Origin of the sequence: Paenibacillus sp. PvR098, assembly GCF_017833255.1 — a bacterium.
In the GTDB taxonomy this organism is placed as follows: domain Bacteria; phylum Bacillota; class Bacilli; order Paenibacillales; family NBRC-103111; genus Paenibacillus_G.
In genome coordinates, this window is the sequence record NZ_JAFIBU010000001.1 from 3,042,501 (window position 1) to 3,157,843 (window position 115,343).

Below are 115,343 nucleotides of genomic sequence, written 5' to 3' on the forward strand. Positions count from 1 at the left end.
AAAACAAGCGATTAGCTCCTCACACATTGAACTTGGAGGCCTTATAAGCCGCGCGCGGCTTCTTATCCGGTCTCCGTTTAGAATAATCCTGGAATGTTGAGACCGCCGGTCAATTTCGACATTTCTTTGCCGGCTGTTTCTTCCGCTTTGGTCATCGCGTCATTGATAGCGGTAAGCACCAGATCCTGCAGCATTTCGACATCGTCAGGGTCCACCGCTTCCGGCTTGATCACAACGGACGTAACCTTTTTCTGTCCGTTAACGGTTACGCTCACCACGCCGCCACCCGCTGTGCCTTCAAACGTTTTGTTAGCAAGGTCTTCCTGAGCCTTTAGCATTTGCTCCTGCATCTTTTTCACTTGCTTCATCATTTGGTTCATATTGTTCATAACGAAACACGCTCCTTCTGGTTAAAAAATTAGTCTTCTTTTATTTTCACCAAATCTTCACCAAACAATTGAATGGCTTCTTCGATCCACGCTTCCTTGCCTCCGCCGGTTTGTTCATCCTCCGGTACGAGCTGCAGCTCCTCCTTAGGAACATCGGATCCTCCTGCCAGCTCGGAAGCGGCATTCCAATCCTTCATCATGACCGTGACAAGCCGGTACGGCTGTCCGAGCACCTCATTCATAGCCTGCTCGATCAATTGTTTGTTCGCCGGCTTCTCTGTCGTTTCCCGATGCATGGCGCTCTTGAAGGCTACTAACAGTTGACCCTCGTAGATGGAAACCGGTTCGCCGTCCACTAACCAAGCGTGCACGGTAATTTTCATTTCCTTGACCCGTCCGAGCACTTGACTCCACTGCTGAACAGCGCCGCGAAAGGCCTCATCTTCTCGTCCCTGCAGATAAGCATCCAACTTTTCAACCGACTTCTTCGCAACAGACGGAGCAGAGGTTTGACGGCCCCCTCCGCCTTGTCCCGCCCTGCCACCTGTCGAAGAACCGCCTCCGGCAGGGGATATACCCTGTTTCATCAACTGGGAAAGCTGCTCTTCCAGCCGCTGTATACGGTTCACCAGCTGGCCTACCAACCCGTCTTGCCTTTCAGGAACAACAACTGCCGGAGTGCCCACAGCGGCACCCTGGTTTGAGGAAGTACCACCGACTTGTGTGCACAGCTTCATGACGGACACTTCGAGCAGCGTCTGAGGCTGTACGGAGTACTTCATTTCCGTCTGGTAATAGTTGAGCGTATCGATCATGGCAATCAGGTTGTCGCTTGTAAAACGCTCAGCCACCTCGGAGAACCGCTTCACATCAAGTATTCGTTCAGTGACAGCTTGTGACCCAGGCACCATCTTGACCATCAGCAAATCGCGGAAGTAGTAAATGAGGTTTTCCATACACTTGTCCGCACTTTTGCCTTCCTGCATAAAATCATTGATCAATCGAAGTGCTGCCCCAAAGTCTTTATCCTGAATAGCAGAAACAAGCTTTTCGAATTGATCCGATGCCATCCCGCCCGTTATGGACAGTACATCATCGTAACTCACCCGCTGTCCGGAAAACGCAATAATCTGGTCCAACAAACTAAGCGCATCGCGCATGCCCCCGTCAGAAAGCCTTGCAATGAATGCGAGCGCATCCTCATCAATCTCGATGTGTTCGCTGGCGCAAACCTCGCGAAGCCGCTCCACTTGCTCATCAAGCGTTACACGACGAAAATCAAACCGCTGACAGCGAGAAATAATCGTCGCAGGTATACGATGCGGTTCTGTCGTTGCTAGAATAAACATCACATGGCCAGGCGGTTCTTCCAAAGTCTTGAGCAGCGCATTGAAAGCCTCTGTAGTCAGCATATGCACCTCGTCAATGATGTACACCTTCTGACGCACTTCGGTAGGTGCATATTTCACCTTGTCGCGAATATCACGAATCTCCTCGACCCCGCGGTTGGAGGCCGCGTCAATTTCCACGACATCCATTACCGCTCCTTCGGTAATGCGCAGGCAGGCTTCACAATGGTTGCAAGGCTCCACACTCGGGCCGTTCTGGCAGTTGACGGCTTTGGCCAATATTTTGGCTGCGCTCGTCTTGCCCGTCCCCCGTGGACCACTGAACAAATAAGCGTGGCTGAATCGCTCTTCGCGAAGCGAATTTTGCAAGGTTTGGACAATATGCTTCTGACCCACCATATCCTGAAAGGATTGAGGTCTCCATGTTCGGTATAAGGCGATATGTGCCATCTTGCCCACTCCAAATGTTCGTTTATTCAATCCATTATACTACACATATGAGCAGGTTTGAAGTTTTCAGTCCTTAGGGAAAAGGGATACTCAAAATAAACGTGGTCCCGAATCCTTTGGATGAAACCCGAATATGCCCTCCAATATCGTGAATGATTCGCTGACAGACGGACAACCCTAGCCCCGTCCCCTCCACTTTCGTTGTAAAAAAAGGATCGAATATTTTATCCACAACATACATTGGAATTCCTGGACCCGTGTCATGAATCACAATATTGACCTTACGCTCCTCAAGATCCACCTTTTCAGTTATCGTCAAAAATCCCCCGTCTCCCATAGCTTCGATTCCATTCTTGCTTATGTTAAGAAACACCTGTTTGAGCATCTCGCGGTCAGCTACGACATGAGGAAGACCGTACATGGCCTCGTACTGTACGACGACGCGGTGCAAAATGGCTTCATTATTGATAATCGGCAGGATGTCCCGCAGTACCTGGGATACATCGACCTTATCGTATGTAACGTTCCTCGGCTTGCTAAGCAGCAAAAACTCATTGACCAGCTCATTGATCCTGTTGATTTCTTGCAGCATGACCTCCGTATAACCGCTTTCCTTCTTGAGTCCTTGGTCCTGAAGTGTTTTACGAATGACCTGAAGAAAGCCTTTAATGGAGGTAAGCGGATTGCGAATTTCATGTGCCGTACCTGCTGCAATCTGACCGATCATAGCCAAACGGTCGCTTCGCTGTACCTGCTCCTCAAGGGAACGCAGATTGGTAACATCCTTAAAAAGGATGTAAGCCCCTACCACCCGGCGTTCATCGTCTTTTAGCACATTCGAATCAACAAGCAGCTCGTATCTTTCCTGATTGTTCGTCCATGACAGAGCGTGGTTACGCACTACCATGCCGTCCAAAATGCTTCTTTGTACCAGTTGATGTTCCGCAGGCAAATCGGCAAACACCCGTTCCATCGGCAAGTGGAGAACCTGTTCTCTATTTAAACCGAGTACACGGCAGGCCATGTCACTAATATCAATCAGCTCAAAGTTCGTATTGATCAGCATAACTCCCAAGTTGACATCCCTTAAGAAAGCGCCTGCAAATTGCTGAAGCAAATTCAATTCGTGCCGCAACGAATTCCCTCCCCCCTTGTATCTCTGATAATAGCCTGCCGCACAAGACCAATATGGTTGTACGTCTTACCAGCCTAGTTAACTTTAGTATACAATTCTCCTATTTTTTTCATTTTCCTTCCCTAAAAAGAAAAACTTTAACGAAGGCATTCCAAGGAGCCAGAGCTACAGGATTGCGCTGCAAACCCGCTTCGTAAGCAGTATATTTTCTTGAAACATCCGAAAGCTGATTCTCCGGATCAAACTTATACTTTCTGATGTTATAAAAAAACGCCGAATTGTAGACCTTATTCGGTCTTCAAATCGGCGTTCGCGTTCATTGTATAAATAATAAAAAATAAAACCGTGCACCTACCTTGATATTACGATCCAAGTGGAATTTTTATCATCAGCTCAAGTTAGGCCACCCTTCGGCACATGAAACATCCCGCTTACGGCTGCTTCCTTCCGGACCTGACCGGATTCACAGGCATCCATTGCGAAGGACCCGACTCTCAACACCAACTTTAAAACCCAACCCTTACATCGCAATACCGCGAATAGGCGTTCGACCCCGCTACAGCGGATTGCAGGTTACAGGGCACCGCTACCTCCCCGTCTAGCACGGCATAGATAAGTATAGACGATCCCTTAGTAAATAGCAACTCTGTGGAGTTATTTGGCAGAAACGTCGATATCCATATTATATCTTGGCAAAGCTGCGGCCAAAACGGACGGCGCCTCGCGCTTGATTCGCGCAATCTCCTCCGCCCCCGTACCCACAGGCACATTGAGCCTAACATGAGCTACAGGACCATTCAATGTGATCGATGTTTTCGTAACCATGGGAAACCGTTCTTTAATCGCAGCCTCCAGCACGCGAATATCTGCAGAGTACGTCCGGTACGTATTGCTTAACGGCATATTAGGGTTCACTTCCGTAATCCCCAGCAGACCGTCTTTTCGATGCTGCTTCGCTTCTTGCCGGGTATTCCCGGCCCCACAAGCTGTCATAACAGATACCAGCAGCAATAAGGCGATAAGAGCTGAACATCTTTTCTTCATAAAAAACACCTCCTGCAGCACTAAGATACGTAATCTTAGAATAGCCACAGGAGGTGCAGTTCATGCTGTATAGAATCTGACAAAAATTAAATACCGTATTTCTTCTTGAATTTATCTACGCGACCGCCAGCATCCAAGAATTTCTGCTTACCAGTAAAGAATGGGTGGCAAGCGGAGCAAATCTCTACACGGAGGTTTTGCTTGATGGATCCCGTTTCAAACGTGTTACCGCATGCGCAAGTAGCAGTCGTTTGATGATATGTCGGATGAATTGCTGTTTTCATTTCGTCTTTCACCTCTTTTGCCCTGAAACACCATGTGAATCAGAGTTATCTTATAACACATATGAACGGATTATACCATGCGGCTACCCACGTTGCAAGTGTTTCTTACGTTTGTCCGTCAGCTCTTGTGGCACATGCGTATAGGAACCGAGCACGACCTCCGGAAGCTCTTCGCGGAAAATGTCCAGCATCTGTTTCATCCCGTAACGCTCCCCGCGAGGTTTAGGAATGAGTTCCAGATAGCTTTCCGGATCGATGTTCAAATTCCTCAGCTGGATCAGCTTCAAATCGGTGCGGCGCGCAAATTCGATCATCGCTTCTATCTCTTCTTCCCGATCGGTAACTCCTGGGAAAATCAGATAGTTTATCGAAGTAACGACACCGTGATCGGCTGCATAGCGCAACGATTTCTCCACATTCTTCAGCGTATAGCCACGTGGCTTGTAGTATGCATTGTAATGGTCGTCTAGTGCACTGATGGTGCTGACCCTCATCAGGTCTAGACCAGCGTCGACAATACCACGGATATGATCCGTTAGACCTGCATTCGTATTAATATTAATGAATCCCGTGCTCGTCTGACGCCGAACCTCTCGCATCGCTTCGATAATAATCTTGGCCTGCGTCGATGGTTCACCTTCACAGCCTTGCCCAAAGCTGATGATGCTCTCAGGATGTTTAAGATGCTCCAGCATCACTTGCACGACTTCCTCTACGGAAGGCTTGAAGTTCATCCGAGTCTGAGGGGCCGGGAAGCCGCTGTCCTCAGGCTGTTCGGAAATACAGCCAAAACATCCGGCATTACAGGAGAAGGATACCGGGACGGCTCCTTCCCAACGATTTAAGAACGTGTTCGAGGCCGTTAAACATTCATATTCTAGCGCACAATTTGATAAGTGCTGATAAAGCCGATTTTCTTTGTACTGTCCAAGAAGCCGCTGAACTTGAAGCTCTAGCTCGGTTGGATCACAGTTCCTTGGGTTCCAGCGCTCGGGATCGTCACATGCTTCGGCCGCTACGTAAAATCCGCCGTCCTTCCAAACGACAGCCGTGTAGCCAAATAAAGGAAGCACCTTCGTCTTGTCGGCCTTCACGTAACCAGGCAGCAGCAGCCGGGTAAAGCCCTGCGGCAGCAAAGCGCCAACAGCTGACACTTCTCCAGGCACGATCTGCATTTCACCTGTCTGAGCGTGGATGCCGATGGGACGCGTATCAGGCAAACTGACGAGGGTAGCACCTTCCGGCAGCGGAATGAGCTCTTCCTCCAGCACTTCGGTTACTGTCTCACCGCTGCGCCCAAGACCCATAAAGTCCGGATGATCGTAAACGTTACCGTCACGATCGGCATAAACCAAATTCATAATACACCCTCCTACGAGACGGAATGCTTAACGCGCCTAGAAGCACCGCCACTGCTGCCGGATTGCGGACTCCCTCCGCTTGGGTCCAGCGTATCCAGAAACTCTTGATTCGTCTTCGTATCCCCAAACTTCTTAAAGAATGCTTCGATGTAATCGTGGGAATCGTTCATCCCCTTGCGGATCGCCCACACCTTATCGAGTTCCTCTTTAGTTAAGAGCATTTCTTCACGACGCGTTCCGGAGCGGCGAATGTCGATTGCCGGGAAAATGCGGCGCTCCGCCAACTTGCGGTCCAGATGCAGTTCCAAATTACCTGTACCCTTAAATTCTTCGTAAATGACTTCATCCATACGCGAGCCCGTCTCAATGAGGGCCGTGGCAAGAATCGTCAAGCTTCCGCCTTCCTCGATGTTCCGCGCCGCACCAAAAAATCGCTTTGGCCGGTGGAATGCGCCCGGATCAATCCCCCCGGACAGCGTGCGCCCCGTCGGCGGAACGACAAGATTGTAGGCGCGTGCCAGACGCGTAATGCTGTCCAGCAAGATGACAACATCCTTCTTATGCTCTACCAAACGTTGAGCACGCTCGAGTACCAACTCGGCCACCTTAATGTGGTTTTCCGGTACTTCGTCGAAGGTTGAAGCAATCACCTCTCCTTTGACAGAGCGCTGCATATCCGTAACTTCCTCCGGACGTTCATCGATCAGCAGCACGAATAGCTCTACATCCGGATGATTCGTCGATATACTGTTGGCAATTTCTTTAAGCAGCAGCGTTTTCCCGGCTTTCGGCGGGGCAACGATTAAACCGCGCTGTCCAAAACCTACGGGAGATAACAGATCCATCAATCGGGTAGAAAGTTTGGAAGGGGATGTTTCCAGGATTAGTTTCTTCTGCGGATAAAGAGGAGTCAGCGCCGGGAAGTGCAGCCGTTCCGCCGCGGTTTCCGGATCCTCTCCGTTTACGGCTTCCACGTGCAGCAAACCGAAATATCGTTCATTTTCTTTGGGCGGCCGACACTTCCCTGAGACCACATCGCCGGAGCGAAGATCAAATCTGCGAATCTGAGAAGCCGAAATATAGATGTCCTCGCTGCTCGGTAAGTAGTTAATCGGTCGTAAAAATCCGAATCCTTCTTGCAAAACGTCCAGAACACCCTGCATAAACATCAAGCCGCCTTGCTCGGCTTGAGCGCGTAAGATCGCAAAAATAAGTTCCTTTTTCTTCATCTGCCCGTAATACGCAATTTGGTATTTTTTAGCAAGCGTGTATAATTCCGTGAGCTTCAGCGCTTCCAATTGCGCTAGATGCATATCCATACATATCCAACCACCAAACTATTAAATTTTCAGACTACGCATAATATCTATTATAGGAATACCCAATTAAAAAGGTTTTATACCGCTTCAATCATGCTTTCGCCAGACTTCGGCTCCCAGATTTGATAGATTGGTCACAAGATGATCATAGCCCCGGTCGATATACTCCACGCCCGTAATTTCCGTAATTCCTTCCGGAACGGTCAACCCTGCGATCACAAGCGCTGCGCCTGCGCGAAGATCCGTCGCTTTCACCTTCGCAGCGGTAAGGGGCCCTCCCTCGATAATCGCTGAGCGGCCTTCGACTTTAATGCGCGCTCCCATGCGAACGAGCTCAGGAATATGCTTAAACCGGTTGCTGTACACAAAGTCCGACAGAATGCTGACACCCTTGGTCTGCGTAAGCAGACTGCTCATCGGAGATTGAAGGTCCGTCGCAAAACCAGGATATACAAGCGCTTTAACATCAACACTTTCATAATCAGCCTGTCCTACCACGCGAATCGATTCGTCCATTTCATAGATGTGGACGCCCATTTCCTGCATTTTCGCCGTAATGGCCTCCAGATGCTTAGGAATGACGTTGTCCACAATCACGTCGCCACGGGTCGCGGCGGCGGCAATCATATAACTGCCTGCCTGAATCCTATCCGGAATAATGGAATGCCTGCAGCCGTGAAGCCCGTCCACGCCTTCGATCCGTATGGTTTCGGTACCTGCGCCCTTGATTTTGGCTCCCATCGAATTCAAAAGTGTTGCTACATCTATAATTTCAGGCTCTTTCGCCGCGTTTTCGATTGTTGTGACGCCTTTGGCCCGTGAGGCCGCCAGCATAATATTTATCGTCGCCCCTACGCTTACGACGTCCAGGTATATCTTGGCTCCGTGCAATTCCTTCGCCTTGATATGCAGAGCCCCGTTCTCATTCGTAACCGATGCCCCCAATGCTTCAAAACCTTTGATATGCTGGTCAATCGGCCGCGGTTCAAAATTACAGCCGCCAGGCATGCCGATGGTCGCTTCGCGGAATCGTCCCAGCAGCGCTCCCATTAAATAGTATGATGCTCTAAGCTTTTTGACATTTCCGTTCGGCATCGGTCTGGAAGTCAACCGACTCGAATCAATGATCATTTGATCCTCATTCCATTCGACGGTTGCACCAAGTTCCTCAAGAATCTCCGTATAAATCGCCACATCGCTTAATATAGGCAAATTGTCCAGCGTTACTGCGGATTCTGATAAAATGGCAGCCGGTATAAGCGCAATCGCACTGTTCTTGGCCCCGCTGATCTGAACTGTTCCACGCAGCGGACGTCCGCCGGCAATCATCAGTTTTTCCATTCGTTGTTCTTCCTCCTACTTCACCACATGAAGGCGATCAAACCCAATGCAAACAAACTTGTGGTGTATGTCTCAAAAAAATAGAAGGGAAACACACTGAGAGACCCAGTGCATTTCCCGCTGTAGCCTTAGGCTTGGTTGGAACTTCCGAACAGCTGGATTTTTGATTTGACCACTTCAACCATGGCCTTGCGAGCAGGAGTGAGGTATTTACGGGGATCGTACACTTTCGCGTCTTTGTTCAACACTTCACGGATCGTTTGCGTACAAGCTACTTGATTCTCAGTGTTTACATTGATCTTCCCTACACCCGCTGCAATCGCTTTGCGAATCATTTCATCAGGAACGCCGGAGCCGCCGTGCAGTACAACAGGAACCGGAATCGCGCTCGCTACCTTCTCAATGATGTCGAAGCGAATATTCGGCTCTCCCGCATACATGCCGTGCGCCGTACCTACAGCAATAGCCAAGCAATCAACACCCGTCTCTTCATAGAAACGAATCGCTTCTTCAGGTTTGGCCAAAGATGCATCAGCCTCGTCCACACTGATATCGTCTTCCACGCCGCCGATGGTTCCAAGCTCACCTTCAACGGATACACCCATCGCATGAGCTGCCTTTACCACTTCTTTGGTCAAACGAATATTTTCTTCAAACGAATAGTGCGAGCCATCGAACATGACAGAGCTGAAGCCTGCACGGATACATTTCATGGCAACTTCAAAGCTGCTGCCGTGGTCCAGATGCAGTGCGATCGGAAGTCCAGACTTCTTCGCAGCCGCTTCGGCCAAAGCCACTGTAAATTCCATACCCATATATTTCAGAGCACCCTCGGAAACGCCAAAAATGAAAGGTGATTTCAATTCTTCAGCTGCCTCTGTAATCGCTTGGGCAAATTCCAGGTTATTCATGTTAAACTGGCCTACGGCAAATTTATTTGCTTTGGCTTTAGGAAAAAATTCGTTCATGGAAACAAGTGGCATGGTAATTCTCTCCTCCTAGTATAAATTGAATTCTTCGGCTTGAATACCGTTCTAAGGTCATACTGGCCTATTATACCATACAAATGTACAAACGAGAATCCCGGGATCAATGGCAGATGCCTTCACCCGGACCAGACATGTCATAGGGGTTAAAGAGGCTGCAGTATACGCTTTGGTCGGTTTGATCTATTGTCTGCAAAAAAAGAGACCCTTTTCAGGATCCCACGGCGTATGAGCTGTTATTCGAGGAGCGCAAATGTTGGTTAACGGCTTGACGAAGTTCATCGATATCGAAAGGCTTCGTAAAGTGCATAATCGCTCCAAGGTCAGTGGCTTCTTTGATCATGTCCAATTCCCCGTATGCAGTCATCATAATGACTTTGATCGAGGCGTCAATGCTCTTAATGTGCTTCAAGATATCAAGACCGTCCATACCTGGGATCTTCATATCCAAAAGAACAAGATCAGGCGACACGTTTCTGACGATTTCCAGCGCCAGTTTCCCATTGGATGCTTGGTATGTCTCGTACCCCTCGCTGCTGAATACCTCCATCAGCAAAATACGGATACCATTCTGATCGTCAACTATGAGCAGTTTCTTCTTCAAGTGAGCACCCTCCACTTCCGTTTTTCCTAATTGTAGGAAATTCCGTCCAAATTTGTACGCCTTTCAAATATTCTATACCAGATACGCAATTCCTGCTGTCTCCGCCAAAAAATATTGAAAAGTTTTACAAATCAAGCAGACATTACAGAATAGTTCCGTTTAGCCCATAAGCGGGGGAGGGGCTTCCGCCCCCCCCTACTTCCCTTGTTATGCGGCTGCCTGGCCATCCATACGGAATGCAAGTCATAAAAATTATCGGGTGAGTGAATATGCAGCTTGTACAAAATGTTTAAATAGCGGCTGCGGACGATTCGGTCTAGAAGCGAATTCCGGGTGGAACTGCACCGCCAAAAACCAAGGATGGTCCGGACATTCGACGATTTCCACCAACCGGCCATCAGGACTAGTTCCTGAAATCTGCAGTCCAGCCGCTTCAATGGTATCACGGTATTCATTATTGAACTCATAGCGGTGACGGTGACGCTCGTATACAAGCTCGTCATTGTAGCAATGCATCGCGAGCGAGCCCTCTTTGAGCTTACATGGATACAATCCAAGACGCATCGTTCCGCCCAAATCTTCAATGTCCTTCTGCTCAGGCAGCAGGTCAATCACCGGATAAGGGGTTGTCGGATGGATTTCCGAGCTGTTCGCCCCCTCAAGATTAAGCACCGAACGCGCATACTCGACAACGGCAACCTGCATACCAAGACAGATACCAAAGAATGGCACTTTGTTCTCGCGGGCGTAGCGGATCGCCGTAACCTTGCCTTCAATACCGCGGTCTCCAAAACCGCCCGGCACTAGAATTCCCTGCACACCTTTCAGTATATCGCCGACGTTGTGGTCAAATATTTCTTCCGCATTCACCCAGCGGATCTTCACTTCCGTGTTGCAATCGATGCCCGCATGACCTAATGCCTCGACAATACTCAGATAAGCGTCATGAAGTGCTACGTATTTACCGACGATGGCAATTTCGGTCGATTCTTTAGGCGATTTAACGCGTTTGACCATGTTTTCCCATTCGGTCATATTCGGCTCGTTCGTGGACAGCTTCAAATGGTTGACTACGATGTCGTCAAGCCCCTGCTCACGAAGCATCATTGGAACCTCATACAACGTTTCTGCATCGCGCGCTTCGATGACTGCGCCTGGGTCGATATCACAGAACAGCGCCAGCTTACGCTTCATGTCTTCTGCCAGCGGATGCTCGGTACGGCAGACGATGACATGAGGTTGAATGCCGATGCCGCGGAGCTCTTTTACGCTGTGTTGAGTCGGCTTCGTTTTGACTTCTCCCGCAGCCTTCAAATAGGGAATCAATGTCACATGAATATACATGACGTTATCCCGGCCGATGTCACTTTTGATCTGCCGGATGGCTTCGAGAAACGGCAAGCTCTCGATATCGCCTACCGTACCGCCAATCTCCGTAATGACGACATCAGACTGAGCTTCGCGGCCAGCGCGGAATACCCGTTCCTTGATCTCGTTAGTAATATGAGGAATCACCTGTACCGTACCGCCCAAGTATTCGCCGCGGCGCTCCTTTGCAATGACGGAGGAATACACTTTACCGGTTGTGACGTTGCTGTTCTTGGACAAATTGATATCGATGAAACGCTCATAATGGCCAAGGTCGAGGTCTGTCTCCGCACCGTCGTCCGTTACGAATACTTCGCCATGCTGGTAAGGACTCATGGTTCCCGGGTCAACGTTGATATAAGGATCGAACTTTTGAATCGTCACCTTGAGCCCGCGATTCTTGAGCAATCTACCCAGTGACGCGGCCGTAATACCTTTTCCCAAAGAGGAAACAACGCCTCCGGTCACGAAAATATACTTTGTCATTATGTAATACCTCCCAAGTTTAGCTTCCCTAAAAAAAAGAAAAAGTCCCCCGCTCCGGCGGGGCACTTTTATCCAGAAGGACCTCATGGTCCATAACGTTCATCTAAAGCCCAGAAAATAGTTTACTCTGATCAGACCAAGCTGTCAAGGAGAAAGGAGTCGCCGGCATTATTTGCCGTCTTTGTCGTCGTCTGCACTCTCGTCTTCTTCGTCCAAATCGTCGAGATCTTCATCCAGATCGGAGTCTTCCTCATCGATCTCGACACCATCCAGCTCCTCTTCCTCAGCTTCTTCTTCCTCGAAGAATTCTGTTTCTTCTTCGACCTCCTCCTCCTCTGCTTCAAAGTCATCGCGAGGAGCATCGTAATTATCGTATTCTTCTTCTACAAAAGAATCTTCTTCCTCGGCGAAGATGTCCTCATCATCGAGATCATCATCTTCGTCGTTAATGATGCGCGGACGTTTGCCGCTTCCCACCGCATCCTCTGATTTCTCCACAGGATACCAACGCTTCAGGCCCCACAGGTTGGTGCCTACGCAAGCAAAACGACCATCAATGTTGATTTCGGTATATAGCTGAGCAATGACTTGCATAACTTCGTCATCGGACAGACCTTTAATTTTAGCAATTTCCATCATCAAATCCCGATAGTAAAACGGCGTATTCGCCGCCTTCAGCAGTTCAAAAGCGAGATCCACCATAGGCATTTCCTTGGCTTGCTCCGCACCGATTTTAAGCAGGTTCTGAGCACTCATTTCGGGGCACATCCCTTCCGACATTTATGTATGCTGCACTGTTACAATAAAGCGTGTCCGCTCACAGTCGTCAGCTTTTACCACTACAATATCCACTATCTCCAATTAGTAAACCTTATTTTATGCAAAAATGCAACTGCTTTAGGGGCTTTTATCAAAATGAAACGAAGGATTGCGCCATATGTCGTGTCCCGAAGCTGCCGGGCGGCATGTAAGCGGAATCCTTCGCTCTGACTGTATCCCCAAAAGGCCTAAGCTGAGCCCTTCGGCCCGTCCCTTGCCCCCTGATCCTTGAAGGGAGAACGATAGACACTCCCCCTTAATATCGTATGTAAACCCCCGTGCTTTGACACGGCCTGAAACTTATTTATTTTCATAAGGGTTATGCGCTCATACGGGAAAATACCGTCCTACATACGATATACAACAGGAATGCTGGCAAGCCAAGGGGGGGAAGATAGTTGAATCCTTCAACATTCGTTGCGTGGCTTCACGAGGCACTCGAAGACTCGAAGAACTCCGAGAAGCGGCATATCATCCGCTTCGTTCACGGGCGCGATTATGCTGCTTTTGCCCGACAAATCAGCCGGCAACGCAAATCGCTGCCCCTGCTTCACCATATTCAGCCGCTCCGGCTGATTCGCGGCATCTCGTGTACTTTACGGTCGACAGGGAAAATCAACTCTGTTCCCTTTATCCACTCCATTGAAGAGGATAACCGTGCTAAAGTACACGGCTTCGGGAATATGGCCTGGGCCCTTTCGTCCTCTGAAGGCAACCGACTTGTCGAGAAAACGGTCATTCCTTGGGGGATCCGGCACATCCGCGCACCCCAGACCTGGACCAAGTCACAGGGCGATCGGGTACGTATTGGCATCATCGACACCGGAGCCGACTTTTCGCATCCCGACCTTCGCCATAGCCTCTCCCGCGGCGTCAATATTTTTAACCGCCACATGCTTCCTATGGACGATAACGGCCACGGGACGCATATCGCAGGGACAATTGCCGCTTTTTCCAGACAGAAAGGAATGGTTGGCGTAGCTCCCGGCGCGTTGATTCATCCGGTTAAAGCGTTCGATCACCAAGGGGGAGCCTTTGTCTCGGATATTGTCAGCGGAATCGACTGGTGCGTCTCGAACGGCATCGATATTATCAATATGAGCTTCGGAATGAAAACGTACAGCAAAGCCCTCGAAGCCGCGGTGCTCAGCGCTTACCAGGCCGGGGTCATCATCGTCGCCTCCTCAGGCAACGAAGGCAAGCTTGCGGAGGTCGATTACCCTGCTCGGCTTCGTCAGGTTATTGCGGTGGGCGCCACAACACGCAAAGGACGGATTGCCCCCTTCAGCAACGCAGGCAGGCAGATCGATATTTATGCCCCCGGGGAGAAAATATATTCCACCTGGCTGCGCGGCAAATACCATGAGCTCAGCGGCACCTCGATGGCCACCTCACACGTGTCTGGCGTCATCGCGCTCATGCTGGCACGAAGACCGGGACTAAAGCCGCTTCGAGTAAAGAGAATTTTAAGCAAGAACTCGCGCTTCATCATTAAATCCGGAAGAAAAATCAGCAGGGCCAGAGAAATCCATGCTCTGCGGGCTGTTTTGGCCGTAAGCAAATAATCTAGTCTGCCCTTGGCAGCCGGGGCTAGACCTGATCCTCCAGCAGAACCGCACGGAGTGAAAGACGGTATTCCCCTGCATCCTCACCCATCACAGACAGCTTATAGCTCCAGCCAATGGTCAACGAACCCTCAGGAACGCTGATGATGCCATCCAAGCTGTTCGGCAGATCACCATACTGCACATCCAGGCTGACGGTTTCTGTCTCCAGCTCCATCCGGCCTTGTTGGGTATGCAGATACCCTATATGCCGCTTCCCGGCGATAAACGATTGTTCAAAGCGGACATCGCCATGCCTGACGATTCGGAGTTCCTCCCGTTCCACTTTGAACGTAGTAACGGTACGGCCCATCTCCGCTTCAGGCGGCTCATCGTAGCGAATGTACAGCAGCCGCCCCTTCAGGAACAAGTCGCCTTCCATACTCCGCACGATTCGTTCACCCGCGGCGGTGCTTTCTAATGTAATGCTGACTCGGCGTCTCCAGGCTGCCGACGTTTGCTTGTCCGTCATCTAATCTGACCCTCTCCCGTAAATATTGATACGCCTAATTGTATAGGAAAACAGCGGCGACAGCTAATGTATACAATGACGGCAAAATACAGCCACATGACTTTGGAATCCAGCTTCCATGCGTCATGTGGCTGTATTTTGCTGCTTATGATAATGCCAGGATCGCCACATCATTAGGCCCAAGCGCTATAGTTCCATGTACAGAACAGCCGGTAATCAGCTCCGAATAGTGTACATGCTCCGGCAGGGAGATTACGGTATGTTCCTGCCGATGATTGAGTAGGAACATATAGCGTTCGCCATCCTTGTAACGGACGGTGACCTCGACCCCTGCCGGTACGCTTAGCGGCGGTTCAATGCCAAGACCGCGAAGCGTCTCTGCGAGCAGATGCGCGGTGAATGCAGGATCCGGTTGAGTGCCTACGTAATAAGCGCGTCCTTGCCCGAAGTGATGGACCGTAACCGCCGGAGCCCCCGAGAAGAAGTCCGATGTAAAGGCGGCGATCGCTTCCGCACCTTCCAGACGAATGAGATCCGCCCACAAGCTGCAAGGATACTCACCATCGGCACCCCTTAGGGAGGACACGGAAATGCCATTGGTTTGGCCTGGCAGCATCGGATCAAACTCCTCAACCGTAAGCCCCAGCAGCGAGCGAAACGGCGCTGGATACCCGCCAAGGTGAACCCGGTCGTTCTCGTCCACGATGCCGCTGAAGAAAGTCAGGATCAGCGTTCCCCCGCCGCGGACATAACTCTCCAGGTTAGCGGCTTCTCCCATCTTCACCATGTAGAGCGCCGGAGCGACGACCAGCTTGTAACCGCTCAAATCGGCTCCGGGCTGCACGAAATCTATACCCACGTTAGCCTCGAAGAGAGGCTTGTAATAATGCTGAATCTGCTCGATATACTTCACGTCACGGCTTGGCTTCGAGTCGAGCTCCAGCGCCCACCAGTTGTGCCAGTCGAACACGATCGCCACAGGTGCCTCCACCCGTGAATTAACTAGCGTATCCAGACGCTGCAGCTCCAGACCCAGCTGCTTCACCTCGCGGTAAATACGGCTGTTAGCGTCTCCAGTGTGGGTTACCATCGCGCCATGAAACTTCTCGGCGCCTGCACGGGACTGACGCCATTGGAAGAACATGACGCCATCTCCGCCGCGAGCCACCGCCTGGTAGCTCCACAAACGCATCACGCCCGGACGCTTGAGCGGATTACGCGTCCGCCAGTTCACCTGACTCGTCGCCTGCTCCATCAGGATAAACGGTTCTCCGCTCTTCAGGCTCCGCATCAAATCATGCTGCATAGCCGCAAAGACGGGAATCCCGCCCATAGGCTCCGGGTAGCTGTCCCACGTCACAACATCCATGTGCTTCGCCCATTCGAATTCATCCAAGGGCTTGAAGGCTCCCAAAAAATTGGTCATGATCGGAAGCTCCGGGGTGATTTCACGCAAAATCCGGTATTCTCCCAAATAAGCGTCAAGCAGACTGTCCGACATAAAACGGGCATAATCGAGCTGCCCCCCAGGGTTTGAGTAGGTAGGCGTTTTGCCCGGAAGGCCGATTTCTTCCCAGTCGTAAACCTTCTGGCTCCAAAAATTCGTCCCCCAGCGGCTGTTAAGCTCCTCCAGGGCGCCGTAGCGCTTTTGCAGCCACTGCCGGAACTCCTTAGCGCACTCGCCGCAATAACATCGCGAAATATGGCATCCGTATTCGTTGTTGATATGCCACATGGCTAGCGCCGGGTGATCCTTGTAGCGTTCAGCGAGCAGCCGTACCAGCTTCTGACCATACAGGCGGAACGCCTTGCTGTTCGGACAATAATGCTGCCGGGAGCCTTGGACATAACGCGCTCCATTCTCATCGACGGGCAGCGATTCGGGGTGGAGCTTGGCAAGCCAAGCTGGAGGAGAAGCCGTGGCAGTAGCTAAGTCTGCTTTGATTCCGTTTTCCGCAAGAAGGTCCATCAATCGATCCATCCAAGCGAAATCGTACCTATCCGGCTCAGGCTGAAGCAGCGCCCAACTGAAGATGCCGATACTGACCATATTGACACCCGCTTCTTTCATCAGCTCCATGTCCCTGGCCCACACTTCCTCCGGCCATTGCTCCGGATTATAGTCCCCGCCGTAGAACAGATGGGGCAGCTTCGCATTCTTACCTATGCTCACATGTAACCCTCCTCATCATGCAGACTCTTAAATAACATGATATGAGCAGGCCACCAGACGGATGACTGTCGTTTCCATTCATTCGTGAAACCAATCTCTGCTTTTTTACGTCTAATAGGATACGATGATACTTTATGTATCTGCATTCGCATCATTGCACCAGAAGTCCTGGAGGGTCATTTATTTATGGAACCGAACACAAGTAAGCCAAAAAGAAAAATATCCCGGAGATCGTTTCTCAAAAAGGCCGCTTTAACAGCAGCAGGCATCATGGCTATTCCCCCCACGGCCTATGGATATGCGCGATATGCGGAACGCAAATGGCTTGAGATTAACGAAGTCAATCTGTCCTTGCCTAGATTGCCTCAAGGGATGGATGGCATCCGAATCGTCCAATTCAGCGATGTCCACCTGGGCTTCCATTATGACGCGGGGGAGCTATTCCAGCTTGCGGAAACGATCAACGGGCTTCAGCCAGAAATCATCTGCTTCACAGGGGATTTAGTCGATTACGCCATTGGTCGGGATGGGGGACGCTGCGTAGAGGCTTTAACGGCTATGAAGGCGAAGTTCGGTAAATTTTCTGTACTCGGGAACCACGATTATTATAATGGACCGTCTAAAGTTACGGAGCTGTTAACCAAAGGCGGGTTTCGCATGCTTCGTAACGACTTGGCGGCGGTTGAGCGCAGCGGAAACTCCATGTGGGTTGCAGGCGTAGAGGATATGTGGATGGGAAAGCCCGATATAAAGAAGGCGACTCGTCTGACCAAGCCGGACGACTTCGTCCTGCTGATCGCGCATTGTCCCGACTTTGCCGATGTCGCCCTAGAGCATCAGGTGGATCTGCAGCTATCAGGCCACAGCCATGGCGGGCAAGTGCGGATTCCGTTGTTAGGCCACGTCGTGACCCCCAAATTCGGCAAGAAGTACGTGATCGGTCAATACACGCTCGGCGACGGTAAGCTGCAGTTGTACGTGAACCGGGGCATCGGCGTCTCGCAGCACCCCATCCGGTTCCTGTGCCGGCCGGAGCTTACAGTACTCACGCTGCGCCAAGCCTAAGCAGGTTGTCATATCGACACACACAAGAAAACCGGCCCTCCGCCAATAGTAATGACGGAAAGGCCGGTTTTATTCATTCGTATTATTTTACCAAGCCAAGCAGCATTTCGCGGATCAGCTTACTGGCGACGATTTGAGTTTGCTCTGTCGGATCATAAGCCGGGGCAACCTCTACAATGTCGGCGCCGACGAAATTCAGCCCCGATGCAGCCATTGCGTGAATCGCTGCGAGCAGTTCCTTCGACGTGATACCGCCCGCTTCCGCGGTCCCCGTGCCCGGCGCGCACATCGGATCGAGCACATCAATGTCGATCGTCAAGTAGACAGGGCGGCCGGCAAGCTCTGGCAGCACTTTCTTGAGCGGCTCAAGCACCTCGAACGGATAGAAGTTGATGTTCTCCCGTCCGAACTGGAACTCCTCGCGGGAGCCGGAACGGATACCGAACTGATAAATGTTCTTGCCCCCCATCAGCGCAGCCGCTTTGCGTACCGGCGTTGAGTGGGACAACGGCTCGCCTTCGTAATGCTCGCGCAGATCGGCGTGAGCATCAATGTGGATCAACGCGAGGTCCGGGTACTTGGCATACACTTCCTGGATCACAGGCCAAGATACGAGATGCTCGCCGCCAAGCCCGAACGGGAATTTGCCGTCAGCCAGCAGACCGCGCACATACTCGCCGATGATCTCTAGGCTGCGGCCCGCGTTACCGAAGGGCAGCAGCAGGTCGCCGGCGTCGAAATAGGTAATCTCTTCAAGGCTCTTGTCCAAATATGGGCTGTACTCCTCAAGGCCGATCGACACCTCGCGGATGCGTGCAGGGCCGAACCGGGAGCCCGGACGGAAGCTTACTGTATAATCCATCGGCATGCCGTAAATAACCGCACGGGACGCCGCATAGTCATCCGAGCTAAGGATATAGACGTTGCCGGAATATTTTTGATCGAGTTTCATAGGTTTTGATCTCCTTGGTTTTGGCGATTACTTCGTCAAATCTTCCACAAACTTCGGCAGCGCGAAGGCAGCCTTATGCAGGCGCGGCGTGTAGTATTTCGTGTCGATCTCCGGAATCTTCGTTTCGTCGACGGAGAGCGGATCGTACTTTTTGCTGCCCATCGTGAACGTCCAGAGGCCGCTTGGGTATGTCGGGATATTGGCGCAGTATACGCGCACAATCGGGAAAATCTCTTTTACGTCGCGGTTGACGCTTTGGATCAGGTCCGCTTTGAACCAAGGGTTGTCCGTTTGGGCCACAAAGATACCGTCTTCCTTGAGCGCGTCGTAGATTCCTTTATAGAATCCCTGTGTAAATAGTGAAACGGCCGGGCCGACTGGCTCAGTGGAGTCCACCATGATTACATCATAAGTGTTTTTATGGTCATGGATATGCATGTAGCCGTCGTTCACAACCACTTCTACGCGCGGGTTGTCCAGTTCACCGGCGATGGAAGGCAAATACTTCTTGGAATACTCGATGACTTTGCCATCGATTTCAACAAGGACCGCTTTCTCCACTTCCGGATGCTTCAGCACCTCGCGGATCACGCCGCCATCGCCTCCGCCAACGACCAGAACATGCTTCGGATTCGGATGCGTATAGAGCGCAGGATGCGCCACCATCTCATGATACACGAACTCGTCCTTCACGGTAGTCATAACCATTCCGTCTAACACAAGCATGGTGCCCCACTCAACCGTTTCGATCATAGCGAGGTCTTGAAAATCGGTTTTCTCCGTGACGTGTGTCTTGCTGATTTTTGCTGTAATGCCGAAGTTATCGGTTTGTTTCTCTGTGTACCACAATTCCATATGTAATTCCACCTTTCGCATAAGCGCATTTTCATCGGCTTCCATCCCAATGGAGAAACCGCAGGACGGGCGGATAACTGTTATTTTGGTATGTTTCAGCCGGTCTCTTGCATGTCAAATTGTATTATAGTGTATCTACCCGAAAATGCAAATACGAACGCAGGGAAACGGGTTGTTTTTTAAAAAATTGTATCGTTTCTGTTACATTCCGATGAATAGGTCTTTCTATGTTTTTCCATAATGGATAATAGATCTTATTTAGGGAAGGAGCGGATGACATGAACGAGGAGCGGAATAATAGGCCTGCTGCACAAGACGAACCCTTAGAGCGCTTAATGAAGCGAATGAAGGCATGGGCTTCGTTTTCTTTCACTTGTCTGATTCTCGGTGCGGCCGGGTTGTTGGTTGCGCTGCTATTCATGCGTTCGCAGTCGCTTCCCGTATCCAAAATGGCGATGGCTTCCGAAATATACGATGTGAACGGTACCATGATCGAAGCGCACGGCGGGAGCAAAAATCGCCAAATGATCTCTTTGAAGGAGATATCCCCGAAGGTCATTGAAGCGACGCTCGCCATTGAAGACAGGAACTTTTACGACCATTACGGGTTCGATCCCAAAGGCATTGCCCGGGCCGCCTGGGTAAACCTTCAGCATATGTCCAAGGTGCAGGGAGCGGGCACCATTACCCAGCAGCTGGCGCGGAACCTTTTTTTAACCCACGAGAGAACTTGGTCGCGCAAAATCAAGGAAACCTACTACGCCGTGCAGTTGGAGCTCCAGATGAGCAAGGAGCAAATTCTGGAGCAGTACTTGAATCAAATCTACTACGGTCACTCTACATACGGCATTCAAGCGGCTTCCTTGTTGTTTTTCGGCAAGGACGCATCGCAGCTGACTCTGGCGGAAAGCGCGCTGCTGGCAGGCGTGCCGAAAGGTCCGCGATACTATTCCCCTTACTATGATTTGCAGAATTCGCTAAACCGTCAAAAAACAGTGCTGCAAACCATGGTTGAAGCCGGCTATGTCACACAGAGGCAAGCGGATCAAGCCGCGCGGGAGAAGCTGAACATCCTGCCGCTGGAGGATAAAAAGCCGGTAACGGCCCCCTACTTCCGCGACTATGTGCGGGGAGCGGCCACGGAACTGCTCGGAATGGAGGAGAAGGAGTTCGAGGAAAGCGGACTTCGGATCTACACATCCCTTGATCTGAAGGCCCAGAAGATTGCTGAAGATGTTGTCACGGAGCAGTTGAAGGATTACCCGGAGCTGCAGACCGCGCTGGTTGCAATAGATCCCCGCAGCGGTTATGTGAAGGCGATGGTCGGCGGGCGCAATTACGGGGAGAACCAATATAACCGCGTGTTCGCGAATACACGGCAGCCGGGATCGTCTTTCAAGCCGATCGTGTATTTAACGGCTTTGAAGGAAAAGCAATTCTCGCCGGTCACCCGGTTCCTCAGCGAGCCGACCACGTTCACCTATGATCAAGGACGGCAAACTTATACGCCCAGCAATTTCGGTAACAAGTACTTGGATTGGATCGATTTGCGTACGGCTGTTGCCAAGTCCGATAATATTTTCGCAGTACACACGGCGCTGGAAACGGGACCCGACCGTGTCATTGAGATGGCACGCCGGATGGGCATCACAAGTCCGATGAAGCCAGTGCCGTCGCTGGCGCTCGGCACATTCCCCGTCAGCCCGTTCGAGATGGCGTCAGCCTTCGGCATCTTGGCCAACCAAGGCGTGCGCGTCGAGCCGACGGCAATCCTCCGCATTGAAGACCGGCGCGGACGCTTGCTCTATGAGGCTGCGCCGAAGCAGGAGGCGGTCATCGAGCCGGCTTACACGTACGTGCTGACAAAGCTGATGGAGAGCGTCTTCGACCAAGGCGGGACAGGAAGCCGCGTGTCACGTGTGCTGAAGCGCCCCGTGGCCGGGAAGACTGGCACGACGAACGCGGACGCGTGGCTTGTCGGCTACACGCCGGAGCTTTCCACTGCCGTATGGGTCGGCTACGATAAGGACCGCAACATCAGCTCGGTGGAATCGCACCTCGCAGCGCCAATCTTCGCCGAGTTCACGGAGCGGACGTTGGAGTCGGTGCCCCCGAAGCTGTTCCCGATCCCTGAAGGCATCGTGAATGTCTATATCGACCCGGCGACCGGCAAGCTCGCGAACGAGAGCTGCCCTGATTCGCGGCTGGAAGCATTCGTCCAAGGCACGGAACCAAAGGAATACTGCACGCAGCAGCCGGCACAGGACGACAGAGACGGAGGCACAACGCCAGGCAAAGGCAAACCGAACGGCTCATGGTGGGAGGACCTAAAGCATTGGTGGAACAGTTAGCGACAAGAACAGAGCCTTGGGAATGCGGATAGCGCGGATGTGTGTTTTGGTTGATGTGATTGATTGGTTGGTGCAGGTAAGTGGCAGTTGATGATGCGTGTATAGTGTGTATGCCATAGAAAGCAGGCTCAACACAGCCCATAAAACTGCCGAACCTCACCCTCACCTGTCTCAAATATCGTCTGCTTATGCTACAATGACGCTAATAAAGCAACAGACGTGCAGAGCAAAGGAGGCCCACGATGCCTACCATACACGATGAGATCCTTGATGCATTAAGGCATATAGAGCTAACCCATCAGGTTCGTGTGCTTTACGCCTGCGAGTCAGGCAGCCGCGCTTGGGGAGTTCCTTCTCGCGACAGCGATTATGACGTCAGATTCATCTATATTCATCCGTCCGACTGGTACTTATCCATCGACGAAGGCGGCGATGTGATCGAGCTGCCGGTTCATGATCGGCTCGACATCAGCGGGTGGGATATTCGCAAGGCGCTCCGGTTGTTCCGCAAGTCGAATCCGTCCATGCTGGAATGGCTGCAGTCCGATATCGTATATGCGGAAAGCGGCAGTGCCGCAGAACGCATTCGCAGCCTGATGCCAGCTGTATTTTCGCCGCGGACTTGCGTGCAGCATTATTTGAACATGGCCAGGAACAACTTCCGGACTGAGCTGCAGAAAGATGCGGTGAAAGTTAAATCATATTTTTATGTGCTTCGCCCGATTCTGGCTTGTCTGTGGATCGAACGATTGGGTACTGTGCCCCCCGCTTCATTATGTGCTTTACAGGAGGCGATCCTGCCCAAAGGCGAGCTGTCCCGCGAGATAGAACGCCTCACGACGCGGAAAATGGCGGGAGAAGAGCTCGACTTAGAGCCCGAAGCTAAACAGCTCCTTCACCATTTTATCCACTCGGAAATCGAGCGAATGCAAACGGCCTCCGAAACTTTCGGTAAAGCGGCAGCGGCAGATCCCACAACTCAGCTGGACATATTATTCCGGGAGCTGCTTCAGGAAAACGCACAACTGCGATGAATCTTATTTCCCTTTCTACATCAGCAGACTCTAGCTAAAGCTGAAAAAGAGGGGTATGAAGACACCCCTCTGAATCACACTTCTATGCTTATTTGCCGAGAAACGAATTTAGCATCCACACATGCTTTTCGAGACTGGCATGAATGCCGAGCAGCAGGTCGCCAGTCGTTTCATCCTTCTCTGATTCAGCCAGCTTCATACCTGTTTTCAATTCCCCTACGACGATTTCGAAATCATCAACGATCGATCTGACCATCTGTTCAGCGGTCTCTTGGCCTGTTGCATCCCCGACGGAGGCCTGTGCCAAGTAGCCCTTCATCGTAGCGACTGGCTGACCGCCCAGCGCCAACAGGCGTTCGGCAAGCACATCCACATGTGCTGCTGCTTCCGTATAGAGCTCTTCGAATTTGGCATGCAGGGTAAAAAATTGCTGCCCCTTAACATACCAATGATAATTATGAAGCTTAACGAACAAGACGGACCAATTGGCGATTTGTCTATTCAGCGTTTCATGTAAGGTTAGCTGCATAAAATGATTCCTCCCCTTCTCTTATTTATTTTTTTATTTAGTTTTTCGGAATAAATCCGCTGATGTCGATACCGAGTCCTTGCGCGAGTCTCATGCCGTACTCCCGGTCTGCGCGGAAGAAGTTGCACACGGCACGCAATTGAATATTTTCATCGGTTTGCTTCAAATCATTCACCAGATTGCTGATCAAATGATCGCGCTCCTGCTCGGAGAAGCTGCGGTAGCGTTCACCTGCCTGCGTAAAGTCATCGGTTTTGTCTATGCGCTGACGACCCGCTTCACCATGAAGCGGAGAGCGGCTCTCTACATACTCCGGAGCTTCCTTAGGGCTTTCCTCGAAGCTATTCGGTTCGTAGTTGACTGGGCTCGGATCCTGCTTCACATTCATCAAGCCATCTCTTTGATGATTTCGTACCGGAGCATATGGGCAATTGACCGGGATCTGCAAGTAATTGGCTCCAAGACGATAGCGCTGAGTATCCGGATAGGAGAACAGTCTGCCTTGGAGAAGCTTATCTTCCGACGGCTCGATACCGGGCACCAGAACGCTCGGCGCGAATGCGGACTGCTCCACCTCTGCAAAATAGTTTTGCGGATTCTGGTTCAACGTCATAGTGCCGACCTTGTTCAGAGGATACATATCCTCCGGCCATACTTTCGTCGGATCCAGCGGATCGAACGCAAAGCGGTCCACATGCTCGACCGGCATCATCTGCACATAAAGCTCCCACTGCGGAAAATTCCCTTTTTCAATGTTATCGAACAAATCACGGGTAGCGTGGTTAAAGTCGCCGCCCTGTACTTCACGCGCCTCGTCAGCCGACAAATTCACGACACCCTGTAGCGACTTCCATTGATATTTAACATAAACGACCTTACCTTCTGCATTCACCCACTTGAAGGCGTGAACACCAAAGCCGTCCATTTGCCGATAGTTCGCGGGAGTCCCGTTATCGGAGAACACCCAAGTCATCATATGTGTAGATTCAGGTGATAAGGTCATGAAATCCCAATACCTCGCCGGATCTTGAATGTTCTTGTCCGGGGCAGGCTTCAAGGAATGAACCATGTCCGGGAACTTAATCGCATCGCGGATAAAGAACACCGGCAGATGATTGCCTACCAAATCGTAATTGCCTTCCTCTGTGTAAAACTTAACGGAAAATCCACGGGGATCGCGGGCCGTTTCCGGTGACCCGGTACCATGGATAACTGTCGAGAATCTTACAAGCACCGGCGTCTCCTTTCCTGCCTCCTGCAGAAAGTGAGCCTTCGTGTACGGTTTCATGCTAGCTTCTGTCCGGAATACCCCGTGAGCTCCTGCACCGCGGGCATGAACAACACGCTCCGGAATACGTTCGCGGTCAAAGTGAGCAAGCTTCTCAAGTAAATGATAATCGTCCAGCAGTGCAGGTCCCCGTTGTCCAGCCGTTCTCGAGTTCTGATTATCCCCTACCGGTGCACCTTGATTTGTCGTCAGTTTGTTATTCATATCAAGCAACTCCTTATATTTAAATTTAGACTTAATTTAAATCTTGATATGATAATAACATGCTCAGATGGACAAATCATGATATTCAGATGAAGGTTAGATGAAGAAATGATGAAGTCAATTCTGCTTCTTACTCATCTGCCAGACGGTAACCAACACCTCTCACCGTAGAAATATACCGAGCAACACCAGCGGAATCGCCAAGTTTTTTCCTCAAGCTTTTCACATGAACATCCACTACGTTGCTACCGCCAAAATACAAGCTCCCCCATACCTGATTGAGAATGTCCTCCCGCGAAAGCACCGCGCCCTCCGATTGAAGGAGAAGCAGCAGCAGCTCATATTCCGTCTTCGTTAAATCAAGCCGTGCCTGGCCCCGATACGCAGACATTTTTCTGGAATCGATCGTCAAATCTTTATACGCAAACTGGCCGAAAGAAACGGCAGCTCCTGCTCCGACATCGGATTCCGGAGCTCCTTGGCTTATATGCCGTACGATCTCTGCTATGTCTTTTACAGGCCAGCTTATAAATTCAGCCGCTGATACCAATGCCTCTCCTGCCTCCGGTTCCCCATCCACCAAAAAAAGAAGGCGGGGCTGCCGATAGGGATGGGAGAATAATGAAATTGCATGCTGCGCGTCCCTCTCCACTTCTTGAGATGCCGTCAAATCATAGACGACCGAATTCACGGAAAGCTCCTTCATCATCTGGGGATCATAGCGGTGAAACACAAGAACGTCGAAACATTCCGAGGTCAGCCTTCCAATCAATTCGCCCAATCGATTCGGGAACGGACTAATCACAATCACTCTTTGCGTGCGGTCGCATACGCTCCCCGTAATACCCGGATTCCATGAATCCTCCTGCCGTAATCCGCTTTGGTTCGTATTCACAAGATTAGGGGATGGCTTTACGCCTTGAGCTGCGCGCATGTGCCGCACACCCCTTCAAACACGACATGGAAATAGTTGATGCTGTATTTCGTCTCCTTCTCCACCGCCGTAATCCATGCGGTCGGCGTCGGATTCAGCACTTCATCCACCCGCCCGCACTGTCTGCAGACGATATGATGATGATCATCCATTCTAGCATCATAACGGCTCGCCGTTTCCCCCAGCTTGAGCTCGCGAAGCAGTCCGACATCTGTCAAATACTTAAGCGAGTTATATACCGTGGCGTAGGCGAATTGCTGGCCCTGTAACCTAAGTCTCTCCATCACTTCCGCGGCCGTCGGATGACCGTCGTCATATTGAATCGCTTCAAGTACCGCTTTACGCTGCGCAGTTAAATTGATCTTATTCATAGGTCTCAATCCTTTATTTTAAATTTAGATTTAGTATAAATCTTATATGGGTATTGGTCAACCGGATGGCATACAAACATCTCTGGACTTTTCCTCAGGGAAAGTCATTTAACGGTTCCCCGGACAACACAAAAAGGCAGACCAATGGTCTGCCTTTTTGCTGTCCTAGTATATAGTGCATATACTAGGCACTAGTATACATCGTTATAGCAGGTCGTTCAATGACCGTCACATAATGTACAAAATTTACGAAAGCGCTTCTTTGAGTTCCGCTTCAGAGCGTTCCCACATACCGGGATCGTTCTCAATCATCAGCTTTTTAAGAGCAGCCTTCTCTTCTTCTCCAAGGTTATCGAGCATAATGCGGCGCTTTAATGCATAATCCATCCGATTCACATGGTCAGCGAGAACTTTCCACCCTTTGCGCGCCTCCGGATCTACCGTCATTTCGCAAGAAGTGACTCCGGCATAGTACTTGCCGTCCTCCTTAAAGTCCACCGCCACCCAAACGATCCAGCAAGGGCGGCCGTTAGGGACCTCATCCTTGTTCGTCGTGAACTTGATCCCTTTCTCCACCTTGCTCTTGGCGTGCAGCGCCCCCAGATCAAGGTAAGCTTCTCCTTCGTCAATGATGACGCAGGACAATTGGCTCAGGTCGATCGAGCCCTGCCCAAAGCCGCGGTGCTTCGTTTCTTTACTGCTAACGATATTGAGCGAAGGCATTTTTTTCTTTTCATTTATATCCACAAGGCACCATCCTATCTCCATGTATTCAAAGTCCCGTAAGGACGATCTCATTCATTATTATTGTAGCTAAAGTATTAGAGCATGTAAATAAACGGAGACGAGTCCTTCCAAAATACCCTCGAGGGAAAAAGGCAGATATAATCCTCGTCCCACAAACATATACATGCTGTAGATGCTTGTCAACGGGGTGAATATGGGATGAAAAAACAAATCGGCAGCCCAATCGTATCATGGGGCCTACTTATGATCATCGCTTGCGGCGCCACACTGCTTACGAATGCCCTGCTATCGGCAGACTCCCGGTCAGATGCGCCCGCCTCCGGGTGGAAGCTGTCCGCAGAAGCCGCTTACCCTGCCGCGTTCCCTGCCGAAGGGAGACTTGATCCGCTCGTCCTGAAGCCCATAAGGTCGGCTGCTGGGCACTCCGTCGTCGAAGCGCCCGAATGGCCTTCATCCAGAGGACAAGCGGACGGCTCATCTACGGGCATTTTTTTGCCGACGGCAAACGCACAGCCGGTTAGCGGACGGCTTACGGAACCGGCGGCTCCTCCGCCCGCGCCGCCCAGCCTGCCGGTAAAGCCGGTCGAAAAACCGGCACCGAAGCCGTTATCCAACCGCATCGTCGAATACCATCTGAATGTAGAGCTGGATGCTGAAGGCAAGCTGATTAAAGGCACATCATCGCTGACATGGAAAAACCCCGGCAGTCAGCCGGTACAGGAGCTTTATTTTCACCTGTACCCGAATGCATTCGAGTCGAAGAAAACGACGTTCATGAAGGAATCCGGCGGGAAGCTGCGAGACGACGCCAGTAAGGAAGGCAGCTTCGGCGGCATGACGGTTAGTTCCATCCAGGCGCTTGACGGTGCCGAGACAGAGCTGATCGACCGGATCGAGTACATCCGGCCGGATGACGGCAATAAGGATGACAACACCTTGATTAGGGTACCGCTTCCGAAGCCCGTCATGCCGGGCGATAAAGTAAACCTGCGCACGCAATTTTCCGTGAAGCTGCCGCAGGTCTTTGCCAGAATGGGCTATGCGAACGATTTCGTGATGGCAGGACAATGGTTCCCCAAGGTAGCCGTATATGAACCCAAAGGCACCCGCGGGCGGACTGTTGAGGGTTGGAATTTGCATCAGTATCACGGAAACTCAGAGTTTTATGCGGATTTTGGTATTTTTGACGTTAGGATTAAGGTGCCCTCCAATCACAAGGTAGCGGCCACCGGTTTCCCGACCAAGCCCGTCTCCGATGACGGCAAAACGAAAACGTATACGTTCTACTCCGATGATGTACATGATTTTGCTTGGGCTGCTTCACCGCATTTTGTATACCATGAAGAACCATACGCTACGCCTCACCTGCCTGGTGTCCGCATCAAGCTGTATCTCGACCCGAAGCATGAGCACCTGAAAGTCCGTTACATGACAGCCGCCAAAAAAGCGCTCGCCCGGTATTCCCAGTGGTACGGCAGTTATCCCTATAACACACTGTCGATCGTCGTGCCGCCGGAAGAGGGGAACGGGGCCGGTGGGATGGAGTACCCGACGCTGATTACAGCATGGGGCGCCGCCGAAGAGAATCCGAGTCTGGAGCTGGAAAGGGTTGTGGTGCATGAGATCGGCCACCAATTCTTTTATGGCATGGTCGCCAGCAATGAATTTGAAGAGGCGTGGCTGGACGAAGGCTTTACTTCCTATATAGAAGACAAACTAATGGAGGCGGAATACGGCGTTCGTCCGAATCTGCTCGTGGAATCAAGCTACATCACAAATCCCGCAGCGCTGCAGAAGAACGCCTGGAGCTATGACGGACACCATCATTATGCCGAGAACGTGTATACCCGAGCCAAACTGGTACTGAAGGCGATCGAGCGGCAGGTCGGTCCCGAGACGATGGATAAGATCCTGCGCACCTACTTTCAGCGTTGGAAATTCAAGCACCCGACCACGACGGATTTTCAACAGGTGGTGGAGGATGTGACCCAAACCAGCTGGAAGCCGTTTTTTGACCAGTATGTCTATAATGGAATGATGGTCGACTACGCCGTAACCGGCATCAAAGTGCAGAAAGTGACGGACAAGGGCCAAACCTACTATGAGAACAGCGTGCAGCTGAGTAAGCTTGGCGGCACCTATCACAACGTACCGATCCGGTTCTATTTTGCCGATGGAACACAGCTCGATAAAACCTGGGACGGCGCGGACAGCGAGGTCATCATGAAGCTGAATCACACGGCTCCGCTGACGTGGGTGGCCATTGACCCGGAGCACTCCATCGTACTGGAGAACAAGCGGATCAACAGCTTTATGAAAACGGAAGTCGATACGAGGCTTTCGGTACGTCTGAACGTGGGAATTGTAAAAATTCTGGAGACCTTGTTCGGCTGGGTCGCATGGTGAGGTGATTGAGGAACATGTGGAACTGGATCAAAACGGGCTGGACCATGGCCTGGCAGCAGCCTTTTGCCGTCTTTGCTCTCTTTGTATACAATCTCATCTGGGGTATCGCGCTGTATAAGCTCATTCAATCCGTTGTCCTCCCTCTGCTCCATCGTTATCCGGGGAACGATCTGCCCGTGACAGCTTCACAGCTCTTCTGGGTGGAAGGTCATTTTCAAATCATGAAGACGGATCTGCTGGAGCCGTATTTGTGGTGGGGACTCCTCCTGCTAATCTTAAGAATGCTGCTCCATCCGATGCTGAATGCGGGTGTGTATTACTCGCTTCGACATCGGGAGCTGAATGCAGGCTACCGATTCGTCGAGGGGGTCCGAACGCTGGCCCTCCCCTTCCTCGGTCTCTATGTGATACAGCTCGTCCTTACGCTTCTCCCGCTCTATTGGCTGATCCCTTATACAATGGAGCAGTACGGACAACAAGCTTCCTATGTTTCCTTAGGAAAGGCGCTCGCGCCGGCGCTCGCCGCCTACATCATCTATTGGTTTGTTCTCCAGCTTCTTTTCCTATTCCTTCAGATCGGGAAGACCGAAGGCAAGTCCGTAGTCTATACTCTTCTGTTTGTGATTCGCCATCTGCCCGTCATTATGCTTGCTGCACTCGCCGTAACAGGCATAACCTTAGCGGTGTCGGCCGCTGTGATGGCTTCCGCGTTCTTCTGGGCCGGCTTCTTGGCCCTGATCGGGTTACAAGCGTATCGGCTGGCACAAATGTTCTTCAAAATATGGGCCATTGGCACGCAGTATGCGCTGTGGACAGAAAAAGCGTAAGAAATATACTATTGAAAGAATGCAAAAGCACCGGTTATTCTGAACCGGTGCTTTGTTATGTCTAAAACTGCGTAAATAACGGATCAAGAGAGTGCAGCAGTATTATCTTTCTTCCATGTACACCATTTCATATCCCGTATTCAATTAAACAAAAAAGTTTCACTTTAAACATCCAATTTGTGTCAATTTTGTGACACCGGAAGGAAATGCGCGCTTATGCTCGAATATATTTACTCAGAATCAAAAAAATGAAAATTTTGCCGAATTTCTGTTTTAGGAAAACGGGGGATCCATAAATCTGGGTGAATTGATCTCGACCTCGTCAGTGATCATAGGGAACCTTCAACCGAACCCTTCAGCTAACCTCGTAGGCACCGGAAGGGGAAACTTTGTTTGAAGAAGAAGCTTGTAGGTTTTACACTTTCTTTGGCTATGTTTTGCACGGTTTCGGTGGGCAGCGCATTCGCTGAAACCCCACTAAGCGCAGCGGTAAACGCAGGTTTGGGATCGCCTTACAAATGGGCTGGCACCACGACCAACGGCTTTGATTGCTCCGGCTATACTTCTTGGGTGTTCGACAAGTTCGGTATCGATCTGTCGCGTTCCTCCAAGAGCCAAGCCCAAGAAGGGCAATGGGTAGCCGAAGATCAGCTTCGTCCCGGGGACCTCGTGTTCTACAATACGGACGGTAAAGGGATTTCTCATGTAGGCGTGTATGTGGGAGGCGGCAAGTTCTACCACTCCGCTACAAACAAAGGCGTTACGATTACTGAAATGAGTGAATCTTACTACGACAATCGCTATGTGACGGCCCGACGGATTTTGTCGGACGAGCAGTATCAGCGGTTAATGACCGACGCCAAGTAATACGGTCAACGGATTCGCAATGAACGTTCGAAAGCCCTCAGTGTTTAGCCCGACCACATCGTTCGCAGAGAAATGGACGAATCGGACGGACAAGCCTGTAGGGCTTTCTGTTTTACTGAAAAGATACCAGATCTGGCCGTAAAGGGGCGAGTGAGCCGACTGCTGGCGGAGCATCCGGTGGAGGAATTCGTGAACCATTGATCGGTATCACGAGGAGCGGGCACAACACAAACCGGTGCGTAAACTGCGAAAAGGAACACAAAGAGGACTATAACAGACCGCCAAACGGCAGCCTGCATAGTCCTCTTATCCGTGAATGACTCGGAATTCCCGCTCTTACTCTCTCCCCGTCGCCACCGGATTATCCTTGTAGCTAACCCAGTCGCTCCAGCTGCCGGCGTACAGCTTCACGTTGTTGAAGCCGGCCTCGCTAAACGCCAGCACGTTCGGGCACGCCGTCACACCCGAGCCGCAGTAGACAATAAGTTCATCTGCGCTGCGCAAGTCTGCGAACCTTGCCTCCTGCTCCGAGGCATCCTTCCATCCTCCTGCGGCTTGCAATCCTTCCTTCCAGAAATACGGCTTTGCTCCCGGAATATGTCCGGCGACCGGATCAATCGTTTCTTCCATTCCAAGATAACGCTTCTCTTCTCGGGAGTCCACAAGGACGGTGCCTTGACGCCCTATCCGCTCTTTCACCTGCTCCACATTCACCAGCATCTCGCTGCGCACCTTTGGCGTAAATACGGCCTGCTGCTCCACGGGCAGTTCCTCCGTTACGGGATACCCCGCTTCCTTCCACTCCGAATAGCCCTTATCCAGAATGTACACCTTATCATGACCGAGGAAGGTCAGCAGCCACCACAACCGCGACGCCATCGCGCCGCCTTGATCATCGTAAGCGACAACCACGCAATTCTCATGGATGCCCGCCCGGCCAAGCTTTGCAGCAAGTTCCTGAAGATCGGGAAGCGGATGCCTTCCTCCGTGCTTTTCTTTCGGACCGGATAAATCGCGCTCCAGATCAAAATAATACGCTCCGCAAATATGGTCTATTTCATAGCTTTGTCTACCGGCTTCAGGCTGGCTCAGTACAAAGCGGCAGTCCGCTATCACCACATGGTCTTGGATTCCTTGCTCAAACAACCATTCTTGACTCACTACATGCTTCAAATCCAATCACTTCCTTTGATGGGATGATATGCTGTATAGTTATCAGTATACACCGGAAGGGAGGAGCTGAAAAGAAAGTGATACACAACGAACCCCCAGTCTTTCAATTAGTTCCGCTTACTGAGGCGCAATGCCGTGACATATGCAGTTGGACCTATCCGCCACCTTATGATTCATACCACTTTCGACCGTGGCAAATTATGTTTTCCGCACAAGAGGAATTCGCCGATTCTGAAATTCGCGCAAACCAGTACCGTGCTGTGCTAGACTCGGACGGTGTGCTCAGCGGGTTTGCACAATTTTTTCCCATTGAGGGCGTTACACGGTTAGGTCTGGGCATGCGTCCCCATTTATGCGGATTAGGAAAGGGAATCCATTTTGTAAGAGCCATTGTAGAGGAAGCCAGACGGCTGTCCCCGCAAAACCAACTCGACCTTGAGGTAATGACTTGGAACGAAAGAGCGATCCGCGTATATGCACGGGCTGGTTTTATCATCACCGACACCTATGAACGGATGACTCCCACCGGAACCGGCGAATTCCACTGTATGGTATGGCCCGAATAAGGACGACTAGAAAAGAAAACGCTCATCGATTCATTGTCCAAAGACTGTATAAGCCGCATCGTACCTCTGAGCACTGGCGAAGTCAAGTTTCGTAAGACCCCCTGCGCTCCACGAAGTGAGACGCAGCGTCACCATCCGATAATCGATGGAGATCATCGGATGGTGATTCAGTTCCTCCGCGATCCGGGCCACCTCACCCACGAACCCGATACTGTCCATGAAGGACGGGAAACGGTACTTTCTAGCGATCCATTTGCCCCCTTCTTCTATTGCCCAACTCCCCACTTGCTCCAGACGGACATTCACTTCCTCTTCGGTCAGCTTCTCGTTCATGCCCTTCCCTCCTACACTAAATGGATCACCCTGGTCATCGTTTCGCCGTGGTCCATTCGGATCAAATGCCGCTTCGAGTCATGCGTGACCACACAATTTCCGATGCTCATCTGCGTCTCTACCCCCAATCCGTAGAACAGATCGTCTGCCAACGTCTTCATGCAATCCTTCCGTTCCGCCGCGCTCATCCCGTCCCAATCCTCTGCCGTCATCTCCAGAAATTCATAGCAGCCATCAATTCCCTGCAGCGCGTCAGTAAAATCGATAATGATGTCGCTGTACTCCCTTCCGAACTTAATGCCCATTTGGCCATCTATCCCTTCCCCGTGGTAAATTCCCCTTTTGCCTCATTGTACTCAGAAACACCATCCTCCCGCAACCGATAACAAGCCAACAAAAAACATTTGTCCCAACCAATTTTCCACGCATTCGCATGCAAAATCTGGTACACTATAAGGATAGACAAAACACGCGGAGGGCGAAACATGCTCAAGCTGCAGATTCCGAAAAATCGAATAAAAGAGCTGACCCGGCATCTGCAGAGCGATTTTGAACTCGCACAGCTTGAACGCGGATGGGAGTACTTTCACAAAGGCCGTGTAACCGAGATTGAGCTGAAGCACGGCGTGGAAGTGCATGCTTTGGTGCGCGGGACGAAAGCCTACGAGGTCATTCTCGACATGGACAATTTCGGCAAAAGCGAATGCAGCTGTCCGGATGGAGAGAACTGCAAGCATATGGCCGCAGTTGTTTTTGCTCTGTACGCCCCTTATGCGCGGCCCGAGCTGCTCCTGCAGCAGTTGAAGCAAGCTATTCTCGTGCGCAGCCGTCAACAGCAGACGCGAACGGTCACCCGCGCAGCGGAGAAACGGCAGCAGGACCGGCTCGATCCGCCCACGGCGAACGAAAGCCCTGCGCAATGGCAGCGGTTTTTCGAGCAGCAGTTTTACGGCTTCTCGCTGTCTCAGCAGCATTCGATCGAGCTGTTCCACAGCGCAGCCAAAGAAAAGCTTGCGCCATACGGCGAGCGCTGGAAATCTCCTCTCAAGGAACTTTACGCCTTGCATTTGCTGCTGTTCATCATGCGAAAAATCGAGCAGTTTTATCAGGAGACCAAAACATCGTATCTTTCTTATTATATTGAAACCGGCTGTAAAACGGTCGGAAGGCAGTGCCAAGAGGATCTGCTGCGTCTCACGCCAAAGCTGGATGTAGATGCTTTGACCCAAAGCTATGCTGCGCAGTGGAAAGAGACCCTCAGCCTGATTTCGGAGGCCGCTCTGCCCGGAAAGGATTCTCCCCTGTCCTGGCCTACCGTGTACCGAAGCGTTTGGTGGCGGATGACGAACCACGCTTCGTGGATTGCAGAGGAACGGGCCCGGCTGCAGCGTATGCTGAAAGCAAAGGACCTGAGGCCAAAGCGTAAGGATGCGTTGCTGATGGCGGAAGCACACTTTGCCGTCATCGAAGGGAATGACGAAGCCGCCAGGCAGCAAATGGAGCAGCTTAGCAAGCGTGAAGCGCGGGATTTCTTCTTGTATTTGCATCATTGCTACGAGGAGCAGGCCTGGGATCGTATGCTCGCATGGCTCCGATGGCTGCTACCGGTTGTACAGCGCGCCCAGCAGGAGGAATTGCGGCAGTTCTGCCAATATTGGATGGAAGCCGTAGGACGACAAACGGACGATGCCGAGTGGGTATCCGTTATGGTAGCGCTGCTGCCGCGCACATACCACTTCTATACTGCGTATTTGCTAAAAGCCCAGCGGTACAAAGCATGGATCGATTTGCAATTGTCCAACCGCGTCTCCCCGATGAACCTGTACTCACTTGATCTCCAAACGGTGGAGAAGCAGGATCCGGCACTTATGCTGCCGCTGTATCACCATGCGGTGGAGCGGTGCATTGCTGAGAAGAACCGCACCGCTTACAAAAGCGCGACCAATATGCTCAAGAAACTGAACACTCTTTACAAAAAACTGGACCGCCTGAAAGACTGGGAGGATTACATCTACCGCCTGACAGTAAAATACTCTCGCCTCCGCGCACTGCAGGAAGAGCTGAGGAAAGGAAAATGGATTCCATGATCGATACGGGGAACATCAACGTGAATGTGCGGTGGGCTCCTCAAGGCGGGTTTTTCCTTTGGGGCGCCCGGTATAACGGCGGCATCTGCGACGCTTACGACCTTCGCGACTGGTTGTTTGCCTGGCACGCGCCTTCCTTCTACGGCACGTTCATCGAGGTAACCGAATCGATGAATATGGAAGGCGTACTGCTTCCTTCGCTGGAAGCGCTAGACTATATGGCGGCTCCGAGCTACGTGCAGCACCAACGGCTGGATTTCAGCCGCGACCTTGAGGAGCTGACGCGGCTGGCGCCTGCCGTCAAAGAGGCACTGACGCAGGGACGCTTTATGCCTGATTTCGCCAAATGGAAAGCGGGCGAACTGGGCTGGAAGCTGCAGCTGCCCGAAGAAGAGTCCGCCCTGGCGGCCTCGCCGGTGGCGCAGCAGTGGATGGACCAGCTTATTCCCGACTGGATCGAAGCAGACGGGGTGATGCGCCAGAGCCTGGAGCAACTCGAACGTTCCTTTCCGCTGCTGTCCAGCGGCAAGGAAGCAGTTGATCTCTGGATGGACGAGGAGGATTGGCTCATTTCTATCGGTTGGCAGTCCGATGGCACGCCCTTCCGGACATGCCTGAAGCTTGAAGAGCCCGCGGTTTCCGGCGGCGCTTGGCCGCTGCGCGTCGTGCTGCAGGACCGAGGCGACAAGGACGTGCAGTACGAGATGGCTCCCACGGACCTCGGGGCACTGGCTGCCGCAGAGCCTGACGCCGCTATCGCCGAGGCGCTGCCTGAGGCATGGCGCGAGCATCTCGGCCGGGCTGTACGCGACGCCGAGAAGTGGGGGCGCATGCTGCCATGGCTCGCTACCGGCGAGGAAAGCTTGCGCAGCTCCCTCACGCCGGATGAGGCATGGGAACTGCTTGTGAAGGGCAGCCTCCGCCTTATCGAGTCGGGCTACTCCGTCTTCCTGCCCGACTGGTGGGAGCGTATCCGCAAGTGGCGTCCCCGCCTCAAAGCGAAGATCAAGTCGTCCGTAGGCGCAGGTCCGCAGCCGATGTTCGGCCTTGGTCAGCTCATGCAATTCGATTGGAAAATCGCCCTCGGAGACATCGAGTTGACGGAAGAAGAATTCCGTGAGCTGCTCGAGCAGAACCGCAGGCTGGTGCAAATTCACGGTCAGTGGGTGCAGCTCGATCCCGTTCATCTCGCTCAGCTTCAAAGCGTGATGCATCAGGTACAGAAGAACCAGGGCCTTTCTCTTCGGGATGTACTGGAGCTGCACCTGCTGGGCACAAGCGAAGGCGAAGAAGATAAGGACTTCCACCGTTCCCTGAAGATGGAGGTCGAGCTGAACGATCAGCTTCAGGAGCTGGTCAAGCTTCTGAATCATGCCAAGCGTCCACCGCTCACCGAACCGCCCGACAGCTTCCGCGGCACCTTGCGGCCTTACCAAGTGGAGGGCATTTCGTGGCTGATGTTCCTGCGGGAGTGTGGTTTGGGCGGATGCCTGGCCGACGATATGGGCCTCGGCAAAACGATTCAAATGATTACCTATCTGCTTCTCCTGCGGGAGAAACATCTGACCGAAGGCACGGCAGATCCGTCTCCCTCCCTGCTCATCTGTCCCACCTCGGTGCTCGGCAACTGGCAGAAGGAGCTCCAGCGCTTCGCTCCCGACCTGCGCGTTCATCTGCATTACGGTCCGGGTCGCGCCAAGGGCGAAACGTTCGCTGAAAGCTGCCGCGACTGCGACCTTGTGCTGACAACGTATACGCTGGCTCACTTGGACGAAACGGAGCTCGCCTCAATGCACTGGGAATCGATATGTCTGGATGAGGCGCAAAACATCAAGAACGCCTACACGAAGCAGGCGGCATCCATCCGTAAGCTGACAGGACGGCACCGAATCGCACTGACAGGCACGCCGATCGAGAATCGGCTGACCGAGCTGTGGTCGATTTTCGATTTTCTGAACCCCGGCTACCTCGGTACGCTGCGCGATTTCACACAGCGGTATGTCGGAGCCATTGAGCGGACTCAAGACCCGGAGCTTATCGCCAAGGTACAGCGGCTCATCCGCCCATTCCTGCTGCGGCGGCTAAAGAAGGATCCTTCGATCCAGCTCGATTTACCGGAAAAATACGAGTACAAAACCTATATCTCTCTTACCACAGAGCAAGCTACGCTTTACGAAACCTACATCCGTGACATGTTCGAGCGCATCGACACGATGTCGCCCATGGAGCGCCGCGGCATGATCTTGGCTGCCCTGACGAAGCTGAAGCAAATCTGCAACCATCCCGCCCTGCTCACGAAAGAATCGCCACAGTCACCATGGCGCGGACGCTCCAACAAAGTCGAACGGCTGCTGGAGATGGTTCAGGAGCTGCGGCAGGAAGGCGATAAATGTCTCATTTTCACCCAGTTCGTAGAGAGCGGCCTGCTGCTTCAGCGGGTGTTCGGGGAAGAATTAGGCGGCAAAATCCCATTCCTGCACGGTGGAAGCTCTAAAGCAGAGCGCGACCGGATGATCGAAACCTTTCAAAATGAAGCGCAGACGGACACCACAGATTCAGGCATTTTCTTGCTGTCGCTGAAGGCGGGGGGAACAGGACTCAACCTTACGGCCGCCAATCACGTGTTTCATTTTGACCGTTGGTGGAACCCGGCGGTGGAGAACCAAGCAACAGACCGCGCTTTCCGGATCGGCCAGACCCGCCACGTGCAGGTCCACAAGTTCGTCACGCTGGGGACGCTGGAGGAACGCATCGATGAGATGATCGATAAGAAGATGGGGCTCAGCCAGCAAATCGTAGGCAGCGGCGAGCAGTGGATCACGGAGTTATCAACGGACGACCTCAAGGATCTCTTCTCGCTGCGCAGCGAGTGGGTTGAGAAATAACCCTGATGAACCGTTCATACGGGCCCTCTGCTCTTAGGCTATACCATCCTCTCCGAGCCGAACTTGAATAAGACTTCCGCAAATGGAGACCGTTTTGATCCATAACATCCCGACCATGGTGCTTTATGCTGCACCATGGTCGGGATAATATAAGACCTCAGGATTCAATTCAAACTTCCTTATCCCTTCACCTGGCCAATCCATCATCGTTTCCCCTTGTCCACTCCGACTGTTCTTTATAATGAACAAATTCTGATTTCTTGCCACAAGCCAAAAAAGGAACCCCGTCGCCATTTGTCGAATTTTTACATTACCGGATAACGGATATCCATTACTTCACTAAGGTGGTTCCCTTCATGAACATAACACGATCGAAAATTTCTTTGACCTATATCATTATTACCATTTCTTTGCTTGCTCTAGTTAGCATCTCCAGCTTCATTGCTTCCAGAAACACGGAAGCCAAATTGAACTCCATCGTCAATGATATCATTCCCTTATCTAATTTGGCGCAAGAATTGTCGATCACCTTGGTCAACATGGAATCGGGCTTGCGGGGATACGAGGTCACCAGAGAAGCGCAGTATTTGCAGCCTTATGATGAAAGTAAAGCCAAGCTGAATGAGCACCTGCTGGCGATGGACAAGTATCAGAAGCAATACACTCGTCTGAACAACGTAATGGCCGGCGAAGTGATACCGCAAATTCAGCGGCTTCAAGACCATTATAGTAGCCAAATCAACTTGATTGGAAACGGACAAATGGACACGGCACTAGAACGGGTTGCTATCGGCAAAAATTTGATGGATCGTTATCGGCAAATTCATACGAAGCTGACTTCCGAAATTGAGGAAATCGCTTCGGATACTTACGATTCCGCGCGAAGCGCAGAAACAACGGCCCGCGTGATCATCACTCTGGGTGGCAGCCTTGCTCTTATTATCGGACTGTTCTCGGTATTTACTTTCATCCGGGCTAAGCGGGCAGAAGCTGCGCTTCGCAGGAGCGAAGAGTCTTACCGCTTTTTGGCGGAAAGCCTGGAAGCACAGAACGAAGAGATTATCACTCAACAGGATGAGCAGGAAGCGATCATGGTGCAGCTGTCACAGCGGGAGCACGAGCTGGAGGCCATTACCAATTATCAGGAGAAGCTGACTGGGTCGACAGACATGGAGGAATTCTTACAATCTTCCGTTCCCGCCCTACTGGAATCTTTACAGCTTGATGCCGCTATGCTCGTCATGAAATCGCCGGAAACGGAAGGAGAGGAAGCTGCTTACGAAGTGCTTTACTCCATCGGCTATCCCTCCAAACTGCAGTTATTACGTGAGAATGAGCTGTTCGGCCCGGCACTGCGGGTTCTGACGGAGAAACAGCCTCTGGATTCCACCCGAAATACCACGGAGCAGGAGCGCGGATTCCACCAAGGACTGGCGTATGCTGTCGACCGGTATTTTCCGCTGTTTAACGATCAGCAAGAAGCTGTTGGATTTCTGCTGATCACCGGATATGTTACCGAGCAAAGCGATTTGAAAGCTCGGCTAACCAAAGGGCTCATTCGCCAATTCGGGCTTGCCTTTCTGGCTCAGCAGATTAACGAAGAGCGGCGCCGTCAATCCGTCCGACTGGAGCAGCAAAGCGAGCAGCTTCAGCAAGAGAAAGGCTTGATTGAAGAGCAGCACCACCTGATTGAAAACATTTTGGAATCGACGCATGAAGGGATGATGATGTGCGATTCCGAAGGACAGTGGATGTTTGCCAACCATCGCATGGATGACTTTTTTCCTTTCAATCGCCAGAGTGGAACCCCGGTTACAGCGATCTTCCAAACCATACTGGAGACTTCTTCGGATTTCTCTTCCGTGTTTAAGTCGATTCAAGGGCTGCTTCGCGGTGAGGTGGATAGGCTGACGGAAAGATTCTCGTTCGTCGGACCGGACAACCAGCAAAGACACCTCAATCTCTACGCAACAAAGGTGGGCGATAACCGGCAGGAGGAGCAAGGCTTTCTATTCGTGTTCCGCGACCGGACTGAGGAGGAGAGGGCCGACGAAATCAAAAATGAGTTCATCAGCATCGTCTCACATGAGCTGCGTACGCCGCTTTCCAGCGTTCTCGGATTTATTGAAATTCTGCTGCACCGTCAGCTATCCCCTGAAAAGCAGCAGCGTTATTTGCAGACGATCTATAAAGAAGCGATGCGCTTATCCACGTTAATCAACGACTTTCTCGACCTTCAGCGAATGGAATCGGGGAAGCAAATTTATCATTTTGCCCCTGTCGAACTTAGAAACCTGCTTCAAGAAGTGGCGGAGCAGTGGAGGGGTAAGCAGAGCCATCAAATCATGCTTCATTTGCCAGACCATGAGGTATGGGTACGTGCGGATGCGGATCGGCTGAAGCAGGTAGGCCACAATTTAATGAGCAACGCCATCAAGTATTCCCCACACTCTGAGCAGATCGACCTGACGCTGCGGCTGGAAGGAAGACACGTTCTTATCCTCATTCAGGATTATGGGCTTGGCATACCTGAGGAAGCCAAGGACAAACTGTTCACCAGGTTTTATCGGGTCGACAATTCGGATCGCAGGCAAATTGGCGGAACGGGACTTGGGCTGGCCATCGTCCGCGAGATCGTTGAGGCGCATCAGGGTACAATCTCTTTTGAATCGGCTATGGGCCAAGGCACGACGTTTGCCGTCGAGCTCATGACCTATGAGATTCAAAGCGCCGAAGGAAGCATCATGATTCTGGAGGATGACGATAACCTGGCCCGATTGATCGGGGTGGCGCTCAGCAAGCTCCAAGTCCCGATGGTTTATGTGCGTTCTGCGGAAGAGGCTATCATCGCGCTTCACCAGATCCGGGAGCATGCACCGCTGCTTTGCATCGTGGACATTCATCTGGAGGGCTCAATGAACGGTTGGGATTTCATTGCCGAACTGTACCGTCATCCCAAGTATTACCGGACGCCGGTCATCGTCTCCACCGCATTGGAACAGCCGCAAGACTACCACGAGAAAGACATAGAGAAGTTTCTGCGCAAGCCGTTCTCCATGGAAAAACTGCTGCAGGTTGCCGATCATCTGCTGAAGCATACCAATGGGCAGCCGGCTTACATTTTTCCGGCGCAGGATGAGGAGCTCATTAAGAATACGCTTGCCATAAAAGGAATTGAAGTAGAGGAGATTACCCGCCAATCCGATCATATTCAAATTGAACCCAAAACGGCTCATAAAACGGAAGTCGAGGAATAAACATCAACTCTTTGAACCATCCGGCCCCTCAGGAAGCGTCCGGATGGTTTTTTCATTGAACCGTAAAGACCCCTCAGTCACCCATATCCGGTTCCCGAAATCGCGACCTCGGATCAACACGCGGTCTGGATACACTTCGACAATAAGCCCTTCACTCTTTGCCGCCTCTGGCGTGTACGGTCCGCCTTCTTTCCATGGCTGACGGACGGAGGAGCTGTTCGCCATCATAAAGCCATCGTGTACGATAGTTCGTGGCTGCTCCAGTTCCCGGTGGGAATGCCCCGAGAACAGGATCGTCTGAGGATAGGATGACAACAGCGCCTTGAGCTGCTGATACTGAACCACACCCCTCCCGCATCCTTCCCGGCCGCTTCCAGATACCGTATCCGGGAGCGGCTGATGCAGAAAGACGAAGACCGGCTTCCTTTCGGGAGCCGCCTCTTTCAATTTGGCTTTCAACCATTGCAGTTGACTTGCGGATAGATAAGCATCTTCTCCCACCGACGGGTCCGATTGTCTATAACGCTCCGTTCCGAGAAGCAGAAACCGGTAGCCTTCGATTTGCCGTTCATAATAAACCTTCGGCTCTCCGACGAAGCGTAAAAATCTTTGAATCGCAGCCGTATCCGTTTCCCCGTTAGGAAATGTGCCCGGACTCCAGCGTCCGCGCCGGTCATGCCACATACGGTAAAACTCATGGTTGCCTATCGTATAATACACCTGTCGGGGATGAGGATGCTTGTCCAGCATTTGGCGAAGCGCACGATAATCCCCCGGGTTGCCGTTGCCGAGATCTCCGTTGATAATGAGAGCCTCAGCTAGGGGTGCTGCATGGTGTAGATCATCCAGGGCGCGCCCGAAAATGTGTATGGAGCGCTGGTCCCATCTCTGTAAATGGATGTCGCTAAGCACGGCGAATGTCATGACCCGATCTTGCTGCAGGGCAACGGATGCCGTTTCAGCTGTATGAAGAGCGAGCCATGCGGCTAGCAAGCCGGCGAGCCATGCAAACGGCCGAATAAGCACTTGATCGTCCTCCTATCGTCAGCTCCTTTGTGTATAGGCTTAATATGCCGATTTTCCCAGTTTATTACCCTAATCCATAATGCTCATGCTATAATATGGATATTCATCGCTTCAAAGCCACCGCTGCAGGTGACGGCGTAATGAACTACCCGGACCCGCTCTTTATGGAGCTTCTGCAGCAGCACAAGCCTTACGTCGTTGTCACACTGGAGCGTGTTCAAGCAGACAGATGGTGACTGCCCACCGCTTTATTGATAGGCTTTTATTCTTAATGATTTCTTCTGCTTAACGAAAATAGGTTAAAATGACCTGTTTCATCAAGGGATAACCCGGTTAATAATACTTATTGCGCTAATCCTACGTATGATTACGTAGAGTAAAAAAGAACTCATTCCTGGAGAAGCACCGGGACCGTGTTAATGGAGGTTAACGAATGCGTTTCGCCATCAGCTACAAAGGAAAAATACTTGGAGAACCGATGTCCCGCGATCAAGCGGAAGTTGCACTGAAGCGACTAAGCCTATGCTTTAACAACCTGAAAATCGTTGAAGTCACTTCTGCATCATCCGCGCAAGCGCTTTCCAATAAGCATATTGGATGAGCATAAGGATCAAAGAGGATATCCTTTACTCAACTTTATCGGAATCGGATTTAAAAAAACCGCAAGCATAAAATGCTTACGGCTTCTCATTTCATGATCTTTTTTTCGTTTCCGTTAGTTGGGACAGGTTAACGAGCTGCTGCAGGGATGCGGTAATGGCTTCCACATGGTTTAAAGTTTGCCTCACCTGAACAATGCCGGTCAGCAGCTCTTTCATCCCGCCTTCCACTTCAGCCGATATTTTACGGTTCTCCATACGTATCGCTGCAATATTTTCCACCAGTCCGACAACTTCATCAACGACTTGGGTTCCTCAATGACCTGAAGTATACTTTTGATTTGCTGCGTTGTTTCCATGAAGGTAGTGATCGTTTGGTTCGTGTCAGCTACTTTGAAAGAAATCTGAGCCATTTTCTCACCAATACGTTCTATTAAGTCCTATATACTGCAAAAAGCGGCGGAAGCCTTGGCGGCCTTGTTCATCCCGCTTGTAAACACCCGCATCACGAAGCACGTCCGCAAATTTGCTGCCGATTTCGTCCCGAAGCACCCCGGCGGCCTTCTCGCCAGCCATCGACGTACCGTAGCGCGCGGTTAACTCTTGCAGCCAAGCTGTATGTTTATGCAGCGGATGTTCCGGGTCTGCGGTAATGCGCTCATCCAGCATTAGCTCTCCTGTCAACAACCCCTTGGCCAACTCCAGTTCATCCTTCAATCGTCCTGGCAGCACGGCTAGTCCCATAACCTCAATCAAGCCGATATTTTCCTTCTTCATATGATGCAGCTCACGGTGCGGGTGAAAAATACCTTCCGGATGCTCGGCGCTGGTTCTGTTGTTGCGCAGCACAAGATCCAGCTCGTACTCGCCGACCGAATTCTTTCGGGCGATCGGAGTAACGGTGTTATGCGGTACCTTCGTCTCCCCTTGCATGGAGTAGGCTGCAATGTCCTGTGAGGAATCACTGTATTCCTTCCAGCGCTCTAAGATCATACCGGCCAGCTTCAGGAGCTGTCCCCGGTTGAGGCTGGAGATGCGGAGGACCGACATCGGCCACTTCACGATACCTATGTTCACTTCCACAAAGTCGGGATGGCCGAAGTTCTCCTCCACCGCCGCCCGTTCCATTGGAAACGAATGGCGGCCGCCCTGAAAATGGTCATGGTTCAGAATCGACCCCCCTACGATCGGCAGGTCCGCATTGGAGCCGATAAAATAATGCGGGAACCGATTCACAAAATCGAGCAGGCGCTCGAAGGTAAGCTTCGTCGTCTGCATCGGTCGGTGCTCCCCGTCGAAAATAATGCTGTGCTCATGATAATAAACGTACGGAGAGTATTGGAAATACCACGTTTCACCCATAAGCTCCAACGGAATGACCCTCAGGTTCTGACGTGCGGGGTGATTCAGTCTTCCCGCATAGCCTATGTTCTCTATACAGAGCAAGCACTGGGGATAATGGCTTTGTGGGGCATTCTTAAGCATAGCAATTTCTTTTGGGTCCTTCTCCGGCTTCGAGAGATTCACGGTGATTTCTAGGTCGCCATACTCCGTCGGGGCAAGCCAGTAAAGGTTCTTGCGGATCCGGTCCATGCGTATATAGTTAGAATCGATGCACAACTTGTAAAATGCGTCCGTCGCCCGCTCCATTCCTTCCTTCTGCGCCTCAGTCCAAAACCGCTGCACCAGCTCCGATTGCCGCGGCAACAGCTGTCCCATTATACGGGCATCCAGCAAATCGCGGAGCGTCGTATGATTCTCTTCCAAAATACCTGCTTCAGCCGCATAATCCAGCAGTGGTTCAAGCAGCTCCACAGGGATTACTGCCGCAGGCTCCTTCAGCTCACCCGCATGAGGCTCAACGATTTGAAGCAGATCCAGCAGGCTGTTCCGCGCCGCATAAACATCCAGCGGCTCAAGCAGCTTCTGCGCCACTCCGAACTGGAGCAGACGTTCCACCAAGTAGGCCGCCTTCCGCTCCGGAGTGCCGAAACCTGATGCCGATTGATTATTCTCCATTGTCCCCGCTCCTCCTCTTTCAACGGCAGGCTAGGCCCTTCTGACTCCTTTACTCGCCGCTGTTATTCGCCGTAACCATCGGGATGGCTGCGATGCCAGTTCCAGGCGGAGGCAATGATTTGCTTCAGGTCGTCCCGCTTGGGTTTCCAGCCCAGCTCCGCTTTCGTGCGTTCCGAGGAAGCCACAAGGATGGCCGGGTCGCCCGCGCGGCGCGCTTCCATCACAGCAGGAATCGGATGGCCTGTCACATCACGCGCGATATCAAGGACTTCCTTCACCGAGAAGCCTTTGCCGTTGCCGAGATTATAGACACCGCTGTCTCCGCCGCTCCGCAGCTTTTCCACTGCCAGAATATGCGCGTCCGCAAGGTCCGTTACATGAATGTAATCGCGGATACACGTGCCGTCGGGCGTAGCATAGTCGTCCCCGAAAATGGATAGATGAGGTCGTTGTCCCAATGCCACCTGCAGGATGATCGGAACCAGATGGGTTTCCGGAGAATGATCCTCGCCAATCCGTCCTCCTTCATGGGCGCCTGCTGCATTAAAATAGCGCAGTGATACATATTTGATTCCATGGGCCGTATCGAACCAATGCATCATTCTTTCCATGGCCAGCTTCGTTTCCCCATAAGCGTTGGTCGGCAGCGTCCGGTCCGTTTCGAGAATCGGAATGTGTTCCGGCTCACCGTAGGTGGCAGCCGTAGACGAGAAGACTATTTTCTTCACGCCGTATTCGTTCATTTTATCTAAAAGGCACAGGGTTCCGTACACATTGTTATGATAATACTTTCCCGGTTTTTGCATGCTTTCACCGACGAGCGAGTTGGCTGCGAAATGAATTACCGCGTCAATGTCGTTCTCTTTAAATACCGTATCTAAAAAGTCTCCGTCACGAATGTCGCCCACGTACAGCTTACCGCCGAGCACCGCCTCGCGATGCCCTTGCTGCAAACTGTCGACTACCACGACATCTTCTTCTTTAGCCAGCAGCTCGGCCACCGTATGCGAACCGATATAGCCCGCTCCACCTGTCACCAAAATAGCCATTGCCTTCCCTCGCCTCCCAAATATTTCTTTCTAGAGTTCTTTAACTCCGTCGCCTATATTGCACACATAGAAGTCTGGGGTTAAGCCCGTTTTCTTCTTATATTCATGGCCTACCTCGTCAATGAATCGCTCTATGCTATCCTGATGCACAAGCGATACGGTACAGCCGCCAAAGCCGGCGCCGGTCATACGTGATCCGAGCACACCTGGAACGTCCAGTGCCGCTTCCACCATTGTATCCAGCTCTATTCCCGTCACCTCGTACAGATCGCGCAGCGATTGATGAGAGCCGATCATGAGCTTGCCGAATGCCGCCAAATCATTCTGCTCCAGCACCTTGATGGACTGCAGCACACGGTCGATTTCTTCCACTACGTGCTGCGCCCTTTTACGCACGGTTTCATCTGCAATAAGATGCTTGGATGAATCGAACTGCTCCAGGGAGAGCTGACCGAGCAGCGTAAGTCCCGGATGTTCCGCCTGCAAATCGCGAACGGCCTGCCCGCACTGGGAACGTCTTTCGTTATATTTGGAATCAACGAGTCCCCTTTTCTTATTGGTGTTGCCAATCACAAGCTTATAATCGCCGCTGTGAAACGGAACATGCCGGTATTCCAGCGTATCGCACATCAGCAGAATCGAGTGATCCTTCTTCCCCATCGCAATCGCGAATTGATCCATAATACCGCATTGCACACCGACAAACGTGTTTTCAGCCCTCTGCGACAGCAGTGCAATATCCACCTTATCCGTGGGCTGCCCTTCCATCGTCAGCAGACCGAAAGCCGTAACCACTTCAATCGAAGCTGAGGAAGACAGTCCGGAGCCATTCGGAATCTCTCCGCAATACAGGATGTCATAACCTCCAACGGACACGCTTCGCTTCAGCAGCTCGCGAATAATGCCTTTTGGATAATTGATCCAATCGTCTTCTTGACGGTATGCCAATCCTTGAATGGAAATATGTTTGTGATGCGGAAAATTCACAGAGGCGAATCCGACTTGATCGTCCTCCCGCTTCCGAATCAGCATCGTCGTCCCGAAGGTTAGCGCAGCGGGGAATACATAACCTCCATTGTAATCCGTATGCTCCCCGATCAGATTCACGCGTCCTGGTGCGTGAAATACTCGTATCGGATGCGCGCTTTCAGCGCCATAATGCTCTATAAAACGCCCACGCAATGCTTTGATATCCGTCATGAGGACTTCACCTCGTTTATATAGTATATTGAAGCACAGCAACGTTGTTCTGGTCATTCTTCTGCTTCAAGTATAGCTCGAATTGTTCTGCCGGCACTATGGAAGGATGTAAGCACAACATGGAAATATGTTAGATTATTACCAGGTCACCTAACCATGTCGTGATATAATGTAACCATGGATATAATTAGAGAGCATCCAGCCCATAGCCATCCCTCTAAGAGATCTTCGTCTTGCTTCCTTACCGCATAATATACTTAAATCCATAAAAAAGGAGCCCGTTTTGCCTATGCTTGTCTCCTCATCCGTCAAACGGCCAAACAGCTATTACGTTGTATCGAACCCGGAGCCCTCCCCCAAAGGAAGCCCGCTGACCGTGCTGTTCTCCGGCCATAGTCAAACCAATCCCGGACACAAGCCGGGTCCAAAGGTCGTCGACTATTACCTGCTGCATTACATCACGTCAGGAAAAGGGACGTATTCCTGCTTGGGACGGACCTATCAGCTCGGGGCAGGTGACAGCTTCCTGATTGAGCCCGGTAAGCTGATTCAGTACACGGCGGATTGGGAAGAGCCCTGGCATTACCGCTGGATTGCCTTTGAAGGCCCTCAAGCTTCCTTTATGCTGCAGGACATCGGGCTCAGCTCGCTTGCGCCCATCGTTCATACCGGACGCAAGCGAAACATCAGCGTGCTGTACCACCAGATCCAGCTTGCCTTTCAATCCCGCAGCGTAAGCGCCAATCTCAGGGCGAACGGCTGCCTGCATCTGCTGTTCGCGGAGTATGCCGAAGCGCTTCGTCCTCAGCAGGCTAGCGCGCCAAGACAGGCAACCGGTGGAGAACAAACGGTACAGCAGGCGCTGCAATACTTGACCACACAGTATGCTGAACCGATCACCATTGAGCTGATGGCCGAGACGCTCGGCTATAATCGCGCATATTTATCCACGCTGTTCAAGCAGCATACCGGGCTGACCCCGGTAACGTTCCTGCTGCGGCTGCGTCTGGATAAGGCGCGCCACCTGCTTCGGGAGCGGCCAGAGCTTACGGTGGAACAGATCGCCTCATCGGTCGGCTTTCAAGACCCGCTATACTTCTCCAAACAGTTCAAGCGTCATTACCAAACTTCGCCGACGGGATACCGCGACTCCCTACTTTAGCTCATCCGCCACCACCTCAGGCTCAAGTATGGACCAAGGGCGTAAGCCTCTCATTCTCCCGGCTTCACCAGCGGCAGCATAAACGCGATGCAAGCCCCCTGCCCCACCTGACTCTGCGCCCAGATGCGTCCTCCGTGGTAGTCGATGATTTCCTTGGCAATGGCAAGTCCTAGGCCGCTCCCGCCGCCTGCGGTGTTTCGGGACTTGTCCTTTTTGAAGAACCGGTCAAACACGTATGGCAGATCCTCTGGCGCAATCCCGGACCCGTTATCCTGCACCCGCGCTACAAGCGTTTGCTCGTCAATGATAAACTGGAGCTGTATCAGGCCTCCTCGCGGCGTATGCTTGACCGCATTGTAGATAATGTTGGTCAGCACTTGATCGATCCGGTCCAAATCGATTCTGACCAAGCCCCGCGGGTTAACCGTGGTCCGAAACGTATGGGTGTTCGTCTCGAACCGAAGCCCGGCGTCGGCCAGCTCCAGCTCGTAGCGCTCATCGAAATACCCGATCATCTCGTCCGTGCTCATGGGATGAAAGTTGAAATTCATTTGGCGCGCCTCAAGCTTGGAAAGCTGAAAGAGATCTGAAATCAACCGGTTCAAGCCGGTAATGCGGCCCAAGATCAGCTTTAAATATTTTTTCTGCTGCTCCGGCTGCGACACCACTCCGTCGAGCAAAGCTTCCGCATAGCCTTGAATCAGCGTCATCGGCGTTCCCAAGTCATGCGATATGTTGCTGAGCAAGTGGCGTCTCGACGTTTCCATCCGGCCCAAATCTTCATTCACCCGCTCTAGGCTGCGGTTAATCCGTTCAAGCTCTGCCGTGCGCTCGTGTATTTTTTGTTCCAGACCGGTATTGAGCTCACTCATTTGTCTAGATAAGGTTTCCACCGCCGTGAAAGCTTTGGCCGACTTGACGCTTAGAATAAACGCAGTCATAAATACGCAGACCAGCAGCCCGTAGGACGAAACCTCACCTATCTTAATCCATTGGTTATAATACAGAATATCAAGCAAGACGGTAATGATGTATGAACATATGCCGATGAACGCGAACATTGCCCCGTCTCTTTTTCGAAGCATCGCCCGGTATATGCTGTACATCAGAACAGCGCACACGAACAATGTGACGATTTGGAACTGTGGAACGGTATACGTCATCCATGGAGGAGGCAGCAAAAGCACCGAGACGGAGAACAGCAAGCCAAGCCATTGAACGAATCTAACATGCCCGCGGTGCACTTCACTCGGATACAGAGAGCGAACAAACATCATGACTACAGGCACCCCGATATAAAAGCACAAATATTCAATCCTCAGAGCCGTCAACCAAGGGAAGCCCGGTGCAAAATAATAGATGACCCCTTCCCCGATAAACAGGGCTCGCACACCGATGAGCACGCAGAAAAGCCCAAAATAAAGCGATCCTCGTTCTTTGCGACGCAGAGCGAATAGTCCGATATGATACAGACCCATCGAAAGCAAGCTGCCGATCAAGAACATATCCTGTGCCAGATCCGCCCTTGCTTCAAGGTCGAGTCGCTCCAGCTCCCCAAGCTGGATGGACTTCCATATGCCTCCCGAGCGATGGTGATAGTTAGAGGCTTGAATGACAATATCCATAGGACCCCCATGGTTATGAATCCGGATCAGCTGTGGTGTGTACATAGGTTTGTATGAGTCCGGAGTCTTGCCCAGTTCCCCGCTTCCGCCCAACAGTTCGCCATTGACCCATATCTTATAGGCTGTTCGTATGTAGGGAATGCGCATGCCAAGAAAAGCTTCCGTATCGTCCAGCTCCACACGCAAATGATAGGTCGCATAACCGAAGCCGCCAATCCGCTCGCCGTTCACGGAAAGCCCGTTCCACGATCCGGGAAGGAGGATCGACTCTCGCTTCGCAGCGGTTTCCGAATCCGATGAAACCAACTGTTCAGGAGGAATCATCTCACCCCAATAGAAATCCCATTCCCCATCCAGACGCACAGTCCCGCTCTGATCAAATCGGTAAGCTTCAAGATTCAGCATACCTCGCACCGCTAGGGGCTTTTCTTCAGAAGTCCCAGTTTCCGCACTGCTGCATCCAAGAAGCAGTCCGGTCCATAAAAGTATGGAAAAACAAGCCCAAAACCATTTATAATAGAGAGAGTTTTTAGGAATCGATACCACTTCTTTCTTTATTATCAAAATGGTCACATTTATATACTATTTTATATCAGACAGTAATTTCTGGAAACGGGGATTTGTCGGTTCAGTCCGTCCGCAACGAGTTTGGAGGAAAAATCAATGTCCGGGGAAAAAATCTTAATTGTTGACGATGAAGCCGAAATTGTAGAATTAATTACATTGTACTTGCGTAAGGAAGGCTATGAGGTTCTGTGCTCAAGCAGTGGCGCCGAAGCGCTCGAGATGGTGGACAAGTATCGTCCTGAGCTGGTGATCTTGGATATATTACTGCCCGAAATGGACGGTATTGAAGTATGCCGCCAGCTCCGTAAATCGTACAGCACTCCGATCCTGTTTCTCAGCTGCAAAAGCGAGGATATGGATATTATACTTGGCTTCAGCATCGGTGGCGACGACTATATCACCAAGCCATTCAGCCCGGGGCAGCTGGTCGCGCGAGTCAAAGCTCACCTGCGCCGCAGCCAATTGCTGGAGCAGCACAAAGAGGAGTCCCAGCATCTTACGTTTCCGGGACTCGAAATCGATTTATTAAGCCGAACCGTACGGGTGAACGGCGTCTTGTCGCCGCTCTCCTCCAAAGAGTTCGATCTGCTTCTTCATTTAGCCAGGTCCCCGGGGAAGGTTATTTCTCTGGAAAATCTCTATAAATTGACATGGGGCGTCGACAGCAACGGAGATACACGCACCTTACTCGTTCACATCAGCAATCTTCGTAAAAAAATCGAAGCGAATCCGACTGATCCGAAATATATCCATACCGTTCGCGGGGTCGGTTACAAGTTCAGTACCTGAATCATGTCAAAGGCTAGCCTCATGCCCGATCAGACGAAACAACTCTTCTTGCTCATCGGGCTTGAGATCCCGCCACTGTCCCGACGGCAAATCGGCAAGCTTAATATTCATAATGCGTACCCGCTTCAGCCTTCGAACCTCATAGCCGAAAGCCGCGCACATCCTTCGGATTTGCCGGTTGAGTCCTTGCGTCAAGATGATGCGGAACGAGCGTTCGTCTAGAAGAGTGACCTTGCATGGCTTGGTCATGGTTCCGAGAATGCGTACACCGCTGGACATGCCTTGTACAAACATTGGCGTGATAGGCTTGTCCACCCTAACAATGTATTCTTTCTCGTGCTCGTTCTCTGACCGCAATATTTTATTCACGATATCCCCGTCATTCGTAAGCAGGATGAGCCCCTCGGAGTCCTTGTCGAGCCGTCCGATCGGAAAAATCCGCTCCCGGTGCCCCACAAAGTCGACAATATTGCCTCGGATATGCCGTTCTGTCGTACTGGTGATGCCCACCGGCTTGTGAAGAACAATATACACATGCTTCTTTTTTGTGCTCACCAATTTACCGTCAATCCGTACCTCATCGCCCTCGCCCACTTGACTCCCCAGCTCCGCAAGCTTGCCGTTAATAGTCACGCGCTTCGCATCGACCATTTTATCCACTTCACGACGCGAGCAAAAACCCGTCTCGCTGATAAACTTGTTAATTCGCATGTGAACCCTACTTCCGCTTATACATAGGCTTTGTTCAATACTTTATTATATCATGTGAGTTTCCCGTTTCAAAAAATTCCCGAAATCCCGTTTCAAGGTTTTTCGATTAGGGTAATAGTAGGGTACACGGAAGTGTAATGCGTTTTTACGTATTCATACTAATATTAGAAGTCGAAGGAGTGTTGACCATGACACGCAAAAAAACGCTGCCGACGATTACAAAACCGTTTGCCCATGTACACAATATCCTGAGCACGATGGGTTTCAAGGAAACCGGCTCCCGGGACGGCTGTAAGTACGAGCTAATGTTCCGCGACCCTGTTACGACGAAGGAATACCCATTTTGTCTAAACACCCTCACCGTGGAGAACGGTCAAACGCAAGTCGATTTGAACTCTGCCGGTTTTATCTGCAAGGAACCTGTTCCTGAGTCGGTCTCCGCAGCCGCCGATGAAATATTGTCCGAGCTGCAGCAATATTTGGAGAACGGACCGGCCAAGATCAAATCGGCCCCGATCGATCAGGCGATGAACACCATGGCGAACAATGAAGAAGAAGTCAAGCGCCTCGGCAAGTCGATGGCAAAACTGCCTACTAACACGCAGGTACGTCAAAGCGGCATGATTCCGGATCCAGTGCAATATGATTAAATTTTTCAGCTTCAGGCAGAGGAGCCTCGTCCGGGTGGAGCCGGTGCGGGGCTTCTTTTTCGTCCACCAGCACAAAACGGTGTTTTGCTGCGAATAGGTTAGCAGAGTTGGAAAGGGGTATAGATAGAGATGAAACGTTCTCCGATATTTGGCTGGCTGCGGCGAACTCCTAAAGATTCCAAGCCGGCATCGTCCCCTAAGGAGCAGCCTGGGGAGAAGGTCAGCCAGCCCGGTTCGCCTAGTCGGAAACACGAACAAGCGCTGCAGGCCGCCCGAGCCGCTTGGGGCAAGACCGCCGGTGGTGCACAGAGCCCAAACGGCAATCTAGGACCGGCAGTAACGCCGGAACAGAAGCATATTAAGACAGAGGCCGCGAAACCGGAGGTGCCGCTTCCGTCTAAGGCCGCAGTATCCAGGGACTGGAACGCCATTCGTCGACCACTGCTGTGGTCGGGGTTGCTGCTGGTTCTGGTCACTACAGCCTCCCTCGGCTTTTTCGCTTCGTGGGTTCGCGGTCTGGACATCAGCAAGCTTGAGCATCCTCTGCCTGAGCCGAGCTTTGTTATGGATGCCGGCGGACAGCCGGTTTCACAGCTTTCCTCTTCCCGGATCATACCTGTACCGCTTACCGATATCCCCGCGGATCTAAAGAACGCTGTGATCGCGGTGGAGGATCGCCGCTTCTATGAACACGCGGGATTCGACCTCTGGTCGATCGGAAGAGCACTGGTCCGCGATCTCCAATCGGGCTCCTTGAAGGAGGGCGGCAGCACCATAACACAGCAGCTGGCCAAAAATTTGTTCCTCGATTCAGATAAAACGCTCAGCCGCAAAGTGAAGGAATTGGGCTATGCCATTAGAATCAATTTTGCCTACAGTAAGGATGAAATACTGGAGCTGTATTTAAACAGTATTTATTACGGCGAAGGACGCTGGGGCGTGGAAGGAGCAGCACAGCAATATTTCGGCAAGCCGGTGAAAGAGCTGACTCTGGCGGAATCGGCCGTGCTCGCAGGACTGCCAAAGGCGCCGACCTTATACTCGCCTGTCAAAAATCCGGATAAAGCCTTGGAGCGCCGCAACCTTGTGCTGTCCCTGATGAAGGAGCAGGGGTTCATTACTGAATCGACTTACGCGAAGACGGTCGAGCAGCGGATTACTCTCAAGCCTAACAACGGCGAGTCGCTCAAGGGACAATATCCCTCCTTTGTCGACTATGTGATGGATGAGGCGGAGAGACTGTACGGTTTCACGGAGCAGCAAGTGCTGACGCTTGGCCTCCGCATTCATACAACGATGGATGTGAAGGTGCAGCAGGCGGCCGAGGAAGTATACCGCACTGATGCGCTGTTTCCCGCCGGTCCGGGGGATCGTCCCGTTCAAAGCGGGGTCGTCGTGCTCGACCACCGCACCGGAAGCATTCGGGCGATCGTCGGCGCACGAGGAGATCAAGTATACCGCGGCTTCAACCGCGCCACGAAGTTAAAGCGTCAGCCAGGCTCCTCGTTTAAGCCGCTCGCCGTCTTCGGTCCAGCACTAGAACGCGGATACAACTCCGATTCGTGGCTATACGACGGTGAACTCGACATCGGCGGTTACCGGCCCAAAAACTGGGATGGGCAAACGCGTGGGCAGGTCTCGCTGCGGGAAGCCGTTTTGCGTTCGTGGAACATCCCTCCCGTTTGGCTGCTGAACGAGATCGGCGTCGACGCGGGGATGGAATACGTGCGCCGGGCCGGCATCACCTTACCGGCGGCCGACCGTAACTTGGCCCTGGCGCTCGGCGGCCTGTCCGAGGGCGTCTCACCGCTGCAGATGGCGCAGGCATACGGCGGCATCGCCAATCAAGGGGTAATGCAGCGTGCCCACGCCATTACCCGGATCACGACCAAGGACGGGCAGCCTTTGATCGAAGCAAGCCAACAGCCGACAACGCTCACGGCACCGGTGCATGCTTACACCCTGACGCAACTGCTGCAGGAGGCCGTAGCTTTCGGAACCGGCAAAGCAGCCGCGCTAGACGGCCGCCCTACGGCAGGCAAGACGGGCACAACCCAGTTGCCGGCCACGCCTGAGTTTGCCAGCATAGCCGGCAACGGTGCGAAGGACGCTTGGTTCGTAGGATACACGCCGGAGCTGACCGCCGCCATCTGGCTCGGCTACGACAAGACCGACCGGAATCATTACCTTACTACCTCAGGAGGTGCCGTGCCGTCGCAGTTGTTCCGGGAGATCATGACCCGGGCGCTAGCCGGTGTGCCGGTCACCCCTTTCCCTGTACCGGAGGAGGTGCTGCTTGCGGCCCAGCAAGCGCACCAAGCGCGGCAAGCAGCGCGGCACAACGCGGGCCGTGATGACGGTAAAGACGATAAGCCTCAGCGCGAAGAAAAGAAGGATAGAGAAGAGAAGAAGGATAAAAAGAAAGACAAAAAGGAAGACGACGACGATTAACGGGTAAAGTTGGACCTGACAAAAGCGGCCTGCATTAACCCCGAAATCTACTCACATATCACTAGGAATTATAGCTGTAAGCGTTCCGGAAGGATCACTTTTTTACAGCCTCTTCTTTTTCGAAGTTCACAAAAAAACAGTTGAGCAGGTAATCAACTCCTGCCCAACTGTTTTTTTGTCTGCTGCTACTTTCTTAGCAGGTTATCCATACGCAAATGTTACCGAACTCCATTCTTACGGTTGGGCCCTACCGGATTCACAGCTCTCTGAGCTTTTTGGCCGGAACCCTTGCTTTCTCTTGCCCGAGGAACAGAACGAGAGTGGAGGAAAGAGCGGCCAGCGCAACGATAAAGCCATACATGAACACCCGGTGCATTCCGGTCATAAATTCCGGTGCGCTCGTCAGCAGCGCCCCCATGATCGTTACCCCCGCCGCCGTCCCGATATTGCGGGCAAACACCTGCAGCGAAGTGGAAATTCCCTTCTGGTGGGAATCAACAAGCTGCTGAGACCCTATGACGGAAACGGTAACAAGCAAGCCGAACGCCATTCCCTGCACTACCATCACGATATTGACAAACCAGAAGCCTCCCTGATCCGGTAAAAATAACAGAAGCGAACCCGACAAAACCAGAAGAGCGTTCCCGATTACGAGCAGAGGGCGGTATCCGTATTTAAGAATCCATTTGCCCGCAGGTATCCCCATCAAGCTCCAGCCGATGGACATCCCGATCAGTGCCACTCCGCTCATGAAGACCGAATATCCCTGCTGCTGCAGATAGTAAGGAATATAGCTCGAGATCCCGAATAAAGCCGCACAGGTCAAAAAGGCATTTAAGATCATCCATGCGACCGTGCCGTTCCGCATCAGCTCCATCGGTACGATGGGTGACGGATGCTTTCGTTCATTCCATATGAACAGCACCATGAACATCAGCCCTAAAGCGGTATAAAGCAGATATCCTTTCTCGACTACCGTGTTGAGAAGGAGCAGTCCGATGCCCAAACCGAAAAGAAGCGATCCCGCATAATTGATCGTACTTTTGCGGGCCTGATACACTTCCCGATACGGAATCAGCAGTAATAAGGAGGCAAGACATATCGGGATATTAATATAGAAAATCCATCTCCATGTCAAATGCTCGATAAATAAACTGCCCAAGAGGGGCGCAAGCACAGCCGATAATCCCCACATGCCGGTAAAGAACGCCTGGATTTTGCCCCGGGCTTCTACGGAGAACAAATCCCCGGCAATAATGGCGGGAAACGCTATCATTGCTCCAGCTCCCAACCCTTGTATACCGCGGTACAGGACCAATTCCAGCATAGTCGATGCCATTCCGCATAGAATGGAGCCCAGCAGAAAGACGATGATCCCTACGGCAAGAACCCTTTTCCGTCCGAATATATCCGATATCCTTCCGCTGAGCGGTGTCACAATTGTACACATAATCATATAGGAAGCGAAGCTCCAAGCATACAGCTTCACATTCCCCAGCTCTTCGGCGATTAACGGCATCGTCGTATTCATGATGGTCGTATCCATCGATGAAATCAGCACTGCGAGCACAATGCTGGTCATCACAGCCATGCGGTTCCATTGGAGGCTCATTGCTTCCCCTGCCTTCCTTCCGTTCCTTAAGTTTTTTGCAATACTTCCAATATATCACAGCTAGAGGATTCGGGCTACCTGCGCATGAATGATTCTCGCCTCGGAAAGGATAAGACAACATACACATGATCCCTGAGTTTGTAGAAGGAGCTTACTATGAAAATCGAAACAAATGCCTACCAAATCGCCCGTTTGCCGAAACAATCTGAGTCTGAGGTCATCGACATCTTACAGCAAGCCGAAGCCAAGCTGGCCAAGTTGACCGGAAACGACATTACATTGATTGCCTACTCTAAATCGGAGGAGTGTGCATCGGATGTCTAAGAACCATGATTCCCGTGTTACCTCCAAACAGGAACATGACGGTCCCACCGTCGCACCTGGGCTGAACACCCACGACCCTTTGGAGGAGAAAGCTTCCCGTGATGAGATCGAGCGCAGGGATTCCACCTCGGTCACTCGTCTATATCTAGACCGTACACCAGAGGATTAGCTCATCAAAACAAGGACCTGACGGAATGCCGTCAGGTCCTTGTTAATACGTAACTGCTAACCAAGAGAGGACATTTAATCATCATCGTGGTCGTCATCATCGTCATCATCGTCATTATCGTTATCGTCATCTTGCTGGTCGTGTTTTTTGCCGCGCTCCTTGCCGTTACCATGTTCTTTTTCTTTACTTTTGGGCTCCAGATTTGGACGTTCGGCGGGAGGAAGATCGACGGAACTGGCATCACCTTTCCACTCGACATCCAGCTCCCATTTAGCGGAGGATACATCCTGCAGCTTGAATTCAGCCGCCAAGCGCTGCTTGAGCGCCTGCTCCCAGGCAACTTTATCTTTGGGAAGCCCTTGCATCATCAACAGCAGCAGCTGCTCCGCCTCGGTTCCTTTCAAGTGGACGACCGCACGATCCTTCATCTCTATATATATTTCCGCTTCGGTATCCTGGTCCTTCGCCTCATGCTCCAGCTTCATCTTCAGATTCTGGCTTTTCAGCTCAAGCTCCAGCTCTCTCCACGGCCAAGCATTAAGATCCTTCTGCACTGCTTTGCTGCTTGCGATACCGGCGGAAGACTGCGGTACCTGCGGTACTGCAGAGATTCCAGCGTTCACGTCCGCCGAAGGCACACTTTCCTTACTGCTGTCCTGCTTTGTTACTGTCTGCGGCACCATTGGTACGGAAAGTGTCGGGCTTGGTGCTGCAGGAGCAGCTTCAGCGACAGAACTGCCGTCTACCGCCTTGATATAAGCGGCCTGACCTTTGCTGTTAAAGATGATATCCAACGTATCGCCCTGCTTCAGTTCGGACATGGCAGCCTTTTGCGAATTTCTGTACACCCACACATCCGTCGCAAGCGAATATGTTTTCTCCGTACCCTCATAAGCTACCGTGATTTTGCTGTTACCTTCGTTCAGATGAACCAATCGGCCCTTAGCTTGCTCAGAAATTTCTGCTGAAACCGGCTTGTCTCCGATCCATGCTGCCCCGCTGATCAAACTGATGATCAATAGTCCGGCGATCAGTATCCATGCGAATTTCTTTCCTCTCCTCATAGTTCCCCCTCCTGCTTCAAAATTTAGACTCCTATTTCTTTACCCCTAGATATCATTTTTGAAGAGTTACTATAAGGTTCGCATGATCCACCAATTTTTGGGGCATTCTTTTACACCCGATCCCAACGATTTTCGTACTTGAGCAGCTGGGGATGCATTCCCTGAGTCCCCTCTCCGGCTATAAAAAGGCGGAGCTTCTTGATCCACAACTCGAACGAATCGTAGCTTGCCAGCAAATTCGCCGTGTCACCTGTCACATAAATGAAGAAAGGCCCTTCATATTTTTCCTCAAGAAAACGGAAGGCCATGTCGACCGGAGTATATTTTTTACGTTTGCTTTCGAACCGCTCGATTACAACATCAAGATCGGATTCAGCGTCTTCCAGCATGGCTTGGAGCGCCTCCACCCTGCGGTAGTATGGCAAGAAGGTGCCCTTGACCATCCTTCGAAGCGTCTCTTCATGAATAGGATAGAAGATGGTCTTGGCCATCTTGCGCCGGTCGGCCAGCTCCAGCACTTTCGCCAGGTCTTGCTCCGTATATTCCTCGAAACTGTCGTACACCCAAAGACTGCCTCGCTGTTCCCCCCGCGGATCAGGCGGCTCGTAACCGAACGGTACCTGGACATTATCGCGCGCCATCTTATCTACCTCCTACCGATTGCTTTGGATTAGTATACCATGAAGCCTTTTTCCCATACGGGAAGGACGGGGAACCGGACTAGCGAAGTATATTTTCCCAATCCGTGGAGCACGTTAAATCATGAAGCATGCAGTATGCAAAAACGAAAGGAGAATACCTACATGTCGGAGAACAAAAAGCACCAAGGCAACTACGAAGGTACGGCATCCATGGAAGCGGAAAATCAAAACATGGAATTCGTGAATGATACGGTGGAGGACGTCAAAACAACGAAAAACCTGGTCGGCGCCACTCAAAAAGAAAAGGAATAAACGTCAAATACCCGGTTTGATGGCTGACCGGGTATTTTTGTGCTGCCTCTATCCGTACCCGTCGTCGCTTAACCACGTATGGCGAAGCGGCTGCCACGCCTCCAGCTTGGCGCTGAGCGACAGTGCGCGGGCTGGGCTTGATGACGGCAGCAGTGTATAGAGCCGACCTGTATCCTTCCTTAGCAGCGGCTTAACATGACGCCGATACAGCTGCTCTGAAGCACTGCCGTTAAAGAAAATGAAACGAATTTGCGGGTAGCGCTGATAGAAATGTTCAAAATCGTTCGCTTCCGGCCGGCGGATCGCCGTATCGAGACTGCCTTTGCGCACACATGCCCTCAGTACATCCCAAAGCGCCACTCCGCGGGATAAAGCAAACCGTGTCCGCGCCTCATAAGAAGGCTCGGGCTCCCCACCATCCAGCAGCGCATAGAGCAGCCGCCAAAAGTGGTTTCGCGGATGCCCGTAGTACTGCCGGACTTCAAGTGACGCCTCCCCCGGCATGGAGCCGAGAATGAGGATGCGGCACCCTTCATCCGCTATCGGAAGGAATCCTGTCAGCAGAGGTCCCAGTTGATGATCGTCTTCCCTCATCCTACATCACCCCTTCTGCTTCATTCGCCGTCTTCCCTACCTCTTTACGCCCCACCGCCAAACGTAACGGTAAATTCAGCAGAACCAGCCCGGCGACAAACAGCGCCCCGCCACCGATCACATACACCGTAATCGGATCACGGTAAAACAAATACGACCACAAAATTGAAAACAATACCCAGCTGTTGCTGACGATGACCGCTATGGGGAAAGAAACCAGCTTGAGCGCAAGCGAGAACCAGTAAAAGCTCAGCCCTGTAATGATCCCGAGCAGTACCAGGGCCAGCACCCCATAAGTGCTGAATTCTCCTGACCAGGAGAAGGTCCATGGCAGCGGAAGCATCAGCAGAACCGTACACACCAAAAAGACGGAGAAGTTCATGTTCCCAGCATCCATTTCCTTAATCAGCACCTTCTGGCTCAGCACATGAAACGCCGTACCGAGCGCCGCGAGCCCATAAAGCAGCGTAGTCACCATTCCGCCTTGGAACAATTCAGACAACGAGAGGCCATTCCAGCTGATCAATAGGACACCTGCAATACAAAGTGCCGCTGCGATCCAGCCTCTGCCCGATACGTGCTCCTTAAACCAAAAAGCCGACAGAATCAACAAAATGACTGTCTGGATCGGTCCGATCAGAATGTTACCGTACGAATAACCGATGGACAAGGCTATATTTTCAAACAAATAATTGCAGCATTTCCCCACCGCCCCGATCCAAATCCACTTCATGTTAAACTTCAGCTTCATGGCGCGATCCTTTAGGAGCAGCAGTCCTCCCAAAAACACAATGCCCAGCACAAACCGGGCAAAGGCAATGGTCGTACTATCCACAAAACCGGTCGTTGTTTTGACCAAAATCCCCACGAAGCTCCATGACAGCGTCGCCAGCATCAGCAATACGTACCCCAAACCAAGCACCTCTATTTTAGCTCTCTTTGATGATCGCTTTTGAATGATTGCTTTATTGTAGCACAAGTTGTTGGCAGGGGATGGAAAAACATAGGTATTGTCACGGCTATGGCTGCAGTATGGAGGACAGCTCCTGCTTCATAGCCCGCTCCAAGTAGAGATCTGCTTGGAGAAAGTCACGGAAGGCCATATAGCTTTCCGCAAGGTTAGCTTGCTCCGCAGACGGCAGCGGCTTCTCGCTCCGGACCGCGCGGATGAGAATATTTTTCGGCGTGTGCTCCATATCAATGAATTCGAGCAGCTGCGTTCGATAGCCGAGAAGCTCCAGCAGCTTGGCGCGAATAGCGTCCGTAGCTATTGCCGAGAAGCGCTCCTTCAAGATCCCGTGCTGAAGCATAGGCCCCAGCACCTCGCTGCGTACCTGGCGGAACAGCTCATGCTGGCAGCAAGGAACCGACAAAATCACCGACGCGCCCCAGCGTACCGCCTTCTCCAGCGCTGCATCGGTAGCCGTATCGCAGGCATGCAGGGTCACCACCATATCTACCTGCTGCAGCTCATCATAATGGGCGATGTCACCTACCAGAAACCGCAAACCGTCATAGCCCAGCCGATCGGCAAGCGATCTGCAGTGGCTGATCACATCCTCCTTGAGATCTAGGCCTATAACCCGGAGATCAATCCCTTGCATCACCTTCAAATAATGGTACATCGCAAACGTTAGATACGATTTGCCGCACCCGAAGTCCACCAGCTGCAGCGTCCTTCCTTTGGGCAGATAGGGCAAGACGTCCGCTATCATCTCCAGAAAACGGTTGATTTGACGGAACTTATCGTATTTCTTCGCCAGTACCTTTCCTTCGGAATTCATGATTCCAAGCTCAATAAGGAACGAAACGGGCTCCCCTTCCTCAATGATATATTTCTTTCTCCGATTATGAGTCATTGCCTCGGCCGTTTGCTTGGTCGGCGGTTTCTTCAGAATGCCGGTCTTGCCTTTTTTGCTGATCAGCACTTGATAGTCCGCTTCTCCCGTCTGCAGTAGCCCTTGGCGGAATTGCTCAGCGAACAGCTCTACGAGCCTTGCTCCCGCTTCTTCCGGGCGCAAGTTCTCATGAAGCACTTTCTGACCGCAAAAGGAGCTAAACTGGTAGTTCAGTTCACCTTTTAGCTCCACCGGCTTGACCGTTACCTTCGTGCATCCGTTCCCGCTCGGGTCGCGGCGTCGCACTTGGCTGAGCGTCGCTTGAATTAGCGAGCGTTCGCTCAGTAATCGTTTGATTAGTTCAAATAACTCATCCTCTTGCATGATTAAGTCACAATCCTCGTCCGTTTATTTATTAAAAGTGGGTATGAGGCGAACAATTTTATCGTCGTCGTCCTTCGGGGTCCCGCGGCCGTCACGGTTATTGGTCAAGATATAGATTGAACCGTCCGGTGCTTCCGTCACCGTGCGGATGCGCCCAAGCTCCCCTTGAAGCAGCCCTTCCGACGAATGTACGCCCTTGCCATCCTCCGTCAGAACCACATGCAGCACTTGCGTGCCGCGAAGATTCGCCGTGAGCAAATGGTTTGTCCAAGGCCCTTGGCTGATGAACGTCATGCCGGAGGGCGCCCAGGTAACATTACTGCTGTGCAGAATCGGCTTGGTGAGCTTCCCGGGACCTGCTTTGTCCGTATCCTCCGGCTTCGCCTCGGTTTCATCGCCTTGAATCAACGGCCATCCGTAGTTGGCCCCCGGCTCAATCCGGTTGATCTCATCGTGCGCGGATTGTCCGTGCTCTGAGCTGTACAGCTGCCCCGTAACCGGATGCCAAGCCAAACCCTGCGGGTTGCGATGACCCAAGCTGTACACCGGCGAATTCGGGAATGGGTTGTCCGCCGGAATGGAGCCATCCGGGTTGATGCGAAGGATTTTTCCAGCAAGTACGTCATTATCCTGAGCCATGGAAGGACTCGCTGCATCTCCGTTCGTCACATACAGCATTCCGTCCGGACCAAATTTAACTCGCCCGCCATCATGAATCCGGTTGCCGGGCAGTCCATCCAGCAGTACCTTATCAAGAGTCGCTTTGCCGCCGCTTTCCTTAATCCGAACGACCCGATTCAGCGGCTGATTTCCTTGCATATACGTCTGATAGACATACAAATAATGGTTGTCGTTAAACTTCGGATCCAGAGCAAGTCCGAGCAGCCCGGCTTCTCCTTGGTTGTATAGCTTGTCTTCAAAACGGAACACCGGCTCGGCGACAAGCTTTCCCTTCTCAATCAGCCGCAGATCACCACCTCGCTCGGTAAAGAAGATGCGCCCATCCGGCGCGAAATCAATCTCCCAGGGAATATCCAACCCGATGGCGACGACTTCCTGCTTATACGGAATCGATGAAGGCGCTGAATCGTTTGGAGCAGCAGGGCTTTCGTTCCCTGACGATGGCGCGGTTTGTTTAGCCGCCTCACAGCCGCTAAGCGCGAGCATGAAGGCCAAGCCTATTAAAATAACCGAATTTCGTCCGAACTTATGCATTCCCATTCCTCCCATCCCTTTTGTTTCCATTATACCCAAACGAAACGTAAAAAAGCGAACCCGTCTGTCTTACAGAAGGTTCGCTTTACGTTCGCATTGCTTTACTGCCTTATTTGCCCAAGAACGATTCCAGCATCCACGTATGCTTCTCCAGCGAGCTGTGAATAGCGAGCAGCATATCGCCTGTCGTTTCGTCATCTGCCGCCTCGGCAATCGCCATTCCTTCCTTCAGCTCCGCAGCCAGCGTGCCGAAGTCATTCGCGATAGCACGCACCATCTGCTCCGCATTCTCGCTGCCCGATGCCTCATGAATCGTTGCCAGATTCAAAATTTCACGCATCGTAGCTACCGGCTGGCCCTTGAGCGCAAGCAGACGCTCGGCCAGATTATCCACATGCAGTGCGGCTTCGTTATACAGCTCCTCAAACTTTAAGTGCAGCGTGAAAAATTGAGGTCCTTTAACGTTCCAGTGGTAGTTGTGCAACTTGATAAACAGCAAGCTCCAGTTGGCGATTTGCGTGTTAATTACTTCGTTTAAGTTTTTGGACATATGGTGTTCCTCCTCAAATGAATTCAATTTCGCAAGTATTGGGCCTACTCACGACGAGTGCTTCGTATTATCTTGTGCGGAATACCGCCCGTTCATGTAGCAGGCTCAGTATACGCTTATAACGATTCGTAGCCTTGCTTACATAGGCGGTCAAGATCCGTCTTCCGTTCAATAACGGATTACGTGATAGTTCCTCATTATTTATCAATTTCGCTGAGAAACCTTCATTTCCTGCCAAATAAATGAAAAACTATATGTATTTTAGCTGTAGTTTGAAATCCGTTCCTTTAGTTGTTCCGCCAAGGTTTTTGTCCCGACGGGCAGTTCATGTTCCGGCACGCTGGACTATGAGCTGTCTTTTTTCCACTTCCGATACCCAACCCGGACGGTATTCAAGAGAAACTCCGGGATCGGCAGTCGATGGAGCATAGGTATGTAAAATATATCATACGCTCTTTTCAAATCATTCCACATGTAACAAGGCTCGGGATTCAAAAAATCTGAGACATCCACTACAATACCTCGGCCATCTTTCATCATGACATTCTTGCCGTGAACATCGTGCGGATGGAGTCCCTTTCGCACGGCATACGCCAAAGCTTCGTCGATGTCTTCAATCACCTGCCGCGGAATCGGGATGCCTCGGCGGACGCAATCGTATAGCGTAACGCCGGTCAGTCGACGAAGCACCAGGTAGACATTCCCCACGTGAAGGCATTCGGAGAAAGCAGGATGTTTTCCAAGACGCCTATACACCTCGGCTTCTTCTTCAAGGCCTTCACGGCCCGGCGCATACACCTTCACTACGCGGTCCGGAAAAGAAGGGTGCGCAAATACACCGGCATAATTCCCAGATCCCACCAGTCGCCACGGCTTCGGGTTTCTGTGCACGATGACCGGATTATGCGGTTGTTCACTGAAAATTTTCAGACCGGGCAGAAGCTCCGTTTCGATGAGTTCGACACATCGCTGCAGCTCCAGGGAAGCTTCTTCCTCTTCCGAATGTTTCGCTAAATTATCCGCCATAGAAGAATGTTGGTCTTCCTTTCACTCCAGGTTTTATGCGAAACAACCCTCCGGCGTAAGGTTGTTCGGCCAGTTGTTCCTCCGTGAGTCCCGTACGCGCCGTTGTGATGTACAACTCATCATAATGCTCGCCTCCGAATGTGCAGGAGGTGACCCTTGCGGCAGGTAAACGGACGAAACCGATCTTCTCCCCGGTCTGCGGATTCCATCGGGAGACCTGCCATCCCTCCCAATGCGCTACCCACAGCATGCCTTCCTCATCAACCGTCATCCCGTCGGGATAGCCTTGGTCTTCCGGAATCCTAACCACCGTGCGGCAGTTTGAGATAGCGCCGGAAGCGGAAGAATAATCGTAAGCGACAACGCGCTTCGTCGGAGTATCAATATAATACATGGTTCGACCGTCCGTACTCCATCCTAGCCCATTGGATATCGTGACGCCTTCTACCACTTTCCGGAGGGTGCCGTTGGTTTCCAAACAGTACAACGCTCCAGTCGGCTCCTCATCCTGCATATTCATCGTTCCCACCCAGAACCGCCCAGCCTCGTCGCATTTGCCATCGTTGAACCGGTTACTTTCCACGCCTTCCTCGGGTTCGATTAATTTGGTCAGACGTTCCGTCTTCAAGTCCAGCGTGTGTAAGCCGTGCTCCAGCGCTAGAATCAGCCCGCCCCCCGCTCGTGGTACTGCCGTGCCCACCATTTGATCCAGCTGAATGGTTCGGTTTGAGCCTGCAGCCGGGTTATAGTAATGGACCCGCTTCCCTTCAATATCGACCCATAGGAGTAAGCCGCTGCGATGGTCCCATGAAGGGCCTTCGCCGAGCGTTGCCTTCCCGTCCCATACTAGCTCTGCCGTGTGCTGTATTTGTTCCATGGCCAACGCCTCCTTGTATGATCGTGCCGCGGAAACATACCATTTACTCCCATTGTAGCACAGAATCATCCGGAAAAGCGACGAAGCAAGCCATCCCTGCTGAGCTTACCCAGGCCATCTTGTGGAGAACGAAATCATGGCTGCACGCGGTCTTGATCTTGTTTAACCACAAACTGGACCAGCGTATCTGCCCCAATATAAGAAAAAGCCGGGCTTATCCCCGGCTTCGCCATATTATTCTTCCATCGGCTTCAAACTGTGCAAATCTGCTTCATCCTCGGACAACATATCGGCGGCCAGCTGCACCGGCTCCTGATTGTGGCTCAACGACGCTTGTTCGATCGACCGGTGCGCCCTCTCTACGGCCGCTTCGGCCTGCTCGATCATCTGCTCGGACGGATGAGACTCGGCCTGCTTAACGGCATTGTGCGCCTTCTCCACCGAGTTTTGCGCTTGTGAAATCGGATTTTGCGACTGCAAGCTGGAATCGTAACGTGACATTCGCGGAATCCTCCTTTCCCCTCAGTTCACCTGCAACCGAAAAGTAAGCAACGGTCACAACGGATCGCTGTTAATGTGGGAAGAAACGGGGAATTTTATGCGAACAAAGAACTTGCTTCACTCCTTCCAAATTACTTGGAAGTTACCCCTGGGTTCAGCCCTTCGGACTCAATACGAAGGGTCTTGGGATTTGCCTCCATATGGATGATACGGCTCACCACATAGCTCGCGTCCTCTCCCACGCCGCCGATCAGTGCCGACCCCCGCGTGTGCTGCCAAGGAAGCCCTAGAAAGCAAAGTCCCGTAACCGGACTGACGCCCCGATCATGGAGAGGTCGGCCGCTGCTATCTAATGCTCCTGGTATCGCAAGCCAACTGTAATCGGATGAAAACCCTGTTGCCCAAACGACATTAGATACACGAACATCGGTGTGATCCGCAAAACAGATGGAATCACCGCTGATGCCGACCGTTCTCGGCTTTGTGGTTACGCTGCCCTTTCTCACGAGCTTCCGCAGCTCCATACCGAAAACCGGGTCTTTTTGCCTGCGGAACCAAGAGCCAATGACCGTTCGCCGATGCGCCTGCAGCATGCCCAGCTTTTTCAACCACCCGAAGATGCTGCGTCCCGCAAACTGCAGGGGAAGGAACTTGATCCGGTGACCTACGGACAAATAAACATCTCGGCTGTCCGCCAATTCAACTGCAATTTGCGCACCCGAATTCCCGGCTCCCACGATCAGCACAGGCCCTTTGCGAAGTTGTGCGGGGTTAGTGTAAGCCGAAGTATGCAGTTGAATGATATCCGTAGGCAGCTTCTCGGCAAATGCCGGAATGATCGGCTTCTGAAAAGGTCCCGTCGATACGATCACCGACTTGGTCGAGAAGAGGCCTCGATTCGTCTGGACCGTGTAACGATCCCCCGTCTTTTTAAGTTCTTGCACCTGCATCGTAAGTAGGACCGGAAGCAAAAAAGCATTGGCATAAGCCTGCAAATAATCGGCAATTTCATCTTTGGTCGGATATCCGTTGGGGTCCCCTTGCAGAGGCAGCCCCGGCAGCGAGCTGTACCAGCGCGGGGTGAACAGCGTAAGCGAATCATACCGGCTTCTCCAAGAGCCTCCGATTTCATCTCCTTGTTCCAAACAGACAAAGGAAAGACCTTGTTTCTTTAAGTAATACGCTGCGGCGAGTCCAGCTTGACCCGCCCCGATCACAATGACATCAAATTCGCTGCTCATTCCCGCTCACTTCCCCTTGTCTATACTTTCATCTCCTCATGGTTAATCCCGGAAGCTTCCACTTGTATCGTCGCATGATGAATTTTAAATTTGCTTTCAATGAGGTGTATGGCGTTTTGTAAAATGTGCTGGCTGTCCAGCCCGTCCTCAATCCGTAGATGGCAGCTCAGCGAATCCAGCCCAGAGGTGATGGTCCAAATGTGCAGGTCGTGCACGTCGATTACACCCTCAATGCTCTCTAAGGCCTTCTGGACCTCCAGCGAATTGAGACGAACAGGAGCACCCTCCATCAGAATATGGATCGCATGCCGAATGACACCCCAAGCGCTCTTCAATATCAGCAGCGCCACCAATACGCTGATGATGGGGTCGGCTATGTACCAGCCGAACAACAGCATGACCAGTCCGGCGGCCATGGCGCCTACGGAGCCCAAAGCATCTCCGATGACGTGCAGGTACGCGCTTCGCAGATTGACGTTGTTGTGAACGTCGCCCTTGCGCATCAGGGCCCAGGCACTCAGCAAGTTGGCGATCAAGCCCACAGAGGCGATCAGCATCATCGATCCGCTGGCTACTTCAGGAGGAGCGAAGAATCGGCCATACGCCTCTTGTATAATAAAGCCGGCAATCACGAACAAGGTGACACCATTGAACAGCGCCGCAAGAATTTCAAACCGGTAAAATCCATAGGTTTTGCCGGAGGTGGCCGGCCGCGCTGCAAAGCTGATCGCGATCAGGCTGAGAAGCAGCGAGCCTGCATCGCTCAGCATATGCCCGGCGTCAGAGAGCAGTGCGAGGCTTCCCGTCACCAGTCCCCCGAAAAACTCGAGCAGCATAATGCTCGCAGTGATGCTCAAGGCAATGGTTAGCCCCTTCTTGTTGCCTTCCCGCGCAGGATCATGATGATGGTGATGACCGTGGTGGTCATGATGGTCGTGTTGGTGTCCATGGTGATGTTGATGACCGAATGATTGAGACAAGATGCATTCCCCCTGACTGCACAAATCTATATGTTCCGTTATTATATGCCGTGATCATTTATTTGTTTTACTCATATATGAGCAACTATTCATATGTTAATTATGGATCTGCCTGTTGAATTTGTCAATGCATGATTTCGCGCCTTGTAGAGAACCCTAGCGGCAGGCACGAAACCATCAAAACAAATCCAACTGCTGAGGAGCGAACGGCTTCGTCGGCTGACCGAGGAGCTTCATCATCTGGGACGCATTGTGAGCCGCATCTCCGCCTGAATTATTATTGAAGATAATACATAGCTCAGCCGTTTGCTCCTGCAGTTGCTCCACATGTTCTTTCCATTCCAGCAGCTCCGCCTCATTATATCGATACAAGTAACGTACCTCGCGCCAATTGGGGCTTCCCCCTTGGTTCCAGCCTTCCCTATTCCGGCCATGCATCCGCACAATCGTGAGTTTCGGATCGGTAGGATGCAGCACGATCGGAACCGATCCGATCCCCGCCTGCGGTTCGTCGCAGATACTGTGGATCCAGCCTCCTTGCTCCATGAACGCCAGCGTCTTCTCCTTCATTTCCTCGTGAAACCAGCTTTGATGACGGAATTCCAATGCGACGGGCAGGTCGCCCATCCGCTTTTTGGCTTCCCGAAGCTGCTCCACATGGATCCGTGTACAGTCAAACCATGGCGGGTACTGGAACAGCACCGCTTTCAGCTTTCCCGCTTCTTTCACAGGACGGATCGAATCGCAGAACGCTTCGAACATTGTCTTCGGATCAGAGAACGGGTTGGGCCCTCGAAGATGGCCGGTCATCCCTTGGTAGGCCTTAATGATGAATGAAAAATCAGACGGGGTATCGCTTACCCACCGTTCATAGTTGCTTTCCGGCTGCACGGCATAAAAGGAGCTGTCCACCTCCACAACGGTAAAATAACGGCTATACACCTTCATTTTATCTCGCGCCCCAACGCCCCGCTCGTAGAGCTCGTCATGATCGCCCCAGCCGGCAAGTCCAATTCGAATCATTAGCTCACCCCCATACCATTCATTTCCATTGTAGCTTGAGCCGGCCCCGGTCTCAAGTTTCCAAAGCATGAGAAACGCTTCGGACGCGCAAGTCCATTTCAACACTTTTGCACCCAATCGAAGCGTTTTCCGTATATTCCATGTAGAGGAGCTGATGGAATCATGCCAGCACATGAAGAACATAAAAATCATCATATACAAGAAACGGAAGATGAGCTTTCGGTTGCCTTACAGGAAATTAAACAATGGGAAACGGATCAGAAGGACTTGTGGTTCTGGGAGAAGCTGGGGCGGCTGCCGTTTCAGCTTCTTGACCGGCTGACGCCGAAGATAGTGCAGAAGAAGATCGGGGAAGCGATGGATGAAATCGGAACCTATATTCAAACCGGCGGAAGATATCTCGTATCGGAAAAAAGCGTGCTGGGGCGGCTCGAGGAGCATCGGAAGCACGCGGCAGGAGAGTCGGCTCCTATGGCCCGCGCATTGACGCTGGGCGACGTCTCAAACCTGCCGCTCGAGGCGATGGATCGGGCTGCAGACGAGCTCTCGAAGGGCAGCGCCAGGCTCGCCACCGCACAAGGCGCAACGACCGGGTTCGGCGGAATATTCACCCTGGCCGTGGATATTCCGGCAGTACTGGGATTGTCGCTCAAAGTACTTCAGGAGCTGGCCATCGTGTACGGCTACGATCCTAAAGAGAAAACAGAGCGCATCTTTATCATTAAATGCCTGCAGTTTGCCTCCTCGGACATCGTAGGTAAAAAAGCGGTGCTGGAGGAGCTCGCCGACTTTGGCAGCGAGCGCAGGCACAACGAAGCCATCTCGCAGCTGCAGGGATGGCGCGAAGTAGTCGCCGCTTACCGCGATAACTTCGGCTGGAAGAAACTGTTCCAGATGGTTCCGATCGCAGGCATGATTTTCGGTGCAGTATTGAACCGCGGAACGCTTCAGGATGTAGCCGAAGCGGGCAAAATGCTATATCGCAAAAGGCGCGTGCTGGAACGGCTGCGAAGCTTGGAAACACGCCAAAGCAATCCGTCCGCCGTTACGCTGCCTACCCAGCCGACTGTAGAATAGGCGGCGTGAGCTATCGCAGGCTTTCTCAGCCTATCCATGACAATGGGACGCCGGAATATCCCGGCGCCCCTCCTAGATCGTTACTTCGCTGCAAGCCTATCGGCCACAGCGTCCTTTATAGCGTCTGCTATGCTGCCAAGCGCTGCGGCAGCCTTCTCTATCTCATCTTGAATGGACGCCAGCAGACCGTTCTGCTCATGAAGTACGTTCGTCTGCTCCTGAACGGCTTCACGAACACCTCCAATTTCTCCTGCCATCAGCAGCAATACGGACAGTTCGTATTTCAGTCCAGCATGAGGATCATGATTGGATTTCATGGATATCCCTCCTCTGATCGTTTAGGTTGTAGCAGGAGTGCTACACCATTCGTATCTATTTAGCCGTTTTCGAGGGATTCTACACCATATTTTTTTCTTTGTTCTTATGTGTTTCACACTTCCCTATAAAGGGTAATATCTTATATGGACCCAACCCAAAATACCAACAACTACGAATGATGGAGTGTTACAGGCAACCTTATTTTTTGTTGAAGGTGGTGTTCCATAATGGAAACGTTAGCTTTTTTATTTATCATCTCTGCTTGGATTTATTTCTTGTATCTCCGCAGAGTGAATTGGCAAGCAATTCTCGTCGGATCAAGGTCGGAAGCCGAGGAACTTCAGGCGAAATACGAATACCTTAAAGACCACATGGTCAATTGCCGGTTGCGGGCAAACACTGATGTTTGCCTCAGCGCGATCCAAACCGCCTATTCCGCAATAGATCAATACCGTGATGAACGTATGAAGCTCGAGGTTCATATAGAAGATGTCGAGAAGGCCGAAGAGCTGCTGCAGTATCTTGAAAAAAAGCGGCTCAGACACTCCTTTCCATAATGCAAGAAAATCCCCCGTGACAAGGCACAGCCTCTCATCACAGGGGATTTTCTTGCTTTCATCGGGTCTGTTGGCCCTTAAATTCATAGATTCGTGCGGAAAAACATTATAATTGCCGCCCATTTTGTGTATTATAGATGTTAATAGATTTTTGCAGTTATTCATGTAAGAAAGGTTGATATCTTGTGGAAACAACGAAACCTGCATCTGCATCATCCTCCAATTATATCAAAACGATTATGGTTGAAGATTTAAAAGCGGGCAAAGTGAAAGAAATCGTGACCCGTTTTCCTCCGGAACCGAACGGCTATCTGCATATCGGCCACGCCAAATCAATTTGCTTGAACTTCGAGCTCGCCGACGAATTCGGCGGCAGAACGCATCTGCGCTTTGACGATACGAATCCACTGAAAGAAGACACTGAATATGTCGAATCGATCAAGGAGGATGTGAAATGGCTCGGCTTCGACTGGGAGAAGCTGTTTTTCGGATCTGATTTTTTCGAGGAAATGTACGATCGCGCCGTCCTGCTGATTCGCAAGGGCAAAGCGTACGTGTGCGATCTGACGGCCGATCAAATTCGTGAAACCCGCGGCACGCTCACCGAACCTGGTAAAGAAAGCCCCTACCGGAACCGCAGCGTAGAGGAAAACCTCGACCTGTTTGATCGGATGCGTAAGGGCGAATTCCAGAACGGCGAGAAGGTGCTCCGCGCCAAAATCGACATGGCCTCGCCGAACATGAACATGAGGGACCCGGTGCTGTACCGCATTTCACACGCTCATCATCACAACACCGGAGACAAGTGGTGCATTTACCCGATGTACGATTATGCCCACCCGCTGGAGGACGCGATCGAGGGCGTAACGCATTCCATCTGTACGCTGGAGTTTGCCGACCACCGTCCCTTGTACGACTGGGTCGTCCGTGAATGCGAGATGGAATGCATACCTCAGCAATACGAATTCGGCCGATTGAATCTAACCAATACCGTGATGAGCAAAAGAAAGCTCAAGCAGCTCGTGGACGAGAAGGTCGTTGACGGCTGGGATGACCCCCGGATGCCGACGATATCCGGCCTCCGCCGCAAAGGCTATACACCGGAAGCGATTCGTGAATTATGCCGCGAAATCGGCGTGGTGAAAACGAACAACAGCGTGGTCGATGATAAACTGCTGGAGCATTTTATCCGTGAGGACCTGAAGCTGAAGGCGCCGCGCACGATGGCCGTGCTGCAGCCGCTGAAGGTGGTTATTACGAACTATCCGGAAGGCCAGGTGGAAATGCTGGATGCGGAGATCAACCCGGAGAACGAAGAGATGGGCATCCGCCAAATCCCGTTCTCCCGTGAAATTTATATTGAGCAGGACGATTTCATGGAGGAGCCTCCAAAGGGATATCACCGTCTGTTCCCCGGCAACGAAGTGCGCCTGAAGCACGCTTACTTCATCAAGTGTGAAGAAGTAGTAAAGGATGCGAGCGGTAACGTGGTTGAGCTGCGCTGCACCTACGATCCCGAGACGAAGAGCGGCAGCGGGTTTACCGGCCGCAAGGTGAAGGGAACGATTCATTGGGTCGAAGCTACCCAAGCCCTGCCAGCGGAATTCCGCCTGTATGAGCCGCTTATTCTCGATGAAGACATGCAAGAGGGCGACACCTTCCTGGACAACGTTAACCCGAATTCACTGGAGATTCTGCAGGGCTACGTAGAAGATAATATGAAATTAGCGAAGCCGCAGGATAAGTTCCAGGTGTTCCGCCACGGCTACTTCAACGTAGACCCTAAGCAAACGACAGCCGATAAGCTTGTTTTTAACCGGATCGTATCGCTGAAAAGCTCGTTTCAGGTGAAATAAGCGACCAATGCCCCCAGAGCCTGGATACCAAACACTCTGAGGGCATTTTTTTAACCTTTAATCGATCCCGCGAGCAAGCCTCGGATAAAATATTTGCCCAGAAATACGTAAACCAGGAGCGTCGGAAGAGCGGCTAAGAGAGCCCCGGCCATCTGCACGTTCCACTGCACCACCTGGCTGCCGGACAGGTTCTGCAGCGCGACCATGATCGGTTGCTGCTTCTGTGTGGTGAGCGAAACCGCGAACAGAAACTCGTTCCAGATGTTCGTGAACTGCCAAATGCCTACGACCACGAATCCGGTGATGGACAGCGGGAAAATAATGTAGCGGAAAATACCGAAAAACCCGTTGCCATCGATTTTCGCCGCCTCGAGAAGCTCCGTCGGGATGCCGGCATAGAAGTTCCTAAGAATGAGCGTGCAAATCGGCAGACCGTAAACTACGTGGACCAGGATCAGACCGGGAATCGAATTGTACAGCCCGATCGTTTGCAAAAACTGGATGAGCGGGATCAGAATGCTCTGATACGGAATGAACATGCCGAACAGCATCAGCGTGAACAGCGTGTCGCTGCCGCGAAACTTCCATTTACTCAGCACATAGCCGTTTAGCGATCCGAGAATCGCGGAGAGCACCGTGGCCGGTACGGCCAGCAGCAGACTATTCCATAGATTCGGCGCCAGCTTATGGAACGCCTCCCGATATCCTTCCAGATATAACCCCGAAGGAAGCTGCCACATCTGGTCGAGCGTAATCTCATCCATCCCTTTGATACTCGTAATGCCCATCACATACACCGGCAGCAGATAAAAGAGCGCCATCAGAGCGAGCAGCGTATACAGCCCCCATCGTCTTACGTTCAGGGTGGTGTTGGTCATGCCGACTCCTCCTTTCGCATGCTCGAAATCAAATAAGGCACGATGAGCAGCGATACAAGGGCAAGCATGATCATCGAGATGGCCGCGCCTTGACCATAATGATTGCCGCGGAACGTCGTCTCAAACATATATACACCCGGCACGTCCGTAACGAACATCGCGCCCGGTCCCGTCATCGCATAGACAAGGTCGAAGATTTTGAGCGAAATATGCCCTAGAATAATGATGACGCTCACCGTAATCGGCTTTAGCTGAGGCAGAATGATCTGAAACCAGATCTCTCTCTCCTTCGCTCCGTCCACCCGAGCCGCCTCCCTTAAATCATCGGGGATCGCGCGCAGTCCGGCCAAATACATGGCCATTGTGAACCCGGACATCTGCCAAACGGTGGCAATGGCGACGGCAATGAGCGCAAGCGGCAAGCCGAATTCGATCTGTCCGATGGAAATCGCCGGCACAATCTTGGTGCTGATATACCAATCCGGCACATTCTGTACGCCCATGGCCTGCAGAATCAGGTTAAAGCCGGTGGACGGGTTGAGCAGCCACTGCCAGACCACACCCGTAACGACAAATGACAGCGCCATAGGGAAAATGAAAATGTTACGAAACAGTGCCTCCGCTTTGATTTTTTGATCAATCAGGAGCGCAAGCAGCAGTCCGATGCCCATGGTTGCCGTAATAAATAAAATCGTAAACGCCAGTGTATTGCGTAAATCCGATTGAAACCGGAAATCTTGAAACAAAAAGGAATAGTTTTTAAGGCCTGCGAAGCTTAGGTTCTTCACCAGCGTATTCCAATCGGTAAACGATACGTAGCCGGTCCATGCAATAAAACCGTAGACAAACACAGCAATCGCTATAAAAGAGGGCAGGATCATGAGCACAGGGATCCACCGCTCCGAAGCCGATGTATTCATTTATCATTCACCTCCCAAAGCGAAGCCCGGACCGGCCGGACTGCGGTCATCCCGCCGCCCGAGCCGCCGGGCCTCTTCTTCTTTACTTTTTAATGCCGCTTGCCACTGCAGCCTGCTGAAGCGACTTCGTAAACTGATCCACATCGCCTCTCGTAACAAAAATGGTCATCGCCTGGTTGGCCTGCGTTACGAAACCCTCTGGAGCGGCAGATCCATGAGCCATACTTGGCGCCAGCTTGCTTATCTTGAAATCTTCAATCGTTTGCTTACCGTACACATCGTATTTATTCACATCCGCGTCGATCCGTGCCGGTATGGACCCCTTGAGCGGATTGAACACATCCTGCCCTTCCACAGATCCCAGTACGCTCAAGAACGATTTGATCGATTCCGGATCCTTCACGCCCTTCGGCAGTCCGAACGTATCGGTAATGACCATAAAGCTTCCTTCCGAGCCGGGTGTGGCTGCCCATCCGAAATCCTCATTCGGCTTCAGCTTAAGATCCGTGGTGAAATAGCCCTTCACCCAGTCTCCCATCACGTTCATGGCCGCTTCACCTTTCGCTACGAGCTGGGCCGCATCCTGCCAATTCCGCGCCGCATGGTCTTTATTGACATAGCCGATCATTTTTTTGAACGTTTCCGCAGCTTGCTTGACGGAAGGATCCTCGAAGCTCAGCTCTCCTATCCACAGCTTCTTGTAGTTGTCAGGACCAAGGGATCCGAGCAGCACACTCTCAAATAGATGCGATGCTGTCCACGGCTCTTTATCGCCAAGCGCCAGCGGGGTGACCCCTTTGGCTTTGAGCGCATCAGCTACCTGGAAGAACTCATCGAACGTTTTCGGCGCCTTCAGACCGTGCTGATCCAGCACCTTTTTGTTATAAAAGAGCACGTTCCCCCGATGAATGTTGACAGGAACAGAGTAAACTTTGCCGTCTTTGCTGACCAGCTCGATCAGCTCCTTCGGAAACTTGTCGTTCCAGCCTTCCTTCTGGAACAGATCGTTCAGCGGCTCCATTTTATCGGCAGCCACCCAACCGGTATTGAGCTCTGCGCCTCCATGCACCTGGAATGTCCCTGGTGGATCTCCGCCCTGCATCCGGCTCGCCAGCACGGCTTTGGCGTTCGTTCCCGCACCGCCCGAGACGGCCGCATTAATGACTTCAATGTCCGGGTTTTTCTCCTTGTACAGTTGAATTAGACCCTTCAAGCCCGCTTCCTCGCCTGCTCCGGTCCACCAGCTGAAAATCTCCACCTGCTTCTTCGTATTCGCCTTGGCCGGTTCAGACGGCTTCGGCGCTGCTGCGTCCTGTCCTTGGTTCGTTGTTCCGGAGCCTGAACCAGAGCTGCAAGCGGCAAACAGCAGGCCGCTGACTGTCATGACGGATAGAACCTTTGCCATGTTTCTTTTCATTTGTACTCTCCCCTTTGGTTAAAATTGATTCTGCTATATATTGGAGTCCCACAAAAGTATGCGCTTATAAAATTGATCATACCAAGGAACATCTGCTTTCACATCGATGAAGGTCTGCATTTCTTTGGCAAAGAGCAGGATTGTTTTGACACCGATTGAAAACGGTTACTTACACTTTCATTTCATAGCACTTTTTTTTGCCATTACAGCAAAAAAGTCCATCCCCTGTAGGAAGATGGACTTTTTCTCTCTTTGCTTTGTTAGGCCTGATCAGCACGAGCTGACAGCTCGTTTTGCTGCCGATACTGCGATGGGGCAACCCCAGTCGCTTTCTTAAAGGCCCGGCTAAAATAATTCGGGTCGTTGTAGCCGACCTGATAACAGATTTCCTTTAAGCTGTACTGCTCATCCATGAGTAATTCTTTAGCCTTATCCATCCGCAAACGGATGATATGGTCAATAAACGTCTTCCCGGTCTGCAGCTTGAAAAGCTTGCTGAGGTAGTATGGATTGAGGCCTGCATGATCCGCCGCCTGCTCTAAGGAAATATCCTCCCGGTAATGCATCCGAATATATTCGAGAGCCCGGTCCAGCACCGATTTGGCCCGTCGGCCCCGCTCCTCCTGAAGCTCGTCCAGCTGCCTGTCCGTGTCGTCACCTCTCGGAAGCACGGTCAGCTCCATGCCCTCGGCCGCTCCCTCCGCCTCTTCAGATAGCCGATCGAACAGCTGAAGAGGTCCAGCCCCTTCCGAAGCTGCGGCATACAGCGCTTCGCGAAACGAGCCGCGCAAGCCGTCAATGCCTGATCTTACGGTACCTAGACCTAGCGTGGCTCTGATCGCAAGCTGATCGGTTACAAAGCTGCTTAGCTCCTTCCCCCACTGCAGTGATTCGGTCCGGAAGGTGAAGAACGGCTTGCCTTCGTCACTGTTCACGAGAAACAACGCGATCCATCGGCCTACCACAGGACCAATGACGGCATACGATACAGCCGTCTTAGCCCGGCTTCGCACCGCTTCATACAATTGCTCGCTGCCCATCGCTGCCGGGATATCGATTACACCGTCCTCCTTCACCGGCAGCGAAATTATGCAGGCGCATCCGCATATCACCTGCAAATCAAGCAGCCCAAACAGAGGCTCCAGATGATGATCGTGCAAGGGATCAAGCATCAAGGACAGCGCAATTTCTTTCTCCGCGAGCGGTATGAACTCCATCGCCCGTTCGCTTAAACGCAGCTCTTCTTCGCGTTTTCTACGTTCCCCGGCGATTTCTTCCACCAACCTGGACAGAATATCCACAATCTGATCCCGCTTCGCCGGCTTCAGCAGATACTCCTTAGCTCCTAGTGAGATCGCCTCTTTGGCATAAGCGAAATTGTCATATGCCGTAACGAGCACGAACTTCGCCTGGGGATGGCGTGACTTGATCTCCTTAACCGCCTCCAGCCCTTGAATACCGGGCATTTTAATATCCATAAATACAATATCAGGCCTCATTTCGTCCGCCCGTTGAATAGCCATCCGCCCATTCTCCGCATGCGCGATATCGAACATGTCCGGCATGGCGCGCTTTACAATCAGCTCCAGCCCTTCCCGTTCTAACGCCTCATCATCGGCGATCAGCAGTCTGTACATCACTCTCTTCCTCCTCCGTCAGCAAAGGCAGTCTTAGCTCCACCACCGTGCCCTGCCTCTGTCTTGTATTACCCAGAATGCTGACTAAATCCTCACTCCCATAAAAAAGCCGGATCCGTTTAAATACATTATGCGTACCAAGACCGGTCGATGCCTTCTTCACAGCAGGCAGCTCTCCCATCCTGCTCCCGGCCGATTTCACAGGTTCGTCGTCCAGGCGCATCAGTGCGAGCCGAGTCTCTTCCGGCATTCCAACTCCGTTATCCTCCACCCGTACGATCACTCGTCGTTCCTCCGGATTTGTCCAAATTCGAAGTGCAATCTCCGCTCCTTCTTCCATGTTCTCAATCCCGTGGATGAACGCATTCTCGATCAGCGGCTGCAGTGTCAAGCTTGGGATCAGCTGACTGAGCGCAGTCTCCTCGATCTCCGTCACAAAACGTACCCTGTCTCGGAACCTTGACCCCTGAATGGTAAAATACTCCCTTGCATGCTCCACTTCATCCTTTAAGGTGACGGGCTGGTCGAGCTTGCGAAGGTTGTAGCGGAGCAAATTGGATACAGAAACAATGAGATCGCTCGTCCGGTCCGCCCCCTCAATCAATGCCAGCTTGGATAAGCTGTTCAACGTATTGAACAGGAAATGCGGATTGATCTGGCTCTGCAGCGCCTTGATCTCCAGCTCCTTAACGAGCCGGTCCATCTCCAGCCTTTCCTTATCCCGGGCAATCAGCTCCTTCAGATTGTGCAGCATATGCCGGAACGTTCCGGTCAGAATGCCGATTTCATCCTCGGCTTGCGATGCCGGCGGTTCCACATTGAGGTTCCCGCGCGAGATCTGCTTGGCTGCCTGCACCAGCCTTCCGATCGGTTCAGTGATGCTCTGCGACAGCCAGATGGCAAACAGGATGCTCAGCAGGGTTCCCGCGACAAAGATGGCAAATCCGAGGCTGTTGATGTGATTCGTATGCTCCATAATGCTCTGGTAATAGGGCTCGTAATGGGTGAGCTCCAAGTCCACCAGATGCTGACCCTCCTGCTGGATAAAGCCGGCGGTCTTCTCCGCCTGCTCATACAGAGACGCATAGGAAGAGAGCGTCTCTCCCTCCAAGGATTGTATGACCGATGTTTCCTGCTCAATGAAGGTTTCGAGCAAATGTGTATAGTTGGAGAGCTCTAGCGGATTCAGCTCGTTTCGGCTTGCGGTCAGAAGCGCATGCAATTGCTCCAGCTTCACTCTCCGTACGGTAACAACCTCTAGATTTCCAGCTGTAGGCTCAATCAAGTAAGAGCTTAGAGCGCTCAAGTTTTCTTCCGTTCCTTGTGCAACCTGCTTATATAATAAAATCCGTTCCATCATGAGATTGTAGCTTTGTTGAACCGTTTTGCCGCTTTGAAAGATGAAAAAAGACACCGAGTTAATCAGCACGACAATCAGCGGAATAAAGACGAAAAGCTTTCGGCGAATGCTCATCCGTATCCCTCCCGCTCAAATCACCTTGAGTCAGGAGTCCCGTCTCGGTATAATGCTCCCGCGGAAGAGCAATCCCCTGCTTATGCTCAAGCATCAGCTTCACGGCATCGTACCCCATAAGATAAGGCTTCTGCACGACTGTCGCTTGAATATCCCCGCTCAGAATGGCCTGCTGCGTTTCTTCCAAATCGTCAAAGCCGAAGATGAGCAATCCTTCCCGTCCACTCTTCTTCTTCGCCTGTAGGATGCCGATCGCATCCAGCGCGCTCGTCCCGACCATGATCCTTAAATTTGGATAGTTTCTCAGAAGATCCTCGGACTGTTGAGCGGCCTGAATACGAGAAATGTTAGATGAGCGCACTTCCACTACCTTCAGCTCCGGATAATCCTTGATGACGGAAAGAAATCCTTCCAGCCTTAACCGCTGGTTGGTCGCTTCTTGGCTGCCGATGATGACACCGATCTCTCCCCCCGTTCCTGCCGTCTTGATAACCGCTTCTCCCAGCAAACGTCCTGACAGCAGGTTATCCGTCCCCACATACGTAAGTCTGGCGCTTTCCGGCGCGTCCGTATCGACGGTCACCACCGGGATGCCATGAGCCACCGCCCGATTGATCAGACCGATATATTCGCTATCGGCCATCCCCTGTGTGAGGATGCCGTCCGCCTTGGCAGCGATCACCTTCTCCAGCAGCTTCTTCTGCTCCTGCGGATTGTTGCGGTAAGGGCCGATGTACTCGATTTCCGCACCCAGCTTAGACGCCGCATCCCGTGCTCCCCGTTCTACCGTCCGCCAATACGGATTGTCCAGCTCTTGCGAAATGAGCACCAGATGAGGCCCGGACCGCTCTGCCGACGCCCCGCTTTCCATCTGTTCGACGACGGATTGAATAGCCAAACTCGTCTGCATGAACTGCCAGAGCAGCAATAAAAACACGATGAACAGCGCATATACGCCGATCGCCCATTTGTTATGCGACATGGTTCAGCACCCGACCTTTGGCTAAGCCCCTGTATTTTTGCTTGCGCTTTCATTTGAAGCGTAAGCCCATTATATGAGAAAGAGGAAAAGCCGTCTAGTTGACTGAGAATCGTTAGAATAACCTGCTGTGACTAGGACGAGCGCCGCAAGGCGCCGCAGCCTCGTCTATCCTCATGGTGAATTGCTGCGGCGACGGGCTGCGGTTTGGACTACGATAAAGAGCCCGATGGCGATGAACGACAGGAACACTCCAGCCAGACGAAAGCCCTCATCAGGCGATAAGGCAAGGGTACCTACAGTGAAGGAACCTGCTATGACGCCGATGGAATAAAAGGCATAGAACAGCCCGAAGGCCTTCCCCCTGTCTCCTTCAGGAACGTGACGGATCAAAAGGGCATTCATGGAGGGAAACATCAAAGCGAAGCCGATGCCGTATACCGCCATGACCGCGAACAGGACTCCTTCCCGGTCGACCAAAGAAAGCCCGAGCAATGCCGCGGCAATCGTTACCAGCCCGGCCAGCATGGTGTACAAAGATGGCACCCGGTCGAACACCCGGTTGGTAGGCAATAGGAACATGCCAATCGCCACGACACCGAAGGTGCTGAGCAGCAGTCCTGCAGCCTGCTCGCGAAGAACGAGCGCGTCAGCCTTCAGCGGCAGCATGTAAGTAAGCACGCCCATGGCAAACATCAGCGTGAACGCGCCAAGGTATGATTGCAAGACCGGCGTGCTGCGGAACAGATGAAGCCAGCCCTGCGTGGTGGACATCGATGAATCTTCGCCGGGCTTTGCAGCCTCTCCTTTGCCATAGAGGACCAGCCACGCTGTCAGCGCACCGAGAGCCATCAACCCCGCCACCGTCAGAAATACCGTATGAACACCAGCCTTTGCTTTCAGGATACCTCCCAACGCTGGCCCGACGATCGCCGCGAAACCGACAGCAGCGCCGGATATAGCCATATTTTTGCCCTGTCGTCCGCTCTCCGCAAGCCCGGACACAAGCGTAAATGCGCTCGGTACCAACAAGCCACCCGCAAGCCCGTGCGCAAATCTGGCGACGACCAGCTGTTCCGGCGTCCGTACGAACCAGTACATGCCAAGGAGCGCCGCAGTAACGGCCATTCCCAGAACAAGGACTATTCTCGCCCCATAACGGTCGATCCAGCGGCCGGCCAGTACATTGCCGATCATGTTCGTTAGCGAATACGCACCCACGGCAAGTCCGATCATGAACGGATCCGCCCCAAGGCTTTGTGCTAATGGACTGATGATGGGGAGCTGACTGAACATATCGATAAACGCGATGATAATAAGAATGTAAAGTATCGTTTTTTTTCGAATCACCTGTGAGATACCCCCTCTCGCATGCACTTAGACACTGATATCACTCCTTTGGCACAGGCGGATCTCAGCCGTCTTATCAAGCCTCCGCCGCAAATAAAGACCGTATTTGTACATTTTTGTCGTTTTTCCACGTGGAACAAACATCTATTCGGGAATCTTATTAAATAGGTTCATGCTTCGTGATGCAGCCGCCTGGAGCGTTAGCAACGTGCGGATCGAGAGCCTTCCGCTGAGCTCATGACATGAGCACAAAGCATCGTGGTATCATTGCACCCCTAATCCCCTATCGGCTTAGCTTTTGAGCATGATATATATGTTTATGGTACAGCGTTTGCGACCAATGCTCAACTGAAGTTCAATGGGAAGGCGGTAAACCGGGGCCATTCTGTATTCGACGTTACGCGCACAGATGGATTTCAATGCCAAAGAGCCACGCAAGGCCTAGATGTCCCTTGCATGGTTTTGATGTTAGCAGCTCGGTATGGTTAGGCCAAAGCCGCAGACATCCGCCCGCGGCTTTCGCTTTTGTCTATTGCAGCCCGTAATCAGCCAGGACGCTCTGCAGCTCATAAATGTTCAAGCTTTTATTAAACTGCTTCTGGATCGGCGTCGCATTCCCGGAAATCCAGATTTTCAGCTCGGCGTCCAGATTAAGGCTCCCGCGGTTTCAATACTGAAGTGCGTGATGCTTCGATAAGGAACGGAATGGTACCCACATTTTTCTTCCGGTTACCCCCTGCTTATCCAGCAGGATCAGGCGCTTGTTCGTAAAGATGAACAGCTCGCGTATCACCTTATACGCCTTCTCCATCGATTCGCCTTGGGCCAATACCCCAGCATATTCTTTCTGAAGATCAGCCTGACCATGTAAAAAACGCCCTCCCCCTGGCTAACAACTTCAGGAGTAGGGCGGTGCTTTCATTTAAAATATTTTGATTCCAGCTTACGTCCGAACAGCCACATAATGAAGAATACGCAGAGAATCAACGCTATTTTCCAAGGCTGCCTGAACAGGTTGTCCAAATTATGACCGGCAAACGACACAAGGAAAATCATGACACCCTTGCCCAGAGCCGTTGCAACGACGAAGGTATGCATCGGCACCTTCGAGAGCCCCGCAACAATGTTCACAAGTGAGGACGGTGTGAAAGGGAAGCATGCGAGCAGAAAAATGGGGGTAAAGCCGTGCTGCTCCAGCCAATGCACAAATTTCCCTGATCTGGGATATTTGCGTTCAATAAATCCGCGAAGCCTGCCACCGAACTTACGAAAGATCGTAAACACACTCACACTTCCGAGTACCACTCCAACCCAAGACAGCAGTATGCCTTCGCCTAAACCATAAGCATTCACATTGGCAATCAAGATAGCCACCAGAGGCAAAACAGGTATAAAGGATTCCGCCATCGGAGCCAGTATACCGGGAAGCGGCCCTAATTGCTCATATTGCTTCAGCCAATGTTCCACATCATGCCAATCCAGGCTTGTAATCGTCTCTATCCAGTTCATCTCGTGTCGCTTCACCTCGGTATAGTTATTACAAATATACTATCTCCGATGGTTCAATGCAACGGGCCAAAAACGCTCCTATGAAACCATTATAACCGTACGATCACAAATTGCATCGACGTCCTGATGATCATGGCTTACGAACAAACAGGTCATCTCCGCTTTTCTCAGGATATCCCGAAGCTCACTGCGGATGGATACTTTTAGATCTGCATCCAAATTGCTGAACGGCTCATCCATCAGGAGAATGGAAGGACGCGGTGCAAGCGCCCGTGCCAAGGCGACACGCTGCTGTTGACCCCCGCTCAATTCGTGGGGATAACGCTTCTCGAAGCCCGAAAGCTGCACCAGCTCCAGCATTTCGGCCAGCCGTGCCGCGCGTTCCTTCCTAGACAGACGGTGCAAGCCAAATTCGACGTTGCCGGCTACGGTCAAATGGGGAAACAATGCGTAATCCTGGAACACCATGCCGACGCCGCGGCTTTCGGGAGGTACGAAGGAGGTATCGTCCACCACGGTTCGTCCGGAGATTGCAATACTACCGCCGGATGGCGATTCCAAGCCGGCAACGAGTCGTAGCAGCGTGCTTTTGCCGCTTCCACTGGGCCCCAAAATTCCTACGATTTCCCCTTTGTCCATTGCGAAGGAGAAGCGGTCGATCACCGGTTTCTGTTTCGAGGAATAGGCGAATGAAAGTTTACCTATGTTTACGATTTTCATGATTTCAACTTCTTCCCTAGTTGATGAAATACGATAACAGAGATCATACTGACGCCGATAATAAACAAAGAAGGTATGGAAGCTTCATAGATTCGCTCGTCGCTTGCGTATTGGTAGGTCTTGGTCGCAAGCGTTTCAAAGTTAAAGGGTCGGAGCAGCAGGGCCAGCGGCAATTCTTTAATAATCTCCACGAACGTCAGAATGACTCCGCTGAGCAAAGCGCCCTTCAGGAGCGGTGCATCGACTTTGAAAAAGGTCTTGGTCATCCCTAAGCCGAGCATCCGCGAAGCCTCGGTATATTTCATCCCGATCTTCTCAAAGCCGGCCTCGACCGCGTTATATCCGGTTGCCATAAATCGGACCACGTAAGCGACAACCAGCATGACCAAGGACATGCTGAGCACGAGCGGCGATTCGCCCAGGCCCATACGGGAGTATAGCGGGGCAAGCCAATGATCAAGCCCGATGAATAAAGCCAGTACGCCGATAGCAATAATCGCTCCCGGAACGGAATAGCCGGCCGTCACCGACCTGGCCAGCACATAGGTTATCGCATTCGATTGTTGGCGGACTACATTGGCTACAATAACCGAGAACAGCATAATGATCACCGTAGCCGTCAAAGCAAGGCCGATTGTGTTGTATGTCAATTCGATAAAAGCTGGGGTAAGCACATCATGATAGCTCCAGGTAGCCCATACAATCAATTGGAGAAAAGGGATGAGAAAGGAGCAAGCAAACACAAGACCGCAGAACAAGAATGCAACCGCAGCGCCCGAGCCTTTCAATCTCTTCGGTGTAAGCGGTCTCGACTTGCTGGTGGAAGCCGCAAAGCTTCGCTGATGGCGCAACAGCCGCTCCACCACGAACAAACCGACTACGCCCGCCATCAGCCATGCGGCCAACCGAACGGCAGAATCGACATCGTACATACCGAACCAGGTCTGAAATATCGCTACCGAGATCGTCTGAATGCCGTAATAGCTCGATACGCCAAAATCGCTAAGCACCTCGAACACGACAAGAATCACCCCGCCGATGATAGCCGGCCGGGAGATCGGCAGGACAATACGGAAAAAGATCGAGATCGGCTTCCTCCCGAGCAAAGAAGCGTTCTCAATATAAGAGCCGCTTTGATGCTCCAGAAACGATTTCGTAATCATGTATACATAAGGAAACAAGAACATCGAAAATATGAAAATCGCGCCTCTCATCGACATGATGCCGAACCACTCCGGATTCGGCGTCACTCCGAATTCATTGCGCAGCGTCGTTTGTACAAAGCCGGTGTAACTCAGCATCGTGCTGTAGGTGTATGCCGCAATATAAGGCGGGACAGCTAGCGGCAGCACCAGCGCCCAGCGAAAAAATCGCCTGAGCGGAAAATCATATGCTGCAATCAGCCAAGCCAAGGTTACGCCGATCAGCACGGTAAACAGGCATGAAAACAACACAAGCCAAACGGTCTGGAACACATAATCCTGCAGTAGATACTGCTGGATATGCTGCCAGTTTTCATTTGGCGGATGGAACAGCGACACGAATATAGTAAAAATGGGCAGCAGAACGATCACTGCCCCCAGAAGGCTGGCGTAAAGCCAGCCGTTTTTATGCTGTTTTATATTACGTATAGCTGTTGCGAAGCGCATGCTTATTTCCAACCTACTTTATTAGAGATCTCGACTGCTTTTTTATTATGCTCTCCCAGCTTGGCAAAGTCAATTTGTTGGGCTTTAAACTCTCCCCAAGATTTTAGAAGCTCAGTCTTTTCCGCTTTAGGATTGACTGGGTATTCGAAGTTTGTCTTCGATACGAGTTCCTGCGCTTCTTTGTCCGTCAAGAACTCAATCAGCTTCACGGCGTTTTCTTGATTTTTGCTGTGCTTCACGAGACCCGCTCCGCTGATATTCACGTGCGTGCCGGTCGTGCTTTGGTTAGGGAAGAACACGCCGAGCTGCTGTGCAACTTTCACTTCTTCGGCATCTTTGGAGTTTAGCATTTGTCCCAGGTAGTAGGTGTTCATAATGGCTACATCGCCGGAACCAGCTACGATGGCTTTCGCTTGGTCACGGTCCCCGCCTTCCGGCGCACGGCCGAGGTTGGCTACGATGCCTTTAGCCCACTCTTCCGTTTTCTGCTCCCCATTCAGCTCGATCATGGAAGCAAGCAGCGATTGGTTGTACAAGTTGGTAGAGGAGCGTACGAGCACTTTGCCTTTCCACTTATCGGTGGCCAGGTCCTCGTATGTAGAGAGCTGCTCGGGCTTCACACGGTCTTTGGAGTATACGATAACCCGGGCACGGGTCGATAGACCGATCCAATCATTGTCTTTATCCCGAAGCTGTGCAGGCACGTTAGCATTGACCACTTCGGACTTTACAGGCTGCAGTACTCCGTTCAGCTTAGCGTTGTTCAGCACTCCGCCGTCCACGGTAATGAACAAATCGGCAGACGTGCTTTCTCCTTCACGCTTTAACCGTTCAATCAATTCCTCCGCCTTGCCTTTAACGACATTGACTTTAATGCCGGTCTTCTCGGTAAATTGAGCGTAAAGAACATCGTCCACTTCATAATGTCTCGCCGAATAGAGGTTGACGACCTGTTCTGTCTTCGGCTCTGAAGCTTCGCCTTTCGAATCTTGCGGCTGTGCCGCTTGTTGTCCGCCTTGTGGCGCTGTTCCGCATCCTGCCAGAAGCCCTACGCTCAAAATTGTGGCGATGACGGACGAAAAGATTTTACGGTTCTTCAACTTCATTCCACTCCCCAGTTTTCTTATAGTTGGTAATGAGAATCATTATCGTTTGTTTACATTTTGGATTCTATCACGTGCAAAATAACATGTCAACCACATTTTCATAAAAAATGCACTCACTAAAACTTTCATTTTTTTCAGCAAAAATAGATTTATCTCATTTTCATAGAATGGCTGAGCTTAAGCAAGAAAAAGTGAGTAATAGGGGGATAAGCCCATATAATTAAATTATTCTGAATATTTACATTATTTAAATATTGTTGTATTGTAAAGATAACAACAGGAAAGGGGATAGTCCAATGAAGTAGGTAAGCGAAGCATGCCTCACCCATTTCCTTGAAGGAAAGGAGTAAGAAAGTCGTTTCGCTTTATCGGGCATGCGGGAACTCAAAAGTCAGGCTGCCGAATCGCTGGATTGACCAATATGATGCAACGGAAGTTGTTTGATCGGAGTGTGTTTTTGTAAAATTGAATATCGAGGGCATGAGTTTATAGGGATTCCGGTTATCATGGATAAGCGGAATCCCTATTCGTATTGCAAGCGTACCCTTCGGAATATGACTAAAATTTACCACATCAATGTTTTTGTTTCTCCATTATCCCTTACGTGAAAAAGACACCCTTTCGGGTGCCTTCGGTCTTTATGTGCTGCTTCTTTCAGGATTAAAGGCCGCGTCTGGAGCCTATTTCCGCACCATAATCGACGCCGTAAGTATCGGCATTCAGCGAATTGTTGGTTCGGAACGCATCGTATACTTCATGGTCTATATCTCCTCGAGAATTAACCAGAACAAGAATATTTCCTTGTTTCACGTAATCGTTGTATCGCTTTGCATCCTCCTCGGGAATCCCCAGTCCGATCAACCCGCCAACCAGTCCGCCGGCTCCCGCGCCAACAGCCGCTCCAGTCAGTGTAGCCGCAATGGGACCGGCCGCGAGAATCGGACCCACACCCGGGATGGTCAACGCTCCGATGCCTACAAGCAGTCCTGTAAGCCCGCCCAGCATACCGCCGGTTGCCGCTCCCGCTTTTACGCCTTCCTGAACATTGGTCCCAGTTTGATCCGTGATAGCAGACACGTCGTCTTGATCTCTGGCAATAACGGAAATGTCGTCTGAGCTGTAGCCCTGCCTTTTCAGACCTTCAATCGCACGAATGGCTTCCTGCTCCGTTTGAAAAACGCCTACCAGCTTCTTTTCACTCATGGTTATTACCTCCCGGTTTGTATGATGATAGACTAGTCACGATACCTCGATGACCAACTCTCGTATTCCTTCTCCGCATCGTCTTTGGCATAACCATATCGCTCCTGCAGTTTTCCGACGAGCTTCTCACGCTGTCCCTCAACGACATCCAGATCGTCATCCGTCAATTTGCCCCACTGTTTCTGAGCTTCGCCTTTGAGCTGCTTCCATTTACCTTTAAGTACATTGCTGTCCATCACGATCACTCCTTTTATGATTTAGTTGGACTTGCATGTACTTTAATTACCCCGGCCAAATGGGTTTCAATCACAAAATAGGCGACAACAATCTGGCACACGATTCTTTAAACCGGTTGACCAGCGGTCTATTGTTATACATCACCTTAGTCAACTCCGTGCTGTAGTTGAGATCTTCCAAGAAAAGTTCATGGAGCTTGGAGGATGTTTCTGTATCATAAATGAACGCATTGATTTCAAAGTTCAGCTTGAAGCTCCGGTTGTCCATATTGGCCGTACCCACCGTTGCGATCCGACCGTCCACGACGATGGTTTTAGCATGCAAAAATCCTTTTTCATATAAATAACATGCCGCTCCGCTATTCAGCAGCTCTCTAAGATTAGAATAGGAAGCCCAATATACGAGCTTGTGATCCGGTTTGCTCGGAAGCATGATCCTGACGTCAACGCCGGACAAGGCGGCCATCTCCAAAGCCGTCAGCAAGCTATCATCGGGAATGAAGTAGGGGGTTTGGATGTAGACAGTTTCCTTGGCCGCGAGAATCATTTTGATAAAAGCATTCTTGATTTGCTCCCATTCATTGTCCGGTCCGCTCGCCACGATTTGGAGCCCTACCTGTCCTAGGGAAACTTTAGCCGGGAAGTAACGGGCCTCAACAGGGAATTCACCTGCAAGCGCGAGCGTCCAATCTAGCAAAAATTGGGCCTGGAGCTGCATCACTGTGCTTCCCTGCAGCTTCAAATGCGTGTCCCGCCAATACCCGAAACGACGATTAAGCCCCAAATACTCCGTTCCGATATTCAAGCCTCCGATATACCCGCATGTTCCATCGATGATGGCCAGCTTGCGGTGATTCCGGTAGTTTACTCGCAGATTCAGATAAGGAATACGCGACGGGAAAAATGCCGCCGCCTCTCCCCCCGCTTCCCTTAAGCTTTGGAAGAAGTTTCGCGGCAGCCCGGAGGAACCGATGGCATCGTACAAAAACCGGACCTCAACACCTTCTTCCGCCTTGCGTGCAAGCTCATGAACGAGCTTGCGACCCAATTCGTCATTGCGTACGATAAAATACATCAGATGGATGTGATCCTTCGCATCCTTGACATCCTGAAGCAAAGATTGATATTTGTCGTTACCGTCCGTAAAAATATCGACCTTGTTATCTTGGGTGAACAGCGCATTACTGCTCGCCAAATTCATGTAAATCATGTCTTGATAATATGCGGCAGAGGAATCGTTATATTCGATTTGACCGCTGCGAAACTGCTGCTTCTGGAACTTCACCAGTGCGTCAACGATTTGGCGCTTGTCTTCCTGAACACGGTACAGCTTCCGCTTACTCAAGTTTTGCCCGAGGATGAGATAAAGAATAAACCCAAGACCAGGCAGGAAAAACAAGACCAGCAGCCATGCCCAAGTGACTGCAGCGTTCCGACGCTCCAAGAAAATCACCGCGCCCGCGAGAAATAAGTTCAATAACGAAATCAGAGAATACAAGTCCTGAATCATAGCCATAAAATCAACACCTCATCTGAAGAAAAACGATTCCTATGCGGTACCGCTGTTTCCATTTAAACACAAAACAAACCCCCACGTATATGTGAGGGTCACGGTTGTGCTTAATAATTTTTCGTTTGCAGCTGATCCAAGCTCTTAAACTCATATCCTTGCTTGCGGGCGTCGTCAATGATTTTGCCTAACGCCTCGGCATTGTCTTTGGACACGGCATGAAGCAGGATAACGGCTCCGGGATGAAGCTGCGTCATCACATTCTCGTAAGCATAAGCCCAGCCTTTTTGCACTTTAGTGTCCCAGTCCTTATAAGCGATCGACCAAAACACGTTGGTATACCCGTATCCTCTGCTGGACGCCAGCAGCTTTTCGCTAAAAATTCCCCGGGGCGGACGCAAATAAGGCATTTCCTTTTGCCCGGTCAGCTCAGCCACTTCCGCTTTGACCTTATCCAGCTCTTCCTTCAGCTTCTGGTCTGATACCCGGGTCAGGTCCGGGTGGCTCCAGGAATGATTGCCGATCAGGTGGCCTTCCTGTACCATTCGCTTTAGCAGCTCAGGCTGGTCTTGAACATAGTGCCCTGTCACGAAAAAGATAGCCGGTACCTGCTTTTCCTTGAGCACATCCAAAATTTTACCCGTAAACCCGTTCTCATAGCCGTTGTCAAACGTAAGATAAAGCTCCTTTTTCTTCGTGTCCCCCAAAAAGATCGCTTCATGCTTCTGAACGATCGGTTGAAATCCCTCTTCCTGAATGGAAGGAAGCTCATGGTTCCTGCTCTTTTTAAACCCAAAGTGATATGGCATGGTCGCATGAGCTTCTGCCGAATACGGGGGAATCATACATAGGAGCACAGCTAGAACGGCGAGTATAGAAACATAACGCTTCATATAACGATCTCACTCCTTAATCTGGCGGTTGTTCTTGTTCGGTCATCGGCTAAGGGGTAATGTTCCTCAAAAAACGGAAAGTTATGTGTTAGAAGCGAAGCGGATCGTATGCAGCGACAACGGGGCGATGTGCCTTTTACGGTGCGGTTCCTCCCAACTCCGTTTCCTGTAGAAACTGAAAAAAATGAAAGATCAAGGAATACCCAGTTGCCTTCCTACACCGAATCCGTCATACTATAAGAAAGTAAGTAACTGACTGGAGGTAATATGAATGATCCAAATCGATGTCTATTCCGACATGGTATGCCCATGGTGCCGAATCGGCAAGAAAAATTTACAAGATGCCCTAGCGGCTTGGGATCATAAAGACGAAGTAGAGATTCGTTTCCGGGCCTTTCAGTTGGATTCGACTCTGCCGACAGAGGGACTACCCTTCCATGACGCCATGATTAAGAAGATGGGTGGTAATGCCGCTTCGTTGAAGCAAATGACAGATCGGGTAAGCCAAGCCGGGGAAGCGGTGGGCGTTCCTTTCCGTTTCGATCAAGTGACCCGTATGCCGAACACGCAGCTTGCTCATCGACTGGTAGCTCTTCTGCCTGCATCCGAACAGGAAGCTATGGTCGACGCTATTATGACAGCCTACTTCGAGCAAGGTCAGGACATTGCACAGTTGGATATTCTGCTGGACATCGCAGCAACCTGCGGTCATGACCCGAACCCTCTTCGGGAGAAGCTAGCACAGGGCCAAGGAACCGACAAGGTTACGAGCGACGAGCAAGAAGCGAGACAAATCGGTGTTACCGGCGTACCTTTCTTCGTATTCAACAATCGGTATGCCCTCTCCGGCGCCTACCCGCCTGCCGAGCTAATCAAAATACTCGAGAAAGTTGCAACCGAATAACCCACAGAAATAAAAGAGGACACCCCCACCCGGGTGTCCTCGCTTGTATGTATTCTTTCAGCTGAAGGCAATCATAATAACGCCGACCGTAATGAATCCAATGCCGACTCCACTTAACCAGCTGATGCTTTCCCCCAAAAACACGATAGCTGCAATCGTCGCGATCACCACGCTTAATTTATCGACTGGAGCGACTTGCGATACTTTCCCGAGCCGCAAAGCCCAAAAATAAAACAACCATGAAGCAGCACCGGCTACCCCGCTTAGAACGATAAACAACAGCGTCTTTTTATCTTCCAAAAGCGATGGAATTTTCCCAATATTGCCTTGCAGCGCAACGACCGCCACTAACAATAACGCCATTATAACGGCTCTAACCGCCGTTGCTGTATTGGCATCCACCGATTGCAGCCCCATTTTCCCGAAAATACTGACCATAGCGGCAGTTACAGCAGATAATAAAGCAAAAACCAACCATAGATAGCTCATAAGATCCCTCTTTGTAGGTTATTGGTAGTTCTCTTAGGTTGGCTTCATGGGGATCAAAATACTCCGTATACCAGAAAAAAGGCAGAGCAGCGACCCAGTACCGCAAGGGCACTGGGCCTAGTAAAGGCTTCTCCTATTCGGATGGATTCCGCGAAGTCTTCTCCACGCCACTTGCATCGTCCAAGCTGAGGGACACTTTGGAGAGAAGCTCTCCTTTTTCCCAGCTCGCAAAAAAGTCTTCCCACACGACATGATAAAAATTATCATTCGTTTCCATCACGATGCCTCGTGCCCGATCCAAGGAAAACACAACGCAGTCGCCAATCTCAAACATCAGGCTTCACCCCAATCTAAAGACGATTCCATGACCACCTTTCGGGTATTCCCATTTAATATTCTGATGAGGACAGCCAATGCGGCAGCTTCCGCATTCGTGACAGCCCTCGTAGCCGACATGCATGCGGATCTCCTCCCATTTATACACTTCGGCAGGACAGAAGATCGTGCATATTTTATCAGGGCAATCGGTTAAACAAACATCCGTGCTTAAGACATGAAGATGAGACCGCGTGTCTGCGTTAAAACGAAGAAGATACTGCTTTTCCTCAATCGTCTGAGCTTTGGGCTGCTCACTCATGATTCACTTCATCACCTTCCATGCCCGGTACATATCCCGGGCGATTCTGAGCTTCTCTTTGACCGGACCGATCTCATCCCATATTTTTTTCTGCTTCTCCTTCTTGGAGGTGCCGTCTACGGTAAACATTTGGCTCGCTGCGCGATTCATCATAGGAATATATTGATCAAAATATTGGGGGAATCGGTCGAAGTGGTGGGTGGCGTCTTTATATTTTTTCAAATCCTGGCCTACGAAGCTGTCCATCAGCCGCTTGCGGTAATGATCCAGCACGAGCTCTGAATAATCGCCCGCCTCTTTCGCCATCACGACCGTTTCGGCAGCCAGGCGGCCGGAGGTCATCGCCATATTCGACCCTTCCCGGTGAATTGCATTCACAAGTTGTGCGGCGTCTCCCACGACAAGGACGCCATCGCCAACCACCTTGGGCATAGAATAGTAGCCTCCTTCGGGGATCAGATGAGCCAAATATTCTTGAGGCTCGCTCCCTTGAAGGTAGGGACGAATCATCGGATGGTTTTTGACATATTCCAGCAGCTCGTATGGCTTTATTTTATGCTTGATCAGCCCTGAAAGTAACGTGCCGACGCCTATACTGAGCGAATCTTTATTCGTGTACAGAAATCCGGTGCCCAAGATGCCCTTGGTGGCATCGCCGAACAGCTCAATGGTGCAGCCTTGGTCCGGCTCCAGACTGAAGCGGTCTTCAATCATTTTGCGGTCCATCTTCAAAATCTCCATGGTAGCGAGCGCCACTTCATCCGGCCGAAATTCCCTGTGAAACCCGAGGGACTTCGCCAGCAGGGAGTTTACCCCATCGGCCAAGACAACGACATCCGCATACAGGTCGCCCTCCGGACGGTCCGTGCGCACACCGACAACGCGCCCGTCTTCTATGATGCATTCCAGCACGACCGTCTCGTTCACGAGCAAAGCGCCCTGCTCTACCGCTTTCTGGGCGAACCATTGATCGAATTTGGCGCGAAGCACGGTGAAATTGTTATACGGCTCCCGCCCCCATTCCATTCCTTTATAACCGAAGGTCACGGCTGATTCCTTATCCATCATCATAAATCGTTGTTCGACGACAGGGCGTTCGAGCGGAGCCTCCTTGTAGAATTCCGGAATGACATCCTCCATCATGTGCCGGTACAGCACACCGCCCATCACATTTTTGGAGCCGGGATATTCTCCCCGTTCCAGCAGCAGCACGTTAACTCCGGCTTTAGCCAGCTCATAAGCACAGGCAATTCCCGCAGGCCCGGCGCCGACGACTATACATTCAAACTTCTCGGACATGCCCGTCTTCCTTTCCGCCTAAGGCCATTCTGCACTGTTCAATCAGCATGGGAATGATTTCGAACGCGTCGCCTACAATCCCGTAATGGCAGCTCTGGAAAATCGCCGCGTTCGGATCCTTATTGATCGCAATGATCAATCCGGAGTTTTGCATGCCTACGATATGTTGAATGGCTCCTGAAATACCAATAGCAAAGTAGATCTTCGGAGTGACCGTTACTCCCGTCTGCCCCACTTGATGATGATGCCCGATCCATCCCGCCTCTACCACATCCCGGCTGGCGCCTACGGCTGCGCCCAGTACTTCTGCCAGCTGATGAATCAGCTGAAAGCCTGCGGGACCCCCTAATCCTTTGCCTCCGGCCACCACAATATCCGCTTCATCGATACGCGCGTTGCGGGCGGTTTCCCGCACGATCTCCACTACTTTGGTCCGCACCTCTTCTTCCTGCAGCGGAATCGATTCCTCCACCAGATTGCCCGTTCGGCCAGGCTGAGGGGACAGCGCTTTCATGACTTTCGGGCGGACTGTAGCCATTTGAGGCCGGTACTTCTTGCACAAGATCGTCGCCATGATGTTGCCTCCGAAGGCAGGACGGCTGGCCAGCAGCAGCCCGGTATCCTCTTCCACATCCAGCATTGTCGAGTCCGCGGTTAAGCCTGTAGGCAGATCCGTGGCTACCGCGCTAGCTAGATCCTTGCCTGTCGAAGTGGCGCCATACAGGATGATCTCCGGCTTATACTTTTGCGTACACGCGAGCAGGGCTTTCATATACGTTTCCGTGCGGTAATGCCTATAAATCGGTTCATCGTACACGTAGAATGTATCCGCACCGTAGGCAAACACCACATCGGCCAAGGGTTTCACGCCCTCGCCGATGACGACCCCGGCCAGCTCCGTTCCCCGTTTATCGGCCAGCTGTCTCCCCGCTCCTAGCAGTTCAAGCGACACCGGAGCGACCTGTCCGTCCTTCACTTCGATATACACCCACACGCCGCGGTAATCCTCGAAGCTCATCAGGCTTCACCCCCAGCTTGGAACAATTCCTTCTTTTCCATCAAAATGCCGAGCAGCCGCTCCACCTGAGCCTGCGGTCCACCATCCAGCAGTGTGCCGCCTTGAGGCTTCTGCGGCGCCCAGACCGAAGATACGATCGTCGGTGACCCTTTCAAGCCGAGCTGCGTCCGGTCCACATCCTCCAGATCGCTCACGGACCATATGTACGGTTGATAGCGAGCAGCCCGAATAACGTTAGGCAGAGGGGAGTATGGGACTTCGTTAATCTCTTTTTCCACGGAAAGCAAACAGGGCAGTGTCGATTGAATTACCTCATAGCCGTCTTCCAGCTTGCGATGAACGACCGCATATCCCTGTTCCTGCCGGACCTCAACGATTTTCTTCACCGAAGTGAGCGGAGGAATATCCAGTCTTCTGGCAATGCCTGGACCGACTTGGCCTGTGTCTCCGTCAATGGTCATTTTGCCGCAAATAATCAGGTCAATGGGCCGAAGCTTGGCGATTTTGTCTAACGCTTTCGTCAGCGCATAGCTGGTAGCCAGCGTATCCGCCCCGGCAAACGCGCGATCGGAGATCATATAGCCTTCGTCCGCTCCGATTTCAATACACTTTCGGATCGCCTTGACCGCGGGAGGCGGTCCCATGGTAAGCACCGAGACCGTCCCTCCGTATCTCTTCTTTAGCCGAACCGCCTCCTCTACCGCGTGAGCGTCATAAGGATTCAGGATCGCCGGTGCGCTGGCACGATCCATCGTATTGGTCTTGGGGTTCATCTTGATGATCTTCGTATCCGGTACCTGTTTAATGCAAGCGATAATGTGAAGCACTGCACAGCACCTGCCTTATAATCCTAGTAAGTAGTCATAATCCAGTATATAAGGCTAATACAGATAAAATGCATGGGATTCCATTGAGCTTTACCGGCCTTGGATGTTCTTAACAGCTTCCTCATGTGTTCCCAGCCCTTGTTTACTCGGGTAAATTCGACTCTGCGTGTAGAAAAATGTAGAATTGTCACAACTCAGAATTTACTTGCTATGTTATAATTACATATGTTCAACATGATCAACATACATAAATGAATAGACATTTTAAGAGGAGGCAGATGATATGGACGAAAAAAAGTTAACGACATCCAGTGGAAGCCCGGTAGCGGATAATCAGAATTCACAAACGGCTGGTCAACGTGGACCTGTAGTCATGCAGGATGTACATTTGCTCGAGAAGCTCGCCCATTTTAACCGCGAACGTATCCCAGAGCGGGTCGTTCATGCAAAAGGCGCAGGCGCTTTCGGCTACTTTGAAGTCACGCATTCTGTCAATCAATGGACTAAAGCGAAGTTCTTATCCGAGGTTGGAAAGCAAACACCGGTCTTCATCCGTTATTCGACGGTCGCCGGCGAAAAAGGCGCTGCTGATACCGATCGTGATCCACGCGGTACGGCTATTAAATTTTATACTGAAGACGGTAATTATGACCTTGTCGGCAACAATACACCGGTTTTCTTTATTCGTGATCCATTAAAATTTCCGGACTTCATCCATACGCAGAAACGCAATCCTCAAACCAATCTTAAAGACCCGAACGCGATCTGGGATTTCTGGTCTCTCTCCCCGGAATCGCTGCATCAAGTTACCATCTTGTTCTCTAACCGCGGTACACCTAAATCCTATCGTCACATGCACATGTTCGGCAGCCATACGTTCCAATGGATCAATGAGCAGGGCGAAGCGGTCTGGGTAAAATACCATTTCAAGACGGAACAAGGCATTCAGAACCTTCGTCGGGAAGAAGCCATCCGCATCGCCGGTGAGGACCCCGATTACACAACCCGCGATTTGTTCGAATCGATCGAAAAAGGAGATTATCCGGCCTGGACCCTGTACGTTCAGATTATGCCGCTGCAGGATGCAGATACGTATCGTTTCGACCCGTTCGATGTAACGAAAGTGTGGTCTCAGAAGCACTATCCTTTGATCCCGGTAGGACGCCTCGTGTTAAACCGGAATCCAAAGAACTATTTTGCGGAAGTTGAGCAAGCGACGCTGTCACCGGCGAATGTGGTGCCCGGCATCAGCTTTTCACCCGATAAAATGCTGCAGGGAAGGTTATTTGCCTACTCCGATGCACATCGGTACCGTGTAGGAGCAAACCATAACCAGCTGCCGGTGAACCGCCCGGTAGTCCCTGCAGAAAATTATCAGCGGGATGGCGCGATGAGATTTGACGATAACGGCGGCAGCTCCGTCAATTACGAGCCCAACAGCTTTAACGGCCCGAAAGAGGTGCCAGAAGCAAAGGCTCCTCCGTTGCCGATATCCGGTGCAGTCGACAGCTTCCCGTATGATCGCGATGATCACTATACGCAAGCCGGCGATTTGTATCGCTTGCTGAGCGAGAGCGAGCAGACGGATCTCATCGACAACATCGTTACTGCGATAAAGCCAGTGAAGCAGGAGATTCAACTCCGGCAAATCGAGCATTTCCGCAAGGCCGATCCCGAATACGGAGCGAGAATCGCTAAGGGCTTAGGGTTAGGTTAAATCAGTTGAAATAGGAAGCCCTTATCTTCATTGATAAGGGCTTCGTTTTATGACAGCAAAAAGGACACCCTCCACCAGGAGGATGTCCTTTTATCAGTCTCATATGTTGAGACGGATAGACCTTACAGTTTTACAACGTTCTCAGCTTGTGGACCACGGTTGCCTTGTACAACGTTGAATTCTACGCGCTGGCCTTCGTCCAACGATTTGAAACCGTCGCCTTGAATCGCGCTGAAGTGTACGAATACATCGTTGCCGCCTTCAACTTCGATAAAACCAAAACCTTTTTCTGCGTTAAACCATTTTACTGTACCTGTTTGCATAATGGATGACCTCCGAATTTAATTTTAACATGTTCCTTTTTTCGGAATAAAAAAATTCACATATTGAAAAAAGTTCCATCGTAAAAATGATCCCCTTTTCAATATGCGAATGGTTTCAATTTTTCCAATTGATATTATCTTATCACAGTCCATTCCAAAAAGCAAATGACTAAATCAGCAGCCTTTCCTCCGATGACATGTGAAAAGACACCCATTAAGGTGCCTTTCCCCTCATCACTTACCGGTTAATCTTCCCATCCATGGGATCATATACTGGGTAGTCGTCGTAATACTTTGAATCCGAGAAGGATATTTAATCTCCTGAGTCATCATAGAATTAATTTGATACTCAAAAGTTACAAACAAGTTGATGGCTACTAACCATTTTCTTAACCTTCAAAAGTCCAACGAATATCGTTTCTCCTTAATATAGTATTGGGTCTTGCGTCAAGGAAACGATACGTCTTCTACACCGCTAATCACTGGTCCTTTCCATATATTCGTTATACGATGTCTGTATCGGCAGCTTTCTGTTCTTTGGACAAGAACCAGCCACCGATGGCTATGCCTAAGAGAACGCTCCAGAATATCAACTTCCACGTCGTGCTTTTGGGGAAAGTGTATTCCAGTATTGCAATATCCGGATGAGCAAGAGTAGATACGGCCAATTTTACGCCCACCCACCCTACAATAAGAAAGGCTGCTGTTTCAAGACCCGGCTTTTTCACCAAGAGGTTTCCGAAGTAGGACGCCGCAAAGCGCATAATCACCAAACCGATAATACCTCCGGCAAGGATCACCAGGAACTGTCCCCCGTCTAGCCCGCCAATTTGGGGCAAGTTGGTTTCCGGCAGCATAACCGCTAAGGCAACGGCCGCCAGAATGGCGTCAACGGCAAAGGCAATGTCTGCCAGTTCTACCTTCAATACCGTGACCCAGAAATTTTCCTGTTTTTTCTTCGTTTCCTTTTGCTTAGCCTTCTTTTTCAAGAACACATGTTTGATCAGGTGGTTTAGTGAAATAAAGATGAGATAAAGGGCCCCTAGGGCCTGAACCTGCCAAACGTTGGCTAAAAATGAAATGATGAACAATGATGCAAATCGAAAGACGAAGGCTCCGGCCAGACCATAGAAGAGAGCTTTCTTTCGCTCTTTTTCCGGCAGATGCTTGACCATGATCGAAATAACAAGAGCATTGTCAGCTGCAAGAATCCCTTCCAAAGCGATCAGAACCAGCAATACCCAGCCATACTCCAATACTAACCCTATATCCATACTCCGTCTCCTTAATTAGAATAAAACGAACCCTTAGGGTATTGTTCCTTTTCTGGTAAAAAAAATACCTTCCCCACAAAAATTACTGTGTTAAAGGTATGGATATCCTTGATGTGTACAATAGGAATACCTCCACCCTCAGGCAAAGGTCTCGCCTCCAGCAATGGCATTGTTGTCAATAAGCCGGACACAGGAATGTCACGTAATGACGACTTTATTATAGTAGCTATTCCCCTTTACTATTAACTGCATTATAGCATGTTCCACGATCTGTATAAAGAACGCCTACGGGCGAAATTCTGGCCATTTTGATTAAAACCGCTTAAATTTTAAAAGCAGCTGCCTCGGCGCGTTACTACACGTCGTGTCACATTATTCAGCTAACGGTAGCTCTATCTTTCACTTCGGTGCCTTCATGATAAATGCTCTCAATACGGATCGTTGAGCGCAGGAAAACAGTTTTATAAAAAAAGGCTCTCCTTAGCGGAGAGCCCTATCATACGTATTATTTCTTCGTCATCCATTCCGGCTTAGAGAAGCCCTTGAATTGCTCGTCGATGGCTTTCTCAAATTCAGCGGATTCAATCGTAGCTTTCAGATCTTTGGCAAATTGGCTGTCTATGTCTTTCGTATTCACAACAAGCACGTTGCGATAGTCATCCGCCATATTTTCCAATTGCAAAGCAGCGGTTAAGTCCATTTTGGCGGCAAGAGCAAAGTTACCCGGTACCGCAGCCAGATCTGCGCTATCTACCGTACGAGGCAATTGAGCAGCCTCTAGCGGTTTAACGACAAGATTCTTCGGATTTTGGTCGATATCCTTTTCGGAAATTTTAGACGGGTCGGCATCCTTTTTGATGGTAACCAATCCGATATCCTGAAGCATGAGCAGCGTGCGGGCCAGGTTGGCCGGATCGTTGGCGATCGTGAGCGTGCTGCCTTCTGCGATTTCATCAATCGATTTGAACTTATTGGAATACAGACCCATTGGCGCGGTCGGTACACTGATGACTTCCTTCAGATCCAATTTATTGTCGGCCGCAAACTTCTTCAAATAAATAATATGCTGAAACAGGTTTGCGTCAATCGAGCCGTTGGCAAGCGCTTTGTTCGGCTGAACGTAGTCGTTAAACTCTACAACTTCGACCGTGTAGCCTTTGCTTTCCATGATCGGTTTGATGGCTTTTCCGACCATATCGCTATAAGGGCCAGCCGTTGCTCCAATCTTTAAAGCTTTCTTTTCCTCTTGTTTAGGTGCATCTCCAGCCGGAGCAGCGCCATTGTTGTTCGCAGCTTCTTGAGTGCCGCAGCCTGCGAGCAAAGATAAAACCAATGCCAGAATCATAATGAGTACAGCGTTCTTTTTCATGGTTTTCCTTCTCCTTATAAATATATAGTATCTATCTCAACGCTTATCTACTTTACGCGCAGCCCAATCCCCAATATGTTGAATGATTTGGACCAGTACGATCAGCAGAATAACCGTTGTAAACAAAACTTGATTATCATATCGGTAATACCCGAAACGGATGGCCAGGTCGCCAATGCCACCGCCGCCGACCGTACCTGCCATAGCAGAGAAGCCAAGCAAGCTGATCGCCGTGATCGTCAGCCCCGAAATGATCCCGGATTTTGCTTCCGGCAGCAGTACTTCGCGAATAATGAGCCATGGCTTCGCACCCATCGCCACCGCAGCTTCGATAACGCCTTTGTTCACTTCCCGCAGCGATGCTTCCACCAACCGCGCATAGAAAGGAACGGCCGCCACCGATAACGGGACTGCTGCTGCTGACGGACCAATGGTAGTACCAAGGATCCACTGCGTGAACGGCAAGAGCAGCACAAGCAAGATCAGAAACGGGATAGAGCGAACCATATTCGACACAAAGCCTAACACCAAATTGAGCGTACGATTCTCAGAGAACAATCCCCGATCACTGACAAAAAGCAATATCCCTATCGGAATACCCAGCACGATGGCTATGCCGAGTGAGATGCCGACCATGTACAAGGTTTCATAAAAGGCCTTGAGCATATCGGGCAACAATTGAAGAAAATCGCTACTCGACACGGGTTACCACCTCCACTCCGCAGGATCGATCAACCAGATATTGCAGCGCATTGTCGATCTCTAGCCGTCCTCCTGTCACTTCCATAATAAAAGTGCCCAGAGGCTTCTCCCCGATATACTCAATCTTGCCATGCAGGATGTTCGCCTTAATTCCGCTGGCTTTCAGCATGTCATAAATAATCGCTTGTTCGGCCGCTTCATCGCGAAATAACACTTTAACCACTTTCCCAGCCGGATCGAGCTTGTCCCATAATTTCTGGGGAAGTTTGAACTCCAGCGTATTTGAAATAAATTCTCGGGTCAACGGCTGAATCGGGTTGGCAAAAATATCGTAAACCAAGCCCTCTTCAATGATTCTCCCATCCTGCATGATGGCAACGTGATGACACAAGTCCTTCACCACTTCCATTTCGTGCGTGATGAGTACGATGGTCAGCCCCAGGGTCTTGTTGATATCCCGAAGCAAAGACAGAATCGATTGGGTTGTGGTCGGATCGAGAGCGGAAGTCGGCTCGTCGCACAGCAGCACCTGAGGGTCATTGGCTAATGCCCGCGCTATACCTACTCTTTGCTTCTGCCCACCGCTGAGCTGAGCGGGGTAATGATCAGCCTTGTCAGCCAGTCCCACAAGCTGCAAAAGCTCGGTAACCCGCTTGCTGATGATAGAGGGCGATTTACCTGCGGCCTTGAGCGCAAACGCCACGTTCTCGAACACTGTTTTGCTGCTGATCAAATAGAAATGCTGGAAGATCATCCCGATTTTTTGACGGGCAATCCGCAGCTCTTCCTTCGAAAGGGACGTTAAATCCAAGCCATCAACCATAACCTTACCCGAGGTAGGCTTCTCCAGCAGATTGATACACCTCAGCACCGAGCTTTTACCGGCTCCGCTGTATCCGACAATGCCGAATATGTCCCCTTTACGGACGGTTAAATTGACACGATCGACACCGAGGACCGTTCCCTTTTTGGTCTTATATTCTTTATGCAAATCAATAAGTTGAATCATATCGTCCCCCCCAAGCAAAAACACCTTTTCCGCTAGAAAAAGGCGTCACCCATACGAAGCACACTACTTCCGCTTATCTGCATGTTGATAATACCGGTAACTGTAAAATAGCTCAGACTGAATAAATCATACTATCTGGATGGGGCACTGTCAATAAAATGGAATGGATTTTTTGTCGAATGGTGGCGATCCTCGTATTCTGTTCGCTTAGATATACCCTCAGACTGAGTACCAGCTCAATACTATCCTTTTGGATACTATGTTACAAAAAAGTTTGTACTTGTATTCCATAGCTATATGACTAATAATAACCATAATCCATTATAGCTAAGGCGTCCCTTTACTCTATTGGAAAAGGACGGTGAATAATAATTGAAACCAAACAATGGATGATTGATCCATCGTTTGGTTAAACCTATTACTATTGTTCTGCAAATGATGATAAGGAGTGAATTTTAATGACAACATCAAATCAAAGCCATAAATTCCCGACCCTCTTTTCAGATATCCAGATTGGCCATTTGAAACTCAAAAACCGGGTAGGCGTAGCGCCGATGACACGAGTTAGCGCTACCGACGACGGCCAAGCTACGGACATCATGCTGAGATATTATGAAAGCTTTGCCAAAGGCGGATTCGGCCTCCTGATCACAGAAGGTGCCTATCCTGATGAAGCTTACAGCCAAGGGTATCTCAACCAATCCGGAATTGCGAACGATAAGCATGCTGCGGCATGGCAAAAAGTGACCGATGCCGTTCATCAAGCCGGAGCTAAAATTGTTGTCCAGTTAATGCATGCGGGAGCACAAGGACAAGGGAATACGTATAAGGATCAGTTTATTGCTCCATCTACCGTGCCATCCAAAGGCGAGAAGCTTCCCATCTACGTTGGAGAAGGTCCATATGATAAGCCTAAAGAAATGACCAAAGAAGATATTCAGGATGTCATCCACGGCTTTGTCGAGGCGGCCAAACGGGCCAAACACGCAGGATTTGACGGTGTAGAGATTCATGGAGCCAATGGCTATTTACTGGACGAGTTCTTAACGGATTACATGAATCAGCGTACAGATGAATATGGAGGATCTACAGAAAATCGCGCTCGTCTTCTCCTTGAAGTCGTGGAGGCCGTCCGTCAAGCGGTTGAATCCGATTTTGTCGTAGGCATCCGCATCTCCCAAGGGAAAGTCAGCGATTACCAGCATAAATGGGCCGGGGCGGAAGAGGATGCCGAAATTATCTTTTCCCGTTTATCCAAAGCAGGAGTCGATTATATTCATGTGACGGAGTATGATGCGACTAAGCCGGCCTTTGAGGGAACAGAGCTTTCTCTTGCGGCACTCGCTAAGAAGTACGGAACTGTTCCTGTGATCGCGAACGGGAACCTGGAAGACCCTGAGAAAGCGGAGCAGCTCCTGGCAAAGGGCGAGGCTGATCTGATTACTTTGGGTAAAGGAGCACTAGCCAACCACAATTGGCCGGAGCGCGTAGCGAAAAGCCAGGCTCTACAGGAGTTCAACCCGGAAATCTTAGGACCCAAGGCGAATATCAAGGAGCAAGAAATCCAGGCCTAGAACTATCTTCTATTGGAAACCTTAAATACCGACCCTTTCCAAGCCGCTGCCTGTCACTTTAGGCAGCGGCTTTTTGTGTGTCTATTTTGGCGCAGCCATGCCAAGTCGTATTCATTGCCCATACCATTTGCTCAAAAAGGACATATCATAGTTCAGATATTTCATTACAGATTTGTGTAAATGGAGATGAAAAGATGACACTTCCAATCCAGAGTCCAGCCGAAAGCAAAACCAAAATAGATGTGCTCATCCCCGCAATCGAGAAGGATTTAGGTACACTTCCATATGTAATTGATGCCATAAGAAAGCATGTAAAGCATCCTATAGGCAGCATTATGATCATTTCTCCAGACAGCCCCAAAATCAAAGCATTATGCCGCCAAAAGGGCTGCCGATTTATTCATGAAACGACCGTGCTGCCGATGACCAAAAAACATATTCATTACCGTTCCAAAAAATGGGACCGGTCCGGCTGGCTCTACCAACAGCTGCTAAAGCTTGGCGGTAGTTCACTAGGCTCCCAAAAGCATTATCTGGTGATGGACGCCGATACAGTGTTGATTCGTCCCCACAGGTTTAGAACTGGCGGGAAAACCGTGTTTTACTGCAGACATTGGAGTCAGGATGAATATTTCCAAACCTATAAAAAGCTGCTGGGAAAAAGGGCCTCTGCACCCACATCTTTTGTCACCCACTATATGCTGTTTGAGAAATCGAAGCTGGCCAAGCTGAAGAAAGCCATTGAATCCAAACATCATACAAGCTGGTATTCGGCGATCATACGGAATACTAATAAATCAAAGCAGTTTGGTTTCTCTGAATTCGAAACGTATGGGAACTTCCTCTACTCCAGATATCCCGGTCAGTTCATCCTGAAGAAGGCCTTGAACAAGAGCTTGAATATGAATGCTTCGCAGCTATCCCCGTCAAAGATCAAGAAGTTGGCCAAAACGTACAGGTCCATATCCTTCCACAAGCGAAAATGGTATGCCAGAAAACCAAAGGGACCGATACAATGACAACTTATCAAGTGATATGGAGAGGGCCTGTAAGTAAAGCCAGCGGTCTTGGAATAGCAAGCAGAGAGTATGTTCTTGCTTTACAGAGGCAAGGCGTGGATGTCAAAGTGGATGGGAGATCGCATCAATGGACGAGAAATCAAAGCAGAACGAATACCCCGATAACAAAATTCGCACAAAAGCCCTATGCCCAAAACAAACGCAGGGTGTTAATCCATCATGGTCCGCCCAGCACCATTAACCTGAAAGAGGAAAGAAAGCGATTCGATCATATCATTCTGAATACGGTATGGGAAACAACAAAAATCCCGAATCAGTGGCTGCCCAATATCAATAAATTTGATGCCGTTTGCGTTCCCTCTCGTCACAATAAAGCGGCTATGAGAAATAGCGGGGTGAAGATTCCTATATTCATTGTGCCTCACGGCGTGCATAGCTATATCTATACGCCAAAAAACAGGAAAATACGATTAATAAAGACGTCGGGAAAGTTCACTTTTGTATCCGTATTTGGCTTTCAGCATCGCAAAAATCCCGAGGCCTTATTAAGGGCTTACTGGAAGGAATTCTCTCCGGCTGATCGTGTCGCATTAGTGATCAAAACGAATGGATACAGCCGGACTGAAACCGCGAATTGGATTAAAAATAAAATACACAATTACAAGAAAAAGCTTGGAATTCGCAAGCCAACGGCTCCGATTGCCATTATCGCACAACATCTGCGGCCACAGCAGCTTAAAGGAATATATACTCTTGGTTCCGCCTTTGTTCTTCCTACCCGAGGAGAAGGAGTAGGCTTGCCGTTTCTCGAGTCGCTGTCCAGCGGTGTTCCCGTCATCACAACCGGATGGGGTGGACACATGGACTTCTTACATTCCGGTAATTCTTTTTTCATCCGTTATCAGCTTAAACCTCCGGCGATCAGCATGAACAGCAACCACGCCATATCACGCAGCTTCCGCTATTTATTTGCACAAAAAGGACAACGATGGGCGGAAGCGGATATTCAGAGCCTACAAAGGCAAATGAGATTGGCGTACCAAAATCCCGGTCTGTGTAAGCAGAAAGGCCGGCAGGGCCGCAAGGATATGCTAAACCGATCTTGGTCCCGGGCCGGCTTCGCATTGAAGCAAGCTATCGAAAAGGTGATCCGAATAAAGAAACAAAGATCCCAAAGCCTTTCAGTAAGGAGGAATAGTCTTGCGAATCGTTTTGCTTTCCGGCGGTTCCGGGAAAAGACTCTGGCCGCTCTCCAATGAGATCCGATCCAAAATATTTCTCAAGCTGCTAAGCGCTCCTAACGGCGGCAGGGAATCCATGATCCAAAGGGTATGCAGACAATTGGATTCGGCCGGACTGCTTCAGTCCACCTCGATTGTCACCCATCAAAGCCAAATTGAAATTATGCAAAACCATATTGGAGACCAGATCCCCATCATCAGTGAACCCCATAAAAGAGGAACTTTCACTGCCGTCGCTTTAGCCGCATCTTATTTCCATTCCCGCACGCATGTCGATGCCAATGAAACGGTCTGCATTATTCCCGTCGATCTTTTCGTTGAGGAGTCCTTCTTCCGTATATTCCACAGATTATCCAACATCCTTGCTCATTCCAAAGCGGAGCTTGCCCTTCTCGGAACCAATCCTACGCACGCCTCCAGCCAATTTGGCTATATTGTCCCGGCAATCAAGAACAAGATGGAATACTACCCGGTTGTTCAATTCGTTGAAAAGCCCGATGAAAAACACGCAAGCCTTTTGCTCCGAAAGAAAGCCTTATGGAATTGCGGTGTTTTCGCTTTTTCTCTACAATTCATGCTTTCATACTTAAGCAGCCAAGGTCTTCCCGTTATGTATGAGGAATGGCTACAGCGTTACGAGCAGCTGCCCGAGCTCAGCTTTGATCAAGAAGTCGTGGAAAAAAACCGTCATTCGGTTGTCATTCCCTGTGGCGGGGTTTGGAACGACTTGGGAAGCTGGGAGACTTTAACGGACCATCTTGGCAGCAGCATCATAGGTTCGGGCCAGGTGTCAGAGGACTCGATCAATACCCATCTGATCAATGAGCTCTCTTATCCCATTCACGTGATTGATGTATCCGATATCATCGTTGCCGCGAGCCCTGATGGTATTCTGGTCGCAAGCAAAGCAAATGCCAACCGAATTAAGCAGCAGATCGGCAGTATCCGGCGAAGGCCCATGTATGAAGAAAGAAGATGGGGAAACTATAGGGTGTTGGACCACTCCAAAACCGAAAAAGGAATAGAAACGCTGACCAAAAAAGTCGAGCTCCTGCCAGGCAGAAATATCAGCTATCATTCGCATCAGAGGAGAAGAGAAGTCTGGACCATCCTATCCGGTTCCGGAGAACTGATCTTAGAGGACCAACTCTCTCCTGTACAAACCGGCGACGTGATTCAAATCCCCTGCGGTGCCAAGCATGCAGTGAAGGCTATTACGCCAATCGCATTGATTGAAGTCCAAATAGGCCATGACCTTGCCGAAGAGGATATTCGCCGTTGGGCCGTGACCTGGGAGGATGCTATCCAATCCGGCAAGAAGGACAATCCTTCCTCATAGCCTGCTCGTCTCATCATGATTTAACAAAGCAAAGGGACCGCTACTTTGTCTAATACAGACATCGGAGTGGTCCCTTTACGTCTTACACTTTAAATGAAGACATTTGTTTCTGTAAGTTCATAGCCATATTGGAAAGAGTATTGGCTGAGGCGGTTATTTCCTCCATGGATGCCAGTTGTTCTTCCGTTGAAGCAGCCACCGAATGGGTGTGACCCGCGTTGTCTTTGGAGATCTTGGTAATTCCGGCTACTGTTGCGGAAACCTCCTGTGCGCTAGCCGACATTTGTTCTGCCGTAGCAGCCATTTCATCGATTTGGGCTCCAATCCGCTCCATGGATTGATGGATTTCTTTAAAGCTTTCCTGTGTCTTTTTAACCACTACCAGTCCGTCTTGGACTTCTGATTTTACTTGAGTGATCGAATGTGTTGAACGACCCATATGATGCTGAATCTCTTGAATTAACTCGGAAATCTGAGCTGACGATTGCTGCGATTGCTCGGCAAGCTTACGTACCTCATCTGCAACAACGGCAAAGCCTTTACCATGCACGCCTGCTCTAGCCGCTTCGATCGCCGCATTTAAAGCCAACAGATTCGTTCGGTTCGCAATGTCCGTAATTAATGTGGATATTTCACCTATTTCTCTGGACCTTTGATCTAATAATCGGATTGCTTCTCCACTTTCATTCACCGATTGATGGATCGCATTCATTTGTTCAGCCGTACCTTCAACAAATTGTACGCCTTGCTTGGCTCTATCTGTAGCATATTTCCCTTTTTCCGCAATATCCGCCGAGGTCTCTGCAATATTCTGAATGCCGATCGTGACTTCTTCTAAAGCTTTCTCGCTCTCTTCCACCATGATCGTTTGACTTTCCGCACCACTGGCTACCTGTTGAATCACCTCTGTGATTTCTTCAGCCGCTTTGCTTGACTGCTCAGCCCCAGCGGTGAGCTCTTTCGATGATGAGGCAACATGCTCCGACGTTTGCACCACATCGATCACCATGCTTCGCAGGTTCTCTCTCATTCGGTTGAAGCTATTCGCTAAATCACTAAGCTCATCTCCGGCACCATCAGTAACCCTCGTTGTAAAATCTCCGTTGCCAGCCCGATCGAGAGCCGTCGAAATCGCGGTTAATCTTTTTTTCAATCGGTTGGTAAACCATAGAATGCTGAGTGTAGATATCACAATGATAACAGCCAGAACCGCGATGAATACTTTCAAAAAGGATGTGACCATGGTATCGATCATCTCTTGAGATGCCCCGACATAGAAAATACCGATCGTTTCCCCGTTGGCATTCTTTATTGGCTTATAGGCGGTTTGAAAGGTTCGTCCCGCAACGTTGGCCTCTCCGTAGTAGGGTTCACCTTTTTTTAACACGACATCGGCTACAGCTTCAGAGACTTTAGTGCCTACAGCACGTTGTCCATCTCTCATGACATTGGTGGAAACACGCGTATCCCCCTGGAAAATGGTTACGGTATCCCTGGTATCATTACCGATCTTATCGACAGAATCAAAATTATCGTTGATCAGCGTTGAGCCTTTATATAACTTCCCGTTTTGAATCGCCCAATCACCGGGATATTTGTTGGCTATATAGCGGTAAGCCAACTCCACATCCCCTTTCGCCTTTTCAACGGCAACTTCTTCTATGCCTGCTGTAATCTGATGAACGACAACAGCCCCTGTTACCGCCGATAAAAATAAAATAACGGCCAGAACAATGAAATTGATCTTTGTCCCCAACTTTAATTTCCATTTCTTGATAAACATTTGATATCCCCTTTTGTTTTTTATCGATATAAAATATTTGTCGACAAAATACGCCCAAATCCTTAGGCCTTCTTGATAAGTTCATAAAATCATTACATTGGTCAAGCCCGGTTCTTTCTCGCCATCGGTCAATTTTTTATACAAAAAAGGGGAAGCTGCTTTAGCTTCCCCTCCTGGCTATAAGTGACTCATTTGATGTCCCATTGTAATGTTGAAACCGCAATTTCCTTCTCAAAAGCTGCCCCAAATTGATACAAGGTCGCCTCATCAAAAGGTCTTCCGATAAACTGCATCCCAATCGGCAGGCCCGTCTTTGAAAAGCCGCTAGGAATCGAGAGGCTGGGCAGGCCCGTTAAGTTGGTTGGCCCCGTTAATCGCAGTAGGGCGGCACGTACCAGCTCACTCTGTCCTTGGATTTGGATTTCCCTCTGTCCGATATCCGGAGGCAGTATGGGAAGCGTTGGCGCCACCATGACATCCACTTGCTCGAAGGCACGACGGAAGGACTCCTGAGCGCGGCGGCGAATGTCTTGTGCTTTCACATATTCATAGCCCTTGGCCTCCGCGCTTGCCCGCAGCCGTTCCAGCACTTCCGGATGATACTTCTCCGCCGAAGAACCGAGGTGCTCTTCGTGAACCGCATAGGCTTCACTTTGTATTGTTTTCAGCTGTGCCCACGAGACTTCAGACAGAACAGGCATCTCCACCGTTCGGATTTCCGCCCCCATAGCTCTCAGCAGATCAATGGCTTCCTCCATTTTGGAGCGGATTTCATCGTCAATAAGGTCAAAATAAAAGGTCGATGGAATACCAACCACCTTACCGCGAATCGCCTCCCCTAAGTAACGCGTAAAATCTTCTCCCGCTTGCTGCACCGAGTAAGGGTCCTCAGGATCGTGACCGGCCAATATCCCCAGAAGTTCTGCGTTATCCCTAACGGTCCGTGTCATCGGTCCGATATGATCCAGCGTGAACCCGAGCGGGTAAGCACCATGTTTGCTTACTCTCCCAAAGGTAGGCTTCATCCCGACAATACCGCAAGCCGAAGAAGGAATCCGAATGGAGCCGCCGGTATCCGTGCCTAAAGCTCCGAAGCAGAGCGCAGAAGCAACTGCCGCTCCGGAACCGCTGCTCGATCCCCCGGTCATTTTGGACGTATCATAAGGATTGCGCACCGGGCCAAAGTGAGAGACATCTCCCGTAGACCCGTAAGCAAATTCATGAGTATTTAATTTTCCGATGATAATAGCACCTGCGTGCTTTAATTTTTGAACCACGGTGGCATCAAAGTCCGGTATGAAGTCTTTGAATATCTCCGAGCCCATGGTTGTTTTTATGCCTTTAGTATATATCAAATCCTTCAATCCGATGGGGATCCCGTGGAGCGGCCCTCTGTATTGACCCGACGTTATTTCGGCTTCAGCCTGCTTGGCCTGCTCGAAGGCTTCTTCTGCAGCTACCGTTATGAATGCATTAAGCACCGGATTGACGGCTTCTATTCGGTTTACTAATTGGGCGACAATTTCCTTTGGAGATACTTCCTTGCTGCGAATTTTCTTCGAAATTGCGGTTATATCGAGCTTTAATACATTAGAATCGGACATTGGGAGTCTCCTCTCACCATAGACTTGGAAAACCCTCGTATGCACGAGGGTTAGCTTGAACTATCATAACGCCGGCGATCAAGCCGTTCTTTCTCTCTTGCCGGGCTTCACAAAGATCATCGCAACCATACCTACTGCTGCAGCAACCGCTGCGGCTACAAACATGGCCGTATAACCGCTGCTGGCAACAAGTACACCTGTTAACGTAGGAGCCACAATCGTAGCGATATTCGTTATAAAATGCGTAACTCCACCGAACGTTCCCGCTCTGGATGGTTCGGTGTCGATGATGACGGTCCAATATACGGAGTTTGGCAAGAAGTTAAATGCATTCCCGATGGCCATCAGCGCGAGCACGGCCCCCACGCTATCAACCGTTGGAATCAGCATAAAGCAGATCGCCGTAAGAAAAAGGGACACAACGGCCAAACCGGAACGGGCTATGCGCAAGCTGCCTGTTCTCTGGCGCAGGTAATCGGAAATTTTTCCTCCGAGCAGTACGGTAACGCAAGCGCCAATCCAAGGGATCATCCCCAAATACCACAGAGAGGACAACTTAAAATCAAACGTATCCTGCAAATACTTGGGTGTCCAAGTTAAAATCAAGAAGTTAACGTATTGGAAAGCAAAATACCCGATCGCATTCATCACCAAGGTTGGATTTTTAAAGAAATGATACCATGGAACTTGAACCTTTGGCTGATTGTTCACGACCTGTTCAGTTTTCAACAAGCCTTCTTGGGAACGGATTTCAGCCAATTCCTCCTTGGATACCTTAGGATGATCCTCCGGATTGTCGGTAAACATCTTCATCCAAATGACAACCCAAATGAGTCCAATAATACCCAGGACAAGGAACATTTTTTTCCAGTCCATAATGGAAAGCAAGCCTACAGCTACAGGCGCTGTCAATAAAGCGCCCAGCGGGGAGCCAAGCAAACCGATCGACGCGGCGAAGCCTCTTTCTTTGGGAGCGGCCCAGTTGGCCATCGTGCGGTTGATGGTTGAGAACAGCGGACCTTCCGCTAAACCGAACAACACTCGAAACAGCGCGAATCCGGCAATGGCAGACCCTCCAAATAAGGTCATTCCGATGTAGCCGGCATAAGCGGTTCCAATCTCAAAGATGGACCAAGCAATACCTGCCACAATCCAAACAAACTTCGGTCCTTTCTTATCGGCCAGTATCCCGCCGAACAGCGCTCCGAACATGTAACCGTAGCCAAAGTATCCGAGGATTTCACCCCATGACTTCGGGTTTAGACCAAACTCTGCAATAATCGAGGCTTGAGCATAGGAAATCGCTCCCCGGTCAATGTAGTTAATAACCGTCATAAATACGATCATGCTAAAAATCAAATACCGGTACTTCAATTCTCTCACTCCTTTTCTTGTTAAACAACATCATCTGCAAACGCTTTCGTCGGGTCGACTTCTTTCATAGCGTTACTCTATCTTATATTTATAACAAGCCTAAGGAAGTAAAACAATATACGCCAAAACAAAAAACTATGCGATATCGCATAGTCATTTCATCATAATCCTTTTAAAATCAAAGGATTCATTATACTCATCGTCCCCTATTTATTATGCATTTATACATAATCATTTATGCAAAAATGCATAGTTAGTTATTCTTCCTTCCATCGGCTAAGCTTTCTGCTAATGGTAGATTGATTGACTCCTAGCACCTCAGCCATTTTCGTGGTGGAATGATATCTTTTTTGAGCCAGCTGCAGCATCTCTTTCTCCAAGAGCTCTACGGCTTCCTTTAAAGGCATCAGCTTATGAATCTGGATGCTCTTTTGCTCCTTGGCACTCATGTTAACATGGTCAGGCAGATGCTCTTCATGAATCCAATCATCTTCCGTGGTTACAAACAATCTTTCGGTCATGTTCTGCAGCTCACGGACATTACCCGGCCAAGCATATTCTTGCATTTTTTTCAAAACCAACGGATTAAACTTCTTCTTCAGCCCATACTTTCTGTTCAGCTGATCTGCAAAGTGGATAATTAAGGGGATTACATCCTCTTTGCGTTCACGCAGCGGCGGAATAGCAATAGGAACTACATTCAGCTGGTAGTAAAGATCTTTACGAAACTGTCCGGACTGTACCTTTTGCTCGATATCCTGCGTTGTAGCGGATATGATCCTTACATTGACCTCAATAAAGGTGCTCCCTCCCATGCGCGTAACCCTTTTTTCCTGAATGGCCTGAAGCAATTTTACCTGCAGAGCCGGAGGGATTTGCTCCACTTCATCCAGGAACAGCGTTCCTTCATGGGCCATCTCCATACAGCCTGGCTTCACTTCCGCTCCTCTCTCGTCACCAAACAATTCGGTTTCCAGTAACAGCGGAGGAATGGCCCCGCAATGAACGGTAATAAACGGCCCTTCATGACGGTGACTCCACTTATGGATATAGGAGGCCATGACTTCTTTGCCGACTCCCGATTCACCTAAAAGCAGCACACTGGAATCTACCTTGGCTACCTTTTGGGAGAATGAAACGACCTTCTCCATTTGCTCGCTCCGATAAATCATTTCCTTCTCAAATTCCTTTTTGGAACGCAGGTCCATAATTTCCTTCCGGTAGCTTTCCGTCAGCTGCCTGAGCAACTCAATCTCGGATTGAAGCTGACTAACCTCCGTAACATCTCTGGATGCATTGACGACACGGATAATTCGCCCTTCTTCGTCTTTGATCGGGGTACCCACTACCTTCAAGCGGCGACCGGTCTTGGTCGTTTGAATCATCGACACTTGCTCTTTCTTTTCCAAGACGAGACGAGTAATGGAAGGGTAGTACACTCCCTCTCTTTCCAGCTCATACACGCTTCTACCTACGAGCTCTTCTTCCTTATAGCCCCATAAGGTTTTGCACGCCGAGCTCACCCGGAGGGTAATCCCCTGGCCATCGGATACATAAATCACATCATAAGAGATATCAAAAATTGCTTTTAAATCGAAATTCAAATTTTTATATAAATCCAGCTCCCCGATGACCTCCTCCAACAAGGCGGCCTGCTGGAAAATCAATACTTCCCCGTCTCCCAATTCCTCCAGATAAAAGGGGAACCGCTGAGCGACAAAAGCTTCATCTCCCAACTTAAATTGCAAACTTCTCTTTTGATCGGACAGATCTATATTCACATTTTGGAGTATATCCTTCAAAAATATACCCTTCTCCAATTTCCCTGGAAAGCGATCCGCAGCAAACCGATTCATGAGCACCATTCGCTCGTCACGGTCCATAAAAATAACTCCAAGCGGGATCAGATCCAAAGTTTCTTGTCCCAAGCCATTCATATGAATTCCCCCATAAACACAACGAACCCTGATTAGAGTTCCTTTGACATCCGTCTAGCTATGTTCCATTTACTCTAACATAAAATAAGATATTGATAAACGTGAAGACTTTACCTGCCCTAAAATGACCGATAAAGAAAAAAGCCATCCGCGAGGGATGACTTGATTACTGTCGTTTGAACCTAGAAAGGTAAATGCCCGCTAAGCTTTTATTGGGAAGTCAAAATATTCCTTGGCATTGTTAAAGGAAATGCCTTGAACAATACTTCCCAGAAGCTCCATGTCATCCGGGACTTCTCCATTCTCAACCCATTCGCCGAGCAGGTTACAAACCAATCTTCTGAAGTATTCATGCCTAGTATAAGACAAGAAGCTTCTGGAATCGGTTAGCATCCCTACAAAACGGCTCAGCAGCCCAACGTTCGCCAATGTTTTCATCTGCTCGAGCATGCCGTCCTTCGTATCGTTATACCACCAGGCGGATCCGAGCTGCATTTTCCC

106 protein-coding genes, 1 other RNA gene, 1 pseudogene and 1 riboswitch (2 of these 109 cut by a window edge) are annotated in these 115,343 nt (G+C 50.9%); of the genes and pseudogenes, 28 read left to right on the plus strand and 80 right to left on the minus strand.

The window, feature by feature from the left end; all coding sequences use genetic code 11:
- From recR to rpoE, 14 genes are all read right to left on the minus strand, one after another.
- Positions 1-7, minus strand: the 5' portion of a protein-coding gene (gene recR, locus JOE45_RS15140) for a recombination mediator RecR (RefSeq protein WP_210019455.1). 590 nt of this gene lie to the left of the window's left edge; only the first 7 of its 597 coding nucleotides appear in the window; its start codon is at positions 5-7; its stop codon lies off the left edge, out of view.
- A 70-nt stretch (positions 8-77) separates the two neighbouring features.
- Positions 78-389: a YbaB/EbfC family nucleoid-associated protein gene (locus JOE45_RS15145; protein ID WP_210019454.1), complete on the minus strand. Its 312-nt coding sequence runs from the start codon at positions 387-389 to the stop codon at positions 78-80.
- A 29-nt stretch (positions 390-418) separates the two neighbouring features.
- The gene (dnaX, locus tag JOE45_RS15150) at positions 419-2,188 is read right to left on the minus strand and encodes a DNA polymerase III subunit gamma/tau (RefSeq protein WP_210019453.1); all 1,770 of its coding nucleotides are present in this window, start codon (positions 2,186-2,188) and stop codon (positions 419-421) included.
- A gap of 73 nt (positions 2,189-2,261) precedes the next feature.
- Positions 2,262-3,323 (minus strand): ATP-binding protein, encoded by a 1,062-nt coding sequence (locus JOE45_RS15155; RefSeq protein WP_210019452.1) that lies wholly within the window; start codon positions 3,321-3,323, stop codon positions 2,262-2,264.
- Positions 3,324-3,666: 343 nt separating this feature from the next.
- An RNA gene (gene ffs / locus JOE45_RS15160) (signal recognition particle sRNA large type) lies at positions 3,667-3,930 on the minus strand.
- Between the two features lie 47 nt (positions 3,931-3,977).
- Positions 3,978-4,367 carry a hypothetical protein gene (locus JOE45_RS15165; protein ID WP_210019451.1) on the minus strand — a complete coding sequence of 130 codons (390 nt, stop codon included), beginning with the start codon at positions 4,365-4,367 and terminating at the stop codon, positions 3,978-3,980.
- Between the two features lie 86 nt (positions 4,368-4,453).
- Positions 4,454-4,651 carry a 50S ribosomal protein L31 gene (gene rpmE, locus JOE45_RS15170; RefSeq protein WP_210019450.1) on the minus strand — a complete coding sequence of 66 codons (198 nt, stop codon included), beginning with the start codon at positions 4,649-4,651 and terminating at the stop codon, positions 4,454-4,456.
- 83 nt (positions 4,652-4,734) lie between these two features.
- Positions 4,735-6,012 carry a radical SAM family protein gene (locus JOE45_RS15175; RefSeq protein ID WP_210019449.1) on the minus strand — a complete coding sequence of 426 codons (1,278 nt, stop codon included), beginning with the start codon at positions 6,010-6,012 and terminating at the stop codon, positions 4,735-4,737.
- Between the two features lie 11 nt (positions 6,013-6,023).
- A complete protein-coding gene (gene rho / locus JOE45_RS15180; RefSeq protein ID WP_210019448.1) occupies positions 6,024-7,331 on the minus strand; it encodes a transcription termination factor Rho in 1,308 nt (435 codons plus the stop codon).
- Between the two features lie 87 nt (positions 7,332-7,418).
- A complete protein-coding gene (locus JOE45_RS15185) occupies positions 7,419-8,672 on the minus strand; it encodes a UDP-N-acetylglucosamine 1-carboxyvinyltransferase (RefSeq protein ID WP_210019447.1) in 1,254 nt (417 codons plus the stop codon).
- 128 nt (positions 8,673-8,800) lie between these two features.
- Positions 8,801-9,655, minus strand: coding sequence for a class II fructose-1,6-bisphosphate aldolase (gene fba, locus JOE45_RS15190; protein ID WP_210019446.1), 855 nt, complete (start codon positions 9,653-9,655; stop codon positions 8,801-8,803).
- A 214-nt stretch (positions 9,656-9,869) separates the two neighbouring features.
- Positions 9,870-10,262, minus strand: coding sequence for a response regulator (locus JOE45_RS15195; protein ID WP_054817043.1), 393 nt, complete (start codon positions 10,260-10,262; stop codon positions 9,870-9,872).
- A gap of 252 nt (positions 10,263-10,514) precedes the next feature.
- Positions 10,515-12,116 (minus strand): CTP synthase, encoded by a 1,602-nt coding sequence (locus JOE45_RS15200; protein WP_210019445.1) that lies wholly within the window; start codon positions 12,114-12,116, stop codon positions 10,515-10,517.
- A 168-nt stretch (positions 12,117-12,284) separates the two neighbouring features.
- Positions 12,285-12,872: a DNA-directed RNA polymerase subunit delta gene (gene rpoE, locus JOE45_RS15205; protein WP_210019444.1), complete on the minus strand. Its 588-nt coding sequence runs from the start codon at positions 12,870-12,872 to the stop codon at positions 12,285-12,287.
- Positions 12,873-13,333: 461 nt separating this feature from the next.
- On the opposite strand from rpoE, the gene JOE45_RS15210 reads away from it, so the two are divergent.
- Positions 13,334-14,500: a S8 family peptidase gene (locus JOE45_RS15210; protein ID WP_210019443.1), complete on the plus strand. Its 1,167-nt coding sequence runs from the start codon at positions 13,334-13,336 to the stop codon at positions 14,498-14,500.
- A 25-nt stretch (positions 14,501-14,525) separates the two neighbouring features.
- Here JOE45_RS15210 and JOE45_RS15215 read toward each other — a convergent pair whose 3' ends face one another.
- Complete coding sequence (locus JOE45_RS15215) at positions 14,526-15,011, minus strand: YwiB family protein (protein WP_210019442.1); 486 nt, start codon at positions 15,009-15,011, stop codon at positions 14,526-14,528.
- A 145-nt stretch (positions 15,012-15,156) separates the two neighbouring features.
- Positions 15,157-17,184 carry a beta-galactosidase gene (locus JOE45_RS15220; protein ID WP_348632541.1) on the minus strand — a complete coding sequence of 676 codons (2,028 nt, stop codon included), beginning with the start codon at positions 17,182-17,184 and terminating at the stop codon, positions 15,157-15,159.
- A 186-nt stretch (positions 17,185-17,370) separates the two neighbouring features.
- Between JOE45_RS15220 and JOE45_RS15225 the strand changes: the two genes are divergently transcribed.
- A complete protein-coding gene (locus JOE45_RS15225) occupies positions 17,371-18,249 on the plus strand; it encodes a metallophosphoesterase (protein ID WP_210019441.1) in 879 nt (292 codons plus the stop codon).
- Between the two features lie 82 nt (positions 18,250-18,331).
- On the opposite strand, the gene speB is transcribed toward JOE45_RS15225, so the two are convergent.
- Entirely contained in the window at positions 18,332-19,201 is an 870-nt protein-coding gene (gene speB / locus JOE45_RS15230) for an agmatinase (protein WP_210019440.1), read from the minus strand.
- A 27-nt stretch (positions 19,202-19,228) separates the two neighbouring features.
- Positions 19,229-20,056 (minus strand): polyamine aminopropyltransferase, encoded by an 828-nt coding sequence (speE, locus tag JOE45_RS15235; protein WP_210019439.1) that lies wholly within the window; start codon positions 20,054-20,056, stop codon positions 19,229-19,231.
- Positions 20,057-20,334: 278 nt separating this feature from the next.
- Here speE and JOE45_RS15240 point away from each other — a divergent pair, with 278 nt between their 5' ends.
- On the plus strand, positions 20,335-22,407 hold the full coding sequence (locus JOE45_RS15240; RefSeq protein WP_210019438.1) for a transglycosylase domain-containing protein: 2,073 nt from the start codon (positions 20,335-20,337) through the stop codon (positions 22,405-22,407).
- Between the two features lie 251 nt (positions 22,408-22,658).
- Positions 22,659-23,441 (plus strand): nucleotidyltransferase domain-containing protein, encoded by a 783-nt coding sequence (locus JOE45_RS15245; RefSeq protein ID WP_461479679.1) that lies wholly within the window; start codon positions 22,659-22,661, stop codon positions 23,439-23,441.
- A gap of 88 nt (positions 23,442-23,529) precedes the next feature.
- Here JOE45_RS15245 and JOE45_RS15250 read toward each other — a convergent pair whose 3' ends face one another.
- From JOE45_RS15250 to JOE45_RS15270, 5 genes are all read right to left on the minus strand, one after another.
- Positions 23,530-23,970, minus strand: coding sequence for a Dps family protein (locus JOE45_RS15250; RefSeq protein ID WP_210019436.1), 441 nt, complete (start codon positions 23,968-23,970; stop codon positions 23,530-23,532).
- A 37-nt stretch (positions 23,971-24,007) separates the two neighbouring features.
- Positions 24,008-25,462 carry a catalase gene (locus tag JOE45_RS15255; RefSeq protein WP_210019435.1) on the minus strand — a complete coding sequence of 485 codons (1,455 nt, stop codon included), beginning with the start codon at positions 25,460-25,462 and terminating at the stop codon, positions 24,008-24,010.
- A 130-nt stretch (positions 25,463-25,592) separates the two neighbouring features.
- Positions 25,593-26,396 (minus strand): winged helix-turn-helix domain-containing protein, encoded by an 804-nt coding sequence (locus JOE45_RS15260; protein WP_210019434.1) that lies wholly within the window; start codon positions 26,394-26,396, stop codon positions 25,593-25,595.
- Positions 26,375-26,767, minus strand: a complete 393-nt coding sequence (locus JOE45_RS15265) for a Fur family transcriptional regulator (RefSeq protein ID WP_210019433.1) — start codon at positions 26,765-26,767, stop codon at positions 26,375-26,377. The genes JOE45_RS15260 and JOE45_RS15265 overlap by 22 nt, the downstream gene beginning before the upstream one ends.
- Before the next feature lie 246 nt (positions 26,768-27,013).
- A complete protein-coding gene (locus tag JOE45_RS15270; RefSeq protein ID WP_461480190.1) occupies positions 27,014-27,490 on the minus strand; it encodes a YwhD family protein in 477 nt (158 codons plus the stop codon).
- 222 nt (positions 27,491-27,712) lie between these two features.
- Here JOE45_RS15270 and JOE45_RS15275 point away from each other — a divergent pair, with 222 nt between their 5' ends.
- The 3 genes from JOE45_RS15275 to JOE45_RS15285 all read left to right on the plus strand — a co-directional run bounded on the left by JOE45_RS15275 (position 27,713) and on the right by JOE45_RS15285 (position 31,614).
- Positions 27,713-29,920 (plus strand): M1 family metallopeptidase, encoded by a 2,208-nt coding sequence (locus JOE45_RS15275; protein ID WP_210019431.1) that lies wholly within the window; start codon positions 27,713-27,715, stop codon positions 29,918-29,920.
- A 14-nt stretch (positions 29,921-29,934) separates the two neighbouring features.
- On the plus strand, positions 29,935-30,747 hold the full coding sequence (locus JOE45_RS15280; RefSeq protein ID WP_210019430.1) for a hypothetical protein: 813 nt from the start codon (positions 29,935-29,937) through the stop codon (positions 30,745-30,747).
- Positions 30,748-30,995: 248 nt separating this feature from the next.
- Positions 30,996-31,136, plus strand: a riboswitch (cyclic di-AMP (ydaO/yuaA leader).
- Positions 31,137-31,140: 4 nt separating this feature from the next.
- On the plus strand, positions 31,141-31,614 hold the full coding sequence (locus JOE45_RS15285; RefSeq protein WP_245247008.1) for a C40 family peptidase: 474 nt from the start codon (positions 31,141-31,143) through the stop codon (positions 31,612-31,614).
- 336 nt (positions 31,615-31,950) lie between these two features.
- Here JOE45_RS15285 and JOE45_RS15290 read toward each other — a convergent pair whose 3' ends face one another.
- The gene (locus JOE45_RS15290; RefSeq protein WP_210019429.1) at positions 31,951-32,787 is read right to left on the minus strand and encodes a sulfurtransferase; all 837 of its coding nucleotides are present in this window, start codon (positions 32,785-32,787) and stop codon (positions 31,951-31,953) included.
- A gap of 200 nt (positions 32,788-32,987) precedes the next feature.
- On the opposite strand from JOE45_RS15290, the gene JOE45_RS15295 reads away from it, so the two are divergent.
- Complete coding sequence (locus JOE45_RS15295) at positions 32,988-33,353, plus strand: GNAT family N-acetyltransferase (RefSeq protein WP_348632543.1); 366 nt, start codon at positions 32,988-32,990, stop codon at positions 33,351-33,353.
- A 30-nt stretch (positions 33,354-33,383) separates the two neighbouring features.
- On the opposite strand, the gene JOE45_RS15300 is transcribed toward JOE45_RS15295, so the two are convergent.
- The gene (locus JOE45_RS15300) at positions 33,384-33,686 is read right to left on the minus strand and encodes a 4a-hydroxytetrahydrobiopterin dehydratase (RefSeq protein ID WP_210019427.1); all 303 of its coding nucleotides are present in this window, start codon (positions 33,684-33,686) and stop codon (positions 33,384-33,386) included.
- 11 nt (positions 33,687-33,697) lie between these two features.
- Positions 33,698-33,991: a hypothetical protein gene (locus JOE45_RS15305; RefSeq protein ID WP_210019426.1), complete on the minus strand. Its 294-nt coding sequence runs from the start codon at positions 33,989-33,991 to the stop codon at positions 33,698-33,700.
- Positions 33,992-34,171: 180 nt separating this feature from the next.
- On the opposite strand from JOE45_RS15305, the gene JOE45_RS15310 reads away from it, so the two are divergent.
- The 3 genes from JOE45_RS15310 (at position 34,172) to JOE45_RS15320 (ending at position 41,915) form a co-directional block, all read left to right on the plus strand.
- Positions 34,172-35,773 carry an SWIM zinc finger family protein gene (locus tag JOE45_RS15310; protein WP_210019425.1) on the plus strand — a complete coding sequence of 534 codons (1,602 nt, stop codon included), beginning with the start codon at positions 34,172-34,174 and terminating at the stop codon, positions 35,771-35,773.
- Positions 35,761-38,658, plus strand: a complete 2,898-nt coding sequence (locus tag JOE45_RS15315; RefSeq protein WP_210019424.1) for a DEAD/DEAH box helicase — start codon at positions 35,761-35,763, stop codon at positions 38,656-38,658. Before JOE45_RS15310 ends, JOE45_RS15315 begins: the two co-directional genes overlap by 13 nt.
- A gap of 356 nt (positions 38,659-39,014) precedes the next feature.
- On the plus strand, positions 39,015-41,915 hold the full coding sequence (locus JOE45_RS15320; protein ID WP_210019423.1) for an ATP-binding protein: 2,901 nt from the start codon (positions 39,015-39,017) through the stop codon (positions 41,913-41,915).
- Positions 41,916-41,918: 3 nt separating this feature from the next.
- Here the strand turns inward: JOE45_RS15320 and JOE45_RS15325 are convergent, their stop codons facing one another.
- Complete coding sequence (locus JOE45_RS15325; RefSeq protein ID WP_210019422.1) at positions 41,919-42,941, minus strand: metallophosphoesterase family protein; 1,023 nt, start codon at positions 42,939-42,941, stop codon at positions 41,919-41,921.
- A gap of 433 nt (positions 42,942-43,374) precedes the next feature.
- Here JOE45_RS15325 and JOE45_RS15330 point away from each other — a divergent pair, with 433 nt between their 5' ends.
- Positions 43,375-43,542, plus strand: a complete 168-nt coding sequence (locus JOE45_RS15330; protein WP_210019421.1) for a hypothetical protein — start codon at positions 43,375-43,377, stop codon at positions 43,540-43,542.
- Between the two features lie 91 nt (positions 43,543-43,633).
- Here JOE45_RS15330 and JOE45_RS15335 read toward each other — a convergent pair whose 3' ends face one another.
- The 4 genes from JOE45_RS15335 to JOE45_RS15350 all read right to left on the minus strand — a co-directional run bounded on the left by JOE45_RS15335 (position 43,634) and on the right by JOE45_RS15350 (position 47,808).
- Positions 43,634-43,822, minus strand: a complete 189-nt coding sequence (locus tag JOE45_RS15335) for a hypothetical protein (RefSeq protein WP_210019420.1) — start codon at positions 43,820-43,822, stop codon at positions 43,634-43,636.
- A gap of 135 nt (positions 43,823-43,957) precedes the next feature.
- Complete coding sequence (locus JOE45_RS15340) at positions 43,958-45,559, minus strand: UDP-glucose--hexose-1-phosphate uridylyltransferase (protein ID WP_210019419.1); 1,602 nt, start codon at positions 45,557-45,559, stop codon at positions 43,958-43,960.
- A 62-nt stretch (positions 45,560-45,621) separates the two neighbouring features.
- A complete protein-coding gene (gene galE, locus JOE45_RS15345; protein WP_210019418.1) occupies positions 45,622-46,608 on the minus strand; it encodes a UDP-glucose 4-epimerase GalE in 987 nt (328 codons plus the stop codon).
- Between the two features lie 30 nt (positions 46,609-46,638).
- The gene (locus tag JOE45_RS15350; protein ID WP_210019417.1) at positions 46,639-47,808 is read right to left on the minus strand and encodes a galactokinase; all 1,170 of its coding nucleotides are present in this window, start codon (positions 47,806-47,808) and stop codon (positions 46,639-46,641) included.
- Between the two features lie 289 nt (positions 47,809-48,097).
- Between JOE45_RS15350 and JOE45_RS15355 the strand changes: the two genes are divergently transcribed.
- The gene (locus tag JOE45_RS15355; RefSeq protein ID WP_210023281.1) at positions 48,098-48,970 is read left to right on the plus strand and encodes an AraC family transcriptional regulator; all 873 of its coding nucleotides are present in this window, start codon (positions 48,098-48,100) and stop codon (positions 48,968-48,970) included.
- Between the two features lie 50 nt (positions 48,971-49,020).
- Here JOE45_RS15355 and JOE45_RS15360 read toward each other — a convergent pair whose 3' ends face one another.
- On the minus strand, positions 49,021-51,000 hold the full coding sequence (locus JOE45_RS15360) for a sensor histidine kinase (protein ID WP_245247010.1): 1,980 nt from the start codon (positions 50,998-51,000) through the stop codon (positions 49,021-49,023).
- A gap of 258 nt (positions 51,001-51,258) precedes the next feature.
- Here JOE45_RS15360 and JOE45_RS15365 point away from each other — a divergent pair, with 258 nt between their 5' ends.
- Positions 51,259-51,951 carry a response regulator transcription factor gene (locus JOE45_RS15365; protein ID WP_210019415.1) on the plus strand — a complete coding sequence of 231 codons (693 nt, stop codon included), beginning with the start codon at positions 51,259-51,261 and terminating at the stop codon, positions 51,949-51,951.
- A 6-nt stretch (positions 51,952-51,957) separates the two neighbouring features.
- Here the strand turns inward: JOE45_RS15365 and rluF are convergent, their stop codons facing one another.
- Positions 51,958-52,662 carry a 23S rRNA pseudouridine(2604) synthase RluF gene (rluF, locus tag JOE45_RS15370; protein WP_210019414.1) on the minus strand — a complete coding sequence of 235 codons (705 nt, stop codon included), beginning with the start codon at positions 52,660-52,662 and terminating at the stop codon, positions 51,958-51,960.
- A 188-nt stretch (positions 52,663-52,850) separates the two neighbouring features.
- On the opposite strand from rluF, the gene JOE45_RS15375 reads away from it, so the two are divergent.
- Both JOE45_RS15375 and JOE45_RS15380 read left to right on the plus strand, forming a co-directional pair.
- Positions 52,851-53,312 (plus strand): hypothetical protein, encoded by a 462-nt coding sequence (locus tag JOE45_RS15375; protein WP_210019413.1) that lies wholly within the window; start codon positions 52,851-52,853, stop codon positions 53,310-53,312.
- A gap of 129 nt (positions 53,313-53,441) precedes the next feature.
- Positions 53,442-55,763 (plus strand): transglycosylase domain-containing protein, encoded by a 2,322-nt coding sequence (locus JOE45_RS15380; RefSeq protein WP_210019412.1) that lies wholly within the window; start codon positions 53,442-53,444, stop codon positions 55,761-55,763.
- A 256-nt stretch (positions 55,764-56,019) separates the two neighbouring features.
- On the opposite strand, the gene JOE45_RS15385 is transcribed toward JOE45_RS15380, so the two are convergent.
- Positions 56,020-57,375, minus strand: coding sequence for an MFS transporter (locus tag JOE45_RS15385; protein WP_210019411.1), 1,356 nt, complete (start codon positions 57,373-57,375; stop codon positions 56,020-56,022).
- A gap of 156 nt (positions 57,376-57,531) precedes the next feature.
- Between JOE45_RS15385 and JOE45_RS15390 the strand changes: the two genes are divergently transcribed.
- On the plus strand, positions 57,532-57,699 hold the full coding sequence (locus tag JOE45_RS15390) for a hypothetical protein (RefSeq protein WP_210019410.1): 168 nt from the start codon (positions 57,532-57,534) through the stop codon (positions 57,697-57,699).
- Positions 57,692-57,868 (plus strand): hypothetical protein, encoded by a 177-nt coding sequence (locus tag JOE45_RS15395; protein ID WP_210019409.1) that lies wholly within the window; start codon positions 57,692-57,694, stop codon positions 57,866-57,868. The genes JOE45_RS15390 and JOE45_RS15395 overlap by 8 nt, the downstream gene beginning before the upstream one ends.
- A gap of 74 nt (positions 57,869-57,942) precedes the next feature.
- Here the strand turns inward: JOE45_RS15395 and JOE45_RS15400 are convergent, their stop codons facing one another.
- Together JOE45_RS15400 and JOE45_RS15405 are read right to left on the minus strand one after the other, a co-directional pair.
- Complete coding sequence (locus tag JOE45_RS15400) at positions 57,943-58,932, minus strand: hypothetical protein (protein ID WP_210019408.1); 990 nt, start codon at positions 58,930-58,932, stop codon at positions 57,943-57,945.
- Positions 58,933-59,042: 110 nt separating this feature from the next.
- Positions 59,043-59,573: a hypothetical protein gene (locus JOE45_RS15405; RefSeq protein ID WP_210019407.1), complete on the minus strand. Its 531-nt coding sequence runs from the start codon at positions 59,571-59,573 to the stop codon at positions 59,043-59,045.
- 162 nt (positions 59,574-59,735) lie between these two features.
- On the opposite strand from JOE45_RS15405, the gene JOE45_RS15410 reads away from it, so the two are divergent.
- The gene (locus tag JOE45_RS15410; RefSeq protein ID WP_210019406.1) at positions 59,736-59,885 is read left to right on the plus strand and encodes a hypothetical protein; all 150 of its coding nucleotides are present in this window, start codon (positions 59,736-59,738) and stop codon (positions 59,883-59,885) included.
- A gap of 48 nt (positions 59,886-59,933) precedes the next feature.
- On the opposite strand, the gene JOE45_RS15415 is transcribed toward JOE45_RS15410, so the two are convergent.
- The 11 genes from JOE45_RS15415 to JOE45_RS15465 form a co-directional block, all read right to left on the minus strand.
- Positions 59,934-60,479, minus strand: coding sequence for a DNA-deoxyinosine glycosylase (locus JOE45_RS15415; RefSeq protein ID WP_210019405.1), 546 nt, complete (start codon positions 60,477-60,479; stop codon positions 59,934-59,936).
- Position 60,480: 1 nt separating this feature from the next.
- A complete protein-coding gene (locus JOE45_RS15420; RefSeq protein WP_210019404.1) occupies positions 60,481-61,392 on the minus strand; it encodes a DMT family transporter in 912 nt (303 codons plus the stop codon).
- Positions 61,393-61,498: 106 nt separating this feature from the next.
- Positions 61,499-62,701 (minus strand): class I SAM-dependent methyltransferase, encoded by a 1,203-nt coding sequence (locus tag JOE45_RS15425; RefSeq protein WP_210019403.1) that lies wholly within the window; start codon positions 62,699-62,701, stop codon positions 61,499-61,501.
- A 24-nt stretch (positions 62,702-62,725) separates the two neighbouring features.
- A complete protein-coding gene (locus tag JOE45_RS15430; RefSeq protein ID WP_245247012.1) occupies positions 62,726-63,916 on the minus strand; it encodes a PQQ-dependent sugar dehydrogenase in 1,191 nt (396 codons plus the stop codon).
- A 109-nt stretch (positions 63,917-64,025) separates the two neighbouring features.
- Positions 64,026-64,466, minus strand: coding sequence for a Dps family protein (locus JOE45_RS15435; protein ID WP_210019401.1), 441 nt, complete (start codon positions 64,464-64,466; stop codon positions 64,026-64,028).
- Positions 64,467-64,811: 345 nt separating this feature from the next.
- Positions 64,812-65,492: a serine/threonine protein kinase gene (locus tag JOE45_RS15440; RefSeq protein ID WP_245247015.1), complete on the minus strand. Its 681-nt coding sequence runs from the start codon at positions 65,490-65,492 to the stop codon at positions 64,812-64,814.
- The gene (locus JOE45_RS15445) at positions 65,482-66,369 is read right to left on the minus strand and encodes an SMP-30/gluconolactonase/LRE family protein (protein ID WP_210019400.1); all 888 of its coding nucleotides are present in this window, start codon (positions 66,367-66,369) and stop codon (positions 65,482-65,484) included. The genes JOE45_RS15440 and JOE45_RS15445 overlap by 11 nt, the downstream gene beginning before the upstream one ends.
- 234 nt (positions 66,370-66,603) lie before the next feature.
- Complete coding sequence (locus tag JOE45_RS15450) at positions 66,604-66,870, minus strand: hypothetical protein (RefSeq protein ID WP_210019399.1); 267 nt, start codon at positions 66,868-66,870, stop codon at positions 66,604-66,606.
- Between the two features lie 131 nt (positions 66,871-67,001).
- Positions 67,002-68,111: a flavin-containing monooxygenase gene (locus tag JOE45_RS15455; RefSeq protein WP_210019398.1), complete on the minus strand. Its 1,110-nt coding sequence runs from the start codon at positions 68,109-68,111 to the stop codon at positions 67,002-67,004.
- A 20-nt stretch (positions 68,112-68,131) separates the two neighbouring features.
- Complete coding sequence (locus tag JOE45_RS15460) at positions 68,132-69,091, minus strand: cation diffusion facilitator family transporter (RefSeq protein ID WP_210019397.1); 960 nt, start codon at positions 69,089-69,091, stop codon at positions 68,132-68,134.
- A 177-nt stretch (positions 69,092-69,268) separates the two neighbouring features.
- Entirely contained in the window at positions 69,269-70,114 is an 846-nt protein-coding gene (locus JOE45_RS15465; RefSeq protein ID WP_210019396.1) for a DUF72 domain-containing protein, read from the minus strand.
- A 162-nt stretch (positions 70,115-70,276) separates the two neighbouring features.
- Between JOE45_RS15465 and JOE45_RS15470 the strand changes: the two genes are divergently transcribed.
- A complete protein-coding gene (locus JOE45_RS15470) occupies positions 70,277-71,191 on the plus strand; it encodes an EcsC family protein (protein ID WP_210019395.1) in 915 nt (304 codons plus the stop codon).
- A gap of 80 nt (positions 71,192-71,271) precedes the next feature.
- Here the strand turns inward: JOE45_RS15470 and JOE45_RS15475 are convergent, their stop codons facing one another.
- Positions 71,272-71,508 (minus strand): hypothetical protein, encoded by a 237-nt coding sequence (locus JOE45_RS15475; protein WP_210019394.1) that lies wholly within the window; start codon positions 71,506-71,508, stop codon positions 71,272-71,274.
- Positions 71,509-71,736: 228 nt separating this feature from the next.
- Here JOE45_RS15475 and JOE45_RS15480 point away from each other — a divergent pair, with 228 nt between their 5' ends.
- Positions 71,737-72,066 carry a hypothetical protein gene (locus tag JOE45_RS15480; RefSeq protein ID WP_210019393.1) on the plus strand — a complete coding sequence of 110 codons (330 nt, stop codon included), beginning with the start codon at positions 71,737-71,739 and terminating at the stop codon, positions 72,064-72,066.
- A gap of 185 nt (positions 72,067-72,251) precedes the next feature.
- Positions 72,252-73,922: a glutamine--tRNA ligase/YqeY domain fusion protein gene (locus JOE45_RS15485; protein ID WP_210019392.1), complete on the plus strand. Its 1,671-nt coding sequence runs from the start codon at positions 72,252-72,254 to the stop codon at positions 73,920-73,922.
- Positions 73,923-73,972: 50 nt separating this feature from the next.
- Here JOE45_RS15485 and JOE45_RS15490 read toward each other — a convergent pair whose 3' ends face one another.
- From JOE45_RS15490 to pdaA, 16 genes and pseudogenes are all read right to left on the minus strand, one after another.
- Positions 73,973-74,743, minus strand: a complete 771-nt coding sequence (locus JOE45_RS15490; protein ID WP_461479678.1) for a carbohydrate ABC transporter permease — start codon at positions 74,741-74,743, stop codon at positions 73,973-73,975.
- Between the two features lie 53 nt (positions 74,744-74,796).
- A complete protein-coding gene (locus tag JOE45_RS15495) occupies positions 74,797-75,720 on the minus strand; it encodes a carbohydrate ABC transporter permease (protein WP_210019390.1) in 924 nt (307 codons plus the stop codon).
- Between the two features lie 82 nt (positions 75,721-75,802).
- The gene (locus tag JOE45_RS15500) at positions 75,803-77,137 is read right to left on the minus strand and encodes an ABC transporter substrate-binding protein (RefSeq protein ID WP_210019389.1); all 1,335 of its coding nucleotides are present in this window, start codon (positions 77,135-77,137) and stop codon (positions 75,803-75,805) included.
- Between the two features lie 260 nt (positions 77,138-77,397).
- Positions 77,398-78,774 (minus strand): response regulator transcription factor, encoded by a 1,377-nt coding sequence (locus tag JOE45_RS15505; RefSeq protein WP_245247338.1) that lies wholly within the window; start codon positions 78,772-78,774, stop codon positions 77,398-77,400.
- On the minus strand, positions 78,749-80,248 hold the full coding sequence (locus JOE45_RS15510; RefSeq protein WP_210019387.1) for a sensor histidine kinase: 1,500 nt from the start codon (positions 80,246-80,248) through the stop codon (positions 78,749-78,751). Before JOE45_RS15510 ends, JOE45_RS15505 begins: the two co-directional genes overlap by 26 nt.
- Complete coding sequence (locus JOE45_RS15515; RefSeq protein WP_210019386.1) at positions 80,193-81,230, minus strand: sugar-binding protein; 1,038 nt, start codon at positions 81,228-81,230, stop codon at positions 80,193-80,195. The genes JOE45_RS15510 and JOE45_RS15515 overlap by 56 nt, the downstream gene beginning before the upstream one ends.
- A 171-nt stretch (positions 81,231-81,401) precedes the next feature.
- Entirely contained in the window at positions 81,402-82,577 is a 1,176-nt protein-coding gene (locus tag JOE45_RS15520) for an MFS transporter (protein WP_348632544.1), read from the minus strand.
- A 529-nt stretch (positions 82,578-83,106) separates the two neighbouring features.
- A pseudogene (locus JOE45_RS15525) lies at positions 83,107-83,424 on the minus strand (PH domain-containing protein); the annotation flags it as partial.
- Positions 83,425-83,495: 71 nt separating this feature from the next.
- Entirely contained in the window at positions 83,496-84,086 is a 591-nt protein-coding gene (locus JOE45_RS15530; protein ID WP_210019385.1) for a TVP38/TMEM64 family protein, read from the minus strand.
- 78 nt (positions 84,087-84,164) lie between these two features.
- On the minus strand, positions 84,165-84,806 hold the full coding sequence (locus JOE45_RS15535; protein WP_210019384.1) for an ABC transporter ATP-binding protein: 642 nt from the start codon (positions 84,804-84,806) through the stop codon (positions 84,165-84,167).
- Positions 84,803-86,455 (minus strand): ABC transporter permease, encoded by a 1,653-nt coding sequence (locus tag JOE45_RS15540; RefSeq protein ID WP_210019383.1) that lies wholly within the window; start codon positions 86,453-86,455, stop codon positions 84,803-84,805. The genes JOE45_RS15535 and JOE45_RS15540 overlap by 4 nt, the downstream gene beginning before the upstream one ends.
- 2 nt (positions 86,456-86,457) lie before the next feature.
- A complete protein-coding gene (locus tag JOE45_RS15545) occupies positions 86,458-87,555 on the minus strand; it encodes a Fe(3+) ABC transporter substrate-binding protein (protein ID WP_210019382.1) in 1,098 nt (365 codons plus the stop codon).
- Between the two features lie 666 nt (positions 87,556-88,221).
- Positions 88,222-88,764: a YflT domain-containing protein gene (locus JOE45_RS15550; protein ID WP_210019381.1), complete on the minus strand. Its 543-nt coding sequence runs from the start codon at positions 88,762-88,764 to the stop codon at positions 88,222-88,224.
- Between the two features lie 32 nt (positions 88,765-88,796).
- A complete protein-coding gene (locus JOE45_RS15555) occupies positions 88,797-89,000 on the minus strand; it encodes a CsbD family protein (RefSeq protein WP_210019380.1) in 204 nt (67 codons plus the stop codon).
- A gap of 70 nt (positions 89,001-89,070) precedes the next feature.
- Positions 89,071-90,516 carry a cardiolipin synthase gene (cls, locus tag JOE45_RS15560; protein WP_210019379.1) on the minus strand — a complete coding sequence of 482 codons (1,446 nt, stop codon included), beginning with the start codon at positions 90,514-90,516 and terminating at the stop codon, positions 89,071-89,073.
- A 104-nt stretch (positions 90,517-90,620) separates the two neighbouring features.
- Complete coding sequence (gene pdaA, locus JOE45_RS15565; protein ID WP_210019378.1) at positions 90,621-91,403, minus strand: delta-lactam-biosynthetic de-N-acetylase; 783 nt, start codon at positions 91,401-91,403, stop codon at positions 90,621-90,623.
- Positions 91,404-91,674: 271 nt separating this feature from the next.
- On the opposite strand from pdaA, the gene JOE45_RS15570 reads away from it, so the two are divergent.
- A complete protein-coding gene (locus JOE45_RS15570) occupies positions 91,675-92,307 on the plus strand; it encodes a DsbA family oxidoreductase (RefSeq protein WP_245247016.1) in 633 nt (210 codons plus the stop codon).
- A 57-nt stretch (positions 92,308-92,364) separates the two neighbouring features.
- On the opposite strand, the gene JOE45_RS15575 is transcribed toward JOE45_RS15570, so the two are convergent.
- The 6 genes from JOE45_RS15575 to JOE45_RS15600 all read right to left on the minus strand — a co-directional run bounded on the left by JOE45_RS15575 (position 92,365) and on the right by JOE45_RS15600 (position 96,577).
- Positions 92,365-92,796 (minus strand): EamA family transporter, encoded by a 432-nt coding sequence (locus tag JOE45_RS15575; protein WP_210019377.1) that lies wholly within the window; start codon positions 92,794-92,796, stop codon positions 92,365-92,367.
- Between the two features lie 133 nt (positions 92,797-92,929).
- Positions 92,930-93,130 (minus strand): hypothetical protein, encoded by a 201-nt coding sequence (locus JOE45_RS15580; protein WP_210019376.1) that lies wholly within the window; start codon positions 93,128-93,130, stop codon positions 92,930-92,932.
- A gap of 6 nt (positions 93,131-93,136) precedes the next feature.
- On the minus strand, positions 93,137-93,433 hold the full coding sequence (locus JOE45_RS15585; RefSeq protein ID WP_210019375.1) for a ferredoxin family protein: 297 nt from the start codon (positions 93,431-93,433) through the stop codon (positions 93,137-93,139).
- 3 nt (positions 93,434-93,436) lie between these two features.
- Entirely contained in the window at positions 93,437-94,732 is a 1,296-nt protein-coding gene (locus JOE45_RS15590; RefSeq protein WP_210019374.1) for an FAD-dependent oxidoreductase, read from the minus strand.
- On the minus strand, positions 94,716-95,750 hold the full coding sequence (locus tag JOE45_RS15595; protein WP_210019373.1) for an electron transfer flavoprotein subunit alpha/FixB family protein: 1,035 nt from the start codon (positions 95,748-95,750) through the stop codon (positions 94,716-94,718). The genes JOE45_RS15590 and JOE45_RS15595 overlap by 17 nt, the downstream gene beginning before the upstream one ends.
- Positions 95,750-96,577, minus strand: coding sequence for an electron transfer flavoprotein subunit beta/FixA family protein (locus JOE45_RS15600; RefSeq protein WP_210019372.1), 828 nt, complete (start codon positions 96,575-96,577; stop codon positions 95,750-95,752). The genes JOE45_RS15595 and JOE45_RS15600 overlap by 1 nt, the downstream gene beginning before the upstream one ends.
- A 283-nt stretch (positions 96,578-96,860) precedes the next feature.
- On the opposite strand from JOE45_RS15600, the gene JOE45_RS15605 reads away from it, so the two are divergent.
- Positions 96,861-98,294, plus strand: coding sequence for a catalase (locus tag JOE45_RS15605; protein WP_210019371.1), 1,434 nt, complete (start codon positions 96,861-96,863; stop codon positions 98,292-98,294).
- 122 nt (positions 98,295-98,416) lie between these two features.
- On the opposite strand, the gene JOE45_RS15610 is transcribed toward JOE45_RS15605, so the two are convergent.
- The 5 genes from JOE45_RS15610 to JOE45_RS15630 all read right to left on the minus strand — a co-directional run bounded on the left by JOE45_RS15610 (position 98,417) and on the right by JOE45_RS15630 (position 102,971).
- On the minus strand, positions 98,417-98,617 hold the full coding sequence (locus JOE45_RS15610; RefSeq protein WP_210019370.1) for a cold-shock protein: 201 nt from the start codon (positions 98,615-98,617) through the stop codon (positions 98,417-98,419).
- A gap of 503 nt (positions 98,618-99,120) precedes the next feature.
- Positions 99,121-99,891, minus strand: a complete 771-nt coding sequence (locus JOE45_RS15615) for a TerC family protein (RefSeq protein ID WP_210019369.1) — start codon at positions 99,889-99,891, stop codon at positions 99,121-99,123.
- A 505-nt stretch (positions 99,892-100,396) separates the two neighbouring features.
- Complete coding sequence (locus JOE45_RS15620; protein WP_210019368.1) at positions 100,397-101,260, minus strand: MetQ/NlpA family ABC transporter substrate-binding protein; 864 nt, start codon at positions 101,258-101,260, stop codon at positions 100,397-100,399.
- 36 nt (positions 101,261-101,296) lie between these two features.
- Positions 101,297-101,926: a methionine ABC transporter permease gene (locus tag JOE45_RS15625; protein WP_210023277.1), complete on the minus strand. Its 630-nt coding sequence runs from the start codon at positions 101,924-101,926 to the stop codon at positions 101,297-101,299.
- A gap of 25 nt (positions 101,927-101,951) precedes the next feature.
- Complete coding sequence (locus JOE45_RS15630; protein ID WP_210019367.1) at positions 101,952-102,971, minus strand: methionine ABC transporter ATP-binding protein; 1,020 nt, start codon at positions 102,969-102,971, stop codon at positions 101,952-101,954.
- Between the two features lie 458 nt (positions 102,972-103,429).
- Between JOE45_RS15630 and JOE45_RS15635 the strand changes: the two genes are divergently transcribed.
- The 4 genes from JOE45_RS15635 to JOE45_RS15650 all read left to right on the plus strand — a co-directional run bounded on the left by JOE45_RS15635 (position 103,430) and on the right by JOE45_RS15650 (position 108,144).
- A complete protein-coding gene (locus tag JOE45_RS15635) occupies positions 103,430-104,545 on the plus strand; it encodes an NADH:flavin oxidoreductase (protein WP_210019366.1) in 1,116 nt (371 codons plus the stop codon).
- 194 nt (positions 104,546-104,739) lie between these two features.
- Complete coding sequence (locus JOE45_RS15640) at positions 104,740-105,564, plus strand: DUF6492 family protein (RefSeq protein ID WP_210019365.1); 825 nt, start codon at positions 104,740-104,742, stop codon at positions 105,562-105,564.
- Positions 105,561-106,823 (plus strand): glycosyltransferase family 4 protein, encoded by a 1,263-nt coding sequence (locus JOE45_RS15645; RefSeq protein WP_210019364.1) that lies wholly within the window; start codon positions 105,561-105,563, stop codon positions 106,821-106,823. The genes JOE45_RS15640 and JOE45_RS15645 overlap by 4 nt, the downstream gene beginning before the upstream one ends.
- Complete coding sequence (locus JOE45_RS15650) at positions 106,765-108,144, plus strand: sugar phosphate nucleotidyltransferase (RefSeq protein WP_210019363.1); 1,380 nt, start codon at positions 106,765-106,767, stop codon at positions 108,142-108,144. The genes JOE45_RS15645 and JOE45_RS15650 overlap by 59 nt, the downstream gene beginning before the upstream one ends.
- An 82-nt stretch (positions 108,145-108,226) precedes the next feature.
- Here JOE45_RS15650 and JOE45_RS15655 read toward each other — a convergent pair whose 3' ends face one another.
- The 5 genes from JOE45_RS15655 to uxaC all read right to left on the minus strand — a co-directional run.
- Entirely contained in the window at positions 108,227-109,927 is a 1,701-nt protein-coding gene (locus JOE45_RS15655) for a methyl-accepting chemotaxis protein (RefSeq protein WP_210019362.1), read from the minus strand.
- A gap of 188 nt (positions 109,928-110,115) precedes the next feature.
- Positions 110,116-111,531, minus strand: coding sequence for an amidase (locus JOE45_RS15660; protein ID WP_210019361.1), 1,416 nt, complete (start codon positions 111,529-111,531; stop codon positions 110,116-110,118).
- Between the two features lie 78 nt (positions 111,532-111,609).
- Positions 111,610-112,914, minus strand: coding sequence for an MFS transporter (locus JOE45_RS15665; protein ID WP_210019360.1), 1,305 nt, complete (start codon positions 112,912-112,914; stop codon positions 111,610-111,612).
- A gap of 248 nt (positions 112,915-113,162) precedes the next feature.
- Entirely contained in the window at positions 113,163-114,842 is a 1,680-nt protein-coding gene (locus JOE45_RS15670; protein ID WP_210019359.1) for a sigma 54-interacting transcriptional regulator, read from the minus strand.
- A gap of 201 nt (positions 114,843-115,043) precedes the next feature.
- Positions 115,044-115,343 carry the final stretch of a glucuronate isomerase gene (uxaC, locus tag JOE45_RS15675; RefSeq protein WP_210019358.1) on the minus strand. Its footprint extends 1,113 nt past the window's final position, so 300 of the gene's 1,413 nt are visible here — the last part of the coding sequence; its start codon lies off the right edge, out of view; the stop codon is at positions 115,044-115,046.

Coding starts and splice junctions, on each gene's coding strand:
- JOE45_RS15145 (WP_210019454.1), bottom strand. CDS start 389: ATGAACAATATGAACCAAATGATGAAGCAAGTGAAAAAGATGCAGGAG.
- dnaX (WP_210019453.1), bottom strand. CDS start 2,188: ATGGCACATATCGCCTTATACCGAACATGGAGACCTCAATCCTTTCAG.
- JOE45_RS15165 (WP_210019451.1), bottom strand. CDS start 4,367: ATGAAGAAAAGATGTTCAGCTCTTATCGCCTTATTGCTGCTGGTATCT.
- rpmE (WP_210019450.1), bottom strand. CDS start 4,651: ATGAAAACAGCAATTCATCCGACATATCATCAAACGACTGCTACTTGC.
- JOE45_RS15175 (WP_210019449.1), bottom strand. CDS start 6,012: ATGAATTTGGTTTATGCCGATCGTGACGGTAACGTTTACGATCATCCG.
- rho (WP_210019448.1), bottom strand. CDS start 7,331: ATGGATATGCATCTAGCGCAATTGGAAGCGCTGAAGCTCACGGAATTA.
- JOE45_RS15185 (WP_210019447.1), bottom strand. CDS start 8,672: ATGGAAAAACTGATGATTGCCGGCGGACGTCCGCTGCGTGGAACAGTT.
- fba (WP_210019446.1), bottom strand. CDS start 9,655: ATGCCACTTGTTTCCATGAACGAATTTTTTCCTAAAGCCAAAGCAAAT.
- JOE45_RS15200 (WP_210019445.1), bottom strand. CDS start 12,116: ATGACAAAGTATATTTTCGTGACCGGAGGCGTTGTTTCCTCTTTGGGA.
- rpoE (WP_210019444.1), bottom strand. CDS start 12,872: ATGAGTGCTCAGAACCTGCTTAAAATCGGTGCGGAGCAAGCCAAGGAA.
- JOE45_RS15215 (WP_210019442.1), bottom strand. CDS start 15,011: ATGACGGACAAGCAAACGTCGGCAGCCTGGAGACGCCGAGTCAGCATT.
- JOE45_RS15225 (WP_210019441.1), top strand. CDS start 17,371: ATGGAACCGAACACAAGTAAGCCAAAAAGAAAAATATCCCGGAGATCG.
- speB (WP_210019440.1), bottom strand. CDS start 19,201: ATGAAACTCGATCAAAAATATTCCGGCAACGTCTATATCCTTAGCTCG.
- speE (WP_210019439.1), bottom strand. CDS start 20,056: ATGGAATTGTGGTACACAGAGAAACAAACCGATAACTTCGGCATTACA.
- JOE45_RS15240 (WP_210019438.1), top strand. CDS start 20,335: ATGAACGAGGAGCGGAATAATAGGCCTGCTGCACAAGACGAACCCTTA.
- JOE45_RS15250 (WP_210019436.1), bottom strand. CDS start 23,970: ATGCAGCTAACCTTACATGAAACGCTGAATAGACAAATCGCCAATTGG.
- JOE45_RS15255 (WP_210019435.1), bottom strand. CDS start 25,462: ATGAATAACAAACTGACGACAAATCAAGGTGCACCGGTAGGGGATAAT.
- JOE45_RS15260 (WP_210019434.1), bottom strand. CDS start 26,396: ATGCGCGCAGCTCAAGGCGTAAAGCCATCCCCTAATCTTGTGAATACG.
- JOE45_RS15265 (WP_210019433.1), bottom strand. CDS start 26,767: ATGAATAAGATCAATTTAACTGCGCAGCGTAAAGCGGTACTTGAAGCG.
- JOE45_RS15270 (WP_461480190.1), bottom strand. CDS start 27,490: ATGCCTTCGCTCAATATCGTTAGCAGTAAAGAAACGAAGCACCGCGGC.
- JOE45_RS15275 (WP_210019431.1), top strand. CDS start 27,713: ATGAAAAAACAAATCGGCAGCCCAATCGTATCATGGGGCCTACTTATG.
- JOE45_RS15280 (WP_210019430.1), top strand. CDS start 29,935: ATGTGGAACTGGATCAAAACGGGCTGGACCATGGCCTGGCAGCAGCCT.
- JOE45_RS15295 (WP_348632543.1), top strand. CDS start 32,988: ATGTTTTCCGCACAAGAGGAATTCGCCGATTCTGAAATTCGCGCAAAC.
- JOE45_RS15300 (WP_210019427.1), bottom strand. CDS start 33,686: ATGAACGAGAAGCTGACCGAAGAGGAAGTGAATGTCCGTCTGGAGCAA.
- JOE45_RS15305 (WP_210019426.1), bottom strand. CDS start 33,991: ATGGGCATTAAGTTCGGAAGGGAGTACAGCGACATCATTATCGATTTT.
- JOE45_RS15310 (WP_210019425.1), top strand. CDS start 34,172: ATGCTCAAGCTGCAGATTCCGAAAAATCGAATAAAAGAGCTGACCCGG.
- JOE45_RS15315 (WP_210019424.1), top strand. CDS start 35,761: ATGGATTCCATGATCGATACGGGGAACATCAACGTGAATGTGCGGTGG.
- JOE45_RS15320 (WP_210019423.1), top strand. CDS start 39,015: ATGAACATAACACGATCGAAAATTTCTTTGACCTATATCATTATTACC.
- JOE45_RS15330 (WP_210019421.1), top strand. CDS start 43,375: ATGCGTTTCGCCATCAGCTACAAAGGAAAAATACTTGGAGAACCGATG.
- JOE45_RS15340 (WP_210019419.1), bottom strand. CDS start 45,559: ATGGAGAATAATCAATCGGCATCAGGTTTCGGCACTCCGGAGCGGAAG.
- galE (WP_210019418.1), bottom strand. CDS start 46,608: ATGGCTATTTTGGTGACAGGTGGAGCGGGCTATATCGGTTCGCATACG.
- JOE45_RS15350 (WP_210019417.1), bottom strand. CDS start 47,808: ATGACGGATATCAAAGCATTGCGTGGGCGTTTTATAGAGCATTATGGC.
- JOE45_RS15355 (WP_210023281.1), top strand. CDS start 48,098: ATGCTTGTCTCCTCATCCGTCAAACGGCCAAACAGCTATTACGTTGTA.
- JOE45_RS15360 (WP_245247010.1), bottom strand. CDS start 51,000: ATGCTGAATCTTGAAGCTTACCGATTTGATCAGAGCGGGACTGTGCGT.
- JOE45_RS15365 (WP_210019415.1), top strand. CDS start 51,259: ATGTCCGGGGAAAAAATCTTAATTGTTGACGATGAAGCCGAAATTGTA.
- rluF (WP_210019414.1), bottom strand. CDS start 52,662: ATGCGAATTAACAAGTTTATCAGCGAGACGGGTTTTTGCTCGCGTCGT.
- JOE45_RS15375 (WP_210019413.1), top strand. CDS start 52,851: ATGACACGCAAAAAAACGCTGCCGACGATTACAAAACCGTTTGCCCAT.
- JOE45_RS15380 (WP_210019412.1), top strand. CDS start 53,442: ATGAAACGTTCTCCGATATTTGGCTGGCTGCGGCGAACTCCTAAAGAT.
- JOE45_RS15385 (WP_210019411.1), bottom strand. CDS start 57,375: ATGAGCCTCCAATGGAACCGCATGGCTGTGATGACCAGCATTGTGCTC.
- JOE45_RS15390 (WP_210019410.1), top strand. CDS start 57,532: ATGAAAATCGAAACAAATGCCTACCAAATCGCCCGTTTGCCGAAACAA.
- JOE45_RS15395 (WP_210019409.1), top strand. CDS start 57,692: ATGTCTAAGAACCATGATTCCCGTGTTACCTCCAAACAGGAACATGAC.
- JOE45_RS15400 (WP_210019408.1), bottom strand. CDS start 58,932: ATGAGGAGAGGAAAGAAATTCGCATGGATACTGATCGCCGGACTATTG.
- JOE45_RS15405 (WP_210019407.1), bottom strand. CDS start 59,573: ATGGCGCGCGATAATGTCCAGGTACCGTTCGGTTACGAGCCGCCTGAT.
- JOE45_RS15410 (WP_210019406.1), top strand. CDS start 59,736: ATGTCGGAGAACAAAAAGCACCAAGGCAACTACGAAGGTACGGCATCC.
- JOE45_RS15415 (WP_210019405.1), bottom strand. CDS start 60,479: ATGAGGGAAGACGATCATCAACTGGGACCTCTGCTGACAGGATTCCTT.
- JOE45_RS15425 (WP_210019403.1), bottom strand. CDS start 62,701: ATGCAAGAGGATGAGTTATTTGAACTAATCAAACGATTACTGAGCGAA.
- JOE45_RS15430 (WP_245247012.1), bottom strand. CDS start 63,916: ATGCATAAGTTCGGACGAAATTCGGTTATTTTAATAGGCTTGGCCTTC.
- JOE45_RS15435 (WP_210019401.1), bottom strand. CDS start 64,466: ATGTCCAAAAACTTAAACGAAGTAATTAACACGCAAATCGCCAACTGG.
- JOE45_RS15440 (WP_245247015.1), bottom strand. CDS start 65,492: ATGGCGGATAATTTAGCGAAACATTCGGAAGAGGAAGAAGCTTCCCTG.
- JOE45_RS15445 (WP_210019400.1), bottom strand. CDS start 66,369: ATGGAACAAATACAGCACACGGCAGAGCTAGTATGGGACGGGAAGGCA.
- JOE45_RS15450 (WP_210019399.1), bottom strand. CDS start 66,870: ATGTCACGTTACGATTCCAGCTTGCAGTCGCAAAATCCGATTTCACAA.
- JOE45_RS15455 (WP_210019398.1), bottom strand. CDS start 68,111: ATGAGCAGCGAATTTGATGTCATTGTGATCGGGGCGGGTCAAGCTGGA.
- JOE45_RS15465 (WP_210019396.1), bottom strand. CDS start 70,114: ATGATTCGAATTGGACTTGCCGGCTGGGGCGATCATGACGAGCTCTAC.
- JOE45_RS15470 (WP_210019395.1), top strand. CDS start 70,277: ATGCCAGCACATGAAGAACATAAAAATCATCATATACAAGAAACGGAA.
- JOE45_RS15475 (WP_210019394.1), bottom strand. CDS start 71,508: ATGAAATCCAATCATGATCCTCATGCTGGACTGAAATACGAACTGTCC.
- JOE45_RS15480 (WP_210019393.1), top strand. CDS start 71,737: ATGGAAACGTTAGCTTTTTTATTTATCATCTCTGCTTGGATTTATTTC.
- JOE45_RS15490 (WP_461479678.1), bottom strand. CDS start 74,743: ATGGCGCTCTTTTATCTGCTGCCGGTGTATGTGATGGGCATTACGAGT.
- JOE45_RS15495 (WP_210019390.1), bottom strand. CDS start 75,720: ATGAATACATCGGCTTCGGAGCGGTGGATCCCTGTGCTCATGATCCTG.
- JOE45_RS15500 (WP_210019389.1), bottom strand. CDS start 77,137: ATGAAAAGAAACATGGCAAAGGTTCTATCCGTCATGACAGTCAGCGGC.
- JOE45_RS15505 (WP_245247338.1), bottom strand. CDS start 78,774: ATGTACAGACTGCTGATCGCCGATGATGAGGCGTTAGAACGGGAAGGG.
- JOE45_RS15510 (WP_210019387.1), bottom strand. CDS start 80,248: ATGAGCATTCGCCGAAAGCTTTTCGTCTTTATTCCGCTGATTGTCGTG.
- JOE45_RS15515 (WP_210019386.1), bottom strand. CDS start 81,230: ATGTCGCATAACAAATGGGCGATCGGCGTATATGCGCTGTTCATCGTG.
- JOE45_RS15530 (WP_210019385.1), bottom strand. CDS start 84,086: ATGAACTGGATAGAGACGATTACAAGCCTGGATTGGCATGATGTGGAA.
- JOE45_RS15535 (WP_210019384.1), bottom strand. CDS start 84,806: ATGAAAATCGTAAACATAGGTAAACTTTCATTCGCCTATTCCTCGAAA.
- JOE45_RS15540 (WP_210019383.1), bottom strand. CDS start 86,455: ATGCGCTTCGCAACAGCTATACGTAATATAAAACAGCATAAAAACGGC.
- JOE45_RS15550 (WP_210019381.1), bottom strand. CDS start 88,764: ATGAGTGAAAAGAAGCTGGTAGGCGTTTTTCAAACGGAGCAGGAAGCC.
- JOE45_RS15555 (WP_210019380.1), bottom strand. CDS start 89,000: ATGGACAGCAATGTACTTAAAGGTAAATGGAAGCAGCTCAAAGGCGAA.
- cls (WP_210019379.1), bottom strand. CDS start 90,516: ATGGCTATGATTCAGGACTTGTATTCTCTGATTTCGTTATTGAACTTA.
- pdaA (WP_210019378.1), bottom strand. CDS start 91,403: ATGAAGCGTTATGTTTCTATACTCGCCGTTCTAGCTGTGCTCCTATGT.
- JOE45_RS15570 (WP_245247016.1), top strand. CDS start 91,675: ATGATCCAAATCGATGTCTATTCCGACATGGTATGCCCATGGTGCCGA.
- JOE45_RS15575 (WP_210019377.1), bottom strand. CDS start 92,796: ATGAGCTATCTATGGTTGGTTTTTGCTTTATTATCTGCTGTAACTGCC.
- JOE45_RS15580 (WP_210019376.1), bottom strand. CDS start 93,130: ATGTTTGAGATTGGCGACTGCGTTGTGTTTTCCTTGGATCGGGCACGA.
- JOE45_RS15585 (WP_210019375.1), bottom strand. CDS start 93,433: ATGAGTGAGCAGCCCAAAGCTCAGACGATTGAGGAAAAGCAGTATCTT.
- JOE45_RS15590 (WP_210019374.1), bottom strand. CDS start 94,732: ATGTCCGAGAAGTTTGAATGTATAGTCGTCGGCGCCGGGCCTGCGGGA.
- JOE45_RS15595 (WP_210019373.1), bottom strand. CDS start 95,750: ATGAGCTTCGAGGATTACCGCGGCGTGTGGGTGTATATCGAAGTGAAG.
- JOE45_RS15605 (WP_210019371.1), top strand. CDS start 96,861: ATGGACGAAAAAAAGTTAACGACATCCAGTGGAAGCCCGGTAGCGGAT.
- JOE45_RS15610 (WP_210019370.1), bottom strand. CDS start 98,617: ATGCAAACAGGTACAGTAAAATGGTTTAACGCAGAAAAAGGTTTTGGT.
- JOE45_RS15615 (WP_210019369.1), bottom strand. CDS start 99,891: ATGGATATAGGGTTAGTATTGGAGTATGGCTGGGTATTGCTGGTTCTG.
- JOE45_RS15620 (WP_210019368.1), bottom strand. CDS start 101,260: ATGAAAAAGAACGCTGTACTCATTATGATTCTGGCATTGGTTTTATCT.
- JOE45_RS15625 (WP_210023277.1), bottom strand. CDS start 101,926: ATGCTCAAGGCCTTTTATGAAACCTTGTACATGGTCGGCATCTCACTC.
- JOE45_RS15630 (WP_210019367.1), bottom strand. CDS start 102,971: ATGATTCAACTTATTGATTTGCATAAAGAATATAAGACCAAAAAGGGA.
- JOE45_RS15635 (WP_210019366.1), top strand. CDS start 103,430: ATGACAACATCAAATCAAAGCCATAAATTCCCGACCCTCTTTTCAGAT.
- JOE45_RS15640 (WP_210019365.1), top strand. CDS start 104,740: ATGACACTTCCAATCCAGAGTCCAGCCGAAAGCAAAACCAAAATAGAT.
- JOE45_RS15645 (WP_210019364.1), top strand. CDS start 105,561: ATGACAACTTATCAAGTGATATGGAGAGGGCCTGTAAGTAAAGCCAGC.
- JOE45_RS15655 (WP_210019362.1), bottom strand. CDS start 109,927: ATGTTTATCAAGAAATGGAAATTAAAGTTGGGGACAAAGATCAATTTC.
- JOE45_RS15660 (WP_210019361.1), bottom strand. CDS start 111,531: ATGTCCGATTCTAATGTATTAAAGCTCGATATAACCGCAATTTCGAAG.
- JOE45_RS15670 (WP_210019359.1), bottom strand. CDS start 114,842: ATGAATGGCTTGGGACAAGAAACTTTGGATCTGATCCCGCTTGGAGTT.